94 protein-coding genes and 3 tRNA genes (2 of these 97 cut by a window edge) are annotated in these 115,343 nt (G+C 37.5%); 47 read left to right on the forward strand and 50 right to left on the reverse strand.

Translation table 11 applies throughout. The features are described from left to right. Window positions 1–1,103, reverse strand: partial view of an aminotransferase class V-fold PLP-dependent enzyme gene (locus tag CRT24_RS13080; RefSeq protein WP_373604705.1) — the 5' portion only. Its footprint begins 121 nt before the window's first position; 1,103 of the gene's 1,224 nt are visible here — the first part of the coding sequence; it begins with the start codon at window positions 1,101–1,103; its stop codon lies off the left edge, out of view. A gap of 143 nt (window positions 1,104–1,246) precedes the next feature. On the opposite strand from CRT24_RS13080, the gene CRT24_RS13085 reads away from it, so the two are divergent. The 13 genes from CRT24_RS13085 (at window position 1,247) to rodA (ending at window position 16,680) form a co-directional block, all read left to right on the forward strand. Further along, window positions 1,247–2,239 carry an acyl-ACP desaturase gene (locus tag CRT24_RS13085; protein ID WP_099371670.1) on the forward strand — a complete coding sequence of 331 codons (993 nt, stop codon included), beginning with the start codon at window positions 1,247–1,249 and terminating at the stop codon, window positions 2,237–2,239. A 156-nt stretch (window positions 2,240–2,395) separates the two neighbouring features. Then, window positions 2,396–2,833: a MarR family winged helix-turn-helix transcriptional regulator gene (locus tag CRT24_RS13090; RefSeq protein ID WP_099371671.1), complete on the forward strand. Its 438-nt coding sequence runs from the start codon at window positions 2,396–2,398 to the stop codon at window positions 2,831–2,833. A gap of 2 nt (window positions 2,834–2,835) precedes the next feature. After that, window positions 2,836–3,840: an NAD(P)/FAD-dependent oxidoreductase gene (locus tag CRT24_RS13095; RefSeq protein ID WP_099371672.1), complete on the forward strand. Its 1,005-nt coding sequence runs from the start codon at window positions 2,836–2,838 to the stop codon at window positions 3,838–3,840. Window positions 3,841–3,842: 2 nt separating this feature from the next. Further along, window positions 3,843–4,172, forward strand: coding sequence for a 2Fe-2S iron-sulfur cluster-binding protein (locus tag CRT24_RS13100; RefSeq protein ID WP_099371673.1), 330 nt, complete (start codon window positions 3,843–3,845; stop codon window positions 4,170–4,172). A 187-nt stretch (window positions 4,173–4,359) separates the two neighbouring features. Next, complete coding sequence (locus CRT24_RS13105; RefSeq protein WP_099371674.1) at window positions 4,360–5,679, forward strand: NAD(P)/FAD-dependent oxidoreductase; 1,320 nt, start codon at window positions 4,360–4,362, stop codon at window positions 5,677–5,679. A gap of 142 nt (window positions 5,680–5,821) precedes the next feature. Continuing rightward, window positions 5,822–7,201 carry a sulfatase-like hydrolase/transferase gene (locus tag CRT24_RS13110; protein ID WP_180269138.1) on the forward strand — a complete coding sequence of 460 codons (1,380 nt, stop codon included), beginning with the start codon at window positions 5,822–5,824 and terminating at the stop codon, window positions 7,199–7,201. A 250-nt stretch (window positions 7,202–7,451) separates the two neighbouring features. Then, entirely contained in the window at window positions 7,452–9,119 is a 1,668-nt protein-coding gene (locus CRT24_RS13115; RefSeq protein WP_099371853.1) for a DNA polymerase/3'-5' exonuclease PolX, read from the forward strand. Between the two features lie 15 nt (window positions 9,120–9,134). After that, a complete protein-coding gene (locus CRT24_RS13120) occupies window positions 9,135–10,796 on the forward strand; it encodes a M1 family metallopeptidase (RefSeq protein ID WP_099371676.1) in 1,662 nt (553 codons plus the stop codon). A gap of 151 nt (window positions 10,797–10,947) precedes the next feature. After that, a complete protein-coding gene (locus CRT24_RS13125) occupies window positions 10,948–11,970 on the forward strand; it encodes a rod shape-determining protein (protein WP_093098220.1) in 1,023 nt (340 codons plus the stop codon). Between the two features lie 78 nt (window positions 11,971–12,048). Continuing rightward, a complete protein-coding gene (gene mreC, locus CRT24_RS13130; protein ID WP_099371677.1) occupies window positions 12,049–12,885 on the forward strand; it encodes a rod shape-determining protein MreC in 837 nt (278 codons plus the stop codon). Beyond that, a complete protein-coding gene (locus CRT24_RS13135; protein WP_232046883.1) occupies window positions 12,875–13,405 on the forward strand; it encodes a rod shape-determining protein MreD in 531 nt (176 codons plus the stop codon). The genes mreC and CRT24_RS13135 overlap by 11 nt, the downstream gene beginning before the upstream one ends. Window positions 13,406–13,424: 19 nt before the next feature. Continuing rightward, a complete protein-coding gene (mrdA, locus tag CRT24_RS13140; protein WP_099371679.1) occupies window positions 13,425–15,404 on the forward strand; it encodes a penicillin-binding protein 2 in 1,980 nt (659 codons plus the stop codon). Further along, the gene (gene rodA, locus CRT24_RS13145) at window positions 15,397–16,680 is read left to right on the forward strand and encodes a rod shape-determining protein RodA (RefSeq protein WP_099371680.1); all 1,284 of its coding nucleotides are present in this window, start codon (window positions 15,397–15,399) and stop codon (window positions 16,678–16,680) included. Before mrdA ends, rodA begins: the two co-directional genes overlap by 8 nt. 13 nt (window positions 16,681–16,693) lie before the next feature. On the opposite strand, the gene CRT24_RS13150 is transcribed toward rodA, so the two are convergent. The 3 genes from CRT24_RS13150 to CRT24_RS21270 are packed head-to-tail and all read right to left on the reverse strand — an operon-like array spanning window position 16,694 to window position 18,680. Further along, window positions 16,694–17,548, reverse strand: coding sequence for a nucleoside phosphorylase (locus CRT24_RS13150; RefSeq protein ID WP_099371681.1), 855 nt, complete (start codon window positions 17,546–17,548; stop codon window positions 16,694–16,696). Continuing rightward, entirely contained in the window at window positions 17,545–18,162 is a 618-nt protein-coding gene (locus CRT24_RS13155; RefSeq protein ID WP_099371682.1) for a YigZ family protein, read from the reverse strand. The genes CRT24_RS13150 and CRT24_RS13155 overlap by 4 nt, the downstream gene beginning before the upstream one ends. Further along, complete coding sequence (locus CRT24_RS21270; protein WP_257214043.1) at window positions 18,159–18,680, reverse strand: EamA family transporter; 522 nt, start codon at window positions 18,678–18,680, stop codon at window positions 18,159–18,161. The genes CRT24_RS13155 and CRT24_RS21270 overlap by 4 nt, the downstream gene beginning before the upstream one ends. 935 nt (window positions 18,681–19,615) lie before the next feature. On the opposite strand from CRT24_RS21270, the gene CRT24_RS13165 reads away from it, so the two are divergent. From CRT24_RS13165 to CRT24_RS13185, 5 genes are all read left to right on the forward strand, one after another. Continuing rightward, window positions 19,616–20,446 carry a prephenate dehydratase gene (locus tag CRT24_RS13165; protein WP_099371684.1) on the forward strand — a complete coding sequence of 277 codons (831 nt, stop codon included), beginning with the start codon at window positions 19,616–19,618 and terminating at the stop codon, window positions 20,444–20,446. A gap of 40 nt (window positions 20,447–20,486) precedes the next feature. Further along, window positions 20,487–21,593, forward strand: coding sequence for a chorismate mutase (locus CRT24_RS13170; RefSeq protein ID WP_099371685.1), 1,107 nt, complete (start codon window positions 20,487–20,489; stop codon window positions 21,591–21,593). A gap of 2 nt (window positions 21,594–21,595) precedes the next feature. Next, complete coding sequence (aroA, locus tag CRT24_RS13175; protein ID WP_099371686.1) at window positions 21,596–22,849, forward strand: 3-phosphoshikimate 1-carboxyvinyltransferase; 1,254 nt, start codon at window positions 21,596–21,598, stop codon at window positions 22,847–22,849. Window positions 22,850–22,917: 68 nt separating this feature from the next. Next, window positions 22,918–24,015, forward strand: coding sequence for a chorismate synthase (gene aroC, locus CRT24_RS13180; RefSeq protein WP_099371687.1), 1,098 nt, complete (start codon window positions 22,918–22,920; stop codon window positions 24,013–24,015). Further along, the gene (locus CRT24_RS13185; protein ID WP_099371688.1) at window positions 24,005–24,868 is read left to right on the forward strand and encodes an ROK family protein; all 864 of its coding nucleotides are present in this window, start codon (window positions 24,005–24,007) and stop codon (window positions 24,866–24,868) included. Before aroC ends, CRT24_RS13185 begins: the two co-directional genes overlap by 11 nt. Before the next feature lie 20 nt (window positions 24,869–24,888). On the opposite strand, the gene CRT24_RS13190 is transcribed toward CRT24_RS13185, so the two are convergent. Then, on the reverse strand, window positions 24,889–27,306 hold the full coding sequence (locus CRT24_RS13190) for a thiamine pyrophosphate-dependent enzyme (RefSeq protein WP_099371689.1): 2,418 nt from the start codon (window positions 27,304–27,306) through the stop codon (window positions 24,889–24,891). 142 nt (window positions 27,307–27,448) lie between these two features. Between CRT24_RS13190 and CRT24_RS13195 the strand changes: the two genes are divergently transcribed. Together CRT24_RS13195 and CRT24_RS13200 are read left to right on the forward strand one after the other, a co-directional pair. After that, window positions 27,449–28,186 carry a hypothetical protein gene (locus tag CRT24_RS13195; RefSeq protein WP_099371690.1) on the forward strand — a complete coding sequence of 246 codons (738 nt, stop codon included), beginning with the start codon at window positions 27,449–27,451 and terminating at the stop codon, window positions 28,184–28,186. Window positions 28,187–28,308: 122 nt separating this feature from the next. After that, window positions 28,309–28,770, forward strand: coding sequence for an NUDIX domain-containing protein (locus CRT24_RS13200; RefSeq protein ID WP_099371691.1), 462 nt, complete (start codon window positions 28,309–28,311; stop codon window positions 28,768–28,770). Window positions 28,771–29,224: 454 nt separating this feature from the next. Here CRT24_RS13200 and CRT24_RS21275 read toward each other — a convergent pair whose 3' ends face one another. The 7 genes from CRT24_RS21275 to CRT24_RS13230 form a co-directional block, all read right to left on the reverse strand. Further along, complete coding sequence (locus CRT24_RS21275; RefSeq protein WP_257214044.1) at window positions 29,225–29,356, reverse strand: hypothetical protein; 132 nt, start codon at window positions 29,354–29,356, stop codon at window positions 29,225–29,227. 52 nt (window positions 29,357–29,408) lie between these two features. Continuing rightward, window positions 29,409–29,882: a 23S rRNA (pseudouridine(1915)-N(3))-methyltransferase RlmH gene (rlmH, locus tag CRT24_RS13205; protein WP_099371692.1), complete on the reverse strand. Its 474-nt coding sequence runs from the start codon at window positions 29,880–29,882 to the stop codon at window positions 29,409–29,411. Window positions 29,883–30,087: 205 nt separating this feature from the next. After that, window positions 30,088–30,720 carry a YceI family protein gene (locus tag CRT24_RS13210; protein ID WP_099371693.1) on the reverse strand — a complete coding sequence of 211 codons (633 nt, stop codon included), beginning with the start codon at window positions 30,718–30,720 and terminating at the stop codon, window positions 30,088–30,090. 101 nt (window positions 30,721–30,821) lie between these two features. After that, a complete protein-coding gene (gene murA / locus CRT24_RS13215) occupies window positions 30,822–32,147 on the reverse strand; it encodes a UDP-N-acetylglucosamine 1-carboxyvinyltransferase (RefSeq protein WP_099371694.1) in 1,326 nt (441 codons plus the stop codon). A 119-nt stretch (window positions 32,148–32,266) separates the two neighbouring features. After that, window positions 32,267–32,989: a DUF4290 domain-containing protein gene (locus tag CRT24_RS13220; RefSeq protein WP_099371695.1), complete on the reverse strand. Its 723-nt coding sequence runs from the start codon at window positions 32,987–32,989 to the stop codon at window positions 32,267–32,269. 55 nt (window positions 32,990–33,044) lie between these two features. Continuing rightward, the gene (locus CRT24_RS13225) at window positions 33,045–35,333 is read right to left on the reverse strand and encodes an ATP-dependent helicase (protein WP_099371696.1); all 2,289 of its coding nucleotides are present in this window, start codon (window positions 35,331–35,333) and stop codon (window positions 33,045–33,047) included. 115 nt (window positions 35,334–35,448) lie between these two features. Continuing rightward, window positions 35,449–36,078 (reverse strand): chloramphenicol acetyltransferase, encoded by a 630-nt coding sequence (locus tag CRT24_RS13230; protein WP_099371697.1) that lies wholly within the window; start codon window positions 36,076–36,078, stop codon window positions 35,449–35,451. A gap of 65 nt (window positions 36,079–36,143) precedes the next feature. Between CRT24_RS13230 and CRT24_RS13235 the strand changes: the two genes are divergently transcribed. Further along, window positions 36,144–36,827 carry a M15 family metallopeptidase gene (locus CRT24_RS13235; protein WP_099371698.1) on the forward strand — a complete coding sequence of 228 codons (684 nt, stop codon included), beginning with the start codon at window positions 36,144–36,146 and terminating at the stop codon, window positions 36,825–36,827. A 132-nt stretch (window positions 36,828–36,959) separates the two neighbouring features. On the opposite strand, the gene dnaB is transcribed toward CRT24_RS13235, so the two are convergent. Next, on the reverse strand, window positions 36,960–38,558 hold the full coding sequence (gene dnaB / locus CRT24_RS13240) for a replicative DNA helicase (RefSeq protein WP_099371699.1): 1,599 nt from the start codon (window positions 38,556–38,558) through the stop codon (window positions 36,960–36,962). Between the two features lie 486 nt (window positions 38,559–39,044). Here dnaB and CRT24_RS13245 point away from each other — a divergent pair, with 486 nt between their 5' ends. Genes CRT24_RS13245 through CRT24_RS13255 form a run of 3 tightly spaced genes read left to right on the forward strand, consistent with a single transcriptional unit; the run spans window position 39,045 to window position 40,713 of the window. Then, entirely contained in the window at window positions 39,045–39,806 is a 762-nt protein-coding gene (locus CRT24_RS13245; protein ID WP_099371700.1) for an SDR family oxidoreductase, read from the forward strand. A 10-nt stretch (window positions 39,807–39,816) separates the two neighbouring features. Continuing rightward, window positions 39,817–40,266, forward strand: coding sequence for a GatB/YqeY domain-containing protein (locus CRT24_RS13250; RefSeq protein WP_099371701.1), 450 nt, complete (start codon window positions 39,817–39,819; stop codon window positions 40,264–40,266). 3 nt (window positions 40,267–40,269) lie between these two features. After that, entirely contained in the window at window positions 40,270–40,713 is a 444-nt protein-coding gene (locus CRT24_RS13255) for a GNAT family N-acetyltransferase (RefSeq protein WP_099371702.1), read from the forward strand. 51 nt (window positions 40,714–40,764) lie between these two features. On the opposite strand, the gene CRT24_RS13260 is transcribed toward CRT24_RS13255, so the two are convergent. The 5 genes from CRT24_RS13260 to CRT24_RS13280 all read right to left on the reverse strand — a co-directional run bounded on the left by CRT24_RS13260 (window position 40,765) and on the right by CRT24_RS13280 (window position 49,049). Beyond that, window positions 40,765–42,288 (reverse strand): DUF5689 domain-containing protein, encoded by a 1,524-nt coding sequence (locus CRT24_RS13260; protein WP_099371703.1) that lies wholly within the window; start codon window positions 42,286–42,288, stop codon window positions 40,765–40,767. Window positions 42,289–42,298: 10 nt separating this feature from the next. Further along, window positions 42,299–43,816 (reverse strand): SusD/RagB family nutrient-binding outer membrane lipoprotein, encoded by a 1,518-nt coding sequence (locus CRT24_RS13265; RefSeq protein WP_099371704.1) that lies wholly within the window; start codon window positions 43,814–43,816, stop codon window positions 42,299–42,301. A 10-nt stretch (window positions 43,817–43,826) separates the two neighbouring features. After that, window positions 43,827–47,060: a SusC/RagA family TonB-linked outer membrane protein gene (locus CRT24_RS13270; RefSeq protein WP_099371705.1), complete on the reverse strand. Its 3,234-nt coding sequence runs from the start codon at window positions 47,058–47,060 to the stop codon at window positions 43,827–43,829. Window positions 47,061–47,246: 186 nt separating this feature from the next. After that, window positions 47,247–48,212 (reverse strand): GNAT family N-acetyltransferase, encoded by a 966-nt coding sequence (locus tag CRT24_RS13275; RefSeq protein WP_099371706.1) that lies wholly within the window; start codon window positions 48,210–48,212, stop codon window positions 47,247–47,249. Between the two features lie 3 nt (window positions 48,213–48,215). Further along, window positions 48,216–49,049, reverse strand: coding sequence for a 1-acyl-sn-glycerol-3-phosphate acyltransferase (locus CRT24_RS13280; RefSeq protein ID WP_099371707.1), 834 nt, complete (start codon window positions 49,047–49,049; stop codon window positions 48,216–48,218). A 176-nt stretch (window positions 49,050–49,225) separates the two neighbouring features. On the opposite strand from CRT24_RS13280, the gene CRT24_RS13285 reads away from it, so the two are divergent. From CRT24_RS13285 to CRT24_RS13310, 6 genes are all read left to right on the forward strand, one after another. Beyond that, window positions 49,226–49,888 carry a CBS domain-containing protein gene (locus tag CRT24_RS13285; RefSeq protein WP_099371708.1) on the forward strand — a complete coding sequence of 221 codons (663 nt, stop codon included), beginning with the start codon at window positions 49,226–49,228 and terminating at the stop codon, window positions 49,886–49,888. A 42-nt stretch (window positions 49,889–49,930) separates the two neighbouring features. Continuing rightward, entirely contained in the window at window positions 49,931–50,824 is an 894-nt protein-coding gene (locus tag CRT24_RS13290; protein WP_306473165.1) for an NAD kinase, read from the forward strand. 198 nt (window positions 50,825–51,022) lie between these two features. Beyond that, window positions 51,023–51,760, forward strand: a complete 738-nt coding sequence (locus CRT24_RS13295; RefSeq protein WP_099371709.1) for an isoprenyl transferase — start codon at window positions 51,023–51,025, stop codon at window positions 51,758–51,760. A gap of 120 nt (window positions 51,761–51,880) precedes the next feature. Beyond that, window positions 51,881–54,454: an outer membrane protein assembly factor BamA gene (gene bamA / locus CRT24_RS13300; RefSeq protein ID WP_099371710.1), complete on the forward strand. Its 2,574-nt coding sequence runs from the start codon at window positions 51,881–51,883 to the stop codon at window positions 54,452–54,454. Window positions 54,455–54,512: 58 nt separating this feature from the next. After that, window positions 54,513–55,046, forward strand: a complete 534-nt coding sequence (locus CRT24_RS13305) for an OmpH family outer membrane protein (protein WP_099371711.1) — start codon at window positions 54,513–54,515, stop codon at window positions 55,044–55,046. A 97-nt stretch (window positions 55,047–55,143) separates the two neighbouring features. Then, window positions 55,144–55,710, forward strand: coding sequence for an OmpH family outer membrane protein (locus CRT24_RS13310; protein ID WP_099371712.1), 567 nt, complete (start codon window positions 55,144–55,146; stop codon window positions 55,708–55,710). Between the two features lie 74 nt (window positions 55,711–55,784). Here the strand turns inward: CRT24_RS13310 and CRT24_RS13315 are convergent, their stop codons facing one another. Next, window positions 55,785–57,473 carry a GMC oxidoreductase gene (locus tag CRT24_RS13315; protein WP_099371713.1) on the reverse strand — a complete coding sequence of 563 codons (1,689 nt, stop codon included), beginning with the start codon at window positions 57,471–57,473 and terminating at the stop codon, window positions 55,785–55,787. A gap of 262 nt (window positions 57,474–57,735) precedes the next feature. On the opposite strand from CRT24_RS13315, the gene CRT24_RS13320 reads away from it, so the two are divergent. Continuing rightward, on the forward strand, window positions 57,736–59,031 hold the full coding sequence (locus CRT24_RS13320; RefSeq protein ID WP_099371714.1) for a (Fe-S)-binding protein: 1,296 nt from the start codon (window positions 57,736–57,738) through the stop codon (window positions 59,029–59,031). Between the two features lie 11 nt (window positions 59,032–59,042). Continuing rightward, window positions 59,043–59,837, forward strand: coding sequence for a (Fe-S)-binding protein (locus CRT24_RS13325; protein ID WP_099371715.1), 795 nt, complete (start codon window positions 59,043–59,045; stop codon window positions 59,835–59,837). Window positions 59,838–59,951: 114 nt separating this feature from the next. Here CRT24_RS13325 and CRT24_RS13330 read toward each other — a convergent pair. From CRT24_RS13330 to CRT24_RS13350, 5 genes are all read right to left on the reverse strand, one after another. After that, window positions 59,952–60,035, reverse strand: a tRNA-Leu gene (locus CRT24_RS13330). Window positions 60,036–60,080: 45 nt separating this feature from the next. After that, a complete protein-coding gene (locus CRT24_RS13335; protein ID WP_099371716.1) occupies window positions 60,081–60,968 on the reverse strand; it encodes an exopolyphosphatase in 888 nt (295 codons plus the stop codon). 79 nt (window positions 60,969–61,047) lie between these two features. Then, window positions 61,048–62,070, reverse strand: coding sequence for a Gfo/Idh/MocA family oxidoreductase (locus CRT24_RS13340; RefSeq protein ID WP_099371717.1), 1,023 nt, complete (start codon window positions 62,068–62,070; stop codon window positions 61,048–61,050). Between the two features lie 10 nt (window positions 62,071–62,080). After that, window positions 62,081–62,701, reverse strand: coding sequence for a hypothetical protein (locus tag CRT24_RS13345; RefSeq protein ID WP_099371718.1), 621 nt, complete (start codon window positions 62,699–62,701; stop codon window positions 62,081–62,083). Window positions 62,702–62,779: 78 nt separating this feature from the next. Beyond that, window positions 62,780–65,356 carry a phosphoenolpyruvate carboxylase gene (locus tag CRT24_RS13350; RefSeq protein WP_099371719.1) on the reverse strand — a complete coding sequence of 859 codons (2,577 nt, stop codon included), beginning with the start codon at window positions 65,354–65,356 and terminating at the stop codon, window positions 62,780–62,782. Between the two features lie 234 nt (window positions 65,357–65,590). Between CRT24_RS13350 and CRT24_RS13355 the strand changes: the two genes are divergently transcribed. Together CRT24_RS13355 and CRT24_RS13360 are read left to right on the forward strand one after the other, a co-directional pair. Continuing rightward, complete coding sequence (locus CRT24_RS13355) at window positions 65,591–67,780, forward strand: FUSC family membrane protein (RefSeq protein WP_099371720.1); 2,190 nt, start codon at window positions 65,591–65,593, stop codon at window positions 67,778–67,780. Further along, window positions 67,773–68,750: a YpdA family putative bacillithiol disulfide reductase gene (locus CRT24_RS13360; RefSeq protein ID WP_099371721.1), complete on the forward strand. Its 978-nt coding sequence runs from the start codon at window positions 67,773–67,775 to the stop codon at window positions 68,748–68,750. The genes CRT24_RS13355 and CRT24_RS13360 overlap by 8 nt, the downstream gene beginning before the upstream one ends. Here CRT24_RS13360 and CRT24_RS13365 read toward each other — a convergent pair. After that, window positions 68,739–69,350, reverse strand: coding sequence for a TetR/AcrR family transcriptional regulator (locus tag CRT24_RS13365; protein WP_099371722.1), 612 nt, complete (start codon window positions 69,348–69,350; stop codon window positions 68,739–68,741). The two genes, CRT24_RS13360 and CRT24_RS13365, sit on opposite strands and share 12 nt — an antisense overlap. Before the next feature lie 103 nt (window positions 69,351–69,453). Here CRT24_RS13365 and murB point away from each other — a divergent pair, with 103 nt between their 5' ends. Continuing rightward, entirely contained in the window at window positions 69,454–70,470 is a 1,017-nt protein-coding gene (gene murB, locus CRT24_RS13370; RefSeq protein ID WP_099371723.1) for a UDP-N-acetylmuramate dehydrogenase, read from the forward strand. A gap of 281 nt (window positions 70,471–70,751) precedes the next feature. Further along, window positions 70,752–71,267 carry an RNA polymerase sigma factor gene (locus CRT24_RS13375; protein WP_099371724.1) on the forward strand — a complete coding sequence of 172 codons (516 nt, stop codon included), beginning with the start codon at window positions 70,752–70,754 and terminating at the stop codon, window positions 71,265–71,267. Between the two features lie 103 nt (window positions 71,268–71,370). Here the strand turns inward: CRT24_RS13375 and CRT24_RS13380 are convergent, their stop codons facing one another. The 4 genes from CRT24_RS13380 to CRT24_RS13395 all read right to left on the reverse strand — a co-directional run bounded on the left by CRT24_RS13380 (window position 71,371) and on the right by CRT24_RS13395 (window position 75,394). Then, the gene (locus tag CRT24_RS13380) at window positions 71,371–72,291 is read right to left on the reverse strand and encodes a PfkB family carbohydrate kinase (RefSeq protein WP_099371725.1); all 921 of its coding nucleotides are present in this window, start codon (window positions 72,289–72,291) and stop codon (window positions 71,371–71,373) included. A gap of 56 nt (window positions 72,292–72,347) precedes the next feature. Continuing rightward, a tRNA-Asn gene (locus CRT24_RS13385) sits at window positions 72,348–72,421 on the reverse strand. Window positions 72,422–72,578: 157 nt separating this feature from the next. Then, complete coding sequence (xylA, locus tag CRT24_RS13390; protein WP_099371726.1) at window positions 72,579–73,907, reverse strand: xylose isomerase; 1,329 nt, start codon at window positions 73,905–73,907, stop codon at window positions 72,579–72,581. An 11-nt stretch (window positions 73,908–73,918) separates the two neighbouring features. After that, window positions 73,919–75,394 (reverse strand): xylulokinase, encoded by a 1,476-nt coding sequence (locus CRT24_RS13395; protein ID WP_099371727.1) that lies wholly within the window; start codon window positions 75,392–75,394, stop codon window positions 73,919–73,921. A 354-nt stretch (window positions 75,395–75,748) separates the two neighbouring features. Here CRT24_RS13395 and CRT24_RS13400 point away from each other — a divergent pair, with 354 nt between their 5' ends. From CRT24_RS13400 to CRT24_RS13415, 4 genes are read left to right on the forward strand one after another with little or no spacing between them, the layout of a single operon-like run. Beyond that, window positions 75,749–78,907, forward strand: coding sequence for a TonB-dependent receptor (locus CRT24_RS13400; RefSeq protein WP_218962631.1), 3,159 nt, complete (start codon window positions 75,749–75,751; stop codon window positions 78,905–78,907). A gap of 11 nt (window positions 78,908–78,918) precedes the next feature. Continuing rightward, window positions 78,919–80,826 (forward strand): RagB/SusD family nutrient uptake outer membrane protein, encoded by a 1,908-nt coding sequence (locus CRT24_RS13405; protein ID WP_099371729.1) that lies wholly within the window; start codon window positions 78,919–78,921, stop codon window positions 80,824–80,826. Between the two features lie 29 nt (window positions 80,827–80,855). Beyond that, window positions 80,856–82,244: a DUF1080 domain-containing protein gene (locus CRT24_RS13410; protein WP_099371730.1), complete on the forward strand. Its 1,389-nt coding sequence runs from the start codon at window positions 80,856–80,858 to the stop codon at window positions 82,242–82,244. A 21-nt stretch (window positions 82,245–82,265) separates the two neighbouring features. Further along, complete coding sequence (locus CRT24_RS13415; RefSeq protein WP_099371731.1) at window positions 82,266–83,681, forward strand: Gfo/Idh/MocA family oxidoreductase; 1,416 nt, start codon at window positions 82,266–82,268, stop codon at window positions 83,679–83,681. A gap of 434 nt (window positions 83,682–84,115) precedes the next feature. Here the strand turns inward: CRT24_RS13415 and CRT24_RS13420 are convergent, their stop codons facing one another. From CRT24_RS13420 to mgtE, 11 genes are all read right to left on the reverse strand, one after another. Then, the gene (locus CRT24_RS13420; protein WP_099371732.1) at window positions 84,116–84,751 is read right to left on the reverse strand and encodes a hypothetical protein; all 636 of its coding nucleotides are present in this window, start codon (window positions 84,749–84,751) and stop codon (window positions 84,116–84,118) included. Between the two features lie 1,177 nt (window positions 84,752–85,928). Further along, the gene (locus CRT24_RS20695) at window positions 85,929–86,141 is read right to left on the reverse strand and encodes a hypothetical protein (protein WP_118194049.1); all 213 of its coding nucleotides are present in this window, start codon (window positions 86,139–86,141) and stop codon (window positions 85,929–85,931) included. Between the two features lie 63 nt (window positions 86,142–86,204). Next, window positions 86,205–86,849, reverse strand: a complete 645-nt coding sequence (locus CRT24_RS13425) for an HdeD family acid-resistance protein (protein WP_099371733.1) — start codon at window positions 86,847–86,849, stop codon at window positions 86,205–86,207. Between the two features lie 64 nt (window positions 86,850–86,913). Then, window positions 86,914–87,768, reverse strand: coding sequence for a universal stress protein (locus CRT24_RS13430; RefSeq protein WP_099371734.1), 855 nt, complete (start codon window positions 87,766–87,768; stop codon window positions 86,914–86,916). Window positions 87,769–87,788: 20 nt separating this feature from the next. Continuing rightward, window positions 87,789–89,330 carry a hypothetical protein gene (locus CRT24_RS13435; RefSeq protein ID WP_099371735.1) on the reverse strand — a complete coding sequence of 514 codons (1,542 nt, stop codon included), beginning with the start codon at window positions 89,328–89,330 and terminating at the stop codon, window positions 87,789–87,791. Between the two features lie 59 nt (window positions 89,331–89,389). Next, on the reverse strand, window positions 89,390–90,547 hold the full coding sequence (locus tag CRT24_RS13440) for an HlyD family secretion protein (protein ID WP_099371736.1): 1,158 nt from the start codon (window positions 90,545–90,547) through the stop codon (window positions 89,390–89,392). 78 nt (window positions 90,548–90,625) lie between these two features. Next, window positions 90,626–91,933, reverse strand: coding sequence for a TolC family protein (locus CRT24_RS13445; RefSeq protein ID WP_214649548.1), 1,308 nt, complete (start codon window positions 91,931–91,933; stop codon window positions 90,626–90,628). Between the two features lie 52 nt (window positions 91,934–91,985). Beyond that, complete coding sequence (locus CRT24_RS13450; RefSeq protein WP_099371737.1) at window positions 91,986–92,438, reverse strand: MarR family winged helix-turn-helix transcriptional regulator; 453 nt, start codon at window positions 92,436–92,438, stop codon at window positions 91,986–91,988. Window positions 92,439–92,672: 234 nt separating this feature from the next. Continuing rightward, on the reverse strand, window positions 92,673–93,953 hold the full coding sequence (locus tag CRT24_RS13455; RefSeq protein ID WP_165438719.1) for a phage integrase SAM-like domain-containing protein: 1,281 nt from the start codon (window positions 93,951–93,953) through the stop codon (window positions 92,673–92,675). A gap of 187 nt (window positions 93,954–94,140) precedes the next feature. Further along, window positions 94,141–94,214 (reverse strand) — tRNA-Asn (locus tag CRT24_RS13460). A 107-nt stretch (window positions 94,215–94,321) separates the two neighbouring features. Continuing rightward, window positions 94,322–95,698 (reverse strand): magnesium transporter, encoded by a 1,377-nt coding sequence (mgtE, locus tag CRT24_RS13465; protein ID WP_099371739.1) that lies wholly within the window; start codon window positions 95,696–95,698, stop codon window positions 94,322–94,324. A gap of 607 nt (window positions 95,699–96,305) precedes the next feature. On the opposite strand from mgtE, the gene CRT24_RS13470 reads away from it, so the two are divergent. Then, window positions 96,306–99,146: a hypothetical protein gene (locus tag CRT24_RS13470; protein ID WP_099371740.1), complete on the forward strand. Its 2,841-nt coding sequence runs from the start codon at window positions 96,306–96,308 to the stop codon at window positions 99,144–99,146. A 560-nt stretch (window positions 99,147–99,706) separates the two neighbouring features. Here CRT24_RS13470 and pgk read toward each other — a convergent pair. Both pgk and sppA read right to left on the reverse strand, forming a co-directional pair. Next, window positions 99,707–100,897, reverse strand: a complete 1,191-nt coding sequence (gene pgk, locus CRT24_RS13475; protein WP_099371741.1) for a phosphoglycerate kinase — start codon at window positions 100,895–100,897, stop codon at window positions 99,707–99,709. A gap of 86 nt (window positions 100,898–100,983) precedes the next feature. After that, window positions 100,984–102,753, reverse strand: a complete 1,770-nt coding sequence (gene sppA, locus CRT24_RS13480) for a signal peptide peptidase SppA (RefSeq protein ID WP_099371742.1) — start codon at window positions 102,751–102,753, stop codon at window positions 100,984–100,986. Between the two features lie 75 nt (window positions 102,754–102,828). On the opposite strand from sppA, the gene folK reads away from it, so the two are divergent. Both folK and CRT24_RS13490 read left to right on the forward strand, forming a co-directional pair. Then, window positions 102,829–103,332, forward strand: a complete 504-nt coding sequence (gene folK / locus CRT24_RS13485) for a 2-amino-4-hydroxy-6-hydroxymethyldihydropteridine diphosphokinase (protein ID WP_099371743.1) — start codon at window positions 102,829–102,831, stop codon at window positions 103,330–103,332. Continuing rightward, on the forward strand, window positions 103,310–103,663 hold the full coding sequence (locus CRT24_RS13490; RefSeq protein WP_099371744.1) for an Hpt domain-containing protein: 354 nt from the start codon (window positions 103,310–103,312) through the stop codon (window positions 103,661–103,663). Before folK ends, CRT24_RS13490 begins: the two co-directional genes overlap by 23 nt. A gap of 177 nt (window positions 103,664–103,840) precedes the next feature. On the opposite strand, the gene CRT24_RS13495 is transcribed toward CRT24_RS13490, so the two are convergent. Further along, the gene (locus tag CRT24_RS13495) at window positions 103,841–104,512 is read right to left on the reverse strand and encodes a phosphatidylcholine/phosphatidylserine synthase (protein WP_099371745.1); all 672 of its coding nucleotides are present in this window, start codon (window positions 104,510–104,512) and stop codon (window positions 103,841–103,843) included. Window positions 104,513–104,570: 58 nt separating this feature from the next. Continuing rightward, window positions 104,571–106,061 (reverse strand): transcription termination factor Rho, encoded by a 1,491-nt coding sequence (rho, locus tag CRT24_RS13500; protein ID WP_099371746.1) that lies wholly within the window; start codon window positions 106,059–106,061, stop codon window positions 104,571–104,573. A gap of 326 nt (window positions 106,062–106,387) precedes the next feature. Here rho and CRT24_RS13505 point away from each other — a divergent pair, with 326 nt between their 5' ends. Continuing rightward, window positions 106,388–108,103 (forward strand): MFS transporter, encoded by a 1,716-nt coding sequence (locus tag CRT24_RS13505; protein WP_099371747.1) that lies wholly within the window; start codon window positions 106,388–106,390, stop codon window positions 108,101–108,103. A gap of 244 nt (window positions 108,104–108,347) precedes the next feature. Continuing rightward, window positions 108,348–109,211 carry an N-acetylglucosamine kinase gene (locus CRT24_RS13510; protein ID WP_099371748.1) on the forward strand — a complete coding sequence of 288 codons (864 nt, stop codon included), beginning with the start codon at window positions 108,348–108,350 and terminating at the stop codon, window positions 109,209–109,211. Window positions 109,212–109,280: 69 nt separating this feature from the next. Here the strand turns inward: CRT24_RS13510 and CRT24_RS13515 are convergent, their stop codons facing one another. Both CRT24_RS13515 and CRT24_RS13520 read right to left on the reverse strand, forming a co-directional pair. Then, a complete protein-coding gene (locus CRT24_RS13515; protein WP_099371749.1) occupies window positions 109,281–109,964 on the reverse strand; it encodes a metal-dependent hydrolase in 684 nt (227 codons plus the stop codon). Window positions 109,965–109,979: 15 nt separating this feature from the next. Then, complete coding sequence (locus CRT24_RS13520) at window positions 109,980–110,315, reverse strand: YbaB/EbfC family nucleoid-associated protein (RefSeq protein WP_257214053.1); 336 nt, start codon at window positions 110,313–110,315, stop codon at window positions 109,980–109,982. Between the two features lie 89 nt (window positions 110,316–110,404). Here CRT24_RS13520 and CRT24_RS13525 point away from each other — a divergent pair, with 89 nt between their 5' ends. Further along, complete coding sequence (locus CRT24_RS13525; protein WP_099371751.1) at window positions 110,405–110,896, forward strand: hypothetical protein; 492 nt, start codon at window positions 110,405–110,407, stop codon at window positions 110,894–110,896. A gap of 59 nt (window positions 110,897–110,955) precedes the next feature. Here CRT24_RS13525 and CRT24_RS13530 read toward each other — a convergent pair whose 3' ends face one another. Next, a complete protein-coding gene (locus CRT24_RS13530) occupies window positions 110,956–112,110 on the reverse strand; it encodes a hypothetical protein (RefSeq protein WP_099371752.1) in 1,155 nt (384 codons plus the stop codon). Between the two features lie 211 nt (window positions 112,111–112,321). Here CRT24_RS13530 and CRT24_RS13535 point away from each other — a divergent pair, with 211 nt between their 5' ends. Beyond that, window positions 112,322–112,903, forward strand: a complete 582-nt coding sequence (locus CRT24_RS13535) for a thymidine kinase (RefSeq protein ID WP_099371856.1) — start codon at window positions 112,322–112,324, stop codon at window positions 112,901–112,903. A gap of 471 nt (window positions 112,904–113,374) precedes the next feature. Here CRT24_RS13535 and CRT24_RS13540 read toward each other — a convergent pair whose 3' ends face one another. From CRT24_RS13540 to CRT24_RS13550, 3 genes are all read right to left on the reverse strand, one after another. After that, entirely contained in the window at window positions 113,375–113,929 is a 555-nt protein-coding gene (locus CRT24_RS13540) for a hypothetical protein (protein WP_099371753.1), read from the reverse strand. Between the two features lie 112 nt (window positions 113,930–114,041). After that, the gene (locus CRT24_RS13545) at window positions 114,042–114,554 is read right to left on the reverse strand and encodes a glutathione peroxidase (protein ID WP_257214047.1); all 513 of its coding nucleotides are present in this window, start codon (window positions 114,552–114,554) and stop codon (window positions 114,042–114,044) included. A gap of 12 nt (window positions 114,555–114,566) precedes the next feature. Beyond that, a protein-coding gene (locus tag CRT24_RS13550; protein WP_099371755.1) for an N-acetylglucosamine kinase crosses the window boundary here: on the reverse strand, window positions 114,567–115,343 show its 3' portion. The gene runs 84 nt beyond the window's last position; only the last 777 of its 861 coding nucleotides appear in the window; its start codon lies beyond the right edge, outside the window; the stop codon is at window positions 114,567–114,569.

Consider the following 115,343-nt stretch of genomic DNA (forward strand, 5'->3'; position numbering starts at 1 on the left):
GGTTGCGCACAATGGTGTCCTGTACGTACTGCGATACCTAATTTGTCCAATAAAACCCCGATGTCATAAGGATGTGTTCCATCTACAACAAATGAGATTACTGAGGATTTTTCTTTGGCAGTTCCAATGATTCTCAATCCGTCAATTTCCAGAAGCCTCTCGGTTGCATAGGCAAGCAGATCATCTTCATATTTTTTGATATTGTCAATTCCTAACTCATTGATATAGTCTATGGCAGCATTCAAAGCTATACCAGCCTCTATATTCGGTGTGCCTGCTTCAAATTTAAAAGGAAGTTCGTTGTATGTAGTTTTCTCAAACGTCACATCTTTGATCATATCACCACCACCTTGATAAGGAGGCATCTTGTTCAACCACTCTTCTTTCCCATAAAGCACCCCAACTCCAGTTGGCCCATACATTTTGTGACCAGAGAACACCAAGAAATCAACATCTAATTCCTGCACATCGATTTTGATGTGTTGAACTGCCTGAGCAGCATCTAACAATACTGGAGTATTATTCTCATGTGCCAGCCTGATTATTTCTCTTACTGGGTTTATAGTACCCAAAGCATTAGAAACATAATTCACAGAAACAATCTTTGTTCTAGGGTTCAGATAGGATTTATACACATCCATATCCAACTCTCCGGCTTCTGACATTGGGATCACCTTAAGTGTAGCACCTTTGGCCTCACATAGCATCTGCCAAGGAACAATATTGGAGTGATGTTCCATTGCTGATATAATGACTTCATCACCTTCAGAAATAAATTTCTGACCATAGCATGTTGCCACTAAGTTTATACTTTCTGTTGTTCCTTTGGTGATAATGATTTCGTAATCATGTTTTGCGTTGATAAATTCCTGCACTTTCCTCCGGGTTACCTCAAAAGCATCGGTTGAGATCTGGCTTAAGTAATGAACACCACGGTGCACATTACTGTTCATATCTGTATAATAGTTTAGGATGGCGTCGATTACAGCTTTAGGTTTCTGCGTTGTAGCACCATTATCTAAATAGACTAAAGGTTTCCCGTTTACCTCACGTTTCAATATGGGAAAATCCTCTCTAATCGTTTTTATATCTAGTGTATCCAATTCTAGCATGTTTATTTAATTCCTACAAAGTTAATATATAATAAAACATAATTGGCATGATTCAAGTTATTTAAAAGTAATAATCACAATTCTGTGGTTAAATAAAAAAATATTAAATTCATATTAATTACCTTTGTTAAACTATGCAAGAACTACCTTTAAATATTCCGGAAGGATCAAGGAAAGAGGTCATGACCTATTTGGAGCCATTCATGTTGAATGAGATGGCGGACTATCTTAAGCCTGTAGAAGATATGTGGCAACCTGCTGACTTCTTACCGGATTCATCAAGGGATACTTTCTTTGAGGAAGTACGTGATTTACAAGAGAGTGCCAAAGAGCTGCCATACGACTTGGTTGCGGTGCTTATTGGCGACACGGTTACGGAGGAAGCTCTTCCTACCTATGAATCCTGGTTGACTATGGTAGATGATGTGAACAAGAATGAGCAAGGCGGTTGGATGAAATGGGTGCGCGCATGGACAGCAGAAGAAAACCGTCATGGCGATCTTTTGAACAAATATCTTTATTTATCGGGAAGAATTGACATGAGGCAATTCGAAATCTCAGTACAATATTTAATTAAAGATGGTTTTGACATCGGTACAGGTGCTGATCCTTACCGCAACTTTATCTATACATCTTTTCAAGAATTGGCTACCAATGTATCACATAGACGTGTTGCGGCATTATCAAAAAAGAGTGGCGACAAATTATTAGCTAAGATGTGTGGTGTAATTGCTTCAGATGAAGCGCGCCATGCCAAAGCATATATGTCTTTTATTTCACATGCCATGGTGGTCGATCCTAGCGAAGTGATGATTGCCTTTGAGGATATGATGAAGAAAAAAATCGTAATGCCGGCTCATTTCCTAAGAGAATCAGGCGAACCTCAAGGTGATGCTTTTGCGCATTTTTCAGACGCGGCACAACGATTGGGTGTTTATACTGCTGTAGATTATGTGGACATTCTAAAAGAACTTATAGCTGATTGGAAAATTGATCAAGTAACAGGTCTTAATGAAAACGGTGAAAAAGCTAGGGACTATTTAATGAGACTTCCAGATCGCTTGTTGCGCTTGGCAGACCGCATGAAAATCCCAGAAAAACAATATAATTTCAAATGGATCTACTAATCCATGGAAAACAAGACAAAGGCCATCTCAAGCAGATGGCCTTTGTCTTGTATCCCTTCCCTCCTTCTTTCCTGGTCTATTTCTTGTAATTTTTAGCTCAGATTTCTTTTATTCATTAAACATTCGGTAATTTTACTTGTCATACTAATAATTGTTATGCCAAAAGAAAAATTCAATCAATATTCCTTGGTTTTGGACCGTACGGCCAGGAGGGTTAAACAATTTGCCCAATCATCATTTTCAAATCATGGGATTGATTTGACAGTTGACCAATGGTCCGTTATCAAGACTTTGTATGAGCATGAGGATTTAACTCATAAGGATTTGGCAGATCTGTGTGGGAAAGATCAGCCGACTATGACCCGTATAATCGACCTATTGATTAAGAAGGGTTATGTAATGCGCGTTGAGCATCCTACAGATCGGAGGTGTTTGCATATACAATTGACAGATACAGGCAAAGATCAAGCAAAAACGTTGGCTCCTATGGTTAAGGAATTTAGGATGAAAGCTTGGGAGAATTTAACGGATGAGGATTTTGAACATTTCACAAGAATTTTAAATACAATTTATAATAATCTAGAAACTAAATAGATATGATCACAACAGATATTTGCATTATTGGGGCAGGACCTGTTGGTCTGTTTGCTGTTTTTGAAGCAGGACTGTTAAAGATGCGTTGTCATCTGATAGATGCGCTTCCACAGGTTGGCGGCCAATTATCGGAGATTTATCCGCACAAACCCATATATGATATTCCGGGATATCCGAGCATAACGGCTCAAGAATTGATCAATAACCAAATGGAACAGATTGATCCGTTCAAACCCACATTCACTTTAGGAGAGCGTGTTGATGAGTTACAAAAACAAGAAGATGGCTCCTATATTGTGATTGGTTCTGAAGGAACTCTGATCCATTGTCAGGTTGTAGTTATCGCTGGTGGCCTAGGTTGCTTCGAGCCGAGAAAGCCTGAGCTTGAAAATCTTACCACATACGAAGGTAAAAACGTTCACTACATGGTAAAAGATCCAGAGAAATTCCGTGACCAGCGAATTGTCATTGCTGGTGGTGGTGACTCGGCCTTGGATTGGACAATCTTTCTGAGTGATATCGCGAAGGAGGTTACCTTGGTACATCGCAGTGATAGTTTCAGGGGAGCACCAGATTCTGCAGAGAAAGTATTCAACCTCGCACAGAACGGTAAAATCAACCTACTACTTTCGCATAACTTACAGAGGCTCAACGGAAATGGTCACTTAGAATCTGTACTTATGACAAACAAAAGCAAGGAGGAAGTTGTTATAAATACAGACCATTTCATTCCGTTGTATGGTTTGAGTCCAAAACTCGGTCCGATTGCGGATTGGGGATTGAACATTGATAAAAACGCCATTGAGGTTAATACTTTTGATTATTCAACCAATGTGGAACGTATCTATGCCATAGGTGACATCAATACCTACCCTGGTAAGTTAAAGCTTATACTATGTGGTTACCATGAAGCAGCGCTGATGGTGCAAAGTGCATTTAAATATGTATATCCTGAACAAAAATTGAGTTTTAAGTACACCACTGTAAACGGTATTAATGCATTTTAGACATGGATAATATTATTACAATCAATGTAGAAGATAGAGATGGGACGGTTCAAGAAGTGCTGGTCCCTACAGATGTAAATTTGAGCTTGATGGAGATCCTGAAAGCTTCAGAATATGAAATATTGGCGACCTGCGGTGGTATGGCCTTATGTGCTACATGTCATGTTGAAGTTCTCTCTGGCGGGGAAAATCTCCCAGAGCCAGAAGACCAAGAATTGGACATGTTGGATACCTTGCCAGATTCGGATGATAATAGCCGCTTAGCATGCCAGCTAAGGTTGACCGATATGAATAACGGTTTGACCGTAAAAATCAAAGGTAGTTTACAATAGCCTTATCAATAGTGTACTAACTACACTTAGTATTGGTTATTTAAGTTACTGAATACAAAGAAGATAGCATGAGTTTAAACATTAATTTCGCTGTTTCCCTAAAATTAATGCAATTATTTAATGGAATATGCGATAAAATGTCAGATATTTGTGCCTTTATTTATAATTCTTATAACAAGGAAGTATTATGTTGCTAAATCGTTCTGAAAGAAACTTTCCCCGAGTAATCATAATTGGAGCTGGGTTCGGAGGTGTGGAATTGGCCCGCCAATTGAAAAACAAAGAGGTTGAAGTTTTACTGATTGACCGTAACAACTACCACACATTTCAACCCTTGATGTACCAAGTTGCAACAGGAACCCTAGCGTCAGATTCCATTTCGTTTCCATTGCGCAAGATGTTCAAAAACCAAAAGAACTTTCGTTTCAGATTGGCTGAGGTATTGAGCATTGACACAAAGAACAAAATGGTTCATACATCAGTTGCTGACTACGACTATGATTATCTGGTTATCGCAACGGGAGCTACTTCAAACTTCTTCGGGAACAAGCAAGTTGAAAAATATGCTTTACCAATGAAGAACATCATTGAAGCACTGAATATCCGCAGTTATCTATTACAAAACCTTGAAGAAGCTGTACTTCGTAAAAATACTTCTGATAGGGAACGATATTTAAACTTTGTTGTTGTTGGTGGTGGCCCTACAGGTGTTGAGCTATCTGGAGCTATAGCCGAATATCAGCAACATATGTTGAAAAAGGACTATCCTGAACTATCGACTTACGAAATGAAAGTTTATTTGGTCGAGGGAACTGGCAAAATATTGGGAGCTCTTTCAGAGAAATCATCCCGTGATGCTGAAAGGTATTTACAAGAATTAGGAGTCAAGACCATCTTAAACACCGTTGTTACAGACTATGATGGCAACACTGTTACCTTATCTTCTGGAGAAAAGATCCCTACAAAAACGGTGATCTGGGGAGCTGGAGTAATGGGTCAGATGCCTGAGGGTTTAAATCCGGAGATTATCCAACGTGGAAACCGAATTTTGACCAACGAGCAATGCGTTGTCGATGGTGAAAAGGATGTATATGCAATCGGAGACGTGTCAGCAATGATCACTGAAGAAAATCCGAGAGGGCTGCCTGGTGTTGCTCCAGTAGCACAGCAGCAAGGTAAATATGTCGCTAAACATATCTTGAATCAATTGAGCAATCAGGAAACTGAAAACTTCAAGTATTTTGATAAAGGTTCAATGGCTACTGTAGGTAGAAATAGAGCTGTAGTAGATATGGGAAGCTTACACATGAAAGGCTTCTTAGCATGGATGACTTGGATGTTCGTCCATTTAGTGTCCATCTTCGGCTTCAGAAACAGATTGGTGACATTTGTTAACTGGTCAATAAAATTCTTGACCAAAAACTCAGGTATCCGTTTGATTATCCATAAATATAACAGACCAGAATCTGAACCTGTCAAGGAAAAAGAAGAAGTAGAACAACAATAAAAAACAAACTATATTTTTAGAAGCCCTATCGAAAGATAGGGCTTTTTTAATGTTATCAAAATTGTTGCTGTTGAATTTTGATTGGGCACTTGGGAAACATTATATTTATTGTATAGACCATCCTTTACCTAAACCGGTTTCTATGAAAACTAAATTCAAATACCTATACAGTTTTTGCCTATTCATGGTAATATCTTCTACTAGTTTTACGCAGGCAAAGATGAATAAAGGCAGCAACAATCCTCGACCAAATATTATCCTTATTGTTGGGGAGAGTCATCGGGCGGAGGCTCTTGGGGTTTCTGGCAATCCATTTATTAAAACGCCGAATTTGGATTGGCTGGCTAAAAATGGTTTGAATTTTTCCAATGCGCATATCACTACTGCAATCTGTTCTGTGAGTCGAGCAAGTATACTTTCTGGTCAGCATCAATCAAGGCATGGGATCGATGATTTCAGCAAGGGTTTTAATGCAGAAACATTTGCTGAGACATTGCCTTTACAATTGAAAAAGCATGGTTATAATTTGGCTTGGGTAGGTCCCTATGGTGTTTCAAAACCACCTTTGACTGATGCATTTGATTATTGGGACCCTAGTTTTCCATGGATGGAAAATGGAATCCATCATACAGATAATGTTGCTCTTAAGACAAATAATTGGCTAGAAAATTACAGAAGCGAGGATCCCTTTTTTATTCAGATAAACTTTAATGCTGCACATGAAATTGACCCTAAAGGCGATGTTCCAGCACATTATTTACTTCAGGATAAAGTTAAGGGCATGTATGATGATGTTAATATTACCCCTCCTCCTTCTGCAGCACCAGAAGTATGGAATAGTTTTCCGGATTTCTTCAAAACTGATGAGAACATCGGAAGAAAACGTTGGCAAGGATTTTTCTCTGACAATGAGCTATTGGTTAAGAATACTAGGGATTATTATGCATCTGTATCTGGCGTTGATGAGGCAATCGGTAATATCATGGCAAAACTGAAAGATTTAGGAATTTCAGATAATACCATTATTGTTTTTATCAGTGACCATGGTTTTTCATTAGGCGAACATGGTGTCATGGGGAAATGGTTTCCATTTAAGGAAAGCACCCATGTACCGTTGATTATTTACAACCCATTAAACAAGGAAATCCAAGGCAAGAAAGATAAGAAATCATTTGCTTTGAATATTGATATTGCTCCTACCATATTAGGGATGCTTAATTTTGAGGCACCCTCTGGAATGCAAGGTGTTGATTTGGTAGAGATGTACGAAGGAAAAATCAAAAAACGCAATCAATTTTTCTATGAGCATACTTTTATAGGATCGCCGGGATTACCTAAAACTCAAGCGTTGGTATCAAAAGATTATAAATACATCAATTTTATTGAGCATGGTTATGAAATGTTATATGATCTGAAAAAAGATCCCAATGAAATGGTAAATGTAGCGTCGGACCCAAAATATAAGGACATTCTGGATCGGTTAAGATTGGTTTATCAAGAAGAAAAAGAAAAGTCAAAGTGATATGGAGCCCTGTTTTCAACAGGGCTTTTTTATGATATTCCGTTAAAATATGTTAATCCCATCATTTGCTGACACGAAATCAATTTCCTTTGCGTTATAGTATTAAAGAAAAGCAAAAGAGTAATAAGAGTATATAATTTCATAATTTAGGTTAATAATTGGTTTGGTAAAAATCCTGAGCTTCCTCAGCTCAGGATTTTTTCGTCTAAATTCGTAGATTTGGTTTCCCCAACAAATAATGAAGGAAATTATGACTAACAAAGACATAGCGAAAGTTTTTAAATTGTGTTCCCAATTAATGGAATTGTATAATGAGAATCCATTTAGGACTAAAGCTATGGCCTCGGCCTCTTTTAGGATTGACAAATTGCCGTTTGCTGCCAGTCAATCAGATTTGGAAACATTGAGCGAACAGCCCAATATTGGAAAGAGCACTGCTGAAAAAATCATGCAGGTTGTGACCACCGGCACCTTCCCTGATCTCGACAAACTAATTGCAAAAACTCCTGAAGGAATTTTAGAGATGATGAAGATCAAAGGTCTCGGCCCAAAAAAGATCCAGATTATCTGGCGTGATCTAGAAATAGAATCCGTAGGTGAACTATATTACGCTTGCAATGAGAACCGTTTAATCGAAGCTAAAGGATTTGGCCTTAAGACACAAGAGGACATCAAGAAAGCTATTGAGTTCTCCATTGCAAATCAAGGTTGGTTTTTATATGCTAGAGTTATGCCTTCGGCAATGGAAGTCATTCAGGGCCTTGAAAAGTCCCTTCCCTTAGCCCCTATTAGTTTTACTGGAGATTATAGAAGGAAAGTTGAGGTACTGCAACAGGTTGAGATTATTGTTGCTGCGGAAGCATCAACCGTACATGAAGCCATAAAAGCATTGGATTTTGAATTTGACATTAATAAAGAAAATCATAAAATTAAATTCAATGATCAAAATGGTTTTCCTTTTGAAATAATCATTAGTTCTACTGCAGATTTTGCAAAAGATCTATTATTAACTACAGGCTCTCAGGAGCATATTAGCGGTCTGAAAACTATTGGTGAGATCAAAGCCTTAGATACAGAGGAGGAAATATATAAATCTTTGGGACTTGAATATATTGAACCTGAACTTCGAGAAGGAGGAAAAGAAATCGAATTGGCGAAACAAAATAAACTTCCACATTTGATTAGTTACGCAGATCTAAAGGGATCATTGCATAACCACTCTACTTATAGTGATGGTGTACATTCTCTTAAAGATATGGCAACTTATTGCAAAGAAGAATTGGGATTGGAGTATTTAGGTATTTGTGACCACTCCAAAACTGCAGTATATGCAAACGGTCTCCAAATAGATAGATTGGAGGAACAATGGGCAGAAATTGATGTTCTAAACGAAAAATTGGCTCCTTTCAAAATTTTCAAAGGTATAGAATCCGATATTCTATCTGATGGATCTTTAGATTATGCTGATGAAATCCTTTCAAAATTCGATTTTGTGGTTGCATCTATCCACAGCAATCTAAAAATGGATCAGGAAAAAGCTACCAATCGAATTATTAAAGCGGTAGAAAATCCTTATACCACTATTTTAGGTCATCCGACGGGTCGTCTATTATTGTCAAGATCTGGGTATCCTTTGGATTTCAAGAAAGTTATTGACGCCTGCGCAGCAAATAAGGTGGTTATTGAGATCAATGCCAATCCATTGCGTTTGGACCTAGACTGGAGATGGCATCAATATGCTTTGGAAAAAGGAGTATTGTTATCTATCAACCCTGATGCGCATAGAAAAGAAGGATTTTTGGACATGGAGTATGGCGTATATGTTGCTAGGAAGGGCGGTTTAAGTAAAAATGAATGTTTGAATGCATTCAGCTTAGATCAAATCGAAGAATATTTTAAAACTAAAAAAGTAAAATAAAGATACTGACCAACCATGATTAAGGCTAAATCTATTGCTCTAGGATTATTAATGTGCTCTGCTGTTCAATTCAGTCAAGCCCAATTAATGAAAGCTAAGGATATATATAATAAAGCAGATTCATTAAGGGGGGAATTAACTCCACTTCGTACTTGCTATGACATTCAATATTACCATCTTGACGTTAAAGTTGACATCGACAAAAAGTTTATATCAGGCAGCAATCTTTTTAAATTTCAGGCTGTTGAACGTTTCAACAAGCTTCAATTTGATCTCTTTGACAACCTTTCGGTAGATAAAGTTGAATATAAAGGAAAATCCCTCCCCTTTAGTCGGGAATATAATGCAGTATTTGTTGATTTTCCAGATTATATTGAGAAAGGTAAATTAGATTCATTCACGGTCCATTATTCAGGCAATCCGATTCAGGCCACTCGTGCCCCTTGGGATGGCGGCTTTGATTGGAAGAAAGACAGCAACGGCAAGCCTTGGGTTGCTACGGCTTGTCAAGGATTGGGTGCCAGCGTGTGGTGGCCAAATAAGGATCATCAGTCAGATGAAGTGAATTCAATGTTGATTTCAGTTTCTGTTCCCAATGAAGTGATGAATGTTTCAAACGGAAGGTTGATCAAGACGGAGAAGTTGAAGAATGGTTACACAAAATACCATTGGAGAGTTGAAAATCCCATCAACAATTATAATGTAGCATTAAATATTGGTGATTATGCACATTTCAAGGAAACCTATAAAGGTGAAAAAGGACCTTTATCTGTAGACTATTATGTTCTCAAAGAGAATGCTGGTAAGATTGATCATTTAAAGAAAAATGCGAATGAGACTTTAAAAGCCTTTGAGCATTGGTTTGGACCATATCCATTTTACGAAGATGGGTACAAGTTAGTCGAAACAGCACATTTAGGGATGGAGCATCAAAGTGCTATTGCATATGGCAATAAATATCAAAACGGTTATTTAGGTGGCGATGGTTCTCGGACCGGATGGGGCAAGAAGTGGGATTTTATCGTTGTCCATGAGTCTGGCCATGAATGGTTTGGCAATAACATCACTGCGAAAGATTTAGGTGACATGTGGATTCATGAGAGTTTCACTAATTATTCTGAGGCTTTGTTCATTGATTTTTTCTACGGAAAAGAGGCAAGTCAGGCTTATGTAAATGGTAATCGCAGGGGTATCCAGAACGACAGTCCGATCCAAGGTCCTTATAATGTCAACAAGGAGGGCTCAGGAGACATGTACAATAAAGGTGGAGTATTGCATAATATGATCCGGACCATGATTGACAATGACGAGAAATGGTTAAAAATATTAAGAGGACTCAACCAAGTATTCTATCATAAGACAGTGGATTATAATGACATATTGGGTTACATGAGCCAAGAGTCAGGTATCAATCTTGACAAGACTTTTGAACAATATGTCCGTCGGACAAGTATCCCTACTTTGGAGGTCATTGAAAATAATCCTGGAGTATTTATGATACGTTGGAATTCAGAGGTTGAAGGTTTTGACATGCCTGTCCATATTTTTGATAAAGATGGTAAGAGACAGCTCATTAACCCTACGGACAAGTTTAAGGTAATGCGTTTAGAAGGATTGACGAAAGAGAATTTCAAGGTTGACACGTTCAACTATTACATTGGAGTAACGATACAATAAAATAATATTAAATTCGTTAGCAATAGGATTATTTAAAATTTTGAAATTATTCATCATCAAAAGATGATTTTTTATAGATAATGGTTTCTATAAAAACCATTTTTTTTCATTAGGTTTGCAATTAAATTACAAAAAATACTTTCACATCTAAATGGGTCTTTTTAATTGGTTTACGCAAGAAGTTGCAATAGACTTGGGAACAGCTAACACCCTAATCATTCACAATGATAAAGTAGTAGTAGATGAGCCCTCAATAGTAGCATTTGACCGCACGACAAACAAGGTGATCGCAATTGGTCGCCAAGCGATGCAAATGGAGGGTAAAACTCACGACAACATAAAAACAGTAAGGCCATTACGCGATGGTGTTATTGCGGACTTTACGGCTGCAGAGCATTTGATTCGTGGTATGGTTAAATTGATCAACAAAGGTAAAAGTTGGTTTTTCCCTTCGTTACGTATGGTTGTTTGTATTCCTTCCGGCATTACGGAGGTTGAGAAACGTGCTGTTCGTGATTCGGCGGAGATCGCTGGCGCTAAAGAGGTTTACCTTATCCACGAGCCTATGGCTGCTGCTGTCGGCATCGGGATCGATGTTGAGGAACCTGTTGGTAACATGATCATCGATATCGGTGGTGGTACGACCGAAATTGCAGTTATTGCTTTATCAGGTATTGTTTGTGATCAGTCCATCCGCGTTGCTGGGGACAACTTTGACTCAGACATTGTACAATATATTCGCCGTCAGCATAACATCATGATTGGAGACCGCACAGCGGAAAAGATCAAGATTGAAGTTGGTGCTGCCCTTCCTGAATTGACTGATCCACCTGAGGATTTCGCCGTTCAAGGTCGCGATTTAATGACAGGTATTCCTAAACAAATCACTGTATCCTATACCGAGATTGCTCACTGTTTAGACAAATCTATTTCCAAAATCGAAGAAGCAATTCTTAAAGCTTTGGAGATCACTCCTCCTGAACTATCAGCAGATATTTACCAAACAGGTATTTACTTAACTGGTGGTGGTGCTCTTCTTCGTGGCTTGGACAAACGTATTCAAGCGAAAACAAAACTTCCGGTACACGTTGCTGAAGATCCACTTCGTGCCGTTGTTAGAGGAACAGGCATTGCGCTTAAGAACATTGGTCGTTTCAAGTTCTTAATGCAGTAATAACTAATAAAAAAATTATAATTACGCGATATAACGTTCAAACATGTTATATCGCGTAGCTATTAAAAGAGAATAATAATGAAGAACCTTTGGCTTTTCTTGGTTAGATACAATGCCTTTTTCTGGTTTATTCTTTTTTTTGTTGCTTCACTTTTACTGGTTGTTCAAAATAACAGATACCAAAGATCTTCTTTCATTAACTCTTCAAATGTTGTTGTAGGTTCATTCTATGATAAACTCAATTCATGGAAAAGTTACTTGGCTCTTGAAGAAACCAACAAGAACTTGGCTTTAGAAAATTCTCAACTACGCCAACAACTTCAAAATTACATCTTAACAGATACCTTAGATTCGGTTCGCATCGTTGATTCCATTGAGATGAACAGATATCATTTTACCATGGCAGAAGTGGTAAATAACAGTATTCATCAAAAAAGCAATTTCATTACTATCAATAAAGGTTCATTGGCAGGAATACAGAAAGGCCTCGGCGTAATCACTTCAAATGGAGTCGTAGGAATAGTATTGAATGTTTCGCAACATTTCAGTACGATCCAATCGTTGTTGCACCCTGACACCAGGATTTCTGTGACTTTGGATACTACGAACGTGTTTGGTTCTTTGGTTTGGGGTAATACTTCAAATCCGCAATTTGCTATTGTTAAGGATATCCCTAATCATGTAAAAGTTCAGAAAGGCCAAAAAGTCTATACCTCCGGGTTCTCTTTATTTCCAAAAGGAATAGAAATCGGAGCAGTGGAGGAAACAGGTATTAGTTCTGGGGGTTCATTCTTGGATGTTAAGATTAAACTGAGAACAAACTTTAGCAACTTGAATCATGTATATGTTGTGAAAGATTTATTGGAAGACGAAAAAAATCAATTGGAAGCAGTAACGGAGGATAATGATGGGTAGATTAATTATTTTCAATGTCCTTCGATTTGTGGTTTTGATTGCCATGCAGGTTGTATTGTTCAAAAATATTGGATATTACAATTTGGCGACCCCATTTCCCTATATCCTGATTATCTTTTTGTTGCCTATCGGTACACCTAACTTTATATTGTACATTTTAGCATTTTTAACTGGTTTAACGGTTGATGCATTTTACGATTCAATCGGGGTGCATGCTGCAGCTTGTGTTGCCTTGGCATGGTACAGGATTTTCTTCCATAGGATTACTTTGGACGTTGATGTTCAAGATTCCTTTGAAACTCCTTCATTAGGTAACATGGGTTCGAAATGGTTTATTTCTTACATTTCTATTGGGACTTTGATTCATCACATTGTTCTCCTACACGTGGAATATTTTAGTTTCTCAAACTATTTAAGCACACTGTTAAGCATCTTACTAAGCAGTATTTTTACTATCTTGTTAATCATATTGATTAGTATACTTATTTATAAAAGAAAATCTCGCTTATTAAGTAATTAATAATTACGGTCTTATTCACATGAACAATAGTTACTTCAACCGTAAGTTCGTTATACAAGGAATTTTTATTGCTATTGCATTAGTTATTGTGGCACGGCTATTTTATATCCAAGTCATTGATGACAAGTATTTGTTGTCAGCGAACAATAACGTTATGCGTAAGAAAATCATCTACCCTGCTCGCGGTGTTATCCTCGATCGGAATGGAAAAGTATTGGTTCAGAATGAGCCGGTATATGATATTATGGTGACGCCCCGTGAAGTGAAGGATCTCGATACGCTTCTATTGTGTGATTTGCTTGGAATTGATACGATTGATTTCAATTTGCGGATGAAAAAAGCGAAAGCTCATTCTCCATACCGTGCTTCACAATTTATGAAGCAGGTATCGTCTACTGTTTACGCCAAATTTCAAGAACATCTGTATAAGTTCAGGGGATTTTATCCATTAAACCGTACAGTTAGAAGTTACCCGGATAGTATTGCTGCTCAATTTTTGGGCTACATCCAAGAGGTAAATGACCGCGACATTGAAAAATCAAATGGTTTCTACCGACCTGGTGATTATATCGGAGCTTCTGGAGTTGAGCGTGCCTACGAGGATCTATTGAGGGGGAAAAGAGGTGTGCAGAATCAAATGGTTGATGCGTTAAACCGACCACAAGGTAGCTTTATGGAAGGCAAGTATGATACCTTGGCGGTAACTGGAGATGGATTGGTTTCATCTTTGGACAAGGACCTTCAGATTCTTGCTGAGAAGTTAATGAAGAATAAGCTGGGATCAGTGGTGGCCATAGAGCCTTCAACTGGTGAGATCCTAAGTTTTGTAAGCAGTCCGTCCTACAATCCAAATATGATGGTAGGCCGAGAATTGGGAAACAATTATATGAAGTTGCTGAATGACGAAACGAAACCTATGTTTATACGTCCAATCCAAGCTTCATATCCTCCTGGTTCAGTTTTTAAGGTTGTCGCAGCACTTACAGCCCAGCAAGCTGGAGTTATCAATGACCAGACTGTTTTTTATTGTCCTGGAGGATACCGATATGGAGGAGGGCGAGCCATCATGCGTTGTACCCACGTAGACGGTGCAACAGGCTTAGTGAAATCCATCAAGATGTCATGCAACACTTATTACGGGTATGTATATGCTAAGATGATAGACTCCAGAGGGATGAGTGGTCCAAAGGCTTATGATTTATGGAAAGAGTCATTAGGTAAATTCGGATTGGGACATAAGTTGGGCATTGACCTTCCCGGTGAAAAACCCGGACTGGTTCCAACATCCGATTTCTATACCAAACGATATGGCAGTGGAAACTGGCGTTCAAGTTTCAACATTTCATTGTCCATTGGCCAAGGTGAATTAGGAATTACGCCATTACAGATGGCTAACATAATGGCTATTGTAGCCAATAGAGGGTTTTATTACCGTCCTCATTTAATTAAAGGGATTGGCGAGAAACAAATCATAAAAGAGGAGTTTACTGAGAAAATCTTTGCGGGTGTTGATGCTAAATATTACGAACCAGTCATTGAAGGGATGAGCCAAGCGGTTAATCAAGGTGGTACAGGTGCTGCTTCGCGGATTGCAGGAATTGAAATGTGCGGAAAAACAGGAACCGTTCAGAACCCTCATGGCGAGAACCATGCTGTATTTTTCGCTTTTGCGCCGAGGGAAAACCCAAAAATCGCAATTGCTGTATTCGTTGAAAATGCAGGTTACGGTGGTACTTGGGCAGCTCCTATCGCGAGTATGATGGTAGAAAAATATTTAAAGGACACTATTTCATTGCCAAAATATATTCAAGATAGGATTTATAATGGGAACTTGCTTCCAAAACCAAAGGTCAAGAAGGAAGAAACGATCAAAAAAGACAGTACAAAGAATACAAAAACAAAGGTTGAAACAGTGAGAACTGCAGCAGTAAATCCTAAAAAGAGACAGGAATCAGGAACTTTAGTACACCATAGTCAAATCAGGAGAAACCATGAATAGTCTTCAAAAGAAAAGTTTTTTTGGAAGGATAGACTGGTTGACCATTGGCTTGTGGTTGGCATTGTGCTTGATTGGCTGGTTCAATATTCATGCAGCAGTTTATGACCCTGAAAACCCAGGTCTTTTCAACCTTGCAACAAACTATGGGAAACAATCTATCTATATTTTTACAGCCTTGATCATTGGGATCTGTATTTTGATTATCGATTCCCGTTTTTTCATATCTTCAGCTCCTATCATCTATATTGTAGTCATTCTGTTGTTGATTGCCGTTTTGGTGGTCGGTAGAAATGTTGGTGGAAATCAAGCCTGGATTCCGTTAGGAAGTTTTAGGCTGCAGCCTTCAGAGTTTGGTAAACTTGCGACCTGTCTTTTGTTGGCTTATTACCTCAGTAATCAAACCAATAAAAACCCGAACATGAAGACCTTGTTTGTGGGGATTTGCATTGTCTTATTTCCTGTAGCATTAGTTATGTTACAACCAGATACTGGATCCGCGTTGGCATTCTTTTCATTGGTTTTCGTGTTCTATAGAGAGGGTTATGTCAGTACAGGTTTATTGATAATCGGTGGTTTAGCCATATTCCTATTTGTATTGGCCCTCTTGGTCAACCAATGGATCTTGATAGGTTGTTTAGCTCTGATCTGTGGATTCTTCGCATTTATGATGCGCAAGAAACGCAAGAATTTGATCAATATGGCTATTCTGTTCGTCGTTTCCAGCGTATATGTATTATCTGTTGATTTTGCTTATGAACAAATCTTACAACCTCACCAGAGAAACCGGATTGATATCATCCTAGGAAAAATGGATGACCCGAAGGGGCAAGGATATAATCTTAATCAATCCATGATTGCTATTGGTTCAGGTCAATTATTTGGAAAAGGTTACCTCCAGGGAACCCAAACCAAATACAACTTTGTCCCTGAACAAAGTACAGATTTTATTTTCTGTACAGTAGGTGAAGAATGGGGATTTGTAGGTTCTGTTATATTGATTGCTATTTACGTTGCTTTGTTGGTTCGTATCGTCAATATTGCCGAAAGGCAAAGAACTGCATTTGCTAGAATCTACGCGTATGGGGTTGCTTCAATTCTATTTTTTCACTTCTTTATTAATATAGGGATGACCATTGGTATAGTGCCTGTAATAGGTATACCTTTACCTTTTATCAGTTATGGAGGTTCTTCCTTATGGTCTTTTACCATTTTATTATTTATCCTATTGAGATTTGACTCCGCTAGGAAAGGAACTGCCATCAGTCAGGGTTTCTAGTTTTCGAAAGCTTTTAAATCCTATCTAGAATTAATTTGATTGCATTATCAACAATCTGCTGCGGATTTTTGCTGAATGCTTCATTGACACGACTTGCCAAAATCGCATTGATTGAGATTGCATGATGTCCAAACATATTGCTTAGGGCATAAATCCCTGCAGTTTCCATTTCAAGATTAGTGATGTTTCTTCCAGAAATTTCAAAGCTATTTGCATTCTTGATCAGGTCTGGGTATATATTTTGGGATCTTACATTTCTACCTTGGGGTCCATAAAAGCCTGGCGCGGTCATTGTAACACCTTTGGGAAGGTCGAAAGCAAACTTTTCCATTAATTTTTGAGAAGCTCTTCCCACATAAGGTTTAAAGCTTAGTCCTTCAAAATGATTTATTACGGCCTCTTGCAACTGCACTTCAGGTTCGGTGTAAGGTTTACGGTAGTATTGCATGAGCGTATCAAAACCAATAGCATACTCAGAAGCTAAGATTGTACCCATGGAAATATTTCCTTGAATGGATCCAGAAGTTCCTATTCTAATGATATCCAAAGATTTTATTTCTTGTTTTAAGCTTTTGGTATTAAAATCAACATTGACCAAAGCATCCAATTCATTCAGGACAATATCAATATTATCGGTTCCAATTCCAGTTGAAATAACAGTAATCCTCTTTCCTCGTAAAGTTCCAGTATGAGTTATAAACTCACGCCGTCCTTTTTTTATTTCGATATCATCGAAGTATTTCGAAACTTCAGGTACCCTGTCAGGATCTCCAACGAAAATAATGGTATCAGCAATGTCAGTAGGCAATAAATTCAGATGGTAAATACTTCCATCTGCGTTAATAATAAGTTCAGAATCGTTAATCATATGGTCCGTAAGTAATTGATCGTCAGCCCCTCAATTTTATCCATTCTCCCGATCACTTCATTTACCTGTAATTTACGGATTTCAAAGGTAATTTTACACTTCGTATCAAAATCTTGACTTAAGACAATGACCTCAGTTTCTTTGATTATACGCATGACATCATTCATTTGAATATAATCAAATGTGACTTCATACACATCATTCACTGTTTTTTCTACAATTTCTGAAATTTGCAATGCTTCTTGTGTAGCAGACTTATAGGCATTGATCAATCCTGGGACCCCAAGCAGCGTACCACCAAAATACCTTACTACAACCACCATGATATTAGTGACATCCATCGACAGCAACACATTTAAGATAGGACGTCCTGCTGTTCCCGAAGGCTCGCCATCATCATTAACTCTGAATACCGTACGGTCTGGGGTCAACCGATACGCCCAGCAATGATGCCTTGCTTTTGGATGCATTGATTTGAGCTCAGCAATGATTTCTTTTACCTTATTCTCGTCCTTAAATGGGTATGCATAAGCGATAAACTTACTTCCCTTATCCCGAAAAATCCCTTCAGAAGGTTCGTCAATAGTCTTATATATATCTTCAAATAAACTCACAGAAATGCAATTAATAATACTGAAATAATAGCCAAAAGTACCCCTATTTTATTGTATTTGCTAAGTTTCTCCTTAAATAAGAAGACTCCAGCCAGTGCTCCAACAGCTATTACGCCTATATTCATTCCTGTGAAAACCAAAGAAGGGCTGTCAGGTAGAGCGCGATGAGCCTTCATATAAAACACGATATTTCCAAAATTAAACACGCCCAATATTGCTCCAAATAATAAAGCCTTCACATCAAAACTTTCTTTTCTTATAAACAGTAAATAACAAAGAAATAGCAAAGCAAAGCCTAATGCTAATGTAAACACGATCCAAAGAGAGGACATATAACTTATCTCTGGATGCTGTGCGATATGTTTAAAGATAATATCAATTATTCCCATGCCAATAAACACCAGCATTGGAAATATCCAAAAGTTCTTTCCATTATTCTGATTATTTTTATTCCAACCAATTGAAAAAACTATGGCTACCAACCCCACTCCTATTCCCAAAAATTTCTCTGTTGCCATTTTTTCACCCATCCATAGGTAAGCAGCGATCAATGGAATGAACAAAGACAAGCGTTGTGCGACCTCGGTCTTTACTATACCGCTGAAGCGAATGGATAATGCGATACATATAAATATAAAAGGCAAAAGAAATCCGAGAGGGAGATATAAATGCCAAGGTAGATCAGATGTCCATTGGACCAATTCAGGTTTTAATATGATATAGGTTAGAAGGAGTGCGATGGGGTAATTCCAAACTAGCAATTGAAGATAATTAACCCCGAGTTGCCTGGCGAACTTAATTATGATGGCAACTGTGACCGAGCACAAAACGGATATGAGAATATATAACATTTAAATTTATTCTTCTGAAATGGTACAAATATATCTTTTTAAAGCATGGATAGTAAATCATTATTGAATGAATTAAAACCAAATCAACAAATTAAAACATGAATATCATGTAATTTTAACCTCAAAAAACATTAATTATATTAATTTTTTATACAGATTTTAACAGTTATTTTATTCATTTTTTTAGATCATTTTTTAATGATTTTTTATCATTATTTTTATTCGATAAATCAAATTAAAATGTATTTAAATACGTTAAACGCACTTTACATAAATATTAACACGTTTTTAATAGCATTTTTTTATTAAAAAAATGGCTGTTTTTACCATCGTTTTTTGGCTATTTTTTAACTAATTTTTATACATTTTATTAACTTCTTTTATAATATTTTTTAAAAAAATTTTGCACTTAATTAAAGAAGTTCTATATTTGACAACAAATAAACGGGAAATGAACAAACAATATACATATACCAACTTTTGGTTCTTTTATTTTAGAGATAAGAGCTGGGACTAGTATATAGTATATATAAGATATAAAGGGGTCCCAGCTGCAAAGTTTGGGACCTTTTTTTGTGAATTAAAGAACGCATATAAAAACAATGAGTGAGAAAATAAAAATTGCCATCCAAGGAGTTAAGGCTTCCTTTCATGAAGAAGCGGCTTACAAATATTTCGGCAGGGATATCGAAACGCTTGAATGCTCTTCATTCAAGAAGACTTGCGAATTATTGAAACAAGGGAAAGCAGACTTCGTTGTAATGGCAATTGAGAACTCAATTGCAGGAAGTATTCTGCCTAATTACAATTTGTTGAGAGATTATAGATTTCATATTATCGGCGAAGTACATCTGAACATTCAACAGCACCTACTCGCATTGCCTGGGGTTAAGATCTCCGACATTCAGTTTGTAGAATCACACCCTATCGCGATCAGACAATGTGATGAATTCTTGAGCGACCATCCTGAATGGATTATCAAGGAGGGTATGGATACCGCTGCTTGTGCTAAGAAAATTCATGAAGAAAAGCTTACCAACACTGCCGCAATTGCGAGTGAAGCAGCAGCAAAATTATATGGATTGGAAATTCTAGAGAAAAGAATTGAAACCAATAAAAAGAATTCTACACGGTTTTTAATTCTGTCGAATGAATTAGAGGAACAAAAGAATGCAAACAAAGCTTCCTTGTCATTCCAGACTTCGCATGCCATTGGTGCATTAGCCACAGTTTTACAATGTTTTGCTGAACAAAATGTAAACCTGAGTAAAATCCAGTCTATGCCTGTTGTAGGTCGTAGAAATGAATATGACTTTTATGTTGATGTAGAGTGGAAAAAACAAGCAGATTACGACGCTGCCATCAGAAAAGTATTAAAACATACCGTGAACTTCAGTATCATGGGTGAATACGTGAAAAACGAAAAGATCTAAATCAAAATAATTAATAAGTAAATAATCAAAAAAAAATACAATGAAACATTCATTAGACATTCTCCCTTTAAAATCTTGGTTAGATACAGGAGATAAACCTTTAATCATTGCCGGACCATGTAGTGCTGAAACTGAAGAGCAATTGGTTTCTACTGCACATTTATTAGCCAACACTGGAAAAGTGAATGTTTTACGTGCTGGGATTTGGAAACCACGCACACGTCCAGGGGAATTCGAAGGTATTGGCAGCATCGGATTAGAATGGTTGAAAAGAGCAAAAGAAGAAACTGGATTATTGACTGCGACAGAAGTAGCGACAGCTAAACACGTAGAGGAGGCTTTGGCTGCTGGCGTTGATATTTTATGGGTAGGTGCTCGTTCAACAGCAAACCCTTTTACAGTACAGGAAATTGCTGACGCATTGCAAGGTGTAGATGTTCCAGTATTGATCAAAAACCCAGTAAACCCAGATTTATCATTGTGGTTAGGCGCATTAGAAAGAGTAAACAGAGCTGGTATTAAGAAATTAGGTGCCATCCATAGAGGTTTCTCATCATTCGAAAAAACTGCTTTCCGTAATGAACCAATGTGGGATATCGCTATTCAATTAAAGGCAATTGCTCCTGAATTACCTATTATCAATGACCCTAGTCATATCTGTGGTAACCGTGAGTTGATTCCATATATTACACAAAAAGCGATGGATATGGATATGCAAGGATTGATTATTGAATCTCACATTGATCCATCTGTTGCTTGGACTGATGCTAAACAGCAAGTAACTCCAGCAGCATTGGCAGATCTATTGGATAGTGTTTCAGTTCGTAAGCCAGAGTCTAACAACCCTGTTTTTGAAGATAAATTAGCGGAGTTACGCAGTCAGATTGACAAATTGGATGACCAGATCATCAAACAAATTGCTGACCGCATGAAGATTGCTGAGAAAATTGGTGAGGTTAAGAGAGATAACAACGTTACAATTCTTCAGATCAACCGTTGGGATGATTTAGTTAAGAAACGCATCCAATTGGCAAACGCGCTTAACTTAAGTGAAGAGTTTACATCAAAATATTTGGAATTGGTTCACAACGAATCTATTCGTAAGCAAAACGAGGTTATGAACACTAAACCGGTTGCGGAGGCTTAATAATGTCAGCGAAAAGCTTAATTTTAACCCACCCTTCGCAAGAAATTAAAGGCACGGTACAGCTTACAGGCTCCAAATCTGAGAGCAACCGTGCTCTTATCATCCAAGCATTAAGTAAAGGAACTGTTAAAGTCGAAAATCTTTCAGAAGCAGCCGACACTGTTACATTGAAAGCTGCCCTAGAAAAAGCACAAAATACTTCAACAGACCTAAAAACTATAGATATTGGCCCAGCGGGAACGGCTATGCGTTTCCTGACATCATATCTTAATTTGATCAAAGGAAACTTTGTTCTTACCGGAACAGAGCGTATGCAACAAAGACCAATAGGTATTTTGGTTGATGCATTGAAAGATTTAGGTGCCGATATTCATTATGAAAACAAATCAGGATACCCTCCCATCAAAATTGAAGGTGGAATGATTCAGGGAAAGGACAAGATTTCAATCCAAGGTAATATTAGCAGTCAATATATATCATCCCTCCTATTGATTGCCTCTTCATTGAAAAAAGGACTTACTTTGGATATCCAAGGAGAACTAACTTCCCGTCCCTATGTCACTATGACCTTGGAAATGCTTAAAGAATGTGGTATTGCTTATAATTTTAAACAAAACAGCATCCATATTGCTAAGCAACCCTTTCAAGAGTCTGTAATTTATGTTGAACCGGACTGGAGTGCCGCATCCTATTGGTATTCGATTGTAGCATTATCAAAGAATGGACATATCGTATTGCCAGGTTTAAAACAGCATAGTTTACAAGGGGATATGGAAATCGTGGAGATTATGACCCATTTCGGTGTAGAATCGAGTTTTGAATCTGACGGATTGCATTTGAAAAAAGTAGGTTTAAATTCCGAAAAAACATTATTTGATTTCAAAGAATGTCCTGATTTGGCACAAACTGTCGTTGTTGTAGCTTCGGCGTTGAAGAAGGATGTATCTTTCACGGGTTTGGAAACCTTGAAAATCAAAGAAACAGATAGGATTTTAGCACTACAAACAGAAATAGCAAAATTCGGAGCGGAATTAGTTGCCGACGGAGAAACTTATCATCTGAAGACAGAGAATGTGTCAGATCCAAGGAATCTTACTATTTCTACTTACGAGGACCACAGAATGGCTATGGCATTTGCACCTTTAGCTTTAGTCTTCCAGCAGGTTATTATAGAAGAACCTGAAGTGGTTGAAAAATCTTACCCGATGTTTTGGGATCATTTGCAACAGCAAGGTTTTTCTATCTCAGAAAAATAATATTATTATTCAGGCAAGCTAAGCATATTTAGTATCAATTTTTATATATTTACGGGCACTATAGAATTATGGCAGGAAATACTTTTGGAGATTTATTTAGGATAAGCACTTTCGGGGAATCACATGGAAAGGCAATTGGGGTGATTATTGATGGTTGCCCTGCATTGATTGACATTGACGAAGAATTCATTCAATCAGAGCTTGACAAACGCCGCCCTGGACAATCCAAAATAACGACCCAAAGAAAAGAAAGTGATACTGCCCAAATTCTTTCCGGAACATTCGAAGGTAAGTCGACGGGGACACCAATCGCTATCGTTATTCCTAACGAAGACCAACGATCCAAGGACTATTCCCATATTCAAGATAAATTCAGACCTTCTCATGCTGATTACACGTACCAAAGCAAGTACGGAATCCGTGATTACCGTGGTGGTGGCAGGTCTTCAGCACGCGAGACAGCAGCAAGAGTAGCTGCTGGAGCAATTGCTAAATTATTTTTGAAGAAACACGGGATTGAGATTTTTGCTCACGTGTCTGCAGTAGGTCAAATCGAGGCACCAAATTTAAACTTGAATGATCTCAACGCATTATTGGAAACTCGCGAGAGCAACATTGTGAGATGTGCTGATCCGGCGAGTGCTGCAGAAATGGAAGATTTCATCAATCAAGTTAGAAAAAATGGAGATACTGTTGGTGGTGTCATTTCCACTGTAATCAGAAACACTCCTGTTGGATTGGGCGAACCGGTATTCGACAAGCTTCACGCTGACCTTGCAAAAGCGATGATGAGCATCAATGCGGTGCATGGCTTTGAATATGGATCCGGATTCGAAGGCTCCAAAATGTTGGGCTCTGAACACAATGATATTTTCGTCAATCAAGACGACAAAATAAAAACAATAACCAATTTTTCAGGAGGTATTCAAGGTGGAATCTCCAATGGAATGGACATAACTTTCCGTACAGCATTTAAACCTGTAGCTACGATCATGCGTGACCAAAGCACAATAAATGAAGAAGGAAATGAAACTACCATTTCTGGGAAAGGACGCCATGACCCATGTGTCGTACCTCGTGCTGTAATTATCGTAGAAGCTATGGCTGCATTAGTGATAGCTGATCATTTTCTAAAATATAAGGCCTATTTAAAGGATGCAGAATAGCAATTATATTCTTTCATGTGATATTGGAGGGACACATATCACATCGGCAATCGTTGAGAAGGATTCCTGGAAAATTCTTGACGAAACCATTACGCGCTCGCATGTAAATTCATTGGAAAATGCTAAATCGATTTTTCTTGACTGGACCAATAACATGAAAGCCTGCCTTGAAAAAACCGATATTTCGATTAAAAAGATCGGAATCGCTGCCCCGGGACCATTCGATTATGACAAAGGAATTGCCCTAATGAAGGGTCAATCCAAATATGACAGCATCTATAATATGCAGGTCACTGAACCTATTTTGGACGGCCTAGGCAATACAGATCTTACAATATTGTATATCAACGATGCTGCTGCTTTTCTACAGGGTGAAGTGTTTGGTTGTGGTCTGGAGAACAATGAGCGGATCTTGGGAATCACATTGGGGACAGGATTGGGCAGTGCCGTTTGGAACCAAGGTGAAAAAGCTTTTGATGCCGATTTATGGAATACTCCTTATAAGGATTCCATCTATGAAGAGTATTTAGTGACTCGTTGGTTTGTAAAAAGATTTGAGGAATTAACTGGTTTCAAGGAAAGTGGCCTCAGGGAAATCTTAGAAAAACATGGCGAAACAGAAGAAGTAGACCAATTACTTTCGGAATATCAAGAGAACTTATTGAGTTTTATTAAGTTCTTCAGCAAGGAATATGATTGCAAAATTTTAGTTATTGGCGGTAATATCGTCAAGGCTTGGGACAGAATCTTCCCTGAAAAATCACCACTTAAAGAGTTTGAAATTCTAATTGGAAAGTATCAGGAGCATGCGGCTATCATAGGTGCAGCTGCCTTGTTTTCAAATGGAATTTAATATTCAGGAACATATCCTCCTTAAAAAATAGGAGGATATGTTGTTGGATTACTATCTGACATGATTTGGTAGGCAGTTTCTACCACATCATCAACAGCTGGCTTAGTGAAATAATCACCATCAGAACCATAAGGAGGTCTATGAGCCTTGGCTGTTAAAGTTTTGGGTTGACCATCCAAATAATAGTATCCACCTTGTTTCTCTAATATTTCATGTGTGATAAAAGCGGATGCTCCACCTGGAAAATCCTCATCTACTACCAATAATTTATTTGTCTTCTTCAGAGATTCAACAGAGATTTGATCTCTGTCAAAAGGTTGCAGACATTGAGCATCGATTATTTCTATGCTTACGCCTAATTTTTCCAGTTCTAATGCTGCCTCTTGCACAATTCTCAAGGTTGATCCGTATGACACTACTGTCAGGTCTGAACCTTCGCGGATTTTCTCTGCTTTGCCGATAGGTACTGTGAATTCTCCAATATTTAGTGGCATTTTTTCTTTTAACCTATACCCATTCAGACATTCTACCACTAATGCGGGTTCATCAGATTTCAAGAGGGTATTGTACATTCCTGCAGCTTGGGTCATATTACGGGGAACACAAATATGCATTCCACGAAGTCCACCTAACAGCACTGACATAGGAGACCCTGAATGCCAGATACCTTCCAAGCGGTGTCCTCTGGTCCTTACGATCAATGGTGCTCTCTGTCTTCCTTTTGTTCTATAACTTAAGCTTGCAAGATCATCACTCAATACAGGCATTGCATAGATCAAGTAGTCCAAATACTGTATTTCAGCTATTGGCCTAAAACCTCTTATTGCCAGTCCAATTCCTTTGCCTATAATTGCGGATTCGCGGATCCCTGTATCGAAGATACGTTGATTTCCGAATTCATCCTGAAGGCCAGCGAATCCTTGATTTACATCTCCTATTTTACCTACATCTTCCCCGAATGCCAGCAATCTTGCATCCTTGTCAAAATTTGCCTTAAAACAAGCGTTCAGCACTTCACGGCCATCTACAATAGCTGAGTTCTGGTCATATTCAGCAGGTATAGTCTCAACTGCCAAAGGTGAGTATTTAGTATCAACGAACAGTTTGTCGTTGAATCTATTATGATTAACTTTTAATTTTTCTTGGAACCAAGAGATCAATTCATCTTTTCCTAAAACATCGACTCCCCTCAGCTCTCTGATAACCCTTCTAACATTGACATATACTTCTTTTAATGAAGGTTCTGTAGTAGACAATAGGGTTTTCAGGGGGATCTCAGCAGCATGATGGTTTACGCCTTCCAATTTAGCGATCGCTTCTTCAAGATCAACTTGTAATGTTTTTCTATAATCTGACCATGCTCTTTTCTGTTCTTTTCTTACATAATCCTTAGCTTCTGAATCGATTGCTGAAAGCTCTTCTTCTGTTGCCATTCCAGATTCGATCAACCAATCCCTCATTCTCTTATTACAGTCAAATTCTGTTTCCCATTCCAGTCTCTCATCCGTTTTATAACGTTCATGGGAACCTGAAGTTGAGTGCCCTTGGGGCTGGGTCATTTCTACAACATGCACTAAGCAAGGTTTACCATTGTTTCGGGCAAAATCAGCTGCTTTTTCATAAACTTCACATAAGCCTGCATAATCCCAACCTTTAACTCTAAATATTTCAAAGCCAGGTCCGGCTTCATCTTCTTGAAATCCACGTAAGACAGCTGAAATATCTCCTTTTGTAGTTTGTATATCATTAGGAACGGAGATTCCATATCCATCATCCCATATTGAGATAACTACAGGGAGTTGCTTCACTCCTGCTGCATTTACAGTTTCCCAAAAAACACCTTCTGATGTTGCCGCATTTCCTATAGTACAGAATACGACTTCGTTGCCATCCTTTGTAAATTTGTCTTTATGCGAAAGATTAGGGTTATTTTTATAGAGTTTTGATGCCAGTCCAAGTCCCAGAATTCGGGACATTTGGCCACCAGTTGTAGAAATATCTGAAAAGCAGTTTACTTGAGCTGTTTGATCCATCCACTCCCCCTGTTCATCAATCAGTGGAGTTGCGAAATGAGCCACCATCTGCCTACCTCCGGATGATGGTTCAGCATCTAAATCTGGGTTGGCATATAGTTGAGAGAAGAAATTATAGATGCTAGTAATACCTAGGGCAAATGCTAGAGTTTGGTCCCTATAGTATCCGGACCGCCAATCACCAGGTTTGAAAACCTTTGATAAAGCAATTTGCGCTAATTCTTTTCCGTCTCCAAATATTCCAAACTTTGCTTTACCGGTTAGGACTTCTTTCCTTCCTAGTAAACTTACAAATCGGCTCTCAGTGGCTAGTTTATAATCTTCGATGAGTACCTGGCGGAATTCCTCGTAGCTAATTTTTGATGTATTATATTGCACTGCTCGTGTCGTGTTTAATTCTGACATTAAAGTGGTTCCTTTTTTAACAAAAATAAGAAAATAAACGACTTTATCCCTTTCTGTTGAGGTTTAAATGAGATGTATTTTTAATTAAACCCTATACATTAAGACAATAATCCTTACTTTTAGCCGTATTTTCAAAGGACTTATGAGTAACATACATTTTTTTGATGCGAATTCAGGATCCGGAAACTTAGGCGATCTTGAGAAAACACTTGTCATTAACAATCTACTAACCATTCCATTAGAGAAAAGGGACAATGAATGGGTTGCAGAATTCATCGATAACATTGCGGAAGCGAACTTAGCTGTTGCGGAGCCTGAAATCATTATGAGTAATGAAGGGTTTCCATATTTCAATTTGAGATCTGTAGAATCTGGGGAGAACTTCCAGGCGTATGTCATCAAAAACAAATTGCCAGTTTTATTGCAGAATGGTTTTGGAGTTGCCTTAAATACGAGGAAGGAAAATCCGGATTGGATGTTCAGCTATGGTGATTTATTGAATTATGCTGTTCGCAAAGAATTCTATACCGATGATCATCATTTTGCTAGGAACAACCAGGATTTTGTGATTGGCAGCGATGAGGAAATCTTGGTTGGTCAACCATCCGAGGAAATTCTTCCAGGTTATGCCCGTCAACAGATTCGGGAATTCTTGCAATATTCGGGTGTAAAAAATCCGATGGTTATGTTGATAGCCAGGAACTACAATGACGAGGAGAATGTTACTCAAGATTTAGTTTTTAATATCACTCCTCGGAACTTTTCAAACGAAAAAGAATACCAAGCAGCGATGAATACAGTTTCATGGTTCTTGCCTAAGCACTATTCATTAGTAGGTATGGATGCTGAAACTATGGGTTCTGGGTTCCAACCGCTATAATTTAAAATATATTGGCCAGGTTAAAACATTTCCTGGCTATTTATATATTGTTCACAATCAAAATTCACAATTTTCTACATTTTCATGATCCGTTGATTCGGATCTGTCCTATATATATAATTATGTTTTTATTTAATGTCAGGGTTTACGGAATTCTACTTAATTCAAATAACGAGGTTCTTATTAGCGATGAGCGAACGGAGAATGTTTCGTTTACGAAATTCCCGGGCGGAGGTTTAGAATACGGAGAAGGTCTGATTGAGGCTTTAAAACGGGAATATTTAGAAGAGACGGGTATGGATGTTGAAGTTACAAAACATATTTACACGACGGATTTTTACGAAAAATCGAGTTTTAACGAGAGTCAAATCATTTCAATTTACTATCAAGTTGAGCAAAAGAACGACATTGTATTAAACATTAGGACAAAATCTTTCGACTTTACTGAAAAATCACTAGAAGGAAAGTTACAAGCTTTTAGATTAATTCCTTTAAATGAGCTTAAAGAAAATGACCTAACATTTAAAACTGATAGGGTTGCATGGGTTGAATTTTTAAAAAGTTTAGATAAAATTCAATTATAATATAAATGTTGCAACTTTTATTTGATTTTATAATAAAAGGTTTTTACTTTTACAGTGGGTCTTGGAAATAGACTGTAGTCTATTCTAAAATCCATGTTTTGAAAACACCTAGTTCTATAGGGTTTTATTAATAGTTAGTGTGATTTTAAGGCGATACTCCCCGTATCGCCTTATTTATTTTTAGGATGGAAGATTATCCATACTTATTTCTCAAATCACAAAATTAATCGATATCATACCGCCAATTCCTGATGTTCGTTACAAAAATCGTTAAGCTTACCTGTAATCGATAAAAATTTCTATTTTAACTTTTCTTTTAAGAATGCTTTGTAATTATTGAGGTCAATGTGCCTGATTTGGGGATCAGGAAAATCTTGCCATTGCAGCAAAACTATAATGGGATTGATAGAATATTGAGTTGGGATAGATCACATCTATCCCAACTCAAAAAGTACTATCTTAATAAATAAGCCAACAAAATCACGATTGCACCTCCGATGATAATAATCCACTTATTTACGGTTCCTCCATGTGCACCTTCTTGGCTCTTATACTTATAATCTCTTTTAAACTTATTCTCTTCCATGATTTCCTCCTTCTTTACTATATGATGCTAATTATATACAATTTACATAAAATTATTCATGATGATAAGGTTCTCCCCTCATAATCGTATACGCACGGTATATCTGTTCTACAAAAAACAACCTTACCATTTGATGAGAGAACGTCATTCTAGACAGAGAGATCTTTGAATTAGCACGTTGATAAACGCTGTCATCGAAGCCATATGGCCCTCCAATCATAAAAACTAGGTGGGTAACACTTGATATCATCTGTTTCTCTAGGAAATTAGAGAATTCAACCGAAGAATACTCCTTCCCTCTTTCATCCAATAAGATTATGTAATCCTGATTGCTGATATTCTTCAACAAATACTGTGCTTCCTTTTCCTTTTGTTGATTCTCTGATAGGTTTTTTGAATTCTTGATATCAGGAATGGTTACAATCTGAAAATTGACATAATGTTTCAATCTCTTGGTATAAATTTCAATTCCTTTGACGATATGTTGATCATCCGTTTTACCGATACAGATCAATGTAATTTTCATAAGCACAATCTTTGAAACGCAAAAATAATATTTATAGTCTTTTTATTTGCTGTCTTCGTTTAATAACTGCTCGTTATGCATCAAATAAAATGCTTTCCAATGAAATGCATTGAATGGAGTTCCAATCAGCGGTAGATCCTATTATATATGAAGAAAGCCTTTGATCGATGACCAAAGGCTTTCTATATTTAGAAAAGTGTAATTCTTATTTGTTTGCTACTAAAGTAATATCGAAGTTGATTTCTTTAGAGATCAAATCATCAGATTTACCTTCGTAAGTAACACCCCAGTCAGCTCTAGTGATGTTAAAGTTTGCAGTTGCTTTTACAGTCGCATCGGTAGCTTCAAGAACTTTAGCATCGAAAGTAATGTTTTTGCTCACACCTTTGACAACTAGGTTACCAGAGATTGTAAGGTCGTTTTCAGTTGCACCTGGTTTTACCTCAGTAACAGTGAATGATGCTTCAGGGTGAGTTGCTACTCCGAAGAAATCATCTGCTTTTAAGTGACCGTCCAATTTCTCTTTGAATTCACCTTCCAAGTCAGTTGAGCTGATTGTAGTCATATCAAGAACAACATTAGCACCTGTTAATTTACCATTATCAACAGTAACAGTACCGTTTTTAATGTTTACTGTACCAGTGTGTTTACCAGTAACTTTTGTACCTGTCCATACTACTTTTGATGCTGTAGTATCTACATTGTAAGTAGTTCCAGCTACTTCTGTTTGAGAAACTTCAACTGAATCAGATGTTTCAGCTTTTTTACCTTCAGGGTTTCCAGCACATGATGCTAGTACTAATGCTGCAATTGCAGATAATAATGTGATTTTTTTCATTTGTTTGTTTGAACAATTAATTTCAACACAAAAATATATCAACTTACTAGATATTCAAACAATTGTAACTTTTTTAACAAAAGTCAGACAATTGTATATCCTTAGTGTCCTGCTGGCTGCGCTTCGATTCTTCTGATATCTGCTCCCAGCGCTTTTAAGCGGTCTTCGATATGTTGGTAACCACGTTCTATCTGTTCGATATTGTAGATCACTGATTTTCCTTGAGCTGATAGTGCTGCGATCAACAATGATACTCCAGCACGGATATCTGGAGATGTCATCTCAATCCCGCGCAATTTATTCTGTTTGTTCAAGCCGATCACTGTCGCCCTATGTGGGTCACATAATATGATCTGTGCTCCCATATCGATCAATTTATCGACAAAGAACAACCTGCTTTCAAACATTTTTTGGTGAATTAAAACATTTCCTTTTGCCTGAATAGCAGTTACAAGGACAATACTCAACAAATCTGGTGTAAATCCTGGCCATGGGGCGTCAGAAATAGTAAGGATTGATCCATCGATAAATGTATCGATTTCATAATTCTCCTGCGCAGGGATAAAAATATCATCACCTTTGAGCTCAAATTTGATCCCCAATCTTGAGAATACCGAAGGTATAATTCCCAATTCTTTGAAACACACGTCTTTAATTGTAATTTCCGATCCTGTCATTGCGGCCAACCCGATGAATGAACCGATCTCAATCATGTCAGGGAGCATTCTATGGCTTGTTCCGCCCAATTTTTCGACACCTTCAATAGTCAATAAATTTGAGCCTATTCCGGATATATTTGCACCCATTCTGTTCAACATCTTACACAGCTGTTGCAAATATGGTTCACAAGCAGCGTTGTAAATTGTTGTTACACCTTTGGCAAGCACAGCAGCCATTACTATGTTGGCAGTACCTGTAACCGATGCTTCATCTAACAGGATATATGTACCTTTTAGCTGGGTAGCATCCACGTTGAAAAAATGGTTTTCTGCGTCGTATACAAATTTGGCGCCTAATTTTTCAAATCCTAAGAAGTGGGTATCCAAACGACGACGTCCGATTTTGTCACCTCCTGGTTTAGGGATTGCTGCTTTTCCAAAGCGCGCCAACAGCGGCCCAACGATCATAATAGATCCACGCAGGCTACCTCCTTTTTTCTTGAACTCTTCCGATTGGAAATAGTCTATATTAATGTTCTTTGCTTCAAACTCATAAGTATCACCATTTACCCTATTAACATCCACTCCTAATGCGATCAGAAGATCGATTAATTTGTTGACGTCTTTTATATCAGGGATATTACTGATGGTCATTTTCTCTTCAGTCAATAATACTGCTGAGATAATTTGTAATGCTTCATTTTTCGCTCCTTGAGGAACAATTTCTCCTTTTAATGGTTTGCCACCGTAAATTTCAAATGCATTCATAGTTTTTCATATCAACCAAACCTACAGATCGAGCATACTGAAGGTCTGTTCAATTCATATCATACCAATATGAAAAAAGCAATTGTAAATAAGTTTTTCAATTGCTTCTTTCAGAGGTCTTATTTATAACTTTTCTTTTGTCTGTTATTGTTGTTATTGTTCGAGGGTCTCTTGTTATTGTTGTTATTGTTGTTGTTCCTCTTGTTGTTGTAGTTGTTTTGCGACTTGTTTTGCTGCTGATTATTGTTGCTACTACCTGAGGTTTTAACACGATTCCCTGGAGGCGGGGTTTTGAAATCAAGCTTGGTCAGTACTGTATCCGATGGCAATGCTAATTCGCCATTAGACAATGTACGAAGGTCCTGGAGGATCTGATCATCGGAAACTGTATCCTTGTTCCAAGTTAGGTATGCCATTTTCATGAAGTTGGCAATACTTAGGGTCATCTTCAATTTAGCTTCTGGGTTAGATATGTTCAATGTTTTCTTGATCATGTCTTCCACCGTGTGGCCATAATGCTTGAACCTGATATTATGCGTAGGATAATTCAAGGGTTCAGGTTTGTGATGAATATTTTCTTTTGTAGGAATAGGATATGGAGAATCCACATCAATTTTAAAATCTGAGATAATGTATAGATGGTCCCAAAGTTTATGTTTAAAATCAGATACATCACGAAGATGTGGGTTCAATACACCCATCATATCAATGACCACCTGAGCCAAACGGTTTCTTTCTTCTCTATCTGACAGTGTGCAGATATAGTCAACCATATTCTGTACATTTCGGCCATATTCAGCCAAAATCAACTTTGGTCTAGTGCTGTTATAATCAAAAATCATATGTTTTTTTTGCTCTAACCCTATATAGGTGTTAAATATGTAATGTTAATTGGGTTTAATTTACTATTCTAAGCTTCGCAAATTTAAGCAACAATTGCTTCTGTCCCAACTCTTTGAAAAAAATAGTTGCTTTTATGTCGGGTTTATTACCTTCTAAGTTAATGACTTTACCAAATCCGAAGCGTTCATGTTCTACTTCCATTCCTACTTGTAGGCCTGATGTATCCGATGGAGCGAATCCAGGGCTCGGTACATGGGCTTTTGGCAAGATCGAAGTTGTCTTCACTACTTTCGGCTTTGGTTTTGAGAAAACATCGCCCGAAGGATTGCTGTTTTCTTTCCGTTGCCATTGAACCCTTTCTGATCCGAAATCATCATCCGGCATTGCTGAGCTCCGAGGTTTGAAGTCTAGGTCCAAACAACTAGGGTTCAGTTCATCCAAGAAACGACTTGGCTCACAGTTGTTCAAAGTACCCCAACGGTATCTTGATGTTGCATAAGATAGATGCAATTTTTTTTCTGCACGTGTCACAGCAACGTAGAACAACCGACGTTCCTCCTCCAGTTCTGACCTTGAATTTAAGGATAGCTGCGATGGAAACAAGTTTTCCTCCAATCCCACAATATGAACCACCGGAAACTCCAATCCTTTTGAAGAGTGAATGGTCATCAATGAGACTGTATCAGCATTTGGATCCTTATCGTTGTCATCATTAGTCAACAGGGCGATATCCTGCATAAAGATATCCAAACCTTTCTCTTCCAAGTCTTCTCTTTCAGAGAACTCCTTGATACCGTTCAACAATTCCTGGATATTTTCGTAACGAGCCAATCCTTCGACCGACTTATCTTCATACAGATCTTTCAGGATTCCGGAATGTTGAGCAATGTGCATTGCGGTATCAAATGCAGTATTAGTTTTTGCTGTTGCTTGGAAACTTTGGATCATCAATCCAAAATTGGACACAGATGCAGCACTTCTTCCGTCAAGGAACATTTGCGCGTTTGCTACTACATCCCACAACCTCACTTGTTGTTGGTCTGCTGCAACCATAATACGCTCAACAGTTGTATCACCTATTCCGCGGCGAGGATAATTGATCACTCTTTTCAGTGCTTCCTCGTCATTAGGATTAAATGTCAGCCTAAAATAAGCAATTAAATCTTTAATTTCCTTACGTTGATAAAACGAAGTTCCACCGTAAAGCTTATATGGGATGTTAATTTTTCTCAATGCTTCCTCCAAGGACCTCGATTGGGCATTGGTACGGTAAAGGATTGCAAAGTCCTTATACTTTAGACTCTTGAGTGATTTTTCTTGAGAAATCGCTTCTGCAACAATCTTTCCTTCTTCGTTATCAGAAAATGCACGGCTTACTTTTATTTTTTCACCATCCTCATTATCGGAAAATACATTCTTCTCGAATTGGTTTTTATTATTTGCGATAATACTATTTGCAGCATTAACGATTGTTTTGGTCGAACGATAGTTTTGTTCCAATTTGAACACCTTAACATCTGGATAATCTTTTTGGAAGTTCAAGATATTCTGGATGTTGGCACCACGGAAGGCATAGATACTTTGAGCATCATCACCTACTACACAAATATTTTCATTGACTGCTGCCAATCTCTTGACGATCAAGTATTGTGAAAAGTTTGTATCCTGGTACTCATCTACCATTAGGTATTTAAACTGGTGCTGATATTTATGCAATACATCAGGGTATTTATTCAATAGCACATTGGTTTTGAACAGGAGATCATCAAAGTCCATCGCACCCGCACGGTAACATCGTTGTGCATAGGTCATATAGATTTGTCCTAATTGTCCTCGGCCATTAGCATTATCCTCAGCAAGTATTGCCTCGTTCTTATTGTATTCTTGTGGAGAAATAAGGTTGTTTTTTGCCGAAGATATTCTACCATAAACGTGGTTTGCATTATAGAGCTTGTCGTCCAGGTTTAATTCTTTAATAATTGCTCTCAGCAAGCTTTTGGTATCATCGGTATCATAGATGGTGAAATTTTTGGGGTATCCCAAAAGTTCAGCTTCAACTCTCAAAATACGCGCAAAGACAGAGTGGAATGTTCCCATCCAAATATTCTTGGCTTCAGAGCCTACCACTTTCATGATACGCTCACGCATTTCTTTTGCGGCCTTATTTGTAAAGGTCAACACCAATATATTGAAAGGATCTACTCCTTTTTGTATTAAATGGGCTACTCTATAGGTAATTACCCGCGTTTTTCCAGATCCTGCACCAGCAACAATCATTACTGGACCTTCTGTCTGTTCAACTGCGGCTCGTTGTGAGGGGTTCAGTCCTGCTAAAAAATCCAAAATGCTCTCCTAAATTTATCTTTTGTAATGCCTCAAAAATGGGGACTCAAATTTAATAAAAATAGACGTACTATACTAGAACTTTTATCCACAGTGACAAGAAGATAGCAGAATGTTAGCTCAGGGCATTCAGAAGCGCTTGGTAACGCTCCATAAACCTACCTACATGAAGCCCATCGACCAAGGCATGGTGCACATGCAAAGAGATCGACATCGTCTTTTTTCCATCTTTATCCATCAACTTTCCGAAGGAGATTTTTGGGCAAGAATCAGGATAATCAAAACTCCGTGCATGCGAAAGTGACGTGAAATTTACCCAAGGCAAGGCAGAACAATGAACTTCATTAATCCTTGCCCCTTCCAAATAAAGTCCAGAAGAGTTCTGTACTTTTTCGATTTCCTTCTTTGCATCTTCCAAGAACAAATTTTCATCATCATTATAATCTATATAAGAGAATCCGAAGGTTCCATCAGGACGCAAAACTGTACTGGAAACATGCACTTGATCATACAGATAAGGCTCACCATCCTCTATCCTGAGCCTGAACTGCTCCATTTCATTCATTGTTTTCAAGGCTCTGTACAAATAGTACAGAAAAAAAGATTGTGATTTTTTCTTCGCCTGAGAATAGGCTGTCGTCAGGTCCAGTTCAACGGTAATTCCATGGAAGGGTTCAGAAAATTTTGAAAAGAACTCAAAATGTTCTTTCCTTGGCCAACTCTGTAGATCTATTTTCTTTCTCATTATTGATTCAAAAATCCTAAAATATCTTTAATTTTCTACTATCGTAAAATCTAATAATCCTAAATATGACAAAACATATTCTATTTCTTAAGGCAGTTCTTATTTCCGTTTTTCTATTTTCCTGTGCTGTTCAAAAAGAAATTCCTGCTTCATTTGTTGACCTCAAAACGTCCATACCCAATATGGAAATAGACCTACGTTATCACGGAAGTCATAATTTTTTGGGCCGGCCGGTGGATGGATATGATGCTGTGAGAGTTTATATCACAAAAGAAGCAGCAAAAGCAATGATGGCTATACAGAAAGAACTTAATAGTAAAGGATTAGGAATAAAAGTTTTTGATGCTTACAGACCACAAAAAGCGGTAAATAATTTTAAGGCATGGGCATTGGACATTGCTGACACCTTGGCAAAACAAGAGTTTTATCCAAATGTTGACAAAAGAGATTTGTTTAAGCTTGGATATATTGCTGAGAAGTCTGGTCATAGTCGAGGCAGCACGATCGACCTTACAATAATAAAGCTAGATGACAAAACAGAACTCGACATGGGTACTGGTTTCGACTTTTTCGGAGAGCCCTCTCATCATGATTATAAAAATCTTAACGAAGAACAAAGGAACAATCGAAAGGTCTTACGCAACATTATGGAAAAACATGGTTTCAAAGCGATAGAAGAAGAATGGTGGCACTATACATTGAAAAATGAACCCTTCAAGGATCAATACTTTGATTTTGATGTGAAGTGATAAAATATGAAATGGATTAGATTCTTACTTCAGAATGCTAAATAGATAAAAAAAGCGGACAATTGTCCGCTATATCCTTTGGTGTTCAATATCTAACCATAAACCGGTCTAAATACTTTCTACTAAATACTATTAAAACGGTGCATCATCCGGCATATCATTCATTCTGGAAGGCATTGTAATTCCACCGCCGAAATTGCCGAAGTTTCCTGAAGGCTGAATGGCACTTCCCATTCCTCCGCCAAAGTCATTAAAGCTTCCGCCTTCGTTGCTCATTCCTGAGAAATCATCTTCCAGGTCTACGAACTTCACATACTTACCTACGAACCTTAACGGTACGATACCGGTCTCACCGTTACGGTGTTTTGCGATAATTACTTCTCCCACACCTACTGTTGATCTACCTTCTTCATCTTCTAGAAGTCCATAGTATTCTGGACGATATAAGAAAAGTACCATATCGGCATCCTGCTCAATAGATCCAGATTCACGAAGGTCGGACAACATTGGTCTTTTACTGTTTCCAGGTCTAGATTCAACGGCACGGCTCAACTGTGAAAGGGCAAGCACAGGTATATTCAATTCTTTTGCTACTGACTTCAGCGCACGTGAGATACTACCGATCTCTTGCTCACGGTTACCACCCCCACCTTTTCCGTCACCTTTACCGTGCATCAACTGCAAGTAATCGACAATGACCATTTGGATATCGTATTGCGCTTTTAGACGTCTACATTTCGCACGGAATTCGAAGACGTTTAATGCCGGGGTATCATCAATGATCAAAGGAGCTTCCGTCAACCGACCGATTCTAGAGTGCAATTGTTGCCACTCATGGTCAGCAAGGTTTCCTTTTTTGAGTTTCTCTTGTTCGATTTCGGTTTCACCAGCGATTAGACGATTAACCAACTGTACAGATGACATCTCCAGAGAGAATACTGCCACGGGTTTATCGTGGTCTACCGCAGCATTCCTTGCTACGGAAAGTACGAATGCTGTTTTACCCATCGCAGGACGAGCCGCAATGATGACCAAATCGGAAGGTTGCCAACCAGATGTCATACGATCTAAGGCTGTCAGACCCGAAGGGATACCTGTTAATCCGTCGGTTTTGTCACGTAGCAGTTCCAATGAAGAAATTGCTTCTCGCATGATATCGTCCATTTTTCTTGAATCTCTTCTCAAGTTGTTTTGGGCAATATCAAACAATGATTTTTCGGCATGGTCCAATAGGTCGAAGATATCAGATGTTTCATCATAGGATGAGTTGATAATCTCGGTTGATACTTTTATCAGTTCTCTTTGGATATATTTTTGGGAAATTATACGTGCGTGGTATTCAATATTAGCTGCAGATACTACACGATCTGTCAATTGTGTAATATAATAAGCTCCTCCTACCATTTCCAAGGATCCCATTTGACGCAATTCAGCGACAACAGTCAAGATATCTATTGGAGATGTTTTTTGGAAAAGGTTATAGATTGCCTGGAATATTTTTTGGTGTGCTTCTTTATAGAATGAATCTGGCTTAAGGATGTCGATGACTTCACTAAGCGCATTTTTTTCCAACATAAGAGCACCCAACACGGCTTCTTCCAAGTCCAAAGCCTGTGGAGGGAGCTTACCCAGTCCGGAGACCAAGTTGTTTAAGCTCGTTCTTTTTTTGTTGAAGTTTGCACGACTAGGTTGCCCTGACGCATTGTTTGTAAATTCGTTTTCTAAAGACATACTAAAAATATTTCTCGGCTTGATTCACCTTGTTTTTCAAGGATAGGGTAACAAATGTAATAAAAATAAAAGCTGCCCTGCCATCAAGTTTTTAACAGTCAAAATTAGGTGCTCCAACAATCATGCTATAGCGGTTGAAAAACAGGGACTAATAATTAACAATGATTGTGAAGAACCTGTTAACAAATAAATTTAAGCATTCAGAATCAGTAATTTAGAGGAATGTGGATAAGATTGACCATTGTGAATAACCTACCCGAAGCATATTTAAAAGGGTTGTTTTGACATCAATTCATCTCAAATATTCATAGTCAACGAGTTAAGCCACTTTAAGTATTCTTTAGGTTCACAACAGGTTCCCGAATGACAAAAAATTCTAGTCACTTTGTTGTATCTTTGTTGAAAGTCAAACATTACATCAAGCGGTAAATCTTATTGAAAATTTATCAATAAGTGAGGTGTAAAAATTAAAATAACTAAAAAATAATGAGGACAGTTTTAATCACAGGTGCTAGCTCGGGTATTGGAGAATCTTGTGCCCTAGAATTGGCTAAAGAAAATAAATATAGGTTTTTGCTTTGTGCCAGAAGGGTTGAGAAACTGGAAGAGTTGACGCAAAAGATAAAAACAATCAATCCGAATTCTGAGATCCATACTTTTAAATTGGATGTTCGGAATTCTGAAGAAGTGGAAACTACCTTGTCAAACTTGCCTGAAGAATGGAAGAACATTGACATTCTGATCAATAACGCAGGTCTGAGTCAGGGTTTAGATGCGATTCAAGACGGTCAGATCGGAGATTGGGACCGGATGATTGACACAAATGTAAAAGGGTTGCTTTATGTGACCAAATATGTAATTCCAATGATGGCTGGCAGTGAACAAGCTCACATCATCAACCTTGGTTCAATAGCAGGGAAAGAGGTTTATCCTAATGGAAATGTCTATTGTGCTACGAAACATGCTGTAGATGCTTTGACCAAGGCAATGCGAATTGACTTGCTGTCAAAAGGCATCAAAGTGACCAGCATTGACCCGGGTATGGTTGAAACAGAATTTTCAGAGGTACGATTTCATGGGGATAAGGATAGAGCAAAAAGTGTTTATCATGGATTGACTCCGCTTACTGGACAAGATATTGCAGAAATTGTTTCCTTTGTCCTTTCGAGACCAAAACATGTTAATATAAATGACTTGTTGGTTATGCCAACAGCACAAGCAAACGGAACATTAGTAATTAGAAAATAAATAAAATAAGATGTCATTAGAAGCAAAAATCAATCAAGATATTAAAGCGGCGATGATCGCTAAAGACAATGTAAGATTACGTGGATTGCGTGCTATCAAAGCTGCAATACTATTAGCTAATACCGAGAAAGGCCATGCAGAACAACTAACTGAGGACGGCGAAATCAAGGTCTTGCAAAAACTAGCAAAACAACGCAAAGAATCTGCTGAGATCTATCAGCAACAAGACAGAAAAGACCTTTACACGATCGAGATTGAAGAATTGGAAGTAATTGAGGAATTCCTACCTAAACAATTAGATCGTGATGCGATTGAAAATGTAGTAAAAGGAATTATTGCAGAAACTGGAGCTTCTTCCATTAAAGATATGGGAAAAGTAATGGGTGCAGCAAATCAAAAATTGGCTGGTCAAGCAGATGGGAGAACGATTTCGGAGGTTGTAAAATCATTATTGAGTTAAGATATGGAATGGAGGATTAAATCCTTTTCAGATCTGAGTTCCTTGGAGCTCTATAAAATTTTGCAATTAAGGATCAATGTTTTTATGTTGGAGCAAGATTGTCTATATCCGGAATGTGATGATAAAGACTTGAAAGGCCAGCACCTTTATTTGGTTGACAAAGACCAATGTTTAGCTTACGCTAGGCTTTTGCCTCCTAATGTCTCCTACCCTAATTGCAGTTCGATTGGAAGAGTGGTTGTCCATGCTGATCATAGACAGCATAAGTATGGTCAAGAACTTATGGAGCGTGCGATTGAGTATTTGAAGAATGAGTTTCCAGAAGTTCCTATTAGAATTAGCGCCCAGGAATATCTCAAACGATTCTATTCAAATTTTGGCTTTATAATAGAAAGCGATGTTTACTTGGAGGATGATATTCCTCACTTAGAAATGGCTTTATATTAAAAACGAAAACCCGTCAGAAATTGACGGGTTTTCGTTTTTGTTATGATTGGTCTATTCTACTAGCTTAGTTAAGAACTCTGGCTCTTCAATCTCTGACAATAATGATTGTTTAGTAAGGATCGGGTTATGTTTCACTCTTACTTTCGTCCATCTTCCCAATGTGAGGTTGTATTCTCCACCCATATAATTAAAATGTCCGAGGTTTGCCGGAGTATTATAGGTATGTGCATTTGTATTGGTTCCACTTCTGTAGAACGGCTGCTCCTCTAAAGTCAAAGGATTGATAATATCGTATACATCCGTATTAGCAATTCTGTATCCTTTATTATCTGCATACAGACTTCCACCTGTCGCTACAAAAACCACGTCTTCAGGAATTGATTTATCATCTATTTTAGTTCCTTCAAAAATTGCAATTCCGTACGCAAATCCACTATTTGCTAACAGGTTTGAAGTTCTATTACCAAAGTCAAATCCGTTATTCTTAGAGTAATCGTAGGATTGAATCCAATTAGCTTCTTTGATACTAGTAGATCCATTACCGTTGATCAGCTTATTTGATCCTCCCACGTAAAAAAGCTTTCCTTTCTGAACTTTACCTTTTGTTAAATCGAACTTATATGTTCTCATTCCCCCTGTTGCCCAACCTTTTTGAGGCACACCTGTAGGTCTTGCCCGTGTTGCGTTGTTATTGGTTACAACGGACATGGGTGTTTTGGAAAAGTCAATATCTTCAGTCGCCATAAATTGCATATATTCATGGTTGGAGTCAGAACCTGCAGGATCATTCATCCATCCAGTAATGATTACCTTTGGAGTTTTGTAAACAGATTTCAATTCTATCAAATCCTTACTGCTTCTCAACCTATGATACGGCAATAATTTGTCACCATCTTTTTTGGTAAAGATGATCCCAAAATAATTAGCCATTCTCAACTGCGGCAATTTAGCAATAGGAGAATTAGGGTCAGTTTGCACATTGATTGTTCCGAAACCATCATTTATTTCAAAATCTCCAGAAATGACCTGTCCTTCTTTTGGCGTATATCCAACGCCTGCTTTTACAAGTGCTACCAACGTACTTTCAAAATGGTCAGGATTCGCTGCTATTCTTGCTGTATTCGTCAATGTCACTGCAACAGGTCTGTCAGAAGCTACTTTACTAATTTTATTGTTGGTTATATTCTTTATCTGAAGGATTCCATCTACTCGATCTAGGGTTGAGCCTTCAATATCAATTATCAAGGAATCACCAGGTACGTAAGTCTTGGCATCTGAACCAATATTTATAGCAATCCCGCGATTAAAATTTAGTCTCCGTTTATCTTGTACGATCAACAAATCTTTGGGCAGATTATCTGCTTGATGATCTGAAATCACAGTGACAGCAATCTTGGAGGAACCTCCAAGAGATTGGACATTTAGTTGAACAGGCTTGCCTTTGAATATAGTCCTGACATCATATAAACCAATATATGGACTTACGACTCCGCCGGGATAATTTGTTTTTACACACCCAATGATTGAACTGATCAAAAGGATTGCAAAGGTTATTTTTAATAATATATTTTTCATTAGAAATTATTTATGGTTTTTGCCACCAGACTTTAGTATTCATTTCATCAGGACCTTGCCTTTCAATAGCGGCTCTATAATTCTTGGAATTAGTAGATTGTACATATACAGGATAAGTCATTCTTGCTGGCATTTCACCGTTGTTTGACAGTCCTTTCCCTTTTGGTAAGATTGGGTGACCTGTTCTTCTATGTTCAAACCATTGTTGGTTGTCGACCATAAACAAGGCATAATATTTCTGTCTGTGCAATCTTTCCATTTTCTGTTCTATATTCTCGCTATCATTCCAATCGATGTCAGAAGCAACTAAATGGGATTGAGCATTGCCTTTCCAATTTGGCAACCATAGTCTGATGCATGACTCTACCCCGCTATAAAAGGTTTCTCGAACATTTCCCTTAATTATTCCTTTAAGGATGGCTTCAGCTTTAATAAATTCCACTTCTGAGAAGTTCAACATCATCCCAGTGAGAGGCTCCTTCTGCAGACTATTTACCCCTCCCTGTTGATCAGCAGAATAGAAATACGACATTTTTGTAACATCTTCATTTCCTGGCTCATATCCGCTAGGCACACCTGTATAGCTTCCACTTATTGGTGCAATTCCCAATCTATTTACATTGCCGGTACCATATTCTGGGATGTTAAGCCTGGGATCATTGGAATCTCTTAAGAAATCAATAAAAAATTCTGCTATCGCGACCGCACGGAAATCTTGTACCCGTGTAAGCATAAATGGTGATATATAAGCTCCATTCCCAGTCCATCTTAAAATAGCGGATTCTTCATTTTTTGATATTATGGGATATTCTGCCTTTTTTGTCTCCAAAATCTCTTGGATCTTTTGAGTAGCAAATTCCTTTATTTCCTCTTTGTGGACAACACGCAACAATAGTCTTAGGTATAGTGAATTACTAAATCTTCGCCAGTTATTGACATTTCCACTGTAAACAGGATCATGAGTAGGATCAATTGCCTGATTAGTTGCCAAATAAGCGTTGGCTGTATCTAATTTGTCAAATATGTCTTTATAGATTTCAAATTGTGGATCAAATTGCGGTTCAAAATTCAATGAGTCTCGACCAAGGATTGACCCAGAATAAGGAATATCACCATAGGTATCCGTTAATATGGAGTATGTCCAGGATTGGAGTACAAGCGAAATACCTTGATAAGATTTATTGACATTTTCACCTCGTGTTGATTTACTGTACATGTCTTTGTAATTAGACATGTTCAAGTAATGGCTATTCCAAGTATAATCAGACCAGTTTCTTCTGATATCATAACGAAAGACCCGACCTTCACCATCACTCATGTTTACAGTTACCTGCATGAGTTCATTATTGAAGGTTCTATTCCTTTGCATATTGTACCCCACAGTTTTTACCAATGCACTTGACATAAACTGATTTGGATAACCATCCTTTGATCCTGTTGGGTCTATATTCAGTTTATCAAATCCTTTTTGGCAAGAACTGAATATGATGAGTGAAGCTAATGTTAGAAGTAAAATTTTTAGTTTCATGATATTATAATTAAAATCCAACGATTAAATTAAAGCCGAATGTTCTAGTTGAAGGGAACTGAGCGATTTCAAATCCTTTAACCACATCGGGGCCATCGAGCGTTCCGAATTCAGGGTCGAATGCGGGCCATTTAGTCCAGATAAATAGGTCACGCCCATAAATACCCACTGTTGCTCTATTTACGTTGATTTTTTGAGTTAGTTTTTTACTAAGGGTATAGTCCAACCTAGCTTCACGGAATTTCAGGAAGTCAGTTGGGAAGACGTTTCCTTCTGCGTTGTCGGGTCCAAAGTGAGAACGGTAATATTGATCGATATTTGTCGCGATGACATCGTTCTTGCGGAATGTTCCATCCGGATTTTGCAATACTCCGTTTCCTATAATTCCGCTATATCTTCCAGGCAAGGTATTTCTTGTTTTACCTTGTTCTGCCAATTTATAATGAGTGAGCGAATGAGCTACTCCACCCCATTGGGTATCAAACAATAGGTTTAATTTTAGGCCTCTATAATTGAAGGTATTTCCAAAACTTAACTTTCCTTTTGGGTAATTATTTCCTAAAGGAATTAAATAGTTGGTTAGTTTTGCATAACCTGTTCTTTCATCATAGATGATTTGTCCATCTGGGGCACGCAAATATCCCAGACCAAACATATCGCCCATACTTCCTCCGACATGTCCAATGATTTGACCTAATCCTATGGATCTTGCTTGGATAACAATTGAACTATCGGATAGCTCAAGTATTTTATTTCTGTTGGCGGTATAAGTGACCAGCGATGACCAGCTGAAATTAGCATTTTTGATCTGATTGGTATTCAATGCTATTTCAAGTCCGGTATTTTGAACTTCACCGACATTCATGATAAATCTATTCACCCCAGAAGATGCATCCACTATTCTTCTTAGATGTTGATTGAATGAATTTGCTTTATATACGGAAACATCTAAATTGACTTTATTTTTGAACAGTCTAATATCAGCCCCGAATTCCAATGAGTTAGTTTTCAATGGTTTCAACAATGGATTGACTAATAGGTGCGGGTTTGTCAATGAACCACCGATAAGTGGATTTCCAACCTGGTAGGTAAAATTCGTTAAGTATGGTGTTTGTGCACCGGAACCAGTTCCTGCAATGGAAGCTCTAATTTTTGCAAAGGAGATTATCTCTGGCAGATTTGCGATTTCCGAAATCACAAAAGACCCATTTAATGAAGGGTAAAAAAAGTTGACCTTTTTATCAGGAAATGCAGAAGAATGCAAAGTACTTGTCCAATCCATCCGCGCTGTTGCATCCAAAAAAAGAAATTCTCGGTAAGCAGCAGTCATCAAACCATAAAAGGAATTGGTTTCAAATTTTTCTATTCTCTGCTTACTTCTTACTCCATATTTCGAATTGCTATGGTTGAACTCTCCAGGAAAGGTAAGTCCATCAGATGCCAGCTCATCTCTTCTATATTCATTTGCCAATGTAGCCCCTCCAGCAGTGATAGAAAAATCGAAGTCTTTGTTAATTTCCTTTTGATAGCGCAATAAAAAATCTGCATTCGTTTCTTTTCCAAAAATGGCTTGAGTTCTATGGCTACCTTCTGGCAATCTTGATCCAGCATCATATGGCCTATTTTGAAATCTATTCTCAGTAGACAAATCCATAGATGCCCTCAATAGCAGACTTAATTCTTTACTGAATTGATATGTTGTTTGCGCATTACCTGTAATTACATGGCGATTGTTTGAATTGATGAATTCATTGACAATGGCATAAGGATTTTCAGGATATGAACTAAAAGGATATTTGATTCGTTCATTTTCTTTTCCTTTAACCCAATAGTCTTTTAGACCATTGATGTCCGAACTTGGCTGCCAAAAGATATACCAATACATCAGAGATTGGTTTCCATAGCCTGATCCCGGCAAATTATCACTCCAACGGTTATTATAATTCACCTTTGTGTTGATCTGGAGTTTATCAGAAACTCTTGAATTCACTGAAATTGCAAAAGTATTCCGTTTATAGCCTGTATTAGGCACAATCCATTTGTTTTGGACATTTGTGGCTGAAAATCTCGCTGTTGTTTTGTCGGTGCTACCGTCAATACTTACGGAATTGGTATATGTTCTACCCACATCAAAAAAAGCATTAACACCATTTTTTCCTGAATATGCTCTCCATGGTGTTCGTTCTAGTCCTACAGTTTGCGTTTTGGGATCGTACTGAAAGAATTTTTGACCATCGAATTTTGGACCATATGCAGAACTTGTTCCTGCAGTGCTATGCCCATCTTCTGAGGGTCCATAAGAATAATGCGCAGAACCACCCAATCCTTGCCCATACTCGTATTGCAATGCTGGAGATCTATTCATGCTTTCAAAAGAGACATTGGAATTTACCGTTACGCCTATCCCTTTATCTTTTTTAGAGCCAGATTTAGTAGTAATGACGATTGCACCATTTGCTGCGCGCTGTCCATATAGAGCAGCAGCACCCGGCCCTTTAAGCACAGTAATGGTCTCAATATCTTCAGGATTGATATCATCCATTCCTGAGCCATAATCGACAGGCATATTTTCGGAACTCACACCATATGCATTATCAGAATCCAAGGCAGACCTCCGGCCAGAGCCACCATTCACCATTACTCCATCTACAATAATCAGAGCTTCATTCTCACCTGTAATATTGTTTTCCCCACGAAGTATGATTTTGGTGGTTCCAACAGGACCTGCATTTGAACGCATCAGGTTCAAACCCGCTACTTTTCCTGATAACGCATCCATCCAATTACTGGATAAAGCTTCAGTTAGTTGTTCTCCTTTAACCGTTGTAGTTGAATAGCCTAGAGCTTTTTCATCTCGTTTAATTCCTAAAGCGGTAACTACAACTTCATCTATTGATTCGTCAAGAGGAGACAATTCTACTCTGATGTTATTTTTATTTGCCTTAATTGAAGACTGTGCATATCCTATTCTTTTGAAGGATATTTCTGTACCTTTAATTACTTCCTTTTGAAATACCCCACTGGCATTCGTAGATCCTATTTGTCTATTTCCTACCATTATATTTACCCCTTCGATAGGTTCACCAGATGATTTGTCAACAACAGTTAGTCGAATATCGATCAATTGCTGATCTTTTTGAACCACTTGGAGGTAAGGCAAGTGGCTGGATGCCAAGCTTTCCCCATTTGCATTTAGCAAGAGAGCAAGCAAAGGCACGCAAAATTTCATTGAAGTTTTACTCATTTATTAGATTATTTACTTAACTATTGCGACAAATTTAATCTTAATGGATAATATTACGATTAAATAAATGTTGGTAAATTGATAATAAATGGTTAATATTGTGTTAAGGGAAATTTATTGTGTGCAAAAGAAAAAAGAGCGACATTTTAATTAATGTCGCTCTTCGCTATGTTGAATTATTTAATTCTATCTGGTTTTCACCGGTCGTTGTCCATAATGTCTGTCTCTTTCAAATGTTGACATATGGCGTTCTTTTTTGGCGGGATAGATATCATCCAGAGTAATCATAATACCTGTTTCTTCCACTTCCCCAAACTCATTATTTTGGGCAGTACCAAATACTCTCATAGTTGGAGAAAGGTTCATATACGTATTGATTAAAGGTGGAATATTTTCATCCAATTCTCTAATTCTAGTGTTCAATACTTTGTAACCTTCTTTGTATTCAAGTCCATCAAAAATCCCTTCGTATTTCGAGATATCCGTTTTATAACCTAAATATAAATCCTCCACAGGATGAACCAAATTATCTTTATCCGGGAAATAGTGATTCATGAAATAGATTAATAAATCTCTTGCTTCGGGGTTATAATGCGGATACATGGTTACTTTTCCGAAAAGATATTTCACATCGGGGTTTAAAAGTACCAATGCACCTAATCCATCCCATAAATTGTCCAGAGAAAAAATACCCTTTCTATTATCTATTGCTGGTTGGTATTTAGGCTGCACCCAGGATCTTCCTAATTCTATAGTATAAGGAAGGAAGTCTTTTTTAAATTGTTCTGTAAAATCGAAATAGTGAGCGGTTGACAAATGGAGTTCACCATTATTGTCAGCAGCTTGGTCACATTTTATTACTCTGTATCCTGCGATTATTTCTTCATCTTCAGGGTTCCATGCGATTAATTGGTCGTAATTGTGTTCGGAAGTATCATTTTCATCGATATCTAATGGCAATCCTGTACCGCCACCAGCACCTCTAAAAGTCAGTTCCCTTAATCTACCAATCTCACGCATGATATTTGGTGCGGTATGATAATTTACTAGGTATACCTCGTTGCTACCATTGTTGGTATAGCGTACGAAAGCCTCCTTAGTAAGTTCTTTCTTAATTAGATCTCTATCTACCGGTTGAATTATTTCTTGCATAAATTATTTTTTACCATCGGCCATGGCATAAACCACATCTTTTACTTCAGCAGCCCATTGACGCTCGTTTTTACTGGTGTCGAAATGGGTAAAAGGAATTTTCTTCCCAATTCTGATTGTTATATCTTTACCTCTTTGTGAGAACAACTCATCGGGTAAATATAACATTTCAATATTTGCTTTCAACCCTAATTTCTGTCTTATTCTTGCTAGATTATAAAAGAAGTTTGAATTTCTGCCCTCAATATAAACAGGAACAATATCTTTTTTATATTTTTTTGCTTTGCTGATAAAGCTTTTTTTCCATTCAAGGTCAACAACTTTTCCATTAATCTTTCTAGACACAAGTCCTGCTGGGAATACAAGTAAGGCATGATCAGATGCATAAGCATTTTCAATTGCAGCGATCCCCGATTTACTTTGTCCACCGATTTTGTTCACAGGTACGAATAGAGGTTCAAGGTTACGGACATTCATAAGGATATCATTTACCAAGAACTTGACATCTTTACGATATTTGCCAATTACCTGCATAAATGCTACTCCATCCATTCCGCCTAGTGGGTGATTTGAAGCAAAGATGACACTATCTTCAAGAGGAATATTTTCCGCTCCTTCTAAATGCACATTTACCTGAAGCTCTTTCAGCAATGAGTCCACAAAGTCTAAGCCCATATCATCATGATACGTAGTCATGATGTAATTAATCTCGTCTTCGTGCAAGGTTCTCTTTAAATAACTCATTAATGGCTTAGGTATCCATTTGGCTAAACCTGGACTTTTCTTACGTATTACTTCCCTGATTTCAATAAACTTATCTTGCTCTAGTAAGCCCATATACTATACTACTCTTTAATAAAAGTTGTGTAAAATTACATAATTAGTTTTAAGATGAGTAAAACATCTTTTTATTTATATCAAATTTAATATTTTCGTTACCTTAGCAATTAAGGGATAATTAAACTAAAATTAAACGTTTTTTGTTTATTGTAGTTTAATAAATAAAAGGAATCATGTATATCGGAGAAAACATATCAACGCTTTATACCGAAGTTCACCCGAACGATTCGGTTTCTGCTACGTTGGACAAAGTCAATGAGCTCCATTTTCATCAACTGCCAGTAGTCAAAGGAAAGGAATATTTGGGATTGATCACCGAGGAAGACTTGCTATCTGTAGAAGATGAAGATACATTAATCAAAGAAATGAAATTCACTTTTCCTTTCATTTACTTATATGACTATCAACATATATATGATGCTCTACAATATCTAGAAACTTACCAATTTGATTTGTTGCCCATTGTCAACAAGCAAAAGGAATATGTGGGAGTTATTACTCAGAAGGATTTATTGAGATCGATAAACCAAACCTTATCCAATCAAGATAAAGGTGCTATCATTGTACTTGAAATGGAAGATAGAGATAATAGCCTGACCCATGTAGCTCATATTATAGAGTCTGAAAACACCAAGATATTAAGTACAGGGATTCATCCTATTGAGAATTCGACCAAGGTTGAGTTAACCATAAAAGTAAACAAAAACAATATTTCATCGGTTTTAGCTTCTTTATGGCGCCATGATTATGTTGTGAAAGCTACTTTTAATGATGGATCAGACCAAAATGACATTCAAGAGCGTTATAACCTTTTGATGAATTATTTGAATATTTAATACCTAGAAATTCCCATCTTTGCGCAAAATATTATTTAAAGCATGAAAGAGCTGTCCATAGCAGTATACGGTCGAGAGTTTAATCAATCCGTTATCGGATACGTTGTTGAGCTGTTCACCTATCTGCGTGAAAGAAATGTTAATGTTTATATCCATCATGACTTCCACAGCTTTCTTAAGCGATTGTGCAAACTAGATTTTACCTTTAAAAAATTCAAGTCACATAAAGATCTGCCTAGTGACATTGCATTTATGCTTAGTTTGGGCGGTGATGGCACCATGCTTTCGGCAGCAACTTTAATTAAAGACTCAGGCATTCCTTTGGCCGGGATAAATTTTGGTCGTTTGGGATTTTTGGCCAATATTTCCAAGAATCATATTGAAGATGCTTTGGACCAAATCTTATCTAATAATTATCAGATCCAAAAAAGAGCTTTATTACAGGTAGAGAGTTCTGATGGAACTTTTATTAAAGGTGAGGATTTTGCTTTAAATGACATCACTGTTTTCAGATCAGATTCTTCGGCAATGATCACAGTGCATGCAGTTTTAGATGATGAGCTGTTGAACTCTTATTGGGCAGATGGCTTAATAATAGCCACCCCTACTGGTTCTACAGCATATTCATTGAGCTGTGGTGGGCCTATCATTATGCCTGGAAGTGGAAATTTTGTTATTACTCCAATTTCTCCTCACAACTTGAACGTAAGGCCTATTGTTGTTAATGAAAATATGACTTTGCGTCTTGAAATAGAAAGCCGTACTGAAAAGTACATTCTAAGCTGTGATTCAAAAAGTCACACATTAAGCACAAAAACAAGCCTTACCATCACTAAAGCTCCTTTCAGCATTAATTTAATCCGTCTTCAGAACGATCAATATTTTGGTATTTTGAGGGAGAAATTACTATGGGGTATCGATGTTCGCAATTATTAATTTTAATGTGCAAACAGCTATAATCCATAATTTTTATATTGGGATTTCTTTAAAAGCCTTATCTTTACGATAAATTCTATAAGTATTGGTACCATATCATTTATTTAACCGTTTCATTTTTCAGCAGATGCCTTTGAAATCATATTTTGAGTTGATGACGGTTAATAAATATTCAATGCATTAATTTCATATTATCTAATGAGTTTTAAAGATAAAATAGATAAAACTAGATTACCCCAGCATATTGCGATTATCATGGATGGTAACGGCCGGTGGGCAAAAGAGAAGGGAGAACTTCGAGTATTTGGCCACAAAAATGGTGTTACTGCCGTTCGGGAAGCATTAGAGGCTTCCGTTGAGATTGGTCTTTCCTATCTTACCCTTTATGCTTTTTCAACTGAAAATTGGAACCGACCTCAATTTGAAGTTGACGCCCTGATGGAGCTATTAGTAAACTCATTAAACCAAGAATTACCAACCTTTCAAGAGAATAATATTCGCGTGAACAGCATTGGCAGAATGTCTGATCTTCCAGGGCATTGCCAAGTAACTTTACAGTCAACCATTGAACAAACCAAGAACAATACAGGTTGCACATTGACATTAGCATTGAGCTATGGATCGCGCCAAGAGATCTTGGATGCTACAAAATCTATTGCTGAAAAAGTTAAAAAAGGTGAAATTTCTCTAGAGGATATTAACGAAGACTTATTCAGCAAAAATCTCTATACCTATGATCTTCCCGACCCTGATTTATTGATCAGAACCAGCGGTGAAGAGCGCATAAGCAACTATATGTTATGGCAAATAGCTTATTCTGAGCTGTTTTTCCTACCGATGATGTGGCCTGAATTCTCCAGAGAGACTTTATTTGAATGTATTTATTTATATCAAAATAGAGAAAGAAGATTTGGGAAAACTAGTGAACAATTATAAGAAATCATTACTTTTGCAACATTTTGATTCCGGCAGGTATAATGTCAGGAATTCGTAATATTTCTTTTAACAAAAATTAACAAGACTTTGCTGTACTTTAGCAGACATAATAAAAAGTAAATGAAGCGTATAATTAAACTTTCTATTTTACTCACCCTCTTAATTTGCAATTTCGCGCAGGCTCAGATAACAGGAAATAGGCCTTTGAATTTGAACAATCCAGATGACATCAGTTATTTGGACCCTAAAAACTATGTTATCGGTGGAGTAACAGTATCCGGAGCAAAATATCTGGATTCCGAGGTACTGATCACGATTTCAAAATTATCGGTGGGACAATACATAGAGGTTCCTAGCGAACAGACCTCGAACGTAATTAAAGACTTAATGTCACAAAACCTGTTCGAAGATGTTCAGTTATATGCTACTAAGATCGAAGGGGAAACAATCTTCTTAGAAATCAGGGTTGTTGAAAGACCAAGACTTACAAGAGTAGATATTAATGGCTTAAGTAAATCTCAAACTGAGGAAGTTCGTAAGCGATTAAATACCAACGCTGGTAAAATCGTTAATGATAACTTACTACTTACAACCAAGACTACCATTGAAAAATTCCTAAGAGAAAAATCTTATTTATATCCAGACATTACGATTACAACTAAGCCTGATTCAGGACAAGCAAACAATGAAATCGTAATTGTAGATGTAGAAAGAAACAAAAAAATCAAAGTTAACAGCATCAACTTTACCGGAAACGAAGAGTTCAGCGACAAACAGCTTACGAAATTCATGAAAGGTGTTCGTCCTAGAGCATGGTTCAGAGTATTTGGTCCTGGTAAATTCAAGGATGACAAATACGAAGAAGCAAAAACTAACCTGGTTGCAAAAATGCAAGATAAAGGTTTCCGTGATGCTCAGATTATCAAAGATACTGTGAGACGTCATGACAACAATGAAGTAGCTATTGATTTGGATGTTTATGAAGGTCCTAAATATTACGTAGGTGATATTACATGGTCTGGAAACTCCAAATTCAAGGATTCTGTATTGAATATCTTATTAGGTATCAAACGTGGAGATATCTATAGCGAGGAAAAATTGAACTCAAAATTGAGTGGTCCTACAAGGAACTCTGATGATATCGCAGCAATCTATCAAAATGATGGTTACTTAACGTTCAATGTTCAGCCGGTTATCAAACGTATCCATCAAGATACGATCGATTTGGACATCCAGATGTTTGAAGGAAAGCAGTATACGATCAATAATGTAATCTTAAAAGGAAATGATGTAACGAATGACCGAGTGGTATTACGTTCTATCTATACGAAACCAGGTCAGAAATATTCTAGAGAGTTATTGGTTAGAAGTGTTAGGGAGATTTCTCAATTAGGAATGTTTGATGAGCAAAAGGTTAACCCTATGCCAACCAACTTGAACTATGAAGAAGGAACAACGGATATTGAATTCTCAGTTGCTGAAAAACCATCCGACCAAGTTGAATTATCAGGTGGTTATGGTGCAGGCCAGGTTATCGGTACTTTGGGTTTGAATTTCAACAACTTCTCAACGAGCAATTTCTTCAAAAAAGAATCTTGGAAACCACTTCCTAGAGGTGATGGTCAGAAATTGAGTATCCGTGGTCAGACTTCAGGAAAACGTTATCAATCCTACAGTTTCTCATTCTCTGAGCCATGGTTAGGTGGTAAAAAACCTATTTACTTTGGTTTGAGTGCTTATATTTCGAATTCACAATACCAACGTTATAACTGGGAATCTAACCGTTATGAAGATTACGAGGGTATTCCAAAAATCAAGATGCACGGTGTTACCGCAACATTAGGTAAGCGTTTGCAATGGCCAGACAACTATTTTCAAATCAATAGTTCTCTATCTTACCAACGCTATTTATTGGATAACTACGGTGGTATCTTTTTATTCTCTGATGGTACTGCTTATAACATTAACTTTACTCAAGAGATCAGCAGAAACTCTATTGATGCTCCTATTTACCCGACATCAGGATCACACATTAAATTCAGTGTTCAGTTGACTCCTCCGTATTCATTATGGAACAACATCAACTATGAAACTGCGCCTGATGCAGAGAAGTTCAAGTTTACGGAGTACCACAAGTGGAAATTTGACTCTCAATGGTATACTAAAATTGCAGGTAAATTAGTTTTGAAAGCCCAAGCGCAATTTGGTTATTTGGGAAGATATAATTCAGAAACAATTGTTTCACCATTTGAGCGTTTTAAATTAGGTGGTGATGGTATGCAAGGGTTTGACTTCTTACAAGGTTCTGAAATTATTGCGATGCGTGGATATGCAAATGGTGCATTGATTCCAGCTTCTACAGGTAGCAATCAACAAAATATTGCCATTCGTTCGGGTAGCCCTATCTATGCTAAATATCAGCTAGAATTACGTCATCCAATTATGTTGAACGATCAAGCGACTGTATTTGCTTTGGCTTTTGCAGAAGCAGGTAATACTTGGAATAAATTTGATGAAGTAAATCCGTTCAAGGTTCGTCGTACAGTTGGTGTTGGAGCACGTATCTTCTTACCTATCTTTGGTATGCTGGGTATTGACTATGGTCATGCTTTAGATCCTATCCCTGGATTGACTACTGATCAGTGGAAACAAAACTTCACCTTCAGTATTATCCAAAATATGGGCGGGTTCTAATTAAACTTTTTAACATTTAAATTGTCTTAAACATAGAATTTAAAAAAATAATATGTCGATGAAAAGAATAGCAATAATAATCGTGATGTTAACTATGATGGGTTCAGTATCATTTGCCCAAAAATTAGCATATGTAGATTCAGAGTATGTCATGAAACATATCCCTGAATATAATTCAGCGATCAAACAGATGGATGATCAGTCAAAACAATGGCAAGCTGAGGTCGATAGACAATATGACGAGATAGAGCGTATGTATCAGGCATACCAAAAAGATCAAGCGAATTTAAATGCAGATATGCGCAGACGTCGTGAAGATGAAATCGTGAACAAAGAAAAAGCAGTGAAGGAATTCCAACGCACTAAATTTGGTATGGATGGTGATCTTTTCAAACAGCGCGAAAACTTGATGAAACCTATTCAAGCAAAGGTTAGCAAAGCAATTCAAGATGTAGCTACTGCTGGACAGTTTGATTTTATCATGGACAAAAGAAGCGAAAATAGCTTCTTGTATGCGAATCCAAGCTTGGATAAAAGTAACGATGTTATCACTAAACTAGGATTGAGACCCAATCCCTCTTTAGCGAACTAATATTTTTTATTATAATTGCAATCTAATTTTATTATTCAACACATAAAAACAACAGAAAATTACTTATATCAGAAAATATAAGACTAACAAAAACAGCATGAAAAATTTATTGAAAAGTGTAGTATTAGCATCTGGAATTTTATTGGCGGGTACTGCTGCCAATGCACAACAAAAAATTGGACACATCAACACAGCAGAAATTGTTCAGTCTACAAATGAATTTAAAGCTGCTGAAGCACAAATGAAAACCTTGAGCGAAACTAAGCAACAAGAGATTCAGGGCATGATCAGCGAGTACCAAAAAGAACAGAACAATGCCAACGAAAAGTTGAGAAACCGTAGCGAAGCTAACAAAGAAACTGTAGATGCTGAAGTTCAAACTATCGCTACTAAAATGCGTGACATGGAAACACGTATCCAAGGTGTTCAACAAGCTGCACAAGAAGAAATCGGTAAAAAACAACAAGAGTTATATGCTCCTATTGAGCAAAAAGTAATGACTGCAATCAATACTGTAGCTAAAGAAAAAGGTTATGCTTATGTATTAGATATCTCTAACGGTGGAGTTCCTTACTTCCAAGGTGGTGATGACTTAACTGCAGAAATCAAAGCTAAATTAGGTGTAAGCGCTACAGCTGCTCCAGCTGCTGCTCCCAAAAAATAATTCCAGTTTTTTAAAGACACAAAAAAGGATCAACCCTGCGGTTGATCCTTTTTTGTGTCTTTAACTTTCCTTTATTATAGGTTTCCTCTCTTCATCTCATCCATGGCATAATTGGCAGCTCTCGCTGTAAATGCCATATAAGTCAATGATGGATTTTGTGTCCCTGTTGAGGTCATACTAGCACCGTCTGTTACAAATACATTTTTGCATAGATGCATTTGGTTCCATTGATTCAGAATCGATGTCTTGGGATCTCTACCCATCCTAGCCCCTCCCATTTCGTGAATATCTAAACCAGGGTTTTGCTTGCTATTATGCTGGCTAATGTTTTTTGCTCCAATATATTCTAACATCTCAGAACCTTGGTTCAGAAAATCTTGCATGCTTTTTTGATCATTATCATCATATCCAACATTGAATACCATCTGTGCCATTCCGAATTTATCTTTTAGATCAGTACTCAAGCGGACATGGTTTTCCTCTTTCGGTATTGTCTCACCTTGCATCATCATTCCGATTCCCCATCCGCCAACTTCTGAAAGACTATCTTTGAATGCAGCACCTACTTGCATGTCACTATTGGCTCCTCTGCCCCTATAAGCTCCAAAGAATGAAGCATAGCCACGCAAAAAGTCCATCTCTTGTTTTTTTACATTTCTGAAATTTGGGATGATGGGCTGGGTAGGTCGTCGACCATAATAATACATATCTTCAAAGCCTTCCATTGTTGCTGAAATAGACCCTAAATAGTTATGAAAAGCAATATACTTGCCCAATAAGCCAGAGTCATTGCCCAATCCATTTGGAAACCTAGAAGAAGTCGAATTCAGCAAGATTTGATTTGTTGCAATGGCCGAAGCATTTACAAAAATAACTTTGGCAAAATATTCAGCGGTTTTTTGTGTTTCGGCATCAATAATCCTCACTCCAGATGCTTTTTGCTTTTGGTCGTCATATATAATAGACTCTACGATTGAATTGGGCCTTATTGTAAGATTTCCTGTTTTGGCTGCCCACGGAAGAGTCGATGCATTTGAACTGAAATATCCACCGAAGGGACATCCGCGTTGGCACATCGTTCTGTTTTGGCACTTGGTCCTACCCTGCTGAATATGGATAGGCTGAGGATCTGTAATATGAGCACATCTCCCTGCAATTACCTGACGATCTGGATATTTCTGAGGGATTTTCTTTTGAATCATTTGTTCTACAGCATTTAGATCAAATGCCGGTAAAAATTCACCATCAGGCATGGCAGCATTGCCATCCCTATTTCCGGATACTCCGATAAACTTCTCCACATGACTATACCAAGGAGCAATATCTTTATATCGTATCGGCCAATCAACAGCAAATCCATCTCGTGCAGGACCCTCAAAATCATAGTCGCTCCAACGTTGGACTTGTCTTGCCCATAACAAAGATTTCCCTCCAACATGATAGCCCCGGATCCAATCGAATGGTTTCTCCTGTACGTATTCTTGATCTTTATCCTTCGTAAAAAAATGAATAGCATCCTCATTAAATGCATAGCACCTTGAGGCAATCGGATTTTCCTCCCTTACCTTCAAAGCAACCTGATTGTGATGGTCAAATTCCCAAGGATCCATATATGCTGTAGGATAGTCTTTGATATGCTGAACATCAAAACCACGCTCCAAGACTAAAGTCTTAAAGCCCTTCTCGCAAAATTCCTTCGCAGCCCAGCCTCCGGATATTCCAGATCCAATTACGATCACATCAAATGTATTAGTTTCTGCCATGAGTTGATTTTTTGATTATATCCATCATTATGAAATAAATGTTTTTCAATGGATTTGGCTTTTTGGTTGAATCCGACTGCAATTTACAAAACCAAGCTTAATATTAGGAGCTATTTGTTGTATCAATATTTATACCTACCTTGATTTGATGGCATGTTTCGATTATTTGATGAGGTCAATTATTTTTAATCTTTCTAAATAATTTATTATGCATGCATAGTATAATCCGATTAATTATATTTGTTAACCTAAGTATTAAACTATGATAAGTCAACTCATATTTGGTATTATATTTATAGCAGCCATAATTTTATTCTATAAAAACGCAAGCAAGATTTATAGAAACATAAAATTAGGGCAATCAGTGAACCGTACCGACCGAGCTGGGGAGCGAATTAAAATTATGCTTCTGGTAGCATTTGGTCAGAAGAAAATGTTCAAAAAGCCAATCCCTGCCTTACTTCATTTATTTGTTTATGTAGGTTTCTGTATTATCAATATCGAGATGTTGGAAATTGTTATCGATGGTTTGTTTGGAAGTCATCGCGTTTTATCCAATGTCTTGGGAGGATTTTATGACTTTTTGATCTTTAGTTTTGAAATACTTGCATTTTTAGTGTTGCTGGGTTGCGTTATTTTTATGATTCGACGCAATGTTTTGAAGATAAAGAGGCTTAATCAGTCTGAATTGAACAATTGGCCAAAAACAGATGCCAATTTAATTCTGACTGCTGAAATATTATTGATGGCTGCATTCTTAATTATGAATGCTGCTGATTATAAATTGCAGACATTAGGAGCAGCAGGTTACCATTCCGTTGGCTCCTTCCCTATCAGTTCCTATTTAGTTGGAATTCTTCCCGATTCGGTAAGCAATTTAATTTTGATTGAAAGGTTTGCTTGGTGGTTTCATATTATAGGCGTTTTGGCTTTCTTAAATTACCTTCCTATTTCCAAGCATTTACATATTATTTTGGCATTCCCAAATACGTATTTTACTAGGTTGGAGCCTAAAGGAGAGTTTAAGAATATGGCATCGGTGACTGAGGAGGTCAAAGTGATGTTGGATCCGAGTTTACCGCCGCCAACAGGAGAAGCGAGTCGTTTTGGAGTAAAAGATGTCCAGGATTTAACATGGAAAAATCTTTTGGATGCCTACACCTGTACAGAATGTGGTCGTTGTACATCCGCATGTCCAGCGAATATGACGGGAAAGTTGCTTTCTCCTAGAAAAATAATGATGGATACTCGGGATCGATTGGAAGAAGTAGGAAAAAACATCGACAAGAATGGAAGCTTTGTAGACGACGGAAAAGGTTTGTTGGACACATATATCACGCGGGAAGAGATATGGGCTTGTACAACGTGTAATGCGTGTGTAGAACAGTGTCCCGTTAACATCAATCCATTGGAGATAATCGTAGGTTTAAGACAGTTTGCTGTTATGGAGGAATCACAGGCTCCTTCAAGCATCAACAATATGTTTTCAAACTTGGAAAACAACGGTGCTCCATGGAAATATTCACAGGCTGACAGAGCAAATTGGACAAATCAATAAAAGGGAAAATCATGGAAAATCAATTACATATACCTACAGTAGCTGAATTATTGGCAAAAGGTGAAAGCCCAGATTTATTGTTTTGGGTTGGTTGTGCAGGTAGTTTTGACGAAAGAGCTCAACGTATTACTAGAGATATCTGTAAGATATTGCAACACGTTGGGATTAAATATGCCATTTTGGGAGCAGAAGAAAGTTGCACAGGCGATCCGGCAAAACGCGCGGGCAACGAATTCTTATTTCAGATGCAGGCGATGATGAACATCCAGGTATTGGATGGATATGAAATCAAAAAGATCGTTACGGCATGTCCCCACTGTTTTAATACATTGAAGAACGAGTATCCTAGTTTGGGCGGGAATTATGAGGTAATTCATCATTCTCAGTTAATTCAATCCTTGATTGATGATGGCAAATTGAGACCGTCAGATGGACATGAGTTCAAGGGTAAGAAAATAACATACCACGATCCTTGTTATTTAGGCCGAGGTAATGATATTTACGAAGCACCTAGAAAAGCTCTGGAAGTCTTGGACGCAGACTTAGTGGAATTAAAAAGATGTAAATCCAACGGCTTATGTTGTGGAGCAGGTGGCGCGCAGATGTTTAAGGAACCTGAAAAAGGCGAAAAGGATATCAACGTAGAGCGTATCGAGGATGTTATCGAGAGCCAAGCAAGCATCGTAGCTGCGGCATGTCCATTTTGTATGACTATGTTGAGAGATGGTGTAAAGGTTAAAGAAAAAGAACAGGAAATAAAAGTATTGGATATTGCAGAGATTACTGTAAAAGCCAACAACATATAGCATTTTTACTAAACAACATACAAACAAAACCTTTGCTTGTCGGCAAGGTTTTTTTTATAGAATCCCTAATAAAAAAAGGTCGAGGAAAAAACCTCGACCTTTATAATTTACCGGTGCCCAGGAGCAGATTCGAACTGCCACACCCGTACAGGCGCCACCCCCTCAAGATGGTGCGTCTACCAATTTCGCCACCTGGGCTAAGACATCGCAAAAATAAACTTTATTTTTATTCTTACAACGATTTTAGCCTTTTTCCTTCTTAAGATTTTTATTGATTAACGTTTGGATTATTCCATCCGCCAAACCAATCCTGGGTGCCATAATATTTTTCAGATGACCTACTTTCATGATAGTCAAGAAAATCTCAGAAGCTGGGATAATTACGTCTGCCCTATCTTGCTTTAATTCAAGTACATTGATCCTATCTTTCAAGGAATACGAATTCAAATAGACATAAAGTGCCTTCAGCTTTGCATACGAGATAGGCTTGTCTGCTTTCTCATTTGCCAATCTAGACAGTTTGTTGATGTTACCACCACTACCGATGCCATAAATGTTCTTGTAGCCCTTGGTAATGCTCTTGACCCATAGCTTCATGTCATCCCAAGTATCAGGACTATCTTGATTATCGAGAATACGGATTGTACCTAAATTAAATGATCTCGATGCAACAAGTTCACCATTTGCAAACAAAGAAATCTCTGTACTACCACCACCTACATCTATATATAGATATACTTTGTTTTTATCCATATTAGTGTGGTTGTGTACATTATAGATAATCTGAGCCTCCTCAGAGCCATCAATAATATTTATATCCACTCCTGCTTGCTTACATGCTTTGACAACATCTTGTCCGTTATCAGCATCACGCATGGCGGATGTAGCACAAGCCATGTAATCCGAAACTTTATAAACATCCATTAGGTTTCTGAAAGCACTCATGGTTTTCACCATGCTCTCAAATTTACCTTCAGATATATGATGATGTATAAATGCGTCATCTCCTAGGCGAAGTGGAACACGTAATAAAGTGTTTTTGTTAAATGTGATTTCGTTTTCTCTAACAATAATATCTGCAATCAATAAGCGAACAGCATTTGATCCGATATCTATAGCGGCATATCTCACGTTATAAAAATTTGAAAAGTTTAACAATGTTAAAAATCCAAAATTAACTAATTGTAAACTTTATATTAAATGGAAGATTTTATTTGTTAGGCTCTAGGATTTCTAGTTGCCAAATAATCTGATCTTTCGTTACGAAATAAGGTTTTCCCTCTCTGATTGTTTTGTAAACCTCATCAAAAAGCCCCATATAATTTCCCAACTCTGCAGGAACTAATTTGGATACCAAGTTTTCTTCTTGGTCTGGATTCGTCAGAATCCCTTCCATTCCCTCAGGTTCGATTCCAAATGCAGGATTGTTTGGCATCATGCCATCGATCAATTGTGCTTCTTGGACGTCGGTCCTATTTTTGACAAAACTTCCGTTTGTGCCATGCAAGACAAAGCTTGCTTGGGGATTAGCTACTAATAGGCTTACAGTGATATAAACATTTAACCCAGAGCCGTAATTAAGGATGATACACCCATAATCATCAACTTTGGAATTTGGCCTATAAACACCACGCACTTTGGTCATCGCTTTCGGTTTTCCAAATAAAGACAATGTCTGGTCAAGCAAGTGAGATCCTAGGTCATATATTACACCTGCCGCTGGCACTTTGGTTTCTTTGAAAATCTTAGGTCCAATTTGCGGTTTGAATCGATCAAATCGAATATGCAGTTCGATTGGACGTCCAACTTCATTGTTTTCAACAACGTTCTTTAAAGCAAGGAAATCGGCATCAAAACGGCGATTATGAAATGGAAGGATATGTTTTCCCATTTCTTCAGCAACCTTGAACAACATATTGGCTTCCCCCATTGTTGGGGCAAATGGTTTTTCAATCAAAACATGCTTGCCAGCCTTCAGGGCTTGCAATGCAAAATCAACATGTGTATCATTGGGAGTATTGACAATTACCAGTTCTATAGCCGGGTCATTTATGAGTTGGTCTACAGAATCGTAGCTGATGATGTGGGGATATTTTTCTTGAGCATTTTTCTTGGAACGCTCCACGATCCCTCTTAATTCGAAGTTTGGGTTAACCTCTATAAATGGCGCATGGAATACCCTTCCGGACATTCCATACGACAATATACCTGTAACTATCTTGTTTTCTGTCATTTATTATTGCTTAGTGATGCGCATGTGCATCTTCTTTACCACCTACAGCGGTAAACAACTGAGCGACAGGTTCTGTTTGAGCTTGTGCAAAATCCCTCAAATCCTTGTTTGTATTTCTAGAAAGTCTTCTTAACTGCTCTTTAACCAATGCTACTTGGTGTTGGATATGAGTTAAGTATTCTTGGTCAGAATAAACTTTAGAAGTTTGTTGAGCTAAAGGCGCAACAGAATCTGCAAGAGTTGAATCTTTCACTACAACTGGAGCTTCATTTGGTTCAACCGCAATATTCTCTTGACCTGGACCTGTGAATTTCTCTGTTCCTAAAATTGGGAAGTCAACATGATATTTAGTTGCCAATGAATCCATTTGAGGAAGGATATCGGAAAAGAATTTTGAAGCTTTAGCAGCAGCATCTTTCGCTTGTGCATTTCCAACTGTACCAACATATTCTGCGTAGGAAACCTCATAAGGCGCGATGGACCCTACTTGTCTGAAAAAGGCATACGCGTCACCATCTACCAATGTGGTATGAGTGTATTTTAATTGGTTTTCCTCAGCTGTTTTGAAAACACAAGAAGATAATGATGTACTTGCAAGAACTGCAGCAACTAATAATGTATTTAATTTCATCGCTTTATTATTTTTAAAACACACAAAAATATAAAAATATCCCTATTTATGCCTATTTCTGTTTAATTCAAAATCAATCTAAGCTAAATTTCTACCGGCATTGACAACTCCGTAGATCGTTCGACCGATCAATTTTCGGTAAGTTTCGGCTTTGGAATCCTCCATTTTCTGCTTTTCAAGCAAACGGATCGCATAATGTTGAATAATCAATAGAGGCAAAATAATTTTTTCACGCTCTAGAATTGAAGCTCGCTCAACAGGATAATTTTCCATCAATTCTTTCATACCAGTTAATTTAAGCAGGTATTTTTTAGTCCTGTCATACTCTTCCTTCAACATGGTCCAAAATTCACCGAACCTTTTATCATCTTTCATGTAAGACGTCAATTCAAAATTCGATTTTGTCATCGACATCATGCAATTGTCTATTACAGTGTTGAACATTCCGGATGTTTCATACAGGTTTTTCACATAAGACCACAGATTATTATCTTCAGCCCATTGTAACGCGGTACCCACTCCGAAAAATCCCGGAATATTCTGTTTCAACTGGCTCCAAGATGTCACAAAACTGATGGCTCTTAAATCTTCCAACCTTAACTCCCGATCTGAATTTCTTTTTACCGGTCTACTTGAAATATTCATATTGGACAAAGATTTCAGTGGACTCAAGGTTTCCAGATATTTCAAGAACAAAGGGTGATGTCTGAGTTCTAAGAACTTTTCATGACTTTCGGCAGCCATTCTATCGATAACATCCTTTTGTTTAGCGGTCAATGTATCTCCTACTCTTTGTTGAAGGTCTGAAATCAAACCTGCATGCAAGAGCTGTTCGATGTTATATCTCGCAGAATCCAAAGAGCCATATTGGCTACTGATGGTTTGACCCTGTATAGTAAGTTGGATATGATTGTTTTCGATTTCTTTACCCATTGAAGCATAAAACCTTTGGGTTTTACCTCCACCACGAGCTGGAGGGCCGCCACGCCCATCAAAGAAAACCAAATCAACATCAAATTCCCTAGATATCGCAGTTAATTCGATTTTGGCTTTATAGATAGACCAATTGGCCATTAGATACCCACCATCCTTTGTACTGTCAGAGAATCCAAGCATAATTGTTTGCTTATTCCCTCTTTTCTTTAAATGTGCTGAATAAGTAGGATTTGAATATAAGCTACGCATTACATCCGCAGCATGTTTTAGATCATCTACTGTCTCAAACAATGGCACAAAGTCCATTGTTAGATCTTTTTTGGTCCAACCCTCCCATAGAAACAGTTGCATCAAACCTAAAATATCCGAAGCTTGTTGGCAATTAGAAATAATAAACCTTTGAACCGCTCTTTCACTACCGGATTCTTGGATTTCTTTTATAAGTCGAATCACTTTAATAGTATCTTCAACCAATGGAGCAGCATCCTTCTTTAAATCTAAAGTCGCTTCTGTGAATTGGATATGTTTTTCTTTTTCTTCCTCAGAACCCTCAATTTCCTTAAGGTCAATTTTGGTTTCCTTTGGATATGTCTTTACCAACCAATCAAAGGTATCACGAAGGGCACTGCTATCTTGGCGAATGTCTAATGTAGTGAAGTAACATCCAAATGTCTGAACCTTTCTCCTTAAATCTTCAACAATTTCCACAAACAGACCATCATGATTCTCTTTTAGAACTTTGATCACTTCAGTGAGATTTTTCAAAATTCTGTCCGTGAGATCTACAGGTTTTTCAACAGGATTAAAACTGTTTTCATAGAAAAGCTCCTGCAATTCCTCCATGTATTTCTCAACACCTCTGAAGGTAATCCTACGTTTCACTATTCGGAAATCCCTATAATAACATCTGAAGAGTATAGTTCTCAAAAGTGTTGCTACTTTTTTAGTACTTTCCCAAGTAACATTCGGATTTCCGTCGCGGTCACCTCCTGGCCAAAAGCCCAATTCAATTAGATGATTTACATCTTTTGGATTGATTTCCAATTCATCTTCGATCTTGGCTTCAATGCCGGAAGCAACACTATAAAAAACATTTTCCAAAAACCAAGCTAAACTGATAGCTTCATCAACAGGTGTAGGACTTTGTTTGTTGATAAATGGGGTTTTACCCAACTGTTGAAGCAATAAATGAATTGTAGGGATATCATTATTCTTTAATTCATCAATTAAATCATTTATGATAGAGAGAACAGGTCCTGGATAAAATTGAGTTGGGTGTGCTGTCAAAACCAAACGGACAGACATATCCTTCAATCTAGCGACTACTTGTTTCTTTAATTGCGGATTAGTTTGTGCTAAATTAAAAATAGAATCCAGACCTCCGGTTTCATCGCTTTTACCAACAGCTTTGAAAGCAGAATCTTCAACCGCATCAAACAATACTACTTGACGCTCAATATATTGGACTATCCTAAATAGTAAATCTAATCGGTCTTCTTCTTGAACATATTGTTCATATTGACCAAAAAAACTATCAATAATATCTTCGGGCGACAAATGTTCCTCCACTCCTTTTTCGCAATGGGTTGTGAAAAACGGAAGTATAGTACCTGTATGTTTAACCCGCTGGAATGGCAATGTTAAAAACAAACTTTTATATAAATCGAACCTCGTGAGAACTTCGTTTTGAAAAGCTAATGTCTTTTGGCTTAATCTCATAGTAAGTCTTGTATCTCGTTAGTTTGTTATAGGATTATGAATTCTTACAAATATATCATTTTAATATGTTTTTAAGGAACTAATTGTATTTTTTACACCAACTGTATTAAAATATTGCTATTTTGATAATGCAAAGCAAGTTTTAGAAAAGATAAAAAATGAAAATTTTATTGAAAAACGCACTTTTTACTCCTTTTATTAACGGTTGCTTATGTATCTTTGTTTGTACAACACATGAAAAAAACCAGAGAATTAAGCAATTTCTTTTATAGTCAATATTTTGCTGATGGATTACGCATCACTATCGGGTGTATAGTGCCAATCCTAATTTGTGCAACCTTAGGGAAGTTTCTGTTAGGTACCTACATTTCCTTGGGCGCTCTACTTGTGGGTCTCTCAGATACTCCGGGTGCACCATCACATAGGAGGACAGGAATGATTGCATGTTTGATTGTGTGTATTTTAACTCAATTTATCACATTCCTAGCAAATGGAAATATTTGGATCATGTCATTGGCCATCGGTTCCCTCTGTTTCACCTATTCCATGTTTGCCGTATTCAATGCGCGTGCTGCAACTGTAGGATCAATGGGAATACTGATTATGTTGATTTATGTAGATGACATCAATTCCTTTCAAGAAGAAGTTATGCTCCTGCTCTACTTTACTATTGGAGCGGTTTGGTATATGTTAATCAGCTTTTCTTTAACGCAGGCAAGACCATACCGTCTGGCTCAACAGGAATTGTCTGAAACCGTAAGGCATGTTGGAGATTTTATAAGATTGAGAGCCAATTTTTATGATCCAAAAATCAATATAGACGATAATTACTCAAAATTAATCGATAAACAGATTGAGGTCCATGAACATCAAGAAAATGTAAGGGATTTACTCTTTCAGTCTAAAAGATCCATTAAGGACACTACAAAAGTTGGTCGTTATCTCACATTAACATTCAATGATATTGTCGATCTTTATGAGCAGGCAATGACTACTCATTATGATTACGAGTTGATCAGAAAAGAATACGGAGACACGGGGATTTTGAAAGACTTCAAGCATCTATTGTTGAAGATTGCAAATGAACTAGACCATCTTGCTTACCAATTGAATGCTAATAGGGCACCAAAACCTCTTTATAATTTTAAAGACGATATCGAAGCAATCCTAAGATCCATAGAAGCTAGAGAAAAGACTGAAAACATTAATGGTATTCCACTTAAGAAAATTCTGATCAGTATCAGAAACATTACCATATTCATTCACAACATCTATAATTATGGGGTTATCCGACCTAATAATATTAAGAAGCAGGAAATTGAGGAAGCCAGTAAATTTATTCAAACCGAGCATATTGATTTAAGAAAACTAAAGGACAATCTTTCATTCAATTCGAGTATTTTCAGACACGCATTGCGCATGGCACTAGTTATGGCAGCGACGTACCTCATTCTGAATATTCATTCTCTCAATATTGGTACGATGGGTAGTTACTGGGTACTTTTGACCATCATGGTTATCCTAAAGCCAGGATTTGGGCTAACAAAAGAACGTAACTTCCAGCGGCTTTTGGGAACAATCATTGGTGGTGTAATTGGTGCAATCATCCTGATGACTGTACATTCAGAGGTAGCACGCTTCATCATTCTTATTTTCTTCTTCCTAATTGCTTATAGTCTCTTCCGTGTAAACTATATTATGGCTGTCATGTTTATGACACCCTACGTTTTAATCATGCTGAGTTTTTCGGGATTAAATACTTTTGAAGTTGCTAAAGAAAGGATATTTGACACTTTCCTTGGCGGTATGATAGCCTTTTTATCGAGCTATATCATTTTCCCAAACTGGGAAAGCTTTCAAATCAAAAAAAGTGTACGAGAATTGCTCATTGCAAATTACAGATATTTATCACAGGCAGTTCGGATTCTGTCGGGCGAAGAAATTACGGTAACGAGCTATAAGCTTTCTAGAAAACAGTTATATATTGCCTCAGCCAATATGGGATCTACATTCCAAAGAATGCTATCTGAACCAAAATGGAGGCAAAAAAGCACTAAAGAAGTCAACAGATTAGTGATTCTCAATCATATTCTGTCATCATATGGCGCCACATTATTGACTCAATTGACAGAAGCTACCGATACAAATTATACTAAGGAACACTTAATATTATTAAAGAAAATTCTTACCAATGTTAGTAAATCCATTGAGGCGGTACCAGTCAAGGATGGTGAAGAATTCGAGCCTGTAAGTGACTTTCCTGAAATAACTCCTGAAACTTTAGATCCTGCAGAATCTAAATTAATTACAGAGCAATTGCAATTCTTAAATAAAATATCCTCAGATTTATACAAATCTACGCTGGATGTTATGGAGAAAGAATCTACCATACATACACAACAAATAGAAATGGCAAATGGATAATATTATTGATGTTTTGATAGTTGGCGGAGGGCCAATTGGTCTTGCCTGTGGAATTGAAGCCAAAAAGAACAATTTGAGTCATGTAATCCTAGAAAAAGGATGTTTGACAAACTCCTTGTACAACTACCCTATCAACATGACTTTTTTCTCGACTTCGGAACGACTGGAGATCGGAGACACCCCATTTGTAACCACAAATCCGAAACCTAGAAGAGTAGAAGCTTTAGAATACTATCGCAGGGTTGAAAAGAAATTTGATCTTAAAACGCATTTGTTCGAAGAAGTACTGAGTATTCATAAAATCGAAGATACCTTCCAAGTTACTACCACAAAATCCATTTATAGGGCAAAAAATGTGATTATTGCCACTGGATTCTATGATATACCCATGTATTTAGGTGTACCTGGGGAAGAGTTGCCTAAGGTTCGTCATTATTATGATGACCCACATTATTATGCAAATCAAAAAGTTATTGTCGTCGGAGCAAGTAATTCATCTATTGATGCCGCATTGGAAACTTATAGAAAAGGTGCAGATGTCACTTTGATCATTCGTGGCAAAGAAGTTAGTCCTCGTGTAAAGTATTGGGTAAGGCCAGATATCGAAAACAGAATAGCAAATGCTGAAGTAAAAGTTCATTACCGATCAGATATAATCAGTATTTCAGAAAGAGAAGTTGTTGTACAAACTCCAAAAGGTATAATAAATATTGAAAACGATTTTGTGTTGGCTTTGACAGGATATCGACCAAATTTTGAATTTCTCGAAAAAGTCGGAATAAATATTCCTTTAAAAGCTCCTTGCATCCCTGATCACAATCCAGAAACTATGGAGACGAATGTCCAAAACTTATACTTGGCGGGTGTGGTATGTGGCGGACTGAATACCCATTTGTGGTTCATTGAAAACTCAAGAATCCATGCACACCTAATCGTCAAGAATATCTTGAAAAAAAGATCAGACTCTTAGGCCGTTAATAAAGATTTTTGCTAATTTTTTCTGTAAACTCAAGATGTAATCAAATTCTTCCTTGGTAGGCGGAAGAAACAAATTTCTAAATTCTTGAAGTATTCCAATACGCATACCCAATAAAGAAATTAAAAGGATTTTAGCAGTTAGTTCCACCTCTTCAACTTCCAGCTCCTTAGTCGCTATGCCTTTATTCAATATTAGAGCAACTTGCTGAATTTCCTTTTCAAATAAAGATGGAAGAACAGACTCAATATCAGAAGGCATCTCGTTTCTTAAGGTATACGTGAATTCAAAAATATTGAAGTTGTCTTTGATCACTGTCAAGCGAGTTGCCAAAAATGCTTCCATGGCTTCGTTAACGTCTTTTGCCTTATTGATTTTCTCAGTCGTCTCAGTGATAATTTCATCAACTGCCATTTCAAATACCGCAGCATAAAGTCTGTTTTTATCTGGAAAATAATAATAGAGCAAAGCCTTTGAAAAAGAAAGATCTTGAGCAATCTCTGCCATCGTAGTTTTAGCAAGCCCATAATGAGCAAACCTTCGCTTGGCAGCTTCCAATATCTTCATCCTTTTTGCATCCGCATTTTTTGCCATAGGTAATTAAAATTAGTATATAAATGGTGGTTTCCCTATATTTACAGCCTTATTAACTAAGATAAATTAATTTTTCGAACTTTTAAAGGATTCGGTCAAAAAAATGAAAAACGCTATTCAACAAGAAAAATCACTCAAAGAATTTAATACTTTTGGTATTGAAGCAATCGCTAAACAATACAAAAAGATTGAAGCTGAACAAGACCTCAAAGATTTGTATGATGCGGGGTATTTTGAAGGTGATTTTTTTGTTCTTGGTGGTGGCAGCAATGTCCTTTTTACAAAAGATTACGATGGGCTCATTGTCCATATCGCAAGTAAGGGCAAGCAACATTTTATCGAAAATGATCAGGTCTTTGTTACCGCTGAGGGTGGTGAAGTTTGGAACGACTTAGTATGGTATTGCATTGAACATGATTTCCCAGGATTAGAAAATATGGCTTTAATCCCAGGTACTGTCGGCGCCTCTCCTATCCAAAATATAGGTGCTTACGGACAGGAATTAATGCATATCTTTTATTCTTGCAGAGCCTTTGACACAAAGACCGGTGAATTTGTGACCTTTAGCAATGAAGATTGTCAATTTTCTTATCGTGACAGTATATTTAAAAGGGAATGCAAAGGCAGGTATATTATCTGTAGCGTCACGTATAAGTTGGACCTGTTTGGTCAAATTAATATCAGTTATGGAGCTATTGCAGCAGAATTAGCCAAAAGAGGAATTGACACTCCTACCATTAAGGATGTGGCAGAAGTTGTATCTTATATCCGTGTTGAAAAATTACCTGACCCTTCAACCGTTGGCAATGCTGGTAGTTTTTTTAAGAATCCTATTATCCCTAAAACTCAATTTTTAGGTTTAGAAAAACAATTTCCGGAAATAGTTCATTATACAGTAGATTCAGAGCATGAGAAGTTGGCAGCAGGATGGCTGATTGAACAGTGTGGATGGAAAGGCAAAAAAGTCGGTGAGGTTGCTGTGTGGAAAAATCAAGCTTTGGTTTTAACGAATGCAGGAAAAGCGACTGGTAATGAAATATTTGCATTATCGTCTACTATTGTAGACGATGTATATACACACTTTGGAGTGCAATTAGAACGGGAAGTTAATATACTATAAAAGTTTTCCACATTTTCGTAAGCCCTATATTTTTTTATTATAAAACAATAATCATCGATTATAATACAATAAAAGGTGATACCATACCCAATAATGTTTTCGCATCAAGAAAATAAGAGTCGCTAAAATATCGATTTCCACAATTTAATTAATTTACTGCACATAAATTGTACAATTCCCTGTACATATATAGCTTAATAATTTTTTCGGTTGTTCAGCTTTTATCAGGATTCACCTGATTAAACATCGCATCATTTAACTATACTATAATCGCTAATTGTATGAACAAGATCGAATTTAACTCATTGGTTGTTAAGCATTCGGAATCACTAAGAAGTTATGCCAGAAACTTCACACGTGACCATGAAGATGCAAACGACCTAGTACAAGACACTTTACTAAAAGCTGTCACGTACTTCAAAAACTTTAGAGACGGTACCAATTTGAAAGGTTGGCTTTACACAATTATGAAAAATACTTTCATAAACAATTACCGCCGCGTAGTAAAAACCAATTCTTTCATCACGAAAGAGGAAGAAATCTCTCAAACAAACCTTGTAGTTTCTGCAACTAGAAACAATGGAGAAAACAAATTCATCATGGAAGACATCAATTATGCCCTTTCTAAATTATCTGATGAATATTATGTTCCATTCACCATGTATTTCGAAGGGTATAAATACCACGAAATATCCGAACACTTGCAGATTCCTATCGGAACCGTTAAAACAAGAATTCACGTAGCAAGGAAGTCAATGAAAAAGACCCTTACTTCGTACAAAATCAAAGAGAATTAATTCTCTTGGCATTACCCAACAACTTTTTAAAATATTAAAGCCCAAATTCTAAACGCCTAGAATTTGGGCTTCATTTTTTTATAGAAAAGATTCTTTATCTAGCTTATTCGCTAATCTCAAATTTTGATAGACTTACAAACTGTTGGATACGGTTTGAAATCTCTTCCTTAGTAAGGTTTTGCAACCTTTCAGTTCCGAATTTCTCTACACAAAATGAAGCTAATGCAGAACCAAAAATGATCGCATTCTTCATATTTGTGAAGTTGATGGATTGTAGTTTAGCTAAATAACCGATAAATCCACCTGCAAATGAGTCGCCTGCCCCTGTTGGGTCAAAAACATCAGCCAATGGCAATGCTGGTGCTGAGAAAACTTGACCTTCTCCGAACAACAAAGCTCCATGCTCTCCTTTTTTGATGATCAGGTACTGTGGACCCATCTGAAGAATTTTCTCAGCAGCTTTCACCAAAGAATATTCTCCTGACAATTGTCTTGCTTCAGCATCATTAATCGTCAATACATCCACTTTTTTCAATACCTCACGCAATTCATCCATCGCAACATCCATCCAAAAGTTCATGGTATCCAATACAACCAATTTCGGTTTATTTTCCAATCTGTTCAATGTCGCCATTTGAACGGCTGGAGTAAGGTTGCCTAACAACAGATATTCGCAATCTTGGTAAGAAGCAGGGATTTTAGGATCAAAATCAGCCAATACATTTAATTCTGTAATCAACGTATCGCGGCTATTCATATCATTGTGATATTTCCCAGACCAGAAGAATGATTTTCCTCCAGGGATAATCTCCACACCTTCCACATTTATCCCTTTTGACTTCATAATGTCTAGATTGTCATCGCCGAAGTCTTCTCCTATTACAGAGATCAATTTAACATCAGGAAATAGATAGGACGCTGCTAATCCAGCAAATGTTGCTGCTCCACCAACGATTTTGTCGGTTTTGCCAAATGGAGTTTCAATGGCATCGAATGCAACTGTTCCAACGATTACTAAGCTCATGGATATAATTTTATATATAAAAAAAATGCCGGCTATTTGCCGGCTGTTTTATCTTGCTCCTGAAGCTGGGCTCGAACCAGCGACCCTCTGATTAACAGTCAGATGCTCTAACCAACTGAGCTATTCAGGAATTTCGAAATGATGAGTAACCCTCATCTTCAAAGTGGTACAAAAATAGAGTTTTAATTATTAAATCACAAAAAAATATTTCAAAAATTTATTAAAAAAACACCCTAAACCCGTAATTCACTCATATACAAGAAGAATTACACCATCATTTCGACTTATTAAATATAGCGGTTTACCAAATTCTCTAAAAATTCTTGTCTACCACTTCTCATTTCAGGCTCTCCATTCTCAACAGCAAAATTTCTTAAATCCTCAAGAGTCAATTTGCCATTTTCAAAATCCGCTCCCTTACCACTATCGAAACTCGCGTAACGATCTTTCCTGATTTTCTTAAAGTCTGATTTCTGCAAAATATTATCAGCAGTTACCAAAGCACGTGCAAAGGCATCCATACCTCCTATATGAGCATAGAACAAATCTTCTGGATCAGTAGAATTTCTTCTAATCTTCGCATCAAAATTAACTCCCCCACCTTGAAGTCCACCTGCCTCTAGGATAATTAACATAGCTTCTGTAAGTTCATTCAAATCGTTTGGAAATTGATCTGTATCCCAACCATTTTGATAGTCACCACGATTAGCATCAATAGAACCCAACAATCCAGCATCTGCTGCTACCTGAAGCTCATGTTGAAAGGTATGACCTGCAAGTGTAGCATGGTTAACTTCAATATTCAATTTGAAATCATCCATCAGATCATATTGCCTCAAGAAACTGATAACGGTAGCTGAATCATAATCATATTGATGTTTCGTAGGTTCACAAGGCTTTGGCTCGATAAAAAAGGTTCCTTTAAAACCATTTTTACGTGCATAATCCTTAGACAAGTGCAAGAATTTTGCTAAATGTTCTTGTTCACGCTTCATATTGGTGTTCAATAACGACATATAGCCTTCACGACCACCCCAGAACACATAGTTTTCTCCTTTCAAGGCAATTGTTGCGTCCAAAGCAGCTTTTACCTGTGCTGCAGCATGGGTCAAAACATGAAAATCAGGGTTTGTGGAAGCTCCGTTCATGTATCTATGATGACTAAACAGATTTGCAGTACCCCACAACAATTTGATTCCACTCTCCTTTTGCTTTTCTTTCGCATATTCCACAATGGCAGCCAGGTTCGAATCATTCTCATTGATATCATCTGAATAATCCACCAAATCCACATCATGGAAACAGTAATATGGCAGTTGAAGCTTCGTCATAAATTCAAAAGCAGCATCCATCTTATCCTTGGCGCGGTCAATGGTTTTCGACTTTTCATCCCAAGGAAAAAAGTGAGTCTTGCCACCAAATGGATCTGCTCCATCGCCGTTGAATGAATGCCAATAAGCACAAGCAAACTTGAAATGCTCTTCCATTGTTTTTCCAGCAATTACTTTTGAAGGATCATACCAACGAAATGCCAATGGATTGTCAGAATCCAATCCTTCATATTTAATCTGGCCGATGTTCTTAAAATACTCTTTTTCTCCTGTTAATACTTTCATATGTTAGTTGATTATAATTTTTGCAATAAGCTATTTTTCCATTTTATATAAAGATCATCGTAGATCTCTGTGTTTTTAGGTTCAATAGTTTTGATCTTGGTCAATCCTGAGAATGCCTCTTTCTTATCGTTATACTCCTTCGCCCCAATACCAGCCCCCAAAGCGGCGCCTACACTCCCATCGTTCTCATATAATTCCACCGGAACCTGTGTCACTCCAGCAAATGATTCCTGAAATATCGGACTTAAAAACATATTTGCATATCCAGCTTTTATAATATTTGGATTTATATTATTCTCACGGATAATATCCAAACCATATCTGAATGAATGTGCAATACCTTCTTGCACAGCCCGCCATAAATGAACTTCGTTGTGTCGCACAAAATCTAGGTTTTCGATATGTCCCTGCACAGTTTTATTATTTAGCATACGCTCAGCTCCATTTCCGAATGGCAAAACAATAATCCCTTCAGAACCGATAGCAACCTCTGCAGCTTTATCGTTTACTTCATTATAGCTGAGACTTTTAGCAGTCATTTTTTTGATCCAACTATTTTGAATGCCTGTTCCATTAATGCAAAGCAATACACCGACATTATTTTGTTTTTCATTATGGTTCACATGAACAAAACTGTTTACTCTAGAATCTTTATCATAAGTCAATTGATCACTAACAGCATAGATAACACCAGATGTCCCCGCAGTAGCAGCAACCTCGCCTGCTTCCAAAACCCCTAATGACAAAGCATTATTGGGCTGGTCACCAGCCTTATAACTTACTATAGCCTTTTCAGAAAGACCTAATTCTTCAGCAATACGAGAATCCACTGAACCGTAATCAGAAAAAACAGGCTGAATGTCTGGAACCAAAGATCTATCAAAACCATAATGTGCCATTAGCTTTTCAGAAAGTTCATTCTTTTCAAAATTCCATAAGATACCTTCGGAGATTGAGCTTGGATTAGAATTGATTTCTTTGGTCAAGCACATGCAGATAAAATCTCCCGGCAACATAAATTTGTATACCCTATCATAAACCTCAGGCTCATTTTGTTTTACCCAAGCTAATTTAGAGGCTGTAAAATTTCCTGGTGAATTTAAGTGAGATTGCAGGAATCCTTCCGATTCCAAGTTAGAAAAAGCAGTGTTTCCAATATTTACAGCACGGCTATCACACCAAATTATTGAATTACGGAGCGCCTTTTGATCTTTGTCAACAATCACCAAACCATGCATTTGATAAGCAATACCGATGGCACCAATATCTTTGGGATTATACAAACCACTAGAATTTGCCTTTAGAATAGCTTTTTTAGTGTTTTCCCACCAATTGACAGGATCCTGTTCTGCCCATCCCTTATTATGTGAAATGATCTCTGCCTCCGACTCTGGAAACTGAGCCGTAGCTATCCGTTTTCCAGTCTGAGAATCTACAATTGATACCTTGATAAATGAAGTCCCTAAGTCAATCCCTAGTAATAGCATGTTTATATTGGATAAGTTGATTACACAAGATAAAAATTTTTAAAACAAATAGCCTACCCGAATGCTAATTTATTCTATTGTTCAGGTAGTAGGGCTGAATAATGGAAAAACCCCAGATATAGGTATAATACTCTGATAATCAACACACAAAACCCCTAATTCACTAAACATTCCAACTATAACGTTTTCGTAAATAAAGGTATATCGGTTTAGCAAAGTGACTTGGTAAATTGGCTATATTGGTTTATAAACCTATAATTTTTAAACTTTTTGATTAAGCCTAACACCTGTTTTTTGGAGCATGACAAGCTCAAGAATTAGGAAAAACTTAAGTAACCTTTTAAACAAATCATTATGATCAAACAGAACCTATTACTCTATTTCTGCATGACATGTATTTTCATACTGTTTGCAGGCCCGAGTTATTCCCAACAGGGGCAACTAACCATTAGAGGAACCGTCAAAGCTGCAGATGGAAGCCCTATCGACGGAGCCAGTGTTGTAGTCACTAGAACAAAGCAAGGAACATCAACGGATGTCGATGGTAATTTTGAGTTTGAAGTACCATCGGGTACCACCGGCACACTAACTATTACACACGCCGCCTATCAAACTCAAACTGTAAATATCAGCAACCAAGACCTTCAAATAACCATGCAAGCAAATGCAGAGAATTTGGATGAAGTTGTTGTTGTTGGTTATGGTACACAGAAAAGAAAAGACTTAACTGGATCTGTTGCTTCAGTCCAAGCCGAAAAACTTGAAAAAGAAGCACCTCGATCTATTCAAGATCTATTAAGAGGTAATGCAGCCGGTATTGTAATCGGACAGGGTAACTCTGCTAAAGGAGATGCTGACCTTCTGGTTCGAGGAAAAGGAACATTAAAAGCAGGCTCTAGTCCATTGAATGTCGTTGACGGAGTAATCTTTGATGGTACTTTTGCTGATTTAAACCCCAATGATATTGCATCTATTGATATCTTGAAAGATGCGAGTGCCACCGCAGTTTATGGAGCTAGAGCAGCAAATGGAGTTGTATTGATTACTACAAAACGTGGAGCATCTGGAAAACCAACAATTACCTTAAACAGCAATGTAGGCTTTGTTACTAAAGCAGGAATTCCACCGGTTATGAACGGTCAGGAATTTTTAGCTTATAGATATGATTATGAGATGGGAAGAAGGGATGATAATTATCACAACAAATATCCTGAAATGTTTGTTGACCCAAGGAAACTCAGCAACGTAGTCCAACTAACATGGTACAATTATGATCAAGGAACTCCTGTAACTTCTGTAAACGAAGAGCAATTAGTCAGATCTTGGTTAGCAAGATTAGAATTGCGTTCTCCAGAAATCGACAATTACATGGCTGGTATCGAAACTAATTGGCAAGACCTGGTTTATCAAAAAGGTATTCAACAAGATTACACAGCAAGTATTTCAAATAAAACAGATAATTTAAACTATTATTTTTCGCTTAACCATGTAGACCGTGAAGGTTTTGTGGTGGGCAATAGATTTAAGAATTTTAGAACAAGGATGAACCTTGAATCTAAAATCACCAATTTTCTGAAAGTAGGTACAAATGCAAATTTTGCAACCAGAAATGAAGGATTTCTACCTGCCGATTGGAGACAATCTGCCATCGTCCCACCTTACGGATCCAATAACATTGATGACCCTAATAGTTTGTACCGTAGGTTGCCAACAGGAGATGTAACTCCTGTCAATCCTTTCTTTGACAACCTGTATCGCAATAGGGTAGATAGATTCAACACCTTAAATGCAACAATCTATGGAATAATCACACTTCCTTATGGATTTGAAATCCAATCTAATTTTACGCCATCATTCAACTGGCGTGAATATTACAATCATGAATCTTCTGAAAACCCCGAGTGGGCAGCTTCGGGTGGACGTGCAGAAAGAAGATTTGAAAAAACCTATAATTGGCAAATGGACAATGTCCTTCGTTGGAAAAAAACTTTTGGCGACCATAATTTTGAAGCAACTTTTCTGCAGAATGCCGAAAAAGGCCAATTCTGGATGACAAAAGCAACTGCATCTAACTTCTCCCCAAGCGATATTCTAGAATGGCACCGCCTTCAAGCTGGAACTGTTCCATTGAATGAAAGTAATGACACCTACTATACTGGAGATGCTTTGATGGGAAGATTGTTTTACTCTTACAAGGATACTTATTTATTAACAGCATCTGTCCGTCGAGACGGATATTCTGCTTTTGGTGCAGAAAACCCTAGAGCAACTTTCCCCGCAATAGCACTAGGATGGAATTTCACAAATGAAAAGTTTATGGAAAGCACCAAATCTTGGTTGGATTATGGAAAACTCCGGTTGTCATGGGGTAAAAATGGTAATCGTGACATAGGTATGTACGATGCATTATCAGACATGTCTTCAGGTTTGCACCCATACATTGACAGTAAAGGAAATGTTATTCTATTGTCCCAACTATACGTGAACAGAATGCAAAACCTAGGTCTGAAATGGGAAAACAAATCCTCATACAACTTCGGATTAGATTTTGGCATGTTTAGCAACCGCTTGAGCGGTGCAATTGATGTTTATACTGCATCAACAAATGATTTATTGGTCGACAGAGAGCTCCCTGAAATCATAGGATTCAGTAATATTACCTCAAACCTTGGGCAATTGGAAAACAAAGGTTTTGAATTCAGCTTAACAGGAAACATCATCCAAAAAGAAACCTTCAGTTGGTCATCAAATGTAATTTTCATGTATAACAGAAGAAAAATCACAAAATTATATGGTGATATGGTAGATGTTTTGGATGCAAATGGTAATGTCATTGGACAACGTGAAGCTGATGATATTAAAAACAGATGGTTTATTGGTCAAGATCCAGATAGAATTTGGGATTACAAAGGCGATGGTGTATGGCAGACTGATGAAGCGGACGAGGCTAAAAAATATGGCCTACAACCTGGAGATTTCAAATACATTGACCAAAATGGAGACGGAGTAATGACGGATGCAGATAGAGTATTTCAAGGATATAGAACACCTAGGTTCCGTTGGTCTTGGAGAAATGACTTCAATTATAAAAACTTTAATCTTTCCATGTTTATCTATTCAAACTGGGGACAGTATAATGAGTTCAACAGAGCAGCCAATAACGCAAACTTTGCCGACAGAACTACAGATTATGTAATGCCAAGATGGACCGCAGCAAATCCAATTAATGATTATGGAAGGATTGGATCTAAAAATATAGGTTCTAATTATGTTGAAAAATCCTTCATTCGTTTAGAAAACATTTCTCTTTCATACATGGTCCCTAGCGAATGGATTGAAAAGGCTAGCATTAGAAACCTGAGAATATCTGCCTCAATTAGAAACATAGCAGTATGGGCTCCAAAATGGGAATATGGTGATCCTGAAGGATTCCCTGTTCAGGGTGATGATGGAGACAAAAGGTATTACCCAACTCCAAGAACTTATAACTTGAGCCTAAACTTCTCACTTTAAACCTAAAAAAAATGAAAAATTATAGAAATCTTATATATAGCATAACTATTGGTACATGTACAATCCTTGGATTCCAAAGTTGTAGTAAGGATTGGTTGAAACCGGAGCCAAAATCATTTTATACTCCTGAAGTAGCATTATCAAATCCTGAAGGACTCTATGCAGCATTGACTGCCGCAGAGAGAAATATGCGTCATGAATTTTTTGGAGATGCTGCTCCAATTGTCACTGAAATGGTTCAGTCTGATATTGCCGTTGAAGGAACAACAGATAAAGCTGGACCCCAAATGGACATGGACATATCTTTATTGCCAGATGCTCAACTAAACCATACTGATTTTACGAAAGTAGGATGGTACTGGTTTGAGGCATACAAAGGAATTAAATATGCCAATACAGTAATTGCAAGAGTCGATTTCGCAACGTTTAAGGACGATGCAGAAAAGAATGCCATCTTGGGGGCTGCTTATTTCCAAAGAGCGTACAGATATTACAAATTGGTGCACCAGTTTGGAGATGTGCCATTCTTAGATTGGGAAATTACCGAACCAAAATATGACTTTAATTCCTATGACCGTTGGAGCATCCTCAAAAGGTTAAAAAAAGATCTTGAATTCGCATATGAATGGATCCCAGAAAATGTAATGCGAGGCAAAACTTCAAAGGCTGCAGCAGGAGTTCTGTTAATGAAAATAGCTATGGAGCTTGAAGATTTCGACCTAGCTATTAAAGTCGGAAATGAAATCACGGTGAAACATCCTTTAATGAAATCTCGTTTTACAGTTAACCAAAGTCTTCCAAACACAAATTTAATGTTCGATTTACATAGTGTGGAGGCCAAATTGGACATGACCAATACCGAAGGACTAATGTATGTCGTATCATATCCTGAAGCTGAGGGATCGGCAAGAATTGAGACCATGAGAAATGCCGTGCCATTCTGGAACAATGGTAATATCAAAACTCCAGATGGACAAACAGGAACTAACGTGAATGTAGCTACAGGAGAAACTGACCCTACCATGAACTTAAATAAAACTTATGGTCGTGGTATCGGCAGGTTAAGGCCAACATGGTACTCAAGCAATTCTCTATGGCGTTCAGACAAAGAAGCAGAGGATATGAGGGGAATCCATAACAAACAAAGTTGGAGAAAAATGGAAGACCTTCGATATAATGATCCTGCTCTTAAAACAAAAGGAAGTCAGTGGTACGGCAAAAACTTCATTAAAAACCCAAGCATGAGTCCTGAAGACACCATTAGACTGTGGTTTTCTTGGCCACATTACAAAGTGTTTGTACCAGACCCATTACAAGCTACATGGACTGGAGGAGAAACTCCTTGGTACATTTACCGATCTGCAGAAGTGTATTTATTACTTGCAGAATGCTATTACTGGAAAAGCCAACCTGCAATGGCAGCTACAGCTTTAAATGAGGTCAGAACAAGAGCTGGTGCTAAACCAATTACTGCAGGTGAAGTAAATATCGGCGAAATATTGGATGAAAGAGCTAGGGAACTATATTATGAAGAAGCTAGACATACAGAATTAGTTCGAATTGCTTATACCTATGCTAAAACCAAAAAACCATGTGAAATTTTTGGTGGCAGAGTTTATAGCCTAGAAAATTTTAGTGGACCTGGAGGTGTAAATTCAAACATTAAACAAAATGGAGTGAACTTTTGGTACGACCGAGTGGTGTCAAAAAGCAACTTTTACAATAAAGGTGTTAAACACAAATGGGCAGAATATAAAATTTCAGTGCACCATGTTCTTTGGCCAGTACCAGCAGCCGCTATCAATGCCAATGTCAAAGGTGTAATCAATCAAAACATCGGTTACCCTGGAGCGGAAAGAAATGAAAAACCACAAATTGTACCTGACGAAGGAACAGTTTTGGGTCCAAAAGCAGAATAATTAAAACGATAAACATCATAAACTAAAAAATGAAAAGTAAACCGATTTTTAAAACAATAAGCAGTATTGGATTCGCGCTATTATTGGTCAGTCAAGCCAATGCTCAATCAAAAGATTCAAAAGGGTTCAAACCTCTGTTTGATGGTAAGACATTAAATGGATGGAAATCTGTGGGCGGAGATGCACCATACACTGTTGAGGATGGAGCAATTGTTGGAAGAATGACAAAAGGTACCCCAAATTCTTTTTTAATAACGGATAAAGAATATGGTGATTTTATCTTGGAATTAGATATTAAGCTTGAAGGCAACAAAACTAATTCGGGAGTACAAACCAGAAGTCATCTAGACCCAAATGCAAACAACGTAAAAGGTAGAGTATACGGTAGACAAGTAGAAATTGACCCCTCACCTCGTGCTTGGGCAGGTGGAATTTACGATGAAGCTCGTAGAGGATGGCTATACCCATTGGATTTAAATGAAAAAGCAAAACCTGTTTATAAACAAGATGAGTACAATCATATCCGCATTGAAGCCATTGGTAATGAAACAAGATCATGGATCAATGGGGTGCCTGCAGCCTATGTTGTCGATACTGTAGATGCATCCGGATTTATTGGACTTCAGGTCCACAGCATAAAAGATGAAGAAGATGGCAAGAAAGTCTATTTTAAGAACATTAAGATTCAGACTGAAAACCTGAAACCGAGTCCTTATCCTGAAGGCCAATATATCGTGAATTTAACCCCCAACTCCTTGACCCCTGCAGAACAGAAAAACGGATATAAACTTCTATTCAATGGAAAAAATTCTGATGGCTGGCGCAGCGTTAAAGGCGAGAATTTCCCTGAAAAAGGTTGGGCAATTAAAGATGGAATAATAAAAGTCCAGAAATCTGACGGTGGCGAATCTACCAATGGCGGTGATATCATTACAAAAGACAAATACGGTGTTTTTGACCTGTCCTTTGAATTCAAACTTACTCCAGGAGCAAATAGTGGGGTGAAATATTTCGTGACCCTAGCAGAGAAAACTCAAGGATCTGCTATCGGACTGGAGTATCAAATCTTAGATGACAAACTCCATCCAGATGCAAAACTCGGAAGAGATGGAAACAGAACCCTTGCTTCCCTTTATGACCTCATGACATCGGATAAAAGCCGAGGTGCCACGAGACCAATCGGCGAATGGAACAGAGGAAGATTAGTTGTAGACAAGGACAATAACGTCACTTATTACCTGAATGGTGTTAAAGTTCTGAACTATACTCGTGGATCAAAAGAATTCAAGGACCTTGTTGCCATCAGCAAATACAAGGATTGGGACAAATTTGGCGAAGCTGCTGAAGGCCATATCTTATTGCAAGATCATGGTGACGAAGTTTCATACCGTTCCATTAAAGTTAAAAAGACTAAGTAATCACATAATTTCTATATTGATATGAACCATTATTTATCCCGTAGGAGCTTTATCAGCAGATCAATTATGGCCGGTGGAGCAGTCCTGCTTTCCAACAGTGTCTTAGGCAAGGTGACAATGGCTAGCCCAAATGAGCGTGTCAACATCGCCTGTGTAGGCATTGGAAATAGAGCAAACGAAATAATCAAAGAATTCCATAAAACTGGGCAATGCAATGTCGTTGCCCTCTGTGATGTCGACATGGGAGCTAAACAGACCCAGGAAATTATCAAGATGTTCCCTAATGCGCCAAGATATCAGGACTTCCGCAAAATGTTTGATGAGATGGGCAACCAATTCGATGCAGTGATTGTAGGGACCCCTGACTTTGCCCATTTTGCCATCACCATGCAAGCTTTGGGCATGGGCAAGCATGTCTATGTTGAAAAACCAATGGCCAGGACTTTCAATGAAGTGGAATTAATGATGCAGAAAGCTCAGAAAAATCCAAAACTGGCAACACAAATGGGGAACCAAGGACATTCAGAAGCAAATTATTTCCAGTTCAAGACATGGAAAGATGCTGGTATCATAAAAGATGTTACCCGTATTGATGCCCACATGAACAGCCCTCGCAGATGGCACGGATGGGATCCTAATATCACAGGTTTCCCTTATCCTGAACGAATACCAGAAACTTTGGATTGGGAAATCTGGCAGATGCAGACTTTAGGTCATCATTATAACAAAGACTTTGTCAATGGCCAATGGCGATGCTGGTTTGACTTTGGAATGGGTGCTTTGGGTGATTGGGGAGCACATATCCTGGACACCTCCCATGAATTCTTGGAACTAGGTCTCCCTACTGTTGTGGAAGCCAAAAACCTGGAAGGACATAACTCCTATTTCTTCCCCATGTCCTCAACAATTAATTTCCACTTCCCAAAAAGAAAGAATATGCCGGCGGTGGACATCAACTGGTATGATGGAATCAATAACCTTCCTCAAATTCCGGAAGGATATGGAGTTTCAGGACTTGACCCGAACATTCCTCCTCCAAGCACCGGAAAAATTGAACCAGCCAAATTAAACCCAGGAAAAATCATTTATTCAAAAGATTTGATATTCAAGGGAGGATCACATGCTAGCACGCTTTCAATAATCCCTGAGGAAAAAGCAAAAGATATGGCTTCAAAACTGCCTGAAGTGCAACCAACTCCTTCAAATCACTTCCTGAATTTCCTTAACGCATGTAGAGGAACCGAAAAAACAAGATCATCTTTTGAAATTGCTGGTCCTTTGAGTCAGGTATTCTGTTTAGGGGTAATTACTCAGAAGATGAACAACAGAATTGAGTTTGATCCCAAAACAAAGCAGATAACCAACGATAGATTCGCAAATGAGATGCTTTACGGCCCTCCTCCGGCAAAAGGATGGGAACAGTACTACATAGTGTAGTTTTTTAATAATAATGCAACAGAAGGCCGTAAAATTAGTTTGCGGCCTTGTTGGTTTAAGTTAGACAGTAGACATAAGACATAAGACATAAGAATTGGCAAGCTGGGATGTAGTCTTATGCCGCGATAGTTGGTAGGGCCCTTTAACATCATACCTCCCCAAACGGGCACAACTATTATAGCAATGATTATACGACGCCACACAACCCTGTATAGGTGCAACTATTATAGAAAAAAGGCCATACCCCCCAAAAGCCCCATCGGGGCTAAATGTCAGAGGCATGAAATATCTCTTAAATGCCGTCGGCATGTAATATCTATAGAAATGAAAATCGCCTAGCACACCAACGCCGTAGGTGTGGCATGTTTGTTAAACACCCCTATCCTAATGACATTACCTGTAGGGGTGAAAATAAAATACTTTTCGAATTTAATCTATCTTTTTAGATAATTCCTTAAACTTAAAATATGTGCCAGAATAATTACTGGAACTACAACTGCTGGTAATAGTGAGTATGGAAAGTGGAGAACAGCCAAGTTTGGGTTTTTATGAGCTATTAACTGAAGAGGCAATGGAGAAGAAATAATTCCAATTATCAAAACATTCAATAGAAAACATATTCCTAGAAAATTCCAAAATCTAAAAATATTTGATTTGTAAAAATCCTTCCAAATTAATCCAACAATTAGGATGAATATAGTTGAGATTGCAAAATATAAATCAAAATTCAATCCCTCAAAGGTCATTTCTCTTGGCACTAATTTGTTAATCCATAAATTATATAAAATGAATTCCATTGGGATTCTCAATAAATGAATGGACTTCAAGAAAAAAATATTAATTGAATTAGGAAGTTTGTTATTCTGAGAATAAAAGATAAATGATACGATAATTGTTCCAATTAATACTAAAACAAATGTGATTGGACTTTTTATAAATATTCCAGTTGCAGAAACTATAGATATTATGAGTATCCAAATTAAAAAGGGATAAATATTTTTCAGAGAATTTACTCCTAAGCCTAAAAAAATTATGGCTAATAAAACAATGATAAGAAAACAGATTCCCATAAAAAATATTTTGCTTTCAAAAATACTTCTTAAAAAAATCAACACACTTGCCCTATGACAAGATTATAAAAATGTCACCAAGTTAAAAGCAAAGAATCTAAAATAAAAAAACCGATATAATCTAAACTATATCGGTTCTAATGTCTTATGTCTAATGTCTTATGTCTTATGTCTTATGTCTAAATAAAAAAGCCTGTCTTGCGACAGGCTTTTTTGAGAGATTCGCTCCTGAAGCTGGGCTCGAACCAGCGACCCTCTGATTAACAGTTATAGGGCCTATCCTTTATAAAGGAGTCAAAAATATGCCTTTCCGACTTACAGAAGCAATATATGAAGATTTTTTGGAACTGTAAAATTTTGGGCTGTTACATATTTGTAGCATTTTCTTGTTTTGTATCAATAAAGAAAAAGGGAGTTGCGACCTTTTTCCTACCACTGAACTACCAATCCCCATCGGGGTGTGGTTGTTCAATGGCAAGTGAGGTTTTTGTGGGCAGCACGAGGTACGAGGGTTGTACGTACAAAAACACAACTTGCAGATTGCGAAACAACAGAGAGGGGTTATACGGAAATATGCCTTAACGACACAAAAAACAGGCATTCTATTTTGAAGCATCTGAACACCCAGACATCTATATCTCCATACACCTAGATATCTACACATCTAGATATACGCATATTTATACACCTATATGCCTAGGCATCTATGCACCCAGATACCTCCCAAAAAATAGATAAAGGCAAGTGGGTAGATTTATTTCTATAATGCTGTGTTCAGCTATCAAAGAACGGTCTGGTTTAATCAAAATTACAACCATAAGATTAGCAACTAATCTTAAATTCAAGATAATAAAAAAATCGAAATAAAAAACTATTTAGCTAAATAATAAATCTAACCATCCTAAAGGGTATTTTCCGTGTTGCATTTATATATTTATATTAAGCACATAAATTATTTCTCCTTGCTTTTCTAATGACCTAGGTACCTGATTCGATCAGTAAATTACTGGATGCGCTCCTTAGTTTTTAGCTATTTTATAATAGCTAATATTTATACTGTGTTTGATTTTTTTACCCTACCTTTACTTATGATCTTATAAAGGTGGTTTCACAAATTATTATTGTATTTTTAGCATACGGAAACAATCACCCAAACGTTCTATTTCATTTAAATACTTTAAAAAGGCAGCAATTCACACCCGAAACCAAGATTGAATAAAAGAGAAGCAATCTCATCTTCCTTATAATTATCCCCTTCGATTATCAGCATATTATCAACATCTTCGAGGTCAAATTCGATATTGATTTTAGGATACATACATTCTAAATGATTGATAACAAGTCTCGATTCTTGATTATTAGTCACGTTGGTCTTAAATACTGATACCATAATATTATTTTAAAATATAAGTCTGTATATTAATCTATTTGTTGTCCTCTATTAACGAAAAAATTAATTTTTATCGCCATTAATTACTTCGTAATACTCCTCTTTCAAATCTTCGATTTTGTCTTTTAGCTCTTTTCTTAATTTGCCGGGAAGTGTTTTCAGTTTTTTCAATTGGAAAGCCAATACAATAGCAGATATTCCAGCAAAAATAAACGATAAAGCTGTTAATACGACCAATGACATTCCTGTAAAAATCGGATTAGCGATTAGTAGAAACGAGAATATTATCCCCAATACGCTCAAAATTGCCAGATTACCCCATTTGATGACACCGTAATTTTTCAGTTCAAAGGCAAATCCTAATCCTTGGAAAGAACGGAACAGCAAACTAAATCCTACGAAAAACGGCAGTGTAGTTGCAGCAACTTCGGGTTTTGCAACTAAAACAAGACCAATCAGTAAACCAAAAATTCCACTCGTCAGGTACCAGCCCCAACCTTCGAGTTCGTCTTTGTTCTGAACAGAAAACACGATTTCTAAAATCCCAGAAAACAAGAAAGTCAAACTGAAAAATATAGTCAGTGTTAAATAAGTCGCTGCTGGAACTGTGAATAAATAGCCTCCAAGGAGAATGAATAACGCACCAATGATTGCCGGAATATACCAGTGTTTTACGGTGTTGCGAATGGTTTTGAGAAATGTTGCCATAATAATCTATTTTGAATTAAAAATTTTGTTAAAAATAACTATAAAATTTGGTACTAAATCGAAATCAGTTACTGTTATAAATCAGTAAAGCGGTGTTTGAATATTGTAGCAAACGCTTGCTGTAATTGGCTCTGAACAGCCGTTGCATAAAACTCTTGTGCCGATGAATCACACACAACACATCAGTTGGGTTGCTGTTCATAAAATCGTTTAATCCGTCGATTACATCGGGATTTATGACGATTTCCAACGAAAATTCAGGGTTACTGATATTCGATTTCCATTGTTCTATCTTCGTCTCGACTTTCTCTATTTCCTGTTCACTTCCTGCCACATACACACATTTTAGCTGATTTCCTCCAAAAGGTTGCAAACTTTCGTTCAAACGATTTACGATTTTATATTCGTCGTCGTTCAGCATTACAGCGAGGGTAAAATTCCGTACTTCGGAAAAAGCTATATCCGCTGGAATGGCAAGCAAAGGGATTTCCAAATGATTCATCAATTTTTCGGTATTAGAACCAAACAGTTTTTTATCGACCGTATTCGCTCCGGAAGTCCCCATCACGACGACATCAATACCCAATTCATCAATATAATCATCTACAACCTCTTGAAAATAGCCTTTCTCAAAATGAAATTCTACAGGAATTCCCAGTTTGTTATTGTCCTCTGCAATCTTTTCCAATTTCTCAGCCTCGACTTTGAAATCAGACCGTTCGTCGGATTCCAGTTGTTCGTTATAGAAGGCAGCAAAAGGATGTATGCGACTCTGTTCCTCTTCATCTTTCGTCTCTATAATGTGTGTAACGTGAAGAATGTGAACTTCTGCCTTTATTTTCTCCGCAGCGGACAATGCATAGATAAAAGCATTTTCGGCTACTTTAGAAAAATCCGTTAAAAACAATATTTTTTTCATTTTATTAGTTTTCAAAATTTCTAAAACCTATATCCTTTAATGGAGTCTCCTCTAATCTTTTTACGTAATAACACCACTCGTTTGTAATGGAAACTACCGTAAGAATGTGTTGCTATGAAAATCAATATCGGCACAACCAACCAAGTCAATGTTCCCAATACGATTTTTCCTGAAGCCATTAACGCGTTCAGACTAATGTTTTGGTAAATTGCCATACCGTTCGGAATAGCTCCTGCATCGAGATACATCGAAATATCGTTCAAGCTTTGCCATTGTGATTGATAACTTGCCCACCCGATAATGGCACCACCAAGAGCTGTAGCCAGAAAAGACCTAACGACAATCAATACAGCAATCATTCCCATCATCTCATTCATTCCCAGGTTGAGCGAGGCATAAAACCATATCCCAATAAACAGAATACCCATTCCCAGACCTTTTAATATGGACGCATATTCAAGGTAACGTATGTCCATTTGAGGTTGAATAATCAGATAAAGACAAAGCGTATGCAGTGCAAAAAATACAAATCCTAAAGCAATGTAATACTTGAGATACCATTTATTTTTGAAGCCGTAAAACGCCAGTATTCCTGCGATGACGATACCAGGTATCATCCAAAGATTGGTGTGTGCATTAACTAGATTGTTGTATCCCAAGACACCAATCGCATACTGTGTATAAACCGAGGAACTTGCCAGATATAAGCCCAAAAACAGCAACAATATTAACGAATGACTGACATTTCTCTTTTTGAAAACCGAAAAATCAAGCATCTTCCGCTTGAGGGAATTTTGTCTGTATATTAAGGCAATAAATAGTCCCACGCCAATCATCAGCGAACCAACAATATTGGGTGAATGAAACCAGTTTTGCTGTTTCATAAACACAAAGAAATAATTCAGCGACATCATCGAAGCTGCGAATACAACCAGTGAAAACCAGTCAATTTGATACAGTGGCATCTTAAAACCAAAACGTTGATTGTGCTGAAAAATAAGTGATAGTGCTGCAATCACCAACATTATTGCGGACATAAACAAATACGGTGTCTGCCAACTGCCGTCGAATACCATCTGAGCAAAATAATACGCCGAAAGTTGTGCAAACCCAATAGACAACGGATAGAATATCGCATAGAATTTCCCTCGGTCACCTGTTGGAGAAAGAATGAACATCACTGGCAAAACCATTTCAATCAACGGAAACATCTTGAAAAAGCCTATAAGTAAGCTACATACTATCAACACAACAGGGCTGTCCGTTGTTCCGCACATATAGGATAATATGGCGAGGATAATTGCTGAACCGGCAATGATTTCTTTGGTACGGAAACGCATCTTGATGCGCATCAGTATCATAATGGCACAGCCCATCCCGATGGCTCCAGCGTTATTAGCCATCGAGATATATTCTGTATAAGTTGCTAAAGCTCCCGAAATATCCGTGATGTTGCTCGTATATACGCCCGAAACGGTCATCACTGGGAATAATATTCCCAAAATCAATAACAACATCACAGGTTTAGGAACCCAACTTGCAAAAGGTGCTTTATTGTACATAAATTTTGTTTTTCCTCACCCCAACCCTCTCCAAAGGAGAGGGAGGAGTGATGAGTTAACTATTTCAATGTTACTTCCACGTTCATACCGGTGCGAAGTTGCTTGATTTCTTCGGGTTTATTGTTTTCAGTAAATTCGATACGAACAGGAATACGTTGCTGTACTTTCACGAAATTACCCGTTGAATTATCTACCGGAACAGCTGCATATCTTGCTCCAGTAGCTCCCGAAACTGCGGTAATTTTTCCTTCAAAGGCTTTTCCGCCCAAGGCATCTACTTTGATAGTAGCCAAACCGCCGATTTCTACATTACCCATTTGTTTTTCACGGTAATTTGCCGTAATCCAAATGTTTTCTGTATCTACAATCGTAGCGACCTGTTGACTTGGATTCAACAATTGTCCGACATTAACAGTTCTCCTACCCATTATTCCGTCGTGTGGAGCGGTAATCACGGTGTACGAAAGATTTAGCTTTGCCATTTCCAACGCATTTTCGGCACGTTTGATTTCGGCATCGTTCATACTTAATCTTGCCTGCACTTCGTTTACCGACAATTCGCTCGTCGTTTTGGAGTTAATCACAGATTGATATTGTGAAATCTGAGCTTCCAGTTGTGCTTTTTGTGCCTCGAAATCCGATTTTATCTGGTCGAATTGTTGGCGAGTTACAGCTTCGTCTTCCAATAAGTTTTGGTAACGGTTGAAGTTTTGCTCGGCATTCCACAACCGTGCTTTGGTCGCTTCGATATTTGCTTTAGCTGCTTCCACATTTGCACCGACCGTATTGACATTGTTGGCTGCTGTCTTGACCGAAGTTGACGTCGCATTTTTAGATGCTACAGCCGCCATATAAGCTGCCTCTGCTTGTCCTAATTGTGTGATGATTTCACGGTCATCCAAAATCATTAAGGTATCGCCTTTTTTCACGTATTGATGTTCTACAAAATGAATTTCTTTGATATACGCTGAAACCCGTGTGTTAATCGGGTTGATGAACGACTCTACCTGTGCAGCATTGGTATATTTATCATTCCCAACATTGAAATAAGTTTTTACTACAAAATAAAGCCCACCCAAAACCAAAATAAGTATAAAAATATTGAGGATTTTGGTCTTTTTCTGCTTAGACTTTTGCTTGTTTTCCTTTCTCGTTTCCGCAGATTGTTGAACATCTTGCGGTGTGTTTTCTTGGTTGTTATTTGTATTTTCTGACATTTTAGTATTTATTTAAATCCCCAAATGGGAAATATTATCCTTGTTATTTTATCTTAATTCCTTACTCTTTGTTTCTTTTTACAAATTCCCGCTTTCTTTCAACAATTTGTAGTATGCATATACAATACTGATTTCCGAATTGGCAAACTGCAATTCCGCATCTAATTTCTGATTACTTGCATCAATCAAATCCAGCAAAATCGCTAACTGATTGTTGTATTTACTGTTCATAATCCTGTAATTTTCATCTGCCAAATTTTTGTTTGTACCCAATGTGTTGTTTTGCGTCAATGCCTCGTTGTATTTGACATAAGCGGCATTCACAGCAACATCAATCATTTGTTCAGTTTCAATTGCCTGAGCAACAGCTTTGTCTTTTTCAAAACGTGCCTGCTTCATTTTCTTCGGTGCTTTGTATAGGGCATCGATGTTGAAATTCAGCGAAAGTCCGGCACTCCAACCGTGGTTGTACATATCTAACACAGGCGAAGATGTCGTAATCGGGCGAGCCAATTGATTCCCTGCAAATGCCGAAAGTGAAGGCATCATATCTGCACGTGCAATTTTTTCGGAAGTTTCGTAAATATCCACCGCCTTTTTGGTCATCAATACCGTTGGATGATTCTGAGCAAACGTTCTGTAATCGTCCATCAACAATGCTTTTGGAACGTCGTTCAGCAAGGTTTCGTCAGGCACAATTTGTGTACTTTCTGGCAATCCCAACGCCGTGGTAAGCTGTTTATTGAGTATTTGACGGTTATTTTCTACTACTTGCAATGCCAAGTTGAGGTTAGACAATTGCAATTCGCCACGGATAACATCATTCCGAGTGACCATTCCTTCGTTAAAAAACTTATTGATGTTGTCGATACGTTGCTCTGCCAACTGGATATTCTGTTGATAGACATCTTTTTGATTGAGCAACTTGTACAAATCCAAGTAATAACCCAAGACCAAAAGTTTGATATTCTGCTCGTTCGATTGATAATTGAGCTCCATCAATTCCTCTTGCAAAGTTTGCGCTTTGATACCATTTTTGACCAAACCACCTTTCCAAATCAATTGGCTTGCCTCCACGGAAAACGTATTCCCGAAGTGCGGCATATCTACTCGTGTAGAGTTGGAAAAATCTTTGTCGATGATATGTGCATCGCCCAAATAATATGCTTGCAATCCGGCACTGAATGAAGGAAGTTGTGCGTTTTTAGCAACTTCAACACCTTGCCTTGCAATATCAATATCTGCTTTTGACACTGCCAGATTTGGGTGGTTTTCTTTAGCAAGCTCAAACAATTCATCCACAGAAATCTTGCGTTCCTGTCCGTACATTGTGCTTATCGACAATATACCTGCTATCAGCATCGGACCTAATTTTCTAATCTTCATTAATTTTATATTAAACTGTTTCAATTCAAACTATTTATTCAAAAAAATAGACTTAGTCATTAATTCTATTACGCATCTTATTGAGTATATCAACTGTATTACTCATTTCTTCAGCAGAAATATCCACTTGAAAAGATTGATATACTTCATCGAGAATCGGAATTAATTTTTCTTGATAGCTTCTACCTTGTTCGGTCAATACAATCAAATTATTACGTCTATCGGTCGGGTCAGGTTTTCTTTCAACCAAACCACGATTTGTCAAATTATCAATCAACGAAGTAAGACTTGCCTTATTTCGGTTTGTCTTATCAACGATTTCCTGTTGATTGACATTGTCTTTATTCCACAGAACATACAGTACCTCAAGCATTTCCATAGTAACATCGAGTTTGTATTCCTTCACTTTCTGTGAAAAATGTAAATACAAAGCTTTCCGGATATCCCGCATAACTTCCATCAATTCTGCTATTTTAGCTATTTCTGTAGCTTCTTTAATTTTCATTGTGCAAATGTAAAACAAATAATTTGAATTCAAACTATTTTCTAAAAAAAAGTTTTATATCGAACTGTTTTCTATCAGTCGTAGTAATTGTAAACTTGATTTAGTGAACAGAAGACAAAGATTAGAAAACGATTATTTGGGATAAACTCTATCTGCAAAATAATCCTATTTTAACACATTTATCATTGACCTCTAGTATTTTTAGTTCCTTAATCGTAACGTTTTACACAATTTTTACAACAAAAAAAGGATTCCCATCAGCTTTGCTTCAGCTTTTCTTAGCCGTGCAATGACTTTCCCTTGCACATCATCCACAATCTTCCAATCCTTGGCGATATAAATATCAGTTGTACGGTTGCCCTCATCAACGTGGTTCAGTGCAAGGGCTACATCATCTTTGGACATACGGCAATCATTCCTTGCGGTATTGGCAAAGGTGTGCCTTGCCCAATAGAATGTTACGCCCGCCAGCCCCGTCATACGGCATACCTGCTCCATTCCTTTGCTCAAAGCTTTGTTCAGGCATCCGATAGTGGAATAACGTGCTGCCAGCTTGCCGATATACTTTTCCAATAAGGGTTTCGCTTCATCCGTGATTTTGATACTGATAAAGGCATTGTCCTTTCTCCGTTCCGTAGTTTTTGAACGGTTGTATTCAAGCCGTCCGTTTCTGATGTTCTGTTGGCCTATCTGATAAAAATCTACAGCATTTGTACCACAGAGATAAAACGAAAGCATATACAGTTCTTTGGCAAGTTCTGCACGGCTACCGGATTTTGTAACACAATTCTTGATAGCCACAACTTCTGCAAGGGTGTTGTGCTTCTCTTTCGTCCGTGGCGGTGGCGAACCGACCTTGTATTTTTTGAACGGATAATGCTTGATGCGGAATATACCAATATCCTCTTCGTTGTAACGGTTTCTTGCACCGTTGAACAAGGTGCGGAGGTCTCGCATATAGTTATGTACCGCCGAACTGCTCACACCTTTTACCGTTGTCGTGACAGGATTGCCAAATTGATTTATTCGGGTCATGGTACGTTCGGATTTCAAGTAGCGTTCATACGACAGGAGCATCGTGTAATGAATTTGATTTATAGAAAAGGAGTCCGTCTTGAAGTAGTCCACGAGACTGTTACGCACAACATTGAAATTTTCTGCGCTCTTGATTCTTCCAACCTCTTTTAGTCCCTTGATATGCTCGTCACAGAATTTAACGAAATCAACATCTTCGTCCATATCCCTTAGAAAATCCCGCAGGGTTTCCGCAGAGAAATGGTCGAGCTTTGTCTCCAGATCGCTGATCGTTTTTCGGCAGTCCCGCAACTGTCGCTCGACGACATCCGCAACAAACGGATCTTTGATCTTGAAATCTTTGGTCAGTTGCTTTCTGACCACGTAATGGGTCGTGTCAATGTACTTTCTTTTACCTTTGTGATAGACACAGATTTTCACATTGTAAGTGCCATCAGCTTTCTTGTGATGTTCATAAATTTTTGCGCTTACGGTTGCCATAATTTTTTCCTTAAGCACGCCAGAATTTCTGTTACATATTTGTAACAAAATGACGTGAAGTTCAACAAAAAACTATGTAAATCACACCGAACCGGAGAACCCGATCGGCCAAGCGAAGATGTCTCTAATCCTCGTTTAAAAAGCAAAAAAGCTGTTTTTCTTATCGAAAAACAGCTTTTTTTGTTTGCTCCTGAAGCTGGGCTCGAACCAGCGACCCTCTGATTAACAGTCAGATGCTCTAACCAACTGAGCTATTCAGGAATTTCAACCGTTCCTCTCGTTTTCGGTGATGCAATTATCGGAAGTTTAACCGACTATTGCAAATATTTTTTTGCGTTTTATCGCAAGTTATTCAAAACCAATTAGAATTAATTGAACAACACATCCCGAAGGATAAACGTTGCAAAGCTAAAATAGATAACCAACCCCGTAACATCGACAATTGTCGATACAAACGGCGCTGATGAACTTGCAGGGTCCGCCCCAAACCTTCTTAAGATAAAAGGAAGCATCGATCCAACCAAGGATCCCCAAAGTACAACACCAACCAACGAACAACCGATGGCTGCTCCATACAAATACCATACATCACCGTAGGTATGCTTGATGACCTCCTCAGCTCCAATTCTCACAAAACCCAACACGCCCAATATTATCCCCAACAACAAGCCCGACAGAATCTCTCTTTTCATCACCATCCACCAATCTCGTAGAGTCACCTCACCCATCGCCATCGCCTGGATGATCAGAGTAGAAGCTTGCGAACCTGAGTTACCACCGCTGGACATGATTACAGGCATCAACAAGACAAGAATAGTAGTGAACTTAGCCTCGTATGCCTGAAGAACGTTAAAAGTCAACAGCTGGCCTAAAAATAGCACGATCAGCCAACCCGCTCTTTTCTTCACAAGGTGCCAGATCGAAACATCAAGGTATGGTTCATCCAAAGCCTCGGTACCACCCATACGTTGCATATCTTCTGTATACTCTTCATTCGCTACCCAAAGGATATCATCAATCGTTACGATACCCAGCATGATGTCCTGTTCGTCAACAACCGGAAGAGCAACGCGATTGTTCATACGGAAAATCGTTACCGCCTCTTCTTGCGGATCGTCAGCATGCAATGAGATCAAGCGGTTGTCGATAAGGTCCTCAACTTTTGTATCCGGCTCGGCCAATAGAATGTCCTTGATCTTAACGTCATCAACCAACTTACCATCCGAATCGATAACATACAAAACATCGATCGTCTCAGAAGCAGATCCATATCTTCGGATGTGGTCCAATACTCTTGGCATGGTCCAATGTTCTTTGACAGTGATATAGTCGGGAGTCATCAGTCGGCCGACTGAATCTTCAGGATATCCAAGTAATGATAAAGCCTCTTTTCTTTCCTCCGGTGTCAAGAGAATAATTAGCCGTTTTACGACATCACCTTTCAGCTCGGAGAAGAAGGAAGTACGGTCATCGGGAGGCATCTCATTCAAGAGCTCTCGAATCAATGAAGCAGGTAATTTTTTTAGGATTCTTTCTTGGGTGGGGAAGTCTAAAATACGGAACACATTGACCGCTCTTTTTAGACTTAAGGTTTCCATAAATAAAGGACCATATTCAGGAAGCTCATCGATCAATTCTTCAACATCCGAAATATTCAGTTCGTTCAAATAATCCGCAAGCTCGGTCTGATCACCACGTTCAATCAATTCCTCAACATGTGCTACAAGCATTGCTAATTCTTCCATACGCCTCCTTTATTTTTACAATCCTACATTGGTCCAAAAATCGTTTGTGCAAAAGTCGTTTTTTTTAACATAATAATATAATTAATTTTTAATGAATGATTAACACCTATTTATAACTAGAAAAACAACCTTTCCTAAATCACAACAATATGCCATATTGTCATAATTATTAAATCCAAAATTCCCTTGTATTATGGTCAATAAAATCTCTCATTTTACTAATCAATCCAAAGGCGCTATTTAAGCTTACAAAAATTTACCAAAAAACTTTCGACGTACTAAACCCAAACCATAACTCTAATTTTTATGGAGGAATATTGACTTAATTGATAGAATAAAAAAACTCAAAATTTGATCATTGAGTTTTCTGAAGGCTAGAGCGATAAAATTTTGAATTTATTAACAAATTAGAGTACATTTACAAAGCAAAACAACAAAGGTAATTTAAGTCACTTTTAAGTGATAAAATATAATTTATTAACCATTTTAACGCATAATTTAAGAAAAAATGAAATCAGCATATATATCTATATTTCAATATATTACAATATTCAATAAAACCTTAAATTAAACAATTCAATCAATTTTATACTAATATTTTTAGCATATGCAATTTTTAAAGGATTTTAATGTTAATAAATTATTATTTATCAGTACTTTAACACTATTTATTGTAATAATAAATTCATATTCATTAAAATCTCAGATAATTGACAACGAACAAGCGCCTTCTAACGTCAAATGGAGACAAATAAATCATAAAAAATTTCAGCTCATCTTTCCGGTTGAGTTTGAAAAATCAGCTTCCCTCCTCGCCCATCAAATTGATGGTATGATAGAAAACTCAAGCCAAGATTTAAAAAGAGTTCCAAAAAAAATCTCGATAATTCTTCATGAAAAACATATTGAACAGAATGGTTTTGCTCAGCTTGCTCCTAGAAAAGTAGAAGCATTTTCTACTCCCGGACCCGCAAGTGACAACACAGAATGGCTTCCTAATTTGGTTCAACATGAACTAAGACATGTAGCCCAATTTGACAAATTGACAGGTAAAATTCAAGGTCCATTTTTCCAACAATTAGCTTTTGCCCTATATGGTCTACACCTGCCAGCTTGGTACTTTGAAGGTGATGCAGTTTCAATTGAAACTCAATTTTCAACAGGGGGAAGAGGACGAAGCAGCGCATGGATCATGCCTCTTCGGACCAATGAACTTTCCGGAAAAGAGTACACCTTCAGCAAAAATATCCTCGGTTCATTCAAAGATATCACCCCCTCCTACTATACCACAGGCTATACCATGAATACCTACTTGACCAATCATTTTGGGTATGGGGTGAAGGAGGAAATCATGGACAATATGAGGGCTAATTTATTGCGTCCATTTAACTTCAATATCGCCCTTAAAAAGTACACGAATATGAACAGTTCAAAACTGTACAAAGCAACCATGGACTCCATAAAATCTGAATGGAAATCCACCGAAGTTAAATCAGAATTCCAACCTATAATTGAAGAGAAAGAAAGGTATTATACCAACTATTTTCTGCCTCAAACCAACTCTTCAAAATCAATTTTTACACTGGTCCAATCTCCAGAATTCATCTCAGAAATCAGAAAAATAAAAGACGGAAAACACGAAACTTTGGTCAAAATCGGTTACCAATTGACTCCTTATTTTCATGTAAATGACAACTTTTTGGTATGGGATGAGATCAGGAAAAACGCGAGATTTGGAAAACAAACGTTTAATATCATAAGGATTTTAGACCTAATAAACGATAAAATCAGCACGCTCAGCAAAAATTCTCGATTTTACAGCCCTATATTGAGCCCAAATTCTCAAAAGGTATACGTAGTCCATGTAGATGAAAATAACGTCTCTAGCCTCTTATATATCGACCGTTTAACCAAAGAAACTAAAAAAATAGTCGAATTTGAAGACGGAATTTTCCTCCAACAGCCTAACATAAACGCTCAAGAAACTAAAATTGTAGGTATAGGAATAGGCCCAAAAGGCACAAATATTCTTGAAATAGACCTCACTTCAGGTGCTGTTTCTCCCCTGTTCCCATGGTCAAATCAGGAATTTCAAAGACCCATTTATCTAGGAAATGACCTTGTCTTTAAAGCACAATTCGAAAAAATCGACAACATATACCGTTATTCATTTGACGAAAAAAAGATCTACAAAATATCAAATTCTGCCTTTGGAGCCTTCTACCCTAGCCCAGGAAATGATCAAAATTTACTCTATAATGAGTATGTTTATAATGGATATAAAGCATCAATTCTGGATTCAACTCAGGTAATTGGAACCGAAATCAACCCGAAATTTGAAGTACAACCTTTACTAGATCGCCATGTTGAACCATGGATTCCAACCGACAAAGACTTAAATAATTCTGAATTTGAAGTTAAAAATTACAACCCATTAAGCCACTTTTTCAACTTTCATAGCCTCAGCTTAAGTAGCAATAACTTTGAAAATTTCGACAATTACAGACCTGGAATCTTCTGGATTGCCAATGATCTATTGAACACAACACAGCTGAAATTAGGATATGAATATGATCTGGAAATCGAAAAAGACATCTATTCAGCAGAAATTTCTTACCAGAAATACTATCCTAAATTCAACTTTTCTTACCAAAATCGAGGTCAGATCGGCTATGCGAAGAAACAAAATACCCAAGACGAATACACAAAATTTGATTACAGAGAACATGTTTACAGCCTTGAAATGCAAATTCCTCTGAGCATTTATCGTGGTAAAACAAACTATAGTTACGGCTTTAATGTCGGCACATCCTATCAAAAAAGATATAATTTAACTCTACCAACACTTAAAGGATTTATAGATGAAATCGCTTTCCCTTTAAATTATCAAATCTTTTTCAACAGCAACTCGCGTCGAAGCCAAATGGACCTAGTACCAAAATGGGGGCAGAATATCAATGTTATTTACAGGCATGTCCCGTTTGAAAATGACCTAAAAGGTTATCTATTTGCTGTCCGTACAAACTTTTATTTCCCTGGATTTTTTACCAACCACGGCTTCCAAGCAAGACTATCATACCAGAAAAACGATGGCAGATACCTAGGATCTTATGACATCCCAATGGTCAGTGGCTATGCTCATTTCGACTCCCCAAGAGTCGATAACACCTTATTGCTGAACTACCGCTTCCCTATCGCCTACCCCGATTGGACAATAGGTCAATTAGCCTATATCAAACGCTTCCATGGCTATGTATTCGCAGACTATCAAAACATCCAAGACAGCAAAGGGCAACCCATATCCTACGGAATTGGACTCTCCGCAGACTTCAATATGTTTAAATATGTACTCCCTGACTTTGGAATAGGTGCCAAATTAAGCTATATAAACCACCCAAGCGCAAAACAAAAGATTGTACCAAGCTTTAGTTTTAATTATAGCTATTAGTGAAATCTTTAGACATAAGACACAAGACATAAGACATAAGAATTGGTATGGTGTCTATTATAGAAGGGATATAGGACGCAATCCAAACCCCAAAGAAGTCTAACTTTTATAAAACGGATATGCAACGCCTTCCAACCCCAGAGGGTGTAACTATTATAGAACTGAAATATCACACCACTCAACCCTGTTGGAGTGCAACTATTATAGAACGGATATGCAAAGCCTTCCAACCCCAGAGGGGTGTTACTATTATAGAAGGTGTCACTATTATAGAAAAAAATACGTCCATACATCGCAAAAACCCCATCGGGGTTAAATGCCGTAGGCATGAAATATCTCTTAAATGCCGTAGGCATGCCATATCTATAGATTTGAAAATCACCTCCAACACCAACGCCATCGGTGTGGCATATTTGTTACACCCCCTGCCCTTTTAACAAAAAAAGGCGAATTCTGTAGAATAAAGTTTCCGCTTACCGTAACTTTACCCCCCAAAATTCGCCTTCTATCTCACGACATGCGTGACATTTCTCATCCTGGGATGAGGAAACTATTTTTGTCTAGTCTATTATCGCCTTCACACCTGGAAGTGTTTTTCCTTCCATGTATTCTAACAAAGCACCACCGCCAGTACTCACATAACTAACATGCTCTGTCATACCGAATTTAGAAACAGCTGCAGCAGAATCACCACCGCCGATCAATGAAAATGCACCGCGCTCAGTTGCTGCAACTACAGCATCTGCAACCGCTTTAGTACCTTTTGCGAAAGTATCCATCTCAAATACACCCATCGGACCGTTCCATAGCAAAGTATTAGATGCCATAATAACGTCTTTGAAGTGTTGAGACGATTCAGGACCAATATCTAAGCCTTGTTTGTCAGCTGGAATCTCATCGTTTGGACCATCATAAACTTCAGCATCATTAGCAAAACGATCAGCAATTTGAGCATCCGTAGGCAATACCAAGTTCACTCCTTTTTCATCAGCTTTCTTAACTAATTCATTTGCTAGGTCTAATTTATCAAGTTCAACCAATGACTTTCCGATTTCGCCACCGCGAGCTTTCACAAATGTATAAGCCATACCACCGCCGATAATCAAGTTATCAACTTTATCCAATAATGCTTCGATCAATTCTAGCTTATCAGAAACCTTTGCACCACCCATAATTGCTGTAAATGGACGCTCAGGTTTGTTCATTATCTTCTCAGCATTTTCAATTTCTTTCGCCATTAAATAGCCAAAGTACTTGTTGTCAGGGAAAAACTCCGCAATGATTGCAGTAGAAGCGTGTGCTCTGTGTGCAGTACCAAAGGCATCATTTACATACACATCTCCTAGATCAGCTAATTTCTTAGCGAAATCACGGTCACCTTTTTCCTCTTCTTTATGGAATCTCAAGTTCTCTAATAATAAAACTTGGCCAGGCTCCAGGTTTTTTGCCTTTTCAACAGCTTGTTCACCAATGCAGTCATCAGCAAACTGAACGTCTACGTCTAATACCTTAGAAAGGTAATCTACAATGTGTTTAAGTGAATATTTATCGGTAGGTCCATCTTTTGGTCTTCCTAAATGTGACATCAAGATAACGGAACCACCGTCTTTTAAGATCTTTTTAATAGTTGGTAATGCCCCTTGGATACGGTTATCATCAGTAATATTGAAATCGTCGTCCAATGGAACATTGAAATCAACTCTAATTAAAGCTTTCTTTCCTTTGAAATTTAAATCGTCGATAGTTTTCATGTTATTTTTTTATTTCCGGTTGATTTTAGAGTTTAAAGATATAAAAAAGGCGCTGATTCAAAAATTCTTATCAACGCCTTTTAAATTTAATATATTTCAACAAGATACGGAATCCTTGCTTGGATGCCCGATTGTTGGCTAATTCGCTTCATTTCACTGAGGTATTTTGCATAATCACCCAATTCATCTTCCAATAACCACAGCTTGATTTTATCTTTCGAAGTTGACCAGATAGATTCAAATGGATCCTTCGCTCTAGGATATTCTGAAATCCTGTAATTCTCAAGATTCGCTTTCTTGGCAGCAGCAGCAATAGCTTGATCCAATGTCCCGATTCTATCGACCAACTTCAATTTAACCGCCTGTTCACCAGTCCATACACGGCCTTGACCAATGCTATCCACCTGTGCAACATCAATCTTACGGCCATCAGCTACTCTTTTTAAGAATACTTGATAGATTTTGTTTACTCCGCCTTGGATAATTCCCTTTTCCTCCTCACTCAATGGCCTGTCCATATCAACATCCATATCAGCAAATTTTGCAGTCTTAACCGCTTCAAAATGAATACCCAATTTTTCATTGAATAACTTTTGGAAACTAGGAATCAATCCAAATACACCTATTGATCCAGTCAATGTTGCAGGATCAGCAAAGATAGAATCTGCAGCCGCAGAGATATAATAACCTCCTGATGCAGCATAGTCACCCATAGAAACTACAACAGGCTTTACTTTTTTCGCTAAATCAACCTCTCTCCAGATAGACTCCGAAGCTAGCGCAGAACCACCTGGCGAATTTACGCGCAATACAATCGCTTTGACCTTATCATCCTTACGCAAATCCCTTAATTCCCTTGATAGTTTATCACCACCGATCTGACCTTCCATACCTTCACCATCCACAATCTCTCCATAAGCATACAATACTGCAACTCGATCGCCACCTGCTTCTCCAGCATTCGCCTTGTTTTTATAATCAATTAATGATACTGAAGGAATATCTTTCTTCTCATCAACCCCAATCTTTTCCTTTATTTTTGCTATTACCTGATCCTTATATAATAAGTCAGTCACAAAACCATATTTCTTAGCATCCTCAGGCTCGCGAATCAAATACCCATTCGCTATGCTTTTTAAACTATCTTGGGAGATTTTTTTAGTATTGGAAATATCCGTAAGAAAAGTATTGTAAATACTGTTTAAATATGAAGATACTTGTTCTTTATTCGCTTCGCTCATGCTATTCATAATAAATGGTTCTACAGCACTTTTATAGGTACCAACTTTCAAAACCTGCATGTCGATGCCCAACTTATCCAACCCCTCTTTAAAAAACATTACCGATGAAGCAAGACCTCTGAAATCAAGTGACCCTTGTGGATGCAAATAAACCTCATCAGCCACTGAGTTGATATAATATCCTTTTTGACTCATAACATCGCTATATGCAATTATAAACTTATCTGAAGTCTTAAAATCCAACAATGCTTCACGAATGGTTTTCATCGTCGCGAACCCTGTACCTGTACCTGAAACATTCAAATAAATACCTTTAATATTTGAATCTGTTTTCGCAGCCTTGATTCTTGAAACAATGTCATTAAGACCTAGGCTACGGGTACTGGCAAATCCAGGAACATCCAAGCCCTCAAAGGGATTAGCCTCCGTTTTCTCCGTAATCTCATGGTCTAGGTTTATCATTAGAACAGAATTACTCGCTGTTACAGTTTCAGTTTTGGTACCAACCGAACTCACCATCATGCTGATAACTCCGATCATGATAAAAAACATCAGGATACTGCAAATTATAATACCTGTGATCGTAGCGAGCACATATTTAAAAAATGATCTCATATAACTTTATTTTTTGTAGTGTCGTAAATTTAAGCTATTATTCCGATTATCATAAACTATTCATATATTAAACTCATGAATACAGTTTACCTACTATTAGGGGCTAATATTGGGAATCCAATTAAACAACTGAAGGACGCCATCATTGAAATTGAATCGAGAATTGGCAAAATCACACTGACTTCAAAAGTTTATGAATCCGAAGCATGGGGAGTGGAGGATCAACCAATCTTTCTCAATCAAGTAATTGCTGTTGAAACAGAACTTTCAGCCCAAAGAGTCCTGCAAGACATCCTCAAAATCGAACTCGTTCTAGGAAGAATTAGAGGCCAACGTTGGGGATCTCGGGTAATCGATATCGATATCCTATACTATAATAATGATATAATTCACAGTGAAGATCTTCAAGTACCCCATCCCTATATTCAAGAAAGAAATTTTACATTAATTCCATTAGCGGAAATAGCTGCAGATTACATTCATCCAATTTTTAAGAAAACAAATAAAGAACTACTTGATGAATCTAAGGACCCTCTAAAAGTTAATATTTCTAAAAATGAAACCTTATCAAATTATTGATGTTGATGCTCTCGAGGAAAGCATGATGAACAACAAGGAAATCATCAAACAGATGATCCCAATGTATCTTGGACAAGGTGTACAGGACTTTAATGACCTAGAAAATGCCGTACAAGCTCAAAATCACGCAGAAATAAAAGCCAAAGCTCACCATATTAAGCCTACAATGCAATACCTTGGCGCAACTGAATTGAGATTAAAATTCCAAGAACTCGAAGATGCAGGTGCTAACCAAGAACCGTTCAATGCAATAAAAGACCTTTTTGTGAATATCAAAAAAGACTTCGAACTGGCAATGGCCGAACTTAAAACCTACCAAGAATCTTTATAAAAAAGGCGGTCCTTGAGCGGAGTCGAAAGGTGGTCCTTGAGCGTAGTCGAAAGGCGGTCCTTGGTTTCCCCCCCGCCACTAAAAATAATTAAATAACAATCCTATTTAACATAAGATTTATTATCATACGGTATTCCAGCCTCCCTATCCCCCACTACATAATGAGAATAAAAAATCTTACTTAACCGTCCTAAAATGAATGAAGGAGAATAATATATAGAGCAGCAATATAATAGGCAATGCTAAAAACTTCAATAAGAATAGAAGCACGACACTGACCATCAAAAACAGATATTTATATTTATTGATATCCCAACTTAGGCTACTTAATTTCATGGAGAACAATTTGATTTCAGAAACCAGCAATAAACTAGAAACGATAGCAATTGCGAACAATATCCATGTGTTTTTTAATGCAGGATAACTTTCTGCAATAAATGGTAGGGAAACAATAAAAAAAGTGTTCATTGGCGTGTTAACACCGATAAAATCCGTTGTCTGTCGCGTATCGATATTGAATTTTGCCAATCTCAGAGCTGAGAAAACAGTAATTATAAATCCTAAATATGGAAGATACGGGTTTGCTGTAGTATCTTGAAGCATCGTGAAAATTATCGCACCAGGCAAAAAGCCGAAGCTGATCACATCTGCCAGGGAATCCAATTCTTTCCCGATGAGCGACTTGACATGTAAGGCTCTTGCAGACATACCATCAAAGAAGTCAAAAATACCAGAGGCTAATACACAGTAGAAAGCCAATAGATATTCTTGATTCAGCACCATCACTGTTCCGATACAGCCACTAAACAAATTAAGTGAGGTAATAGTATTAGGTATGTATTTCTTCATAAAAAAAAGCCATCTTTTATGCAAAGATGGCTTAAAAATATCAATTTATGATGGCTTTTTAGCCATTCATACTAATTAAAAATTCTGAGTTTGATTTTGTGCCACGCATTTGAGTCAATAAGAACTCCATAGCTTCTTGTGAATTCATGTCTGCTAAATGGTTTCTCAACACCCATAGACGTTGCAATTCTTCGCGGTCTACCAATAGATCGTCGCGTCTTGTACTTGAAGCTGTAAGATCGATAGCAGGGAAGATACGTTTGTTAGACAACTTACGGTCTAATTGAAGTTCCATATTACCAGTACCTTTAAATTCTTCAAAGATCACTTCGTCCATTTTCGAACCTGTTTCTGTTAATGCTGTTGCCAAGATCGTCAATGAACCACCATTTTCGATATTTCTCGCTGCACCAAAGAAACGTTTTGGTTTATGCAATGCATTTGCATCCACACCACCAGAAAGGATCTTTCCAGAAGCCGGAGCTACAGTATTGTATGCACGGGCCAATCTTGTGATGGAATCCAATAAGATTACAACATCATGACCACATTCAACCATACGTTTTGCTTTTTCCAAGACAATGTTCGCAATTTTAACATGGCGGTCAGCTGGCTCATCAAATGTAGATGACACAACCTCTGCGCGTACGCTTCTCGCCATATCAGTAACCTCCTCAGGACGCTCATCGATCAATAGGATGATCAAATAAACCTCTGGGTGATTTTTAGCAATAGCATTCGCTACTTCTTTCAACAAGTTGGTTTTACCAGTCTTAGGTTGTGCAACGATAAGACCACGTTGTCCTTTACCGATTGGGGTAAACAAATCCATGATTCTTGTCGAATAGTTACCTGGACCTAAATCCAAGTTCAATTTCTCATCTGGAAACAATGGAGTCAAGTAGTCAAATGGAACACGGTCCCTAACCTCTGCAGGGTCCTGACCATTGATAGCCTCTACACGAACCAAAGGAAAATATTTCTCGCCTTCTTTTGGAGGGCGGATACATCCTCTAACATTATCCCCGGTCTTTAAACCAAATAATTTGATCTGTGACTGAGATACATAAATATCATCCGGAGATGTCAAGTAGTTATAGTCTGAAGATCTCAAGAAGCCATAACCATCGGCCATGATTTCTAATACACCTTCATTTACAATTACATTATCAAAATCTGTTGGAGTGGATGCTTTAGGAGCGGGTTCAGGGGTAGAAACTGTTGGGGATTCAGATGCAACTGGATCTGCTGGCTTACTCGTGAATTCAATTTTTGTCTGATCTTCTTCACTCGTAACTCGGTTTCTTCCGACAGCAACAGGCTCTGCTACCTTCACCGTACGCACACGCTTTCTTGTTCGCTCTCCCGCCTTGTCCGCATCAACATCAACTGTCTCTGCTGAGTCATCTTGTTGTGACTCCTTGGCTATTTCCGAAATACGATCAATTAATTCTTGTTTTCTAAGCTTTTCAGAATCGGCAATACCTAGAACTTTCGCAATCTCGCGCAATTCAGACACGAGCTTCGTATTCAATTCATTAATATCCATTAATATTAAAATATGATTTTTTTAAGGATTTTTACTTTTATTGAAAAATATCTCTCAGCTAATACATAAACTTCATATGTCTTATTGGGTAACTAAATCTATAGAGATTTTATACTAGCTTCCCGAAAGATAAATTTATAGAACCGCCACAAAGAAAAAAATAACTATTGTAAATTCAAAAGAATTTTATGACTTTTTTTCTATTTATAGTTTAATAGCTAACGCTTAAAGTAAGTAAAATGTTTTAGCAACATTTGAAAATCTTTATAAATCAAAAAAAAATTCTTTATTTGTACGATTAAATCATAAAGTCAGATCATATTTTTATGAATAACCAACAAACAAACACAAACTACCCAGCACTTTACACCTTAATCGTGGTGTTTTTTTTCTGGGGATTTATTGCTGCTGGAAACAGCGTTTTTATTCCGTTCTGTAAAAATTACTTTCACCTTGACCAATTTCAATCTCAACTTATTGATTTTGCCTTCTACTCCGCTTATTACATAGGGGCGCTCCTATTATTTATTTTCGGAACATTGTCTGGAAAGGACCTAGTAGGAAAATGGGGATATAAAAGAAGTATTGTTTATGGACTATTGTTCTCCGCATTGGGAGCTGCTGCAATGATCGTAGCAGTAGAAGTAAACGTCTACACAGGAATGCTTATCGGATTGTTCATCGTTGCCTTGGGATTCTCACTCCAACAGACCGCAGCAAATCCTTTCGCAGTACTCCTGGGGGATCCTAAAACGGGTGCGTCTCGTGTCAATCTTGGCGGAGGTGTCAACTCATTGGGAACAACAATCGGCCCATTGATCGTAGGATTCGCTCTTTTTGGAACCTTTGAAACAATATCTGATGCCGAAATCGCAAACTTACCTTTGAACAAAGTCGTGTACCTGTATATAGGTGTAGGTTTACTATTTATCCTAGCAGCAGGATTGTTCCACTTCTCCAAAAAAGTACCAGCAGGATTCAACCTCGAACCAATGGAACCGGCTAACAAAGCAAGAACAACATTGATTATTATGACAATCTTGTTGTTATGTGCTTTTATCCCGGTATTCACCAGTTACAAATCTGATACAGCAATACATATCCAAGACCTTAAAGAGCAAGCTGCTCTTAACAATGACCAAAACTTATTGACACAAATCAAAGATTTGACTCATGATTTGGAAATAAAACGCATGCTTTGGTTATTGGGAGCATTGGCAGTAATTGTTTTCGGACTTCTATTCTCTTATAATAGCGCTAAGAAAAATCCTGAAGGATGGGGTGCCATGAAATATCCACAATTGGTATTAGGTATGCTAGCCTTATTTATATATGTAGGTATCGAAGTAGCTATCGGAAGTAACTTAGGTGAGTTATTGACCCTGGAAGAATTTGGAAAACTTCAATCATCACAGATTACACCTTATGTTTCTATGTACTGGGGCGGTATGATGATCGGAAGATGGGCAGGTGCTATTACAGCATTCAACCTTACAAAATCAAAAAAACAATTACTGACTATCATCGTTCCCCTTGTAGCTTTCTCCATCATTATTGGAGTTAATTCATTGGCTGGATTTGACATGTCGGTTCTTTATTATTTCGTAATCTGTGTAATTATTCAGATCGGAGCATTCTTCTTGAGTAAAGAAAAGCCAGTTCGCACCTTGGTGATCTTCGGAACATTTGGATTATTGGCTATGATTGTAGGATTATTGACTTCAGGAACTGTAGCGATCTATTCGTTCTTGGCTGGAGGATTAGCTTGTTCTATTATGTGGGGTTCAATTTTCAGTCTGTCGATCGTAGGATTGGGCAAATATACAGAGCAAGGTTCAGCATTCTTGGTCATGATGATCTTGGGTGGTGGTATCATCCCTCCTATTCAAGGAAAACTTTCAGATATTATTGGAATCCATAATTCGTACCTAGTTCCAGCGATCGGATTTGTGTATATTATTGTGTTTGCAGTTTTGGTTCGCAAATTCTTGGCTAAACAAGGAATTGCAATTGATGAAATTGAAGCTGAAGGAGCACATTAACCCATAAACTAATTGTAAAAAATACACTAAGTATTTTAAATTAAAATAAAACTATAAAAACCTTATAATCAAAGTATTATAAGGTTTTTATTTTTAATTATCTTCCCTAACCCTTCAATTTCTTTTATTATATCAAATAAAAATTCTTATTTTTATTAATAAATACCGTATTTTGGGATTTGAACTACAACAATACCATTGTAAAACGAAAAAACAAGTTACTTTAAAACTAAATTTATAAATAATGATAATAATTGCAGATGGAGGGTCTACAAAAACAAACTGGTGTTTGTTAGATGATAACAACAAGAAGATTTACTTCAACACCGAGGGTTACAACCCCTATTTTGTAGATAGCGAATACATTATTGCATCCCTTAAAAAAGGACTACCTCAAGATATTCCATTTGATAAAATCAGCGAGGTAAATTATTATGGTGCTGGTGTACATAACGAAGAAAAGGCAAAGATTGTTGAAGATGCTATCCAGGCAGTTTTCCCAAATTCTAAAGTTGAAGTAGGTCATGACTTACTTGCAGCTGCACGCGCATTATTAGGTACAAATCCAGGTTTCGCAGCAATCCTAGGTACGGGTACAAATACTTGTATCTATGATGGAAAAGATATCACGCATAACATCGATTCTGCTGCTTATATTTTAGGCGATGAAGGTTCTGGTAGCTTTATCGGTAAAAAATTATTGGTAGACTTTATCAGAGGTTTGATGCCAAAAGATGTTGCTGAAGTATTCTTCAACACCTATAAACTTACCCCAGACGAAATCATGGACAATGTTTATACTAAACCTTTGGCTAACCGCTTCTGCGCTAGTTTCAGCAAATTCGTTTACGACAATAACGTAAATATTGAATATACTCGCAAAATTGTTGACGATGCGTTCGAAGCATTCTTCAATAACTTGGTGAGCAAATACCCAGATTATCAGTCTTACACTTTCAACTGTATCGGTTCTGTAGGTTACAACTTCAGAAACGTATTGGAAGAAAAAGCTGCTCAATATGGAATGAAAGTTGGTAAAATCCTTCGCTCTCCTATTGACGATCTAGTATTATTCCACATCAACAGATCTAAAAGTGTAGCTAACTAATAACAACACTTTACTGAAAATAAAAAGCCACATTTTAATCAATGTGGCTTCTTTATTTATAATGTTTTTTTAAATGTCGATACTCTCACCGATTTTTGGCAATGCTAGATAAACATCAGCTTCATTGAATTTTTTCATAGCCTCCTCGTGGTTGATTTTGATTGGAGGAAATGAATCATAATGAATTCCCATTACATTTTTGCAGTTAACAAATTCTGCAGCAATGATCGCATCATCCACATCCATGGTATAGTGTCCCCCAATAGGTAACAGGGCCCAATCAATGTTGTGGCGTTCCAACAGCTTCATTTCCATGGTCAAAGCCGTATCTCCAGCAAAATAGACCGTTTTCCCTTTCAAAAAGAAAACATATCCAACTGGGAAGCCAGCATATTCACCATCAACAGTGCTATTACTGTGGGCAGCAAATACCATCTTAACCTTACCGAAAGGCAAGTCTAATGTACCACCCAAGTTATATTCAATTACTTTGTCGTCTGGCACACCCTGTTTCCTGACCCAAGCAGCAGTTTCCACTATCGTCGCAACTGTAGCCCCACTCTGTTGCTGAATGCTGTACATATCAGCGACATGATCTTGGTGGGCATGGCTCAAAAAGATATAATCAGGTTTTATATCTGCAACTTTGATGTCCTTTGCCAAAGGGTTATAACTGATGAAAGGATCCAACAATACCTTGGTCCCATCAATATCAAACTCCACACATGACTGTCCGTAGTAAGTAACTTTCATATCAATATTTATTTTTTATTTTCCGAATAAGTTCCCTAGTCCACCTAGGCCTCCCAAAAGGTCTTGTGACGCTGCTTGCATCTCTGTTTGGCTAATATTTTCAGCCTGAACCAATGCTTTATTCAATGCAACGACCAACAATTCCTCAATCTCCTCTTTGTCAGCATCCTTGAAAAATTCCGGATCTATCTGAATCTCTTTTATTTCCTTATTGGCTGTAGATACAACACGTACCTTACCGCCCTCAGCTTCACCTGAAACTGAGATATGGTCTAATCTCGATTTAATTTCCTGAGCTTTCTGTTGCGCTTCAAATAACTTATCAAACATAATATTCTTCTTAAATTTCAGTCCCCAAATTACGAATTATTTACGAATCTCGACAATCGCTTGGCTCTTTTGACCAGCTTGATTACCTTTGCAGGATAATTTTCAAAATAATGAATCAACTGAAACACTATACTGCTATTGCAAATGAATTACAACAATCCGAACCTGAAAAATTCGAATTATTGGAAGAAGAAATCAATATCATCATCCACAAATTGAAATTCATCCAAATAGAGAACAGACCAATGGTTGAAATTGTTGACATGTCGCAACCAAATGCTGATCCTTCTTATTTGGAAGAAATCAGTGAAATTGCCGGAGCACAGAACAACCCTTTGGTAAAAGAAGCTGAGAACACCGAAATACTGATCTTTATCAACGATTCTCCATCTTTCTTGGGTGCATTGCCAGAATTGCTAAATGGCCAGTACAGCGACTATAAAGCCGTTAGCAGCAACAATGTTTTTGTTGTCCAAAAACCTGAATTTGCTAAACATAAAGAAGACTTCCTGCTGGACACTGAAATCCTTGCCGAAATCATACAGTCAAAATACTTTGTTTATGGCCATGAAGGAACTCATTGGATCAAATTTGACCTGTAAAAGAATAAAAAACAAAGGCCGCTTCAATGAAACGGCCTTTATTTTTTATATAATCTATTTTATATATATTTCTTTCTTAAAATTGCATACAATTTGTCCACTGTTTGTGGTTTCGAAGCCCAATTGTTCTTTAAGGCATAGTTTGATTGCAAGAACGCATCTGCTTCTCCAAAATTATCGAATCTGTTCAACAGCTCGATAGCTTCTGAATAAGCCAAACTATAACCATTGAATAGGTCTTTAATGAACAACAATTTATCATTTAAGCTTACCGCAATTTTTAGGTCGCCAATTCGCTCTCCAGAACGGTCTTGTGGCTGAGAAGTATTAAATTGATTGGCATTGGTCATTCCAGCTTTCTTTTGTTGCTGAATAAGCTCATTTAATGTCAATGGACGACTAGGCTTCACCTCTGCTTGTTTTGCAAGATCATTCAAGGTCACTTCTTTTTCAGGCTCGGGCTCAACAACGATTTCTTTCTTTTCGATGACCACCTCATTGACAACCGGCTCAGGCTGAACTTCCTCTACTTTTACTTCCTCAGCATTAGATTTCTCTTGTTCTGCTTCATATTTAGAAGTCACCGAGGTGTATCCTGATGATTCGGTGTGAACTGGATTAGAAGAAATATTGAAATCTTTGAAATCATTTACTTCTTCTACTTTTTTATCTTCTTCAGGTTCTGCCTCCTCTTTTTCTACTTCTCTCTCTTCAGCTTCTTCAGGCTCTTCTACCAACTCTTCTTTTTCTTCTTTTCTTACCTCTTCGTCCTGTCTGTCTGATTTTTCATATGGAGAAGTCTCTGGTTGCTCCTCGTCGTATTCTTCAATAAAAGGCTTTTCGATTTCTTGAGCTTTCTCAGGCTGCTTAGTCTCTTCAGTTATTTTAGTTTCTTCAACTTCTTGGATTTCTTCCTCAACAGGTTGCTCATCTGCTTCTTGATCATCATGTTCAACCGGAGGAGTAAATGTTTCTTCTGATTCTTTGTTTTTCTGGTCCTCTTGATTGGAGTTTAATAAATTGGTCGTTACAGAGGATTGCATCGTTGCCAAAGCGTCCAAATGTGCAGCAAGGTATTTGGCTTGAGCAGATAGCAATAGGATATCTGCTTTTCTATCACCTAATTTATCTTTTTCCAAGCCTGCATATTGTTCGTTGATTTCCAACAATAGATCCCCAATTTTCCCTAAGATATTCTGATCTGAATAAGCCATGTTATGTGTGTATAGATTGAAAATTTTATTTTTATCAATTGTAAAATAAAAAAATAAACGGACTGATTGACACCCTGTTTATCTTTTTATCGATTCTCTTTAAACCAAAAATAAGATTAAATTTCGATATTCGTAACCTATATTAGTCAAGAATTTTATAATATATAAAACTTCCAAAACAGGGATTTTAGTATAAATATTTACCACCATGATGTTGTTTTCTGAACATAATTTTCCGAACAGACGCGGACCTATCGGCAGTATCGAAGTTATCTGTGGATCCATGTTTTCGGGAAAGACTGAAGAACTTATCCGTAGATTGAGACGTGCTCAATTCGCGAAGCTTCCTGTGGAAATATTTAAACCTGAGATCGACATCCGCTATGGAGTGAATGAAGTAGTTTCCCATGACAGCAATTCCATTCCTTCAACTCCAGTTTCTCATTCATCTGCTATTTTGTTGTTGAGTTCTGCCACCCAAGTTGTTGGGATCGATGAGGCACAGTTCTTCGACGAGGAATTGCCCAATGTGTGTGTTGAATTGGCTAACCGTGGCATCCGTGTCATCGTCGCAGGACTGGACATGGATTACCTTGGTAAACCTTTTGGTCCGATACCAAATCTTATGGCCATTGCTGAAGACGTTACAAAGGTCCACGCAGTATGCGTTCAATGCGGAGCCCCAGCAAATTATTCCTACAGACTACAACAAAATGAATCAAGGGTACTTCTTGGCGAAAAAGAAAGCTATGAACCCAGATGCAGAGCATGCTATTACGGCATAGAACTGTAGGTTAAAACCTTGCCTTGTATTTCAACATCAATTTAAGTACAGTATTGCCTTGCATTTACACATTTGTTTGAGGCAAATCATGCCTTGCCTTACCATTTTATTTAAAATCCATCCCACTCTAGTCTCTTTTTTGCCTTTTGACTGATGTCTTTATGCAATTCATCTCATTCTCAAATCTCATATCTCATATCTCATATCTAACTTTCGTTCTACTCTCATTCGTCTCTTGTTCGGACTTTGTTCGGACCTCGTTCGGAGCTGCTTCGGAAAACACCCGAACAAGGTCCGAACGAGGTCCGAATGAAAGAGGACGGAGAGTGGAACAAGTCCCCTATCAGGTATAAGTTAAAGCCTAATAAGAAAACATAAATCAGGGATTTTGCTGAAAGGATTATGGATAGTAATAAAAAAGGATAGCGTTAATTGCTATCCTTTAATTTTATGGGATTTTCAAAGTTTTATTCTAAAACTTTATCTAGTTTCAAATTGTTCTATTCTCCTATGCATTGTTTTTTCAGTTTGAAGAATATCACTAAGAATGAGTTGCAAGGTTAATTTTGAATTTTTATCAATGGCATTTATGTTCGAATAGAGAAAGCTCATTAAAAAATCACTTTTTTTATTCAGAGTAGTTTTTTCATCTTCAATGTTAGAAAGTAAAGTTATTTTATCGAAATCAATTAAATCAATTTTATAACTAGCAACAGATTTCCAGGCATTCGTCTTAATTTGTGGAATATTTATTCCATTAGATTTCCTTAATATATCAAAAATTGAAATGTTCTTATTATTTGAATATAATTCAAGGGAATCAATCAATGATTGATGTTGTGGAATAATTGTATTAATATCTTCCTTTGAACCTTTAAGTTCACTTTTTATTGTTGTAAGTACTTGATTTATGTAATTTTTATCTTTTCTATCAGAATTCCAGTTATCAATAAAAAGTGCGATTAATATTCCTGCAATTACGGGAATAATTTCCTTAACAAAATGAACACTATAATTTTTAATTTTTTCCTTCATTTATTCAGTTTTCTATATTATTTCAGATCGGTAAACTTAACAAATAAAACAATCCCATTGATACGAAAAAAAGGCGCTCCAAAAAGCGCCCTTCTAAATATTTTATTAGTTATTACAATATCTGTTTTGTGATTTGTTCATCAAGTGGAGTTACTTTTGAGCGGTAGCGGTGTACCAATTTTCCGTCTTTGTTGATCAGGAATTTCTCAAAGTTCCAGTTGATGTCTCCTTTGAAGTCTGGGTTTTCAGCTTCTGTTAGATATTTGAACAATGGAGTTTGATCATCTCCTTTTACATCTACTTTCTCTGAAAGGATAAAATTCACACCGAAATTCTTTTCACAGAATTCAGCAATTTCTTTATTGTCGCCGTATTCTTGGTTTCCGAAATTATCGGAAGGAAAGCCAATGACAACCAATTTGTCGCCATACTGCTCATGAAGTTCCTGCAGCTCTTTGTACTGCTTAGTAAATCCACACTTGGAAGCGGTGTTTACCAATAGCAACTGTTTCCCTTTGAAATCAGCTAAATTTATTTTCTTTCCGTCTATCGAGGTGAAAGAATAGTCATATACGGTAGGTTGCTGAAAAAGCATGGTATACAACATAATCATGGTCATTATCATAGTTTAAAATTTTTAAAGTTCAACATTCAGTTCTCTATCAACCACATAATGGAATAATTGTTCGATAGGACTGCTCAATATTTTGCCAACCCTTACCCCGTGCAAAGAACATACCTCTCTCAAATGAATATCAAAATAATAGGCGATTCGTCCTACAAAATGACATTCATATTCCCAAAAATTGGGATAGGTCATGATATTGGTCCTTACAAATTCATCAAAACCATTCCTCAGCATGTTGTCGATATATGGATGTTGTCTATTATTTGCCATAAATTCAGCAAATGAAGCCAAATAAGCATTTGGTCTGTCCTTTTGATAGACATTTTTGATAATGATATCTTTTGTAATCGGGTGGGATTCTTTGAAGATCCTGGCTAAATCTCTAGGCATTGTTTCGTACAGATATGCTGTAATCAACTGTTTACCAAACCATGCACCTGAACCTTCATCTCCAAGCACGTACCCATTGCCATGAAGACTGGGAGATAATTTTTCACCATCATAAAAACTAATGTCCGAGCCTGTTCCCAAATTTGAGATTAATCCTTTTCCTTGACCGAAGGTTGCAAAGGCAGAACCTAATAAATCGCTCTCCACGGAAATAAAGGAAGTTGGGAAAATCTGGGTAAGGGCATTCGAAACTAACTCTCTTCGATCAGGTGTAGAACAACCAGCACCGAAAAAATATACTTCATGAACTTCTTTGATGTATGGAATAATCTCTGGAACATCTGTCAGAATAGCCGCTATTTCTTTCTCGCTAACAAAAAAAGGATTTAAGCCTTT

The sequence above is a fragment of the Sphingobacterium sp. 1.A.5 genome (assembly GCF_002734235.1).
Taxonomy (GTDB): Bacteria; Bacteroidota; Bacteroidia; order Sphingobacteriales; family Sphingobacteriaceae; genus Sphingobacterium; species Sphingobacterium daejeonense.

Bases quoted from the DNA above. Each gene is read 5' to 3' on its own strand.
- aroA (WP_099371686.1), top strand. From the start codon at position 21,596: ATGTCAGCGAAAAGCTTAATTTTAACCCACCCTTCGCAAGAAATTAAA.
- CRT24_RS13420 (WP_099371732.1), bottom strand. From the start codon at position 84,751: ATGGGAATCTGTTTTCTTATCATTGTTTTATTAGCCATAATTTTTTTA.
- CRT24_RS13495 (WP_099371745.1), bottom strand. From the start codon at position 104,512: ATGAAGAAATACATACCTAATACTATTACCTCACTTAATTTGTTTAGT.
- CRT24_RS13430 (WP_099371734.1), bottom strand. From the start codon at position 87,768: ATGAAAAAAATATTGTTTTTAACGGATTTTTCTAAAGTAGCCGAAAAT.
- CRT24_RS13095 (WP_099371672.1), top strand. From the start codon at position 2,836: ATGATCACAACAGATATTTGCATTATTGGGGCAGGACCTGTTGGTCTG.
- CRT24_RS13115 (WP_099371853.1), top strand. From the start codon at position 7,452: ATGACTAACAAAGACATAGCGAAAGTTTTTAAATTGTGTTCCCAATTA.
- murB (WP_099371723.1), top strand. From the start codon at position 69,454: ATGAAAAACGCTATTCAACAAGAAAAATCACTCAAAGAATTTAATACT.
- rho (WP_099371746.1), bottom strand. From the start codon at position 106,061: ATGGATATTAATGAATTGAATACGAAGCTCGTGTCTGAATTGCGCGAG.
- aroC (WP_099371687.1), top strand. From the start codon at position 22,918: ATGGCAGGAAATACTTTTGGAGATTTATTTAGGATAAGCACTTTCGGG.
- CRT24_RS13310 (WP_099371712.1), top strand. From the start codon at position 55,144: ATGAAAAATTTATTGAAAAGTGTAGTATTAGCATCTGGAATTTTATTG.
- CRT24_RS13230 (WP_099371697.1), bottom strand. From the start codon at position 36,078: ATGAGAAAGAAAATAGATCTACAGAGTTGGCCAAGGAAAGAACATTTT.
- CRT24_RS13235 (WP_099371698.1), top strand. From the start codon at position 36,144: ATGACAAAACATATTCTATTTCTTAAGGCAGTTCTTATTTCCGTTTTT.
- CRT24_RS13250 (WP_099371701.1), top strand. From the start codon at position 39,817: ATGTCATTAGAAGCAAAAATCAATCAAGATATTAAAGCGGCGATGATC.
- CRT24_RS13220 (WP_099371695.1), bottom strand. From the start codon at position 32,989: ATGATTTTTGATTATAACAGCACTAGACCAAAGTTGATTTTGGCTGAA.
- CRT24_RS13165 (WP_099371684.1), top strand. From the start codon at position 19,616: ATGAGTGAGAAAATAAAAATTGCCATCCAAGGAGTTAAGGCTTCCTTT.
- CRT24_RS13255 (WP_099371702.1), top strand. From the start codon at position 40,270: ATGGAATGGAGGATTAAATCCTTTTCAGATCTGAGTTCCTTGGAGCTC.
- bamA (WP_099371710.1), top strand. From the start codon at position 51,881: ATGAAGCGTATAATTAAACTTTCTATTTTACTCACCCTCTTAATTTGC.
- CRT24_RS13100 (WP_099371673.1), top strand. From the start codon at position 3,843: ATGGATAATATTATTACAATCAATGTAGAAGATAGAGATGGGACGGTT.
- CRT24_RS13090 (WP_099371671.1), top strand. From the start codon at position 2,396: ATGCCAAAAGAAAAATTCAATCAATATTCCTTGGTTTTGGACCGTACG.
- CRT24_RS13320 (WP_099371714.1), top strand. From the start codon at position 57,736: ATGATAAGTCAACTCATATTTGGTATTATATTTATAGCAGCCATAATT.
- CRT24_RS13545 (WP_257214047.1), bottom strand. From the start codon at position 114,554: ATGATAATGACCATGATTATGTTGTATACCATGCTTTTTCAGCAACCT.
- folK (WP_099371743.1), top strand. From the start codon at position 102,829: ATGAATACAGTTTACCTACTATTAGGGGCTAATATTGGGAATCCAATT.
- CRT24_RS13265 (WP_099371704.1), bottom strand. From the start codon at position 43,816: ATGAAACTAAAAATTTTACTTCTAACATTAGCTTCACTCATCATATTC.
- pgk (WP_099371741.1), bottom strand. From the start codon at position 100,897: ATGAAAACTATCGACGATTTAAATTTCAAAGGAAAGAAAGCTTTAATT.
- CRT24_RS13395 (WP_099371727.1), bottom strand. From the start codon at position 75,394: ATGCTATTACTAGGGATTGACTTAGGGACTTCATTTATCAAGGTATCA.
- CRT24_RS13170 (WP_099371685.1), top strand. From the start codon at position 20,487: ATGAAACATTCATTAGACATTCTCCCTTTAAAATCTTGGTTAGATACA.
- CRT24_RS13355 (WP_099371720.1), top strand. From the start codon at position 65,591: ATGAAAAAAACCAGAGAATTAAGCAATTTCTTTTATAGTCAATATTTT.
- CRT24_RS13085 (WP_099371670.1), top strand. From the start codon at position 1,247: ATGCAAGAACTACCTTTAAATATTCCGGAAGGATCAAGGAAAGAGGTC.
- CRT24_RS13505 (WP_099371747.1), top strand. From the start codon at position 106,388: ATGAATAACCAACAAACAAACACAAACTACCCAGCACTTTACACCTTA.
- CRT24_RS13415 (WP_099371731.1), top strand. From the start codon at position 82,266: ATGAACCATTATTTATCCCGTAGGAGCTTTATCAGCAGATCAATTATG.
- CRT24_RS13440 (WP_099371736.1), bottom strand. From the start codon at position 90,547: ATGTCAGAAAATACAAATAACAACCAAGAAAACACACCGCAAGATGTT.
- CRT24_RS13345 (WP_099371718.1), bottom strand. From the start codon at position 62,701: ATGAAATTAAATACATTATTAGTTGCTGCAGTTCTTGCAAGTACATCA.
- CRT24_RS13515 (WP_099371749.1), bottom strand. From the start codon at position 109,964: ATGAAAGTTACTTACTACGGACAGTCATGTGTGGAGTTTGATATTGAT.
- CRT24_RS13270 (WP_099371705.1), bottom strand. From the start codon at position 47,060: ATGAGTAAAACTTCAATGAAATTTTGCGTGCCTTTGCTTGCTCTCTTG.
- dnaB (WP_099371699.1), bottom strand. From the start codon at position 38,558: ATGTCTTTAGAAAACGAATTTACAAACAATGCGTCAGGGCAACCTAGT.
- CRT24_RS13510 (WP_099371748.1), top strand. From the start codon at position 108,348: ATGATAATAATTGCAGATGGAGGGTCTACAAAAACAAACTGGTGTTTG.
- CRT24_RS13435 (WP_099371735.1), bottom strand. From the start codon at position 89,330: ATGTACAATAAAGCACCTTTTGCAAGTTGGGTTCCTAAACCTGTGATG.
- CRT24_RS20695 (WP_118194049.1), bottom strand. From the start codon at position 86,141: ATGGTATCAGTATTTAAGACCAACGTGACTAATAATCAAGAATCGAGA.
- xylA (WP_099371726.1), bottom strand. From the start codon at position 73,907: ATGAAAGTATTAACAGGAGAAAAAGAGTATTTTAAGAACATCGGCCAG.
- CRT24_RS13275 (WP_099371706.1), bottom strand. From the start codon at position 48,212: ATGCAAGAAATAATTCAACCGGTAGATAGAGATCTAATTAAGAAAGAA.
- CRT24_RS13350 (WP_099371719.1), bottom strand. From the start codon at position 65,356: ATGAGATTAAGCCAAAAGACATTAGCTTTTCAAAACGAAGTTCTCACG.
- CRT24_RS13450 (WP_099371737.1), bottom strand. From the start codon at position 92,438: ATGAAAATTAAAGAAGCTACAGAAATAGCTAAAATAGCAGAATTGATG.
- CRT24_RS13150 (WP_099371681.1), bottom strand. From the start codon at position 17,548: ATGATTAACGATTCTGAACTTATTATTAACGCAGATGGAAGTATTTAC.
- CRT24_RS13190 (WP_099371689.1), bottom strand. From the start codon at position 27,306: ATGTCAGAATTAAACACGACACGAGCAGTGCAATATAATACATCAAAA.
- CRT24_RS13375 (WP_099371724.1), top strand. From the start codon at position 70,752: ATGAACAAGATCGAATTTAACTCATTGGTTGTTAAGCATTCGGAATCA.
- CRT24_RS13410 (WP_099371730.1), top strand. From the start codon at position 80,856: ATGAAAAGTAAACCGATTTTTAAAACAATAAGCAGTATTGGATTCGCG.
- CRT24_RS13360 (WP_099371721.1), top strand. From the start codon at position 67,773: ATGGATAATATTATTGATGTTTTGATAGTTGGCGGAGGGCCAATTGGT.
- rodA (WP_099371680.1), top strand. From the start codon at position 15,397: ATGAATAGTCTTCAAAAGAAAAGTTTTTTTGGAAGGATAGACTGGTTG.
- CRT24_RS13455 (WP_165438719.1), bottom strand. From the start codon at position 93,953: ATGGCAACCGTAAGCGCAAAAATTTATGAACATCACAAGAAAGCTGAT.
- CRT24_RS13340 (WP_099371717.1), bottom strand. From the start codon at position 62,070: ATGACAGAAAACAAGATAGTTACAGGTATATTGTCGTATGGAATGTCC.
- CRT24_RS13245 (WP_099371700.1), top strand. From the start codon at position 39,045: ATGAGGACAGTTTTAATCACAGGTGCTAGCTCGGGTATTGGAGAATCT.
- CRT24_RS13525 (WP_099371751.1), top strand. From the start codon at position 110,405: ATGAATCAACTGAAACACTATACTGCTATTGCAAATGAATTACAACAA.
- murA (WP_099371694.1), bottom strand. From the start codon at position 32,147: ATGAATGCATTTGAAATTTACGGTGGCAAACCATTAAAAGGAGAAATT.
- CRT24_RS13535 (WP_099371856.1), top strand. From the start codon at position 112,322: ATGTTGTTTTCTGAACATAATTTTCCGAACAGACGCGGACCTATCGGC.
- CRT24_RS13105 (WP_099371674.1), top strand. From the start codon at position 4,360: ATGTTGCTAAATCGTTCTGAAAGAAACTTTCCCCGAGTAATCATAATT.
- CRT24_RS13125 (WP_093098220.1), top strand. From the start codon at position 10,948: ATGGGTCTTTTTAATTGGTTTACGCAAGAAGTTGCAATAGACTTGGGA.
- CRT24_RS13365 (WP_099371722.1), bottom strand. From the start codon at position 69,350: ATGGCAAAAAATGCGGATGCAAAAAGGATGAAGATATTGGAAGCTGCC.
- CRT24_RS13380 (WP_099371725.1), bottom strand. From the start codon at position 72,291: ATGAGCTTAGTAATCGTTGGAACAGTTGCATTCGATGCCATTGAAACT.
- CRT24_RS13110 (WP_180269138.1), top strand. From the start codon at position 5,822: ATGAAAACTAAATTCAAATACCTATACAGTTTTTGCCTATTCATGGTA.
- CRT24_RS13120 (WP_099371676.1), top strand. From the start codon at position 9,135: ATGATTAAGGCTAAATCTATTGCTCTAGGATTATTAATGTGCTCTGCT.
- CRT24_RS13200 (WP_099371691.1), top strand. From the start codon at position 28,309: ATGTTTTTATTTAATGTCAGGGTTTACGGAATTCTACTTAATTCAAAT.
- CRT24_RS13425 (WP_099371733.1), bottom strand. From the start codon at position 86,849: ATGGCAACATTTCTCAAAACCATTCGCAACACCGTAAAACACTGGTAT.
- rlmH (WP_099371692.1), bottom strand. From the start codon at position 29,882: ATGAAAATTACATTGATCTGTATCGGTAAAACGGATGATCAACATATC.
- sppA (WP_099371742.1), bottom strand. From the start codon at position 102,753: ATGAGATCATTTTTTAAATATGTGCTCGCTACGATCACAGGTATTATA.
- CRT24_RS13445 (WP_214649548.1), bottom strand. From the start codon at position 91,933: ATGAAGATTAGAAAATTAGGTCCGATGCTGATAGCAGGTATATTGTCG.
- mgtE (WP_099371739.1), bottom strand. From the start codon at position 95,698: ATGGAAGAATTAGCAATGCTTGTAGCACATGTTGAGGAATTGATTGAA.
- CRT24_RS13540 (WP_099371753.1), bottom strand. From the start codon at position 113,929: ATGAAGGAAAAAATTAAAAATTATAGTGTTCATTTTGTTAAGGAAATT.
- CRT24_RS13305 (WP_099371711.1), top strand. From the start codon at position 54,513: ATGAAAAGAATAGCAATAATAATCGTGATGTTAACTATGATGGGTTCA.
- CRT24_RS13280 (WP_099371707.1), bottom strand. From the start codon at position 49,049: ATGGGCTTACTAGAGCAAGATAAGTTTATTGAAATCAGGGAAGTAATA.
- CRT24_RS13400 (WP_218962631.1), top strand. From the start codon at position 75,749: ATGATCAAACAGAACCTATTACTCTATTTCTGCATGACATGTATTTTC.
- CRT24_RS13185 (WP_099371688.1), top strand. From the start codon at position 24,005: ATGCAGAATAGCAATTATATTCTTTCATGTGATATTGGAGGGACACAT.
- CRT24_RS21275 (WP_257214044.1), bottom strand. From the start codon at position 29,356: ATGGAAGAGAATAAGTTTAAAAGAGATTATAAGTATAAGAGCCAAGAA.
- mrdA (WP_099371679.1), top strand. From the start codon at position 13,425: ATGAACAATAGTTACTTCAACCGTAAGTTCGTTATACAAGGAATTTTT.
- CRT24_RS13135 (WP_232046883.1), top strand. From the start codon at position 12,875: ATGATGGGTAGATTAATTATTTTCAATGTCCTTCGATTTGTGGTTTTG.
- CRT24_RS13295 (WP_099371709.1), top strand. From the start codon at position 51,023: ATGAGTTTTAAAGATAAAATAGATAAAACTAGATTACCCCAGCATATT.
- CRT24_RS13325 (WP_099371715.1), top strand. From the start codon at position 59,043: ATGGAAAATCAATTACATATACCTACAGTAGCTGAATTATTGGCAAAA.
- CRT24_RS21270 (WP_257214043.1), bottom strand. From the start codon at position 18,680: ATGGCAACAGAGAAATTTTTGGGAATAGGAGTGGGGTTGGTAGCCATA.
- CRT24_RS13405 (WP_099371729.1), top strand. From the start codon at position 78,919: ATGAAAAATTATAGAAATCTTATATATAGCATAACTATTGGTACATGT.
- mreC (WP_099371677.1), top strand. From the start codon at position 12,049: ATGAAGAACCTTTGGCTTTTCTTGGTTAGATACAATGCCTTTTTCTGG.
- CRT24_RS13290 (WP_306473165.1), top strand. From the start codon at position 49,931: ATGAAAGAGCTGTCCATAGCAGTATACGGTCGAGAGTTTAATCAATCC.
- CRT24_RS13530 (WP_099371752.1), bottom strand. From the start codon at position 112,110: ATGGCTTATTCAGATCAGAATATCTTAGGGAAAATTGGGGATCTATTG.
- CRT24_RS13490 (WP_099371744.1), top strand. From the start codon at position 103,310: ATGAAACCTTATCAAATTATTGATGTTGATGCTCTCGAGGAAAGCATG.
- CRT24_RS13195 (WP_099371690.1), top strand. From the start codon at position 27,449: ATGAGTAACATACATTTTTTTGATGCGAATTCAGGATCCGGAAACTTA.
- CRT24_RS13260 (WP_099371703.1), bottom strand. From the start codon at position 42,288: ATGAAAAATATATTATTAAAAATAACCTTTGCAATCCTTTTGATCAGT.
- CRT24_RS13285 (WP_099371708.1), top strand. From the start codon at position 49,226: ATGTATATCGGAGAAAACATATCAACGCTTTATACCGAAGTTCACCCG.
- CRT24_RS13315 (WP_099371713.1), bottom strand. From the start codon at position 57,473: ATGGCAGAAACTAATACATTTGATGTGATCGTAATTGGATCTGGAATA.
- CRT24_RS13210 (WP_099371693.1), bottom strand. From the start codon at position 30,720: ATGAAAAAAATCACATTATTATCTGCAATTGCAGCATTAGTACTAGCA.
- CRT24_RS13470 (WP_099371740.1), top strand. From the start codon at position 96,306: ATGCAATTTTTAAAGGATTTTAATGTTAATAAATTATTATTTATCAGT.